Source organism: Alteromonas sp. CI.11.F.A3 (genome assembly GCF_032925565.1).
Taxonomy (GTDB): Bacteria; Pseudomonadota; Gammaproteobacteria; order Enterobacterales; family Alteromonadaceae; genus Alteromonas.
On the sequence record NZ_CP136708.1, the window covers coordinates 2,823,829 to 2,939,171 of the forward strand.

92 protein-coding genes and 4 tRNA genes (2 of these 96 only partly in view) are annotated in these 115,343 nt (G+C 43.9%); 38 read left to right on the top strand and 58 right to left on the bottom strand.

Annotated features, from left to right (window positions below):
- Together R1T43_RS12230 and R1T43_RS12235 are read left to right on the top strand one after the other, a co-directional pair.
- Window positions 1-321, top strand: partial view of a PhzF family phenazine biosynthesis protein gene (locus R1T43_RS12230; RefSeq protein ID WP_317349217.1) — the 3' end only. 540 nt of this gene lie to the left of the window's left edge; 321 of the gene's 861 nt are visible here — the last part of the coding sequence; the start codon falls outside the window, past its left edge; its stop codon occupies window positions 319-321.
- A gap of 73 nt (window positions 322-394) precedes the next feature.
- On the top strand, window positions 395-1,006 hold the full coding sequence (locus R1T43_RS12235) for a DUF998 domain-containing protein (RefSeq protein ID WP_211070743.1): 612 nt from the start codon (window positions 395-397) through the stop codon (window positions 1,004-1,006).
- A 491-nt stretch (window positions 1,007-1,497) separates the two neighbouring features.
- Here R1T43_RS12235 and R1T43_RS12240 read toward each other — a convergent pair whose 3' ends face one another.
- The 4 genes from R1T43_RS12240 to R1T43_RS12255 form a co-directional block, all read right to left on the bottom strand.
- Window positions 1,498-3,813 (bottom strand): polysaccharide lyase 6 family protein, encoded by a 2,316-nt coding sequence (locus R1T43_RS12240; RefSeq protein ID WP_317349220.1) that lies wholly within the window; start codon window positions 3,811-3,813, stop codon window positions 1,498-1,500.
- Between the two features lie 162 nt (window positions 3,814-3,975).
- Complete coding sequence (locus R1T43_RS12245; protein ID WP_317349222.1) at window positions 3,976-4,470, bottom strand: gluconokinase; 495 nt, start codon at window positions 4,468-4,470, stop codon at window positions 3,976-3,978.
- Window positions 4,471-4,482: 12 nt separating this feature from the next.
- Window positions 4,483-5,727: an Nramp family divalent metal transporter gene (locus R1T43_RS12250; protein WP_317349225.1), complete on the bottom strand. Its 1,245-nt coding sequence runs from the start codon at window positions 5,725-5,727 to the stop codon at window positions 4,483-4,485.
- 157 nt (window positions 5,728-5,884) lie between these two features.
- On the bottom strand, window positions 5,885-6,652 hold the full coding sequence (locus R1T43_RS12255) for an SDR family NAD(P)-dependent oxidoreductase (protein WP_317349227.1): 768 nt from the start codon (window positions 6,650-6,652) through the stop codon (window positions 5,885-5,887).
- Between the two features lie 774 nt (window positions 6,653-7,426).
- Here R1T43_RS12255 and R1T43_RS12260 point away from each other — a divergent pair.
- The 7 genes from R1T43_RS12260 to R1T43_RS12290 all read left to right on the top strand — a co-directional run bounded on the left by R1T43_RS12260 (window position 7,427) and on the right by R1T43_RS12290 (window position 17,310).
- Window positions 7,427-10,354 (top strand): TonB-dependent receptor, encoded by a 2,928-nt coding sequence (locus tag R1T43_RS12260; RefSeq protein WP_317349229.1) that lies wholly within the window; start codon window positions 7,427-7,429, stop codon window positions 10,352-10,354.
- Between the two features lie 380 nt (window positions 10,355-10,734).
- Window positions 10,735-11,778: a polysaccharide lyase family 7 protein gene (locus tag R1T43_RS12265; protein ID WP_410549018.1), complete on the top strand. Its 1,044-nt coding sequence runs from the start codon at window positions 10,735-10,737 to the stop codon at window positions 11,776-11,778.
- A 57-nt stretch (window positions 11,779-11,835) separates the two neighbouring features.
- Window positions 11,836-12,855 (top strand): LacI family DNA-binding transcriptional regulator, encoded by a 1,020-nt coding sequence (locus R1T43_RS12270; RefSeq protein WP_317349235.1) that lies wholly within the window; start codon window positions 11,836-11,838, stop codon window positions 12,853-12,855.
- A gap of 150 nt (window positions 12,856-13,005) precedes the next feature.
- Window positions 13,006-13,938, top strand: a complete 933-nt coding sequence (locus tag R1T43_RS12275) for an AEC family transporter (protein ID WP_317349238.1) — start codon at window positions 13,006-13,008, stop codon at window positions 13,936-13,938.
- Window positions 13,939-14,088: 150 nt separating this feature from the next.
- Window positions 14,089-14,304: a tellurium resistance protein TerC gene (locus tag R1T43_RS12280; RefSeq protein ID WP_057792334.1), complete on the top strand. Its 216-nt coding sequence runs from the start codon at window positions 14,089-14,091 to the stop codon at window positions 14,302-14,304.
- 241 nt (window positions 14,305-14,545) lie between these two features.
- Window positions 14,546-15,058 carry a (2Fe-2S)-binding protein gene (locus R1T43_RS12285; RefSeq protein ID WP_317349241.1) on the top strand — a complete coding sequence of 171 codons (513 nt, stop codon included), beginning with the start codon at window positions 14,546-14,548 and terminating at the stop codon, window positions 15,056-15,058.
- Window positions 15,055-17,310, top strand: coding sequence for a xanthine dehydrogenase family protein molybdopterin-binding subunit (locus tag R1T43_RS12290; RefSeq protein ID WP_317349244.1), 2,256 nt, complete (start codon window positions 15,055-15,057; stop codon window positions 17,308-17,310). Before R1T43_RS12285 ends, R1T43_RS12290 begins: the two co-directional genes overlap by 4 nt.
- A gap of 254 nt (window positions 17,311-17,564) precedes the next feature.
- Here the strand turns inward: R1T43_RS12290 and ppsA are convergent, their stop codons facing one another.
- Complete coding sequence (ppsA, locus tag R1T43_RS12295; protein WP_317349246.1) at window positions 17,565-19,937, bottom strand: phosphoenolpyruvate synthase; 2,373 nt, start codon at window positions 19,935-19,937, stop codon at window positions 17,565-17,567.
- 271 nt (window positions 19,938-20,208) lie between these two features.
- On the opposite strand from ppsA, the gene R1T43_RS12300 reads away from it, so the two are divergent.
- Window positions 20,209-21,021, top strand: coding sequence for a pyruvate, water dikinase regulatory protein (locus R1T43_RS12300; RefSeq protein WP_063458448.1), 813 nt, complete (start codon window positions 20,209-20,211; stop codon window positions 21,019-21,021).
- Window positions 21,022-21,184: 163 nt separating this feature from the next.
- Here R1T43_RS12300 and R1T43_RS12305 read toward each other — a convergent pair whose 3' ends face one another.
- The 10 genes from R1T43_RS12305 to R1T43_RS12345 all read right to left on the bottom strand — a co-directional run bounded on the left by R1T43_RS12305 (window position 21,185) and on the right by R1T43_RS12345 (window position 27,685).
- Entirely contained in the window at window positions 21,185-22,216 is a 1,032-nt protein-coding gene (locus tag R1T43_RS12305) for a DUF2157 domain-containing protein (protein WP_317349252.1), read from the bottom strand.
- Between the two features lie 21 nt (window positions 22,217-22,237).
- Window positions 22,238-23,074 (bottom strand): rhombotarget lipoprotein, encoded by an 837-nt coding sequence (gene rhlP / locus R1T43_RS12310; protein ID WP_317349255.1) that lies wholly within the window; start codon window positions 23,072-23,074, stop codon window positions 22,238-22,240.
- Window positions 23,075-23,259: 185 nt separating this feature from the next.
- Complete coding sequence (locus R1T43_RS12315) at window positions 23,260-23,646, bottom strand: tautomerase family protein (RefSeq protein ID WP_317349257.1); 387 nt, start codon at window positions 23,644-23,646, stop codon at window positions 23,260-23,262.
- Between the two features lie 42 nt (window positions 23,647-23,688).
- Window positions 23,689-24,909 carry an alpha/beta hydrolase-fold protein gene (locus tag R1T43_RS12320; RefSeq protein WP_317349259.1) on the bottom strand — a complete coding sequence of 407 codons (1,221 nt, stop codon included), beginning with the start codon at window positions 24,907-24,909 and terminating at the stop codon, window positions 23,689-23,691.
- A gap of 85 nt (window positions 24,910-24,994) precedes the next feature.
- Complete coding sequence (locus R1T43_RS12325) at window positions 24,995-25,372, bottom strand: DUF1294 domain-containing protein (protein ID WP_211070735.1); 378 nt, start codon at window positions 25,370-25,372, stop codon at window positions 24,995-24,997.
- Window positions 25,363-25,821 carry an isoprenylcysteine carboxylmethyltransferase family protein gene (locus R1T43_RS12330; protein WP_317349263.1) on the bottom strand — a complete coding sequence of 153 codons (459 nt, stop codon included), beginning with the start codon at window positions 25,819-25,821 and terminating at the stop codon, window positions 25,363-25,365. The genes R1T43_RS12325 and R1T43_RS12330 overlap by 10 nt, the downstream gene beginning before the upstream one ends.
- A gap of 90 nt (window positions 25,822-25,911) precedes the next feature.
- Window positions 25,912-26,421 carry an RDD family protein gene (locus tag R1T43_RS12335; protein ID WP_317349265.1) on the bottom strand — a complete coding sequence of 170 codons (510 nt, stop codon included), beginning with the start codon at window positions 26,419-26,421 and terminating at the stop codon, window positions 25,912-25,914.
- Window positions 26,422-26,435: 14 nt separating this feature from the next.
- The gene (locus R1T43_RS12340; RefSeq protein ID WP_317355807.1) at window positions 26,436-26,945 is read right to left on the bottom strand and encodes a M23 family metallopeptidase; all 510 of its coding nucleotides are present in this window, start codon (window positions 26,943-26,945) and stop codon (window positions 26,436-26,438) included.
- Between the two features lie 117 nt (window positions 26,946-27,062).
- On the bottom strand, window positions 27,063-27,245 hold the full coding sequence (locus R1T43_RS20080; RefSeq protein WP_410548972.1) for an SEC-C metal-binding domain-containing protein: 183 nt from the start codon (window positions 27,243-27,245) through the stop codon (window positions 27,063-27,065).
- A gap of 110 nt (window positions 27,246-27,355) precedes the next feature.
- Window positions 27,356-27,685, bottom strand: a complete 330-nt coding sequence (locus tag R1T43_RS12345) for a hypothetical protein (RefSeq protein WP_317349267.1) — start codon at window positions 27,683-27,685, stop codon at window positions 27,356-27,358.
- A gap of 307 nt (window positions 27,686-27,992) precedes the next feature.
- On the opposite strand from R1T43_RS12345, the gene R1T43_RS12350 reads away from it, so the two are divergent.
- The 3 genes from R1T43_RS12350 to R1T43_RS12360 all read left to right on the top strand — a co-directional run bounded on the left by R1T43_RS12350 (window position 27,993) and on the right by R1T43_RS12360 (window position 33,761).
- Window positions 27,993-29,816 carry a M2 family metallopeptidase gene (locus R1T43_RS12350; RefSeq protein WP_317349269.1) on the top strand — a complete coding sequence of 608 codons (1,824 nt, stop codon included), beginning with the start codon at window positions 27,993-27,995 and terminating at the stop codon, window positions 29,814-29,816.
- Between the two features lie 162 nt (window positions 29,817-29,978).
- Window positions 29,979-32,942 (top strand): diguanylate cyclase, encoded by a 2,964-nt coding sequence (locus R1T43_RS12355; protein ID WP_317349272.1) that lies wholly within the window; start codon window positions 29,979-29,981, stop codon window positions 32,940-32,942.
- 183 nt (window positions 32,943-33,125) lie between these two features.
- On the top strand, window positions 33,126-33,761 hold the full coding sequence (locus R1T43_RS12360) for an SDR family oxidoreductase (RefSeq protein ID WP_057792361.1): 636 nt from the start codon (window positions 33,126-33,128) through the stop codon (window positions 33,759-33,761).
- Between the two features lie 183 nt (window positions 33,762-33,944).
- Here R1T43_RS12360 and R1T43_RS12365 read toward each other — a convergent pair whose 3' ends face one another.
- The 14 genes from R1T43_RS12365 to yceD all read right to left on the bottom strand — a co-directional run bounded on the left by R1T43_RS12365 (window position 33,945) and on the right by yceD (window position 45,190).
- On the bottom strand, window positions 33,945-34,502 hold the full coding sequence (locus R1T43_RS12365) for a pyridoxamine 5'-phosphate oxidase family protein (RefSeq protein WP_211070728.1): 558 nt from the start codon (window positions 34,500-34,502) through the stop codon (window positions 33,945-33,947).
- A gap of 19 nt (window positions 34,503-34,521) precedes the next feature.
- The gene (locus R1T43_RS12370) at window positions 34,522-35,301 is read right to left on the bottom strand and encodes a TatD family hydrolase (protein ID WP_211070727.1); all 780 of its coding nucleotides are present in this window, start codon (window positions 35,299-35,301) and stop codon (window positions 34,522-34,524) included.
- Between the two features lie 44 nt (window positions 35,302-35,345).
- The gene (locus R1T43_RS12375; RefSeq protein ID WP_317349279.1) at window positions 35,346-36,242 is read right to left on the bottom strand and encodes a DNA polymerase III subunit delta'; all 897 of its coding nucleotides are present in this window, start codon (window positions 36,240-36,242) and stop codon (window positions 35,346-35,348) included.
- The gene (tmk, locus tag R1T43_RS12380; protein ID WP_317349281.1) at window positions 36,242-36,859 is read right to left on the bottom strand and encodes a dTMP kinase; all 618 of its coding nucleotides are present in this window, start codon (window positions 36,857-36,859) and stop codon (window positions 36,242-36,244) included. The genes R1T43_RS12375 and tmk overlap by 1 nt, the downstream gene beginning before the upstream one ends.
- A gap of 21 nt (window positions 36,860-36,880) precedes the next feature.
- A complete protein-coding gene (gene mltG, locus R1T43_RS12385) occupies window positions 36,881-37,924 on the bottom strand; it encodes an endolytic transglycosylase MltG (protein ID WP_317349283.1) in 1,044 nt (347 codons plus the stop codon).
- The gene (gene pabC, locus R1T43_RS12390; protein ID WP_317349285.1) at window positions 37,908-38,843 is read right to left on the bottom strand and encodes an aminodeoxychorismate lyase; all 936 of its coding nucleotides are present in this window, start codon (window positions 38,841-38,843) and stop codon (window positions 37,908-37,910) included. Before pabC ends, mltG begins: the two co-directional genes overlap by 17 nt.
- Window positions 38,844-38,962: 119 nt before the next feature.
- The gene (gene fabF, locus R1T43_RS12395) at window positions 38,963-40,201 is read right to left on the bottom strand and encodes a beta-ketoacyl-ACP synthase II (protein WP_057792376.1); all 1,239 of its coding nucleotides are present in this window, start codon (window positions 40,199-40,201) and stop codon (window positions 38,963-38,965) included.
- Between the two features lie 86 nt (window positions 40,202-40,287).
- Complete coding sequence (gene acpP / locus R1T43_RS12400; RefSeq protein ID WP_013784457.1) at window positions 40,288-40,527, bottom strand: acyl carrier protein; 240 nt, start codon at window positions 40,525-40,527, stop codon at window positions 40,288-40,290.
- Window positions 40,528-40,726: 199 nt separating this feature from the next.
- On the bottom strand, window positions 40,727-41,467 hold the full coding sequence (gene fabG / locus R1T43_RS12405; RefSeq protein ID WP_317349291.1) for a 3-oxoacyl-ACP reductase FabG: 741 nt from the start codon (window positions 41,465-41,467) through the stop codon (window positions 40,727-40,729).
- Window positions 41,468-41,476: 9 nt separating this feature from the next.
- The gene (fabD, locus tag R1T43_RS12410) at window positions 41,477-42,406 is read right to left on the bottom strand and encodes an ACP S-malonyltransferase (protein WP_317349293.1); all 930 of its coding nucleotides are present in this window, start codon (window positions 42,404-42,406) and stop codon (window positions 41,477-41,479) included.
- A 73-nt stretch (window positions 42,407-42,479) separates the two neighbouring features.
- Entirely contained in the window at window positions 42,480-43,445 is a 966-nt protein-coding gene (locus R1T43_RS12415) for a beta-ketoacyl-ACP synthase III (protein WP_057792381.1), read from the bottom strand.
- Window positions 43,442-44,467, bottom strand: coding sequence for a phosphate acyltransferase PlsX (gene plsX / locus R1T43_RS12420; RefSeq protein WP_057792382.1), 1,026 nt, complete (start codon window positions 44,465-44,467; stop codon window positions 43,442-43,444). Before plsX ends, R1T43_RS12415 begins: the two co-directional genes overlap by 4 nt.
- Window positions 44,468-44,482: 15 nt before the next feature.
- Window positions 44,483-44,653 carry a 50S ribosomal protein L32 gene (gene rpmF / locus R1T43_RS12425; RefSeq protein ID WP_013784462.1) on the bottom strand — a complete coding sequence of 57 codons (171 nt, stop codon included), beginning with the start codon at window positions 44,651-44,653 and terminating at the stop codon, window positions 44,483-44,485.
- A 3-nt stretch (window positions 44,654-44,656) separates the two neighbouring features.
- Window positions 44,657-45,190: a 23S rRNA accumulation protein YceD gene (yceD, locus tag R1T43_RS12430; RefSeq protein ID WP_057792384.1), complete on the bottom strand. Its 534-nt coding sequence runs from the start codon at window positions 45,188-45,190 to the stop codon at window positions 44,657-44,659.
- A gap of 326 nt (window positions 45,191-45,516) precedes the next feature.
- Here yceD and R1T43_RS12435 point away from each other — a divergent pair, with 326 nt between their 5' ends.
- Window positions 45,517-46,164 (top strand): Maf family protein, encoded by a 648-nt coding sequence (locus R1T43_RS12435; RefSeq protein WP_317349297.1) that lies wholly within the window; start codon window positions 45,517-45,519, stop codon window positions 46,162-46,164.
- 34 nt (window positions 46,165-46,198) lie between these two features.
- On the opposite strand, the gene R1T43_RS12440 is transcribed toward R1T43_RS12435, so the two are convergent.
- Both R1T43_RS12440 and rluC read right to left on the bottom strand, forming a co-directional pair.
- Entirely contained in the window at window positions 46,199-46,846 is a 648-nt protein-coding gene (locus R1T43_RS12440; protein WP_211070719.1) for an HAD-IA family hydrolase, read from the bottom strand.
- Between the two features lie 83 nt (window positions 46,847-46,929).
- The gene (gene rluC, locus R1T43_RS12445; protein WP_317349301.1) at window positions 46,930-47,874 is read right to left on the bottom strand and encodes a 23S rRNA pseudouridine(955/2504/2580) synthase RluC; all 945 of its coding nucleotides are present in this window, start codon (window positions 47,872-47,874) and stop codon (window positions 46,930-46,932) included.
- A 703-nt stretch (window positions 47,875-48,577) separates the two neighbouring features.
- On the opposite strand from rluC, the gene rne reads away from it, so the two are divergent.
- Both rne and R1T43_RS12455 read left to right on the top strand, forming a co-directional pair.
- On the top strand, window positions 48,578-51,877 hold the full coding sequence (rne, locus tag R1T43_RS12450) for a ribonuclease E (RefSeq protein WP_317349303.1): 3,300 nt from the start codon (window positions 48,578-48,580) through the stop codon (window positions 51,875-51,877).
- Between the two features lie 149 nt (window positions 51,878-52,026).
- Entirely contained in the window at window positions 52,027-53,025 is a 999-nt protein-coding gene (locus R1T43_RS12455) for an oxidoreductase family protein (RefSeq protein WP_317349305.1), read from the top strand.
- Here the strand turns inward: R1T43_RS12455 and R1T43_RS12460 are convergent.
- Window positions 53,022-53,600: a TetR/AcrR family transcriptional regulator gene (locus R1T43_RS12460; RefSeq protein ID WP_317349307.1), complete on the bottom strand. Its 579-nt coding sequence runs from the start codon at window positions 53,598-53,600 to the stop codon at window positions 53,022-53,024. The genes R1T43_RS12455 and R1T43_RS12460 overlap by 4 nt on opposite strands.
- Before the next feature lie 226 nt (window positions 53,601-53,826).
- Here R1T43_RS12460 and R1T43_RS12465 point away from each other — a divergent pair, with 226 nt between their 5' ends.
- On the top strand, window positions 53,827-54,597 hold the full coding sequence (locus R1T43_RS12465) for a haloacid dehalogenase type II (RefSeq protein WP_410548973.1): 771 nt from the start codon (window positions 53,827-53,829) through the stop codon (window positions 54,595-54,597).
- 75 nt (window positions 54,598-54,672) lie between these two features.
- On the opposite strand, the gene R1T43_RS12470 is transcribed toward R1T43_RS12465, so the two are convergent.
- Window positions 54,673-55,131 carry a GNAT family N-acetyltransferase gene (locus R1T43_RS12470; protein ID WP_211070714.1) on the bottom strand — a complete coding sequence of 153 codons (459 nt, stop codon included), beginning with the start codon at window positions 55,129-55,131 and terminating at the stop codon, window positions 54,673-54,675.
- Between the two features lie 165 nt (window positions 55,132-55,296).
- Here R1T43_RS12470 and R1T43_RS12475 point away from each other — a divergent pair, with 165 nt between their 5' ends.
- Window positions 55,297-55,518, top strand: coding sequence for a hypothetical protein (locus R1T43_RS12475; protein ID WP_317349311.1), 222 nt, complete (start codon window positions 55,297-55,299; stop codon window positions 55,516-55,518).
- 33 nt (window positions 55,519-55,551) lie between these two features.
- On the opposite strand, the gene R1T43_RS12480 is transcribed toward R1T43_RS12475, so the two are convergent.
- The gene (locus R1T43_RS12480) at window positions 55,552-56,454 is read right to left on the bottom strand and encodes a LysR family transcriptional regulator (RefSeq protein WP_317349313.1); all 903 of its coding nucleotides are present in this window, start codon (window positions 56,452-56,454) and stop codon (window positions 55,552-55,554) included.
- Between the two features lie 153 nt (window positions 56,455-56,607).
- Here R1T43_RS12480 and R1T43_RS12485 point away from each other — a divergent pair, with 153 nt between their 5' ends.
- From R1T43_RS12485 to add, 5 genes are all read left to right on the top strand, one after another.
- The gene (locus R1T43_RS12485; RefSeq protein WP_317349316.1) at window positions 56,608-57,069 is read left to right on the top strand and encodes a nuclear transport factor 2 family protein; all 462 of its coding nucleotides are present in this window, start codon (window positions 56,608-56,610) and stop codon (window positions 57,067-57,069) included.
- A gap of 11 nt (window positions 57,070-57,080) precedes the next feature.
- Window positions 57,081-57,800: a glutathione S-transferase gene (locus R1T43_RS12490; protein WP_317349319.1), complete on the top strand. Its 720-nt coding sequence runs from the start codon at window positions 57,081-57,083 to the stop codon at window positions 57,798-57,800.
- Window positions 57,801-57,808: 8 nt separating this feature from the next.
- A complete protein-coding gene (locus R1T43_RS12495) occupies window positions 57,809-58,816 on the top strand; it encodes a pyridoxamine 5'-phosphate oxidase family protein (RefSeq protein WP_317349322.1) in 1,008 nt (335 codons plus the stop codon).
- Window positions 58,817-58,958: 142 nt separating this feature from the next.
- Window positions 58,959-61,046 (top strand): hypothetical protein, encoded by a 2,088-nt coding sequence (locus R1T43_RS12500; RefSeq protein ID WP_317349325.1) that lies wholly within the window; start codon window positions 58,959-58,961, stop codon window positions 61,044-61,046.
- Between the two features lie 401 nt (window positions 61,047-61,447).
- The gene (add, locus tag R1T43_RS12505; protein ID WP_317349329.1) at window positions 61,448-62,455 is read left to right on the top strand and encodes an adenosine deaminase; all 1,008 of its coding nucleotides are present in this window, start codon (window positions 61,448-61,450) and stop codon (window positions 62,453-62,455) included.
- Window positions 62,456-62,533: 78 nt separating this feature from the next.
- Here add and R1T43_RS12510 read toward each other — a convergent pair whose 3' ends face one another.
- Window positions 62,534-63,652, bottom strand: a complete 1,119-nt coding sequence (locus tag R1T43_RS12510; protein ID WP_317349333.1) for an MFS transporter — start codon at window positions 63,650-63,652, stop codon at window positions 62,534-62,536.
- 127 nt (window positions 63,653-63,779) lie between these two features.
- Here R1T43_RS12510 and R1T43_RS12515 point away from each other — a divergent pair, with 127 nt between their 5' ends.
- On the top strand, window positions 63,780-64,667 hold the full coding sequence (locus R1T43_RS12515) for a LysR family transcriptional regulator (protein ID WP_317349335.1): 888 nt from the start codon (window positions 63,780-63,782) through the stop codon (window positions 64,665-64,667).
- Window positions 64,668-64,860: 193 nt separating this feature from the next.
- Here R1T43_RS12515 and R1T43_RS12520 read toward each other — a convergent pair whose 3' ends face one another.
- A complete protein-coding gene (locus R1T43_RS12520; protein WP_211070706.1) occupies window positions 64,861-65,412 on the bottom strand; it encodes a DUF2058 domain-containing protein in 552 nt (183 codons plus the stop codon).
- A 28-nt stretch (window positions 65,413-65,440) separates the two neighbouring features.
- The gene (topA, locus tag R1T43_RS12525; protein WP_317349338.1) at window positions 65,441-68,107 is read right to left on the bottom strand and encodes a type I DNA topoisomerase; all 2,667 of its coding nucleotides are present in this window, start codon (window positions 68,105-68,107) and stop codon (window positions 65,441-65,443) included.
- A 398-nt stretch (window positions 68,108-68,505) separates the two neighbouring features.
- On the opposite strand from topA, the gene astB reads away from it, so the two are divergent.
- A complete protein-coding gene (gene astB / locus R1T43_RS12530; protein WP_317349339.1) occupies window positions 68,506-69,846 on the top strand; it encodes an N-succinylarginine dihydrolase in 1,341 nt (446 codons plus the stop codon).
- 45 nt (window positions 69,847-69,891) lie between these two features.
- Here the strand turns inward: astB and R1T43_RS12535 are convergent, their stop codons facing one another.
- Window positions 69,892-72,099, bottom strand: a complete 2,208-nt coding sequence (locus tag R1T43_RS12535) for an Ig-like domain-containing protein (RefSeq protein ID WP_317349341.1) — start codon at window positions 72,097-72,099, stop codon at window positions 69,892-69,894.
- 108 nt (window positions 72,100-72,207) lie between these two features.
- On the opposite strand from R1T43_RS12535, the gene R1T43_RS12540 reads away from it, so the two are divergent.
- Complete coding sequence (locus R1T43_RS12540; RefSeq protein WP_317349343.1) at window positions 72,208-73,554, top strand: dicarboxylate/amino acid:cation symporter; 1,347 nt, start codon at window positions 72,208-72,210, stop codon at window positions 73,552-73,554.
- 176 nt (window positions 73,555-73,730) lie between these two features.
- Here R1T43_RS12540 and R1T43_RS12545 read toward each other — a convergent pair whose 3' ends face one another.
- From R1T43_RS12545 to dnaQ, 9 genes are all read right to left on the bottom strand, one after another.
- On the bottom strand, window positions 73,731-74,957 hold the full coding sequence (locus R1T43_RS12545; RefSeq protein WP_317349344.1) for a lipoprotein-releasing ABC transporter permease subunit: 1,227 nt from the start codon (window positions 74,955-74,957) through the stop codon (window positions 73,731-73,733).
- Window positions 74,957-75,652, bottom strand: coding sequence for a lipoprotein-releasing ABC transporter ATP-binding protein LolD (gene lolD, locus R1T43_RS12550; protein WP_211070700.1), 696 nt, complete (start codon window positions 75,650-75,652; stop codon window positions 74,957-74,959). Before lolD ends, R1T43_RS12545 begins: the two co-directional genes overlap by 1 nt.
- A 65-nt stretch (window positions 75,653-75,717) precedes the next feature.
- Window positions 75,718-77,280, bottom strand: a complete 1,563-nt coding sequence (locus R1T43_RS12555) for an EAL domain-containing protein (protein ID WP_317349348.1) — start codon at window positions 77,278-77,280, stop codon at window positions 75,718-75,720.
- Window positions 77,281-77,803: 523 nt separating this feature from the next.
- A tRNA-Asp gene (locus R1T43_RS12560) sits at window positions 77,804-77,880 on the bottom strand.
- A gap of 31 nt (window positions 77,881-77,911) precedes the next feature.
- Window positions 77,912-77,988: transfer RNA gene (locus R1T43_RS12565), tRNA-Asp, on the bottom strand.
- A 33-nt stretch (window positions 77,989-78,021) separates the two neighbouring features.
- Window positions 78,022-78,098 (bottom strand) — tRNA-Asp (locus R1T43_RS12570).
- A gap of 27 nt (window positions 78,099-78,125) precedes the next feature.
- Window positions 78,126-78,202: transfer RNA gene (locus tag R1T43_RS12575), tRNA-Asp, on the bottom strand.
- Window positions 78,203-78,523: 321 nt separating this feature from the next.
- Window positions 78,524-80,014: a TIGR03503 family protein gene (locus tag R1T43_RS12580; RefSeq protein WP_317355810.1), complete on the bottom strand. Its 1,491-nt coding sequence runs from the start codon at window positions 80,012-80,014 to the stop codon at window positions 78,524-78,526.
- Window positions 80,015-80,118: 104 nt separating this feature from the next.
- A complete protein-coding gene (dnaQ, locus tag R1T43_RS12585; protein WP_317349349.1) occupies window positions 80,119-80,841 on the bottom strand; it encodes a DNA polymerase III subunit epsilon in 723 nt (240 codons plus the stop codon).
- Between the two features lie 103 nt (window positions 80,842-80,944).
- On the opposite strand from dnaQ, the gene rnhA reads away from it, so the two are divergent.
- Window positions 80,945-81,412, top strand: coding sequence for a ribonuclease HI (gene rnhA, locus R1T43_RS12590; protein ID WP_303460207.1), 468 nt, complete (start codon window positions 80,945-80,947; stop codon window positions 81,410-81,412).
- Window positions 81,413-81,537: 125 nt separating this feature from the next.
- Here the strand turns inward: rnhA and R1T43_RS12595 are convergent, their stop codons facing one another.
- Window positions 81,538-82,515: an NAD(P)H-quinone oxidoreductase gene (locus tag R1T43_RS12595; protein WP_317349351.1), complete on the bottom strand. Its 978-nt coding sequence runs from the start codon at window positions 82,513-82,515 to the stop codon at window positions 81,538-81,540.
- Window positions 82,516-83,043: 528 nt separating this feature from the next.
- Here R1T43_RS12595 and R1T43_RS12600 point away from each other — a divergent pair.
- A complete protein-coding gene (locus R1T43_RS12600) occupies window positions 83,044-84,237 on the top strand; it encodes a class I SAM-dependent rRNA methyltransferase (RefSeq protein WP_211070694.1) in 1,194 nt (397 codons plus the stop codon).
- A 206-nt stretch (window positions 84,238-84,443) separates the two neighbouring features.
- On the opposite strand, the gene R1T43_RS12605 is transcribed toward R1T43_RS12600, so the two are convergent.
- The 6 genes from R1T43_RS12605 to R1T43_RS12630 form a co-directional block, all read right to left on the bottom strand.
- Complete coding sequence (locus tag R1T43_RS12605; RefSeq protein WP_317349353.1) at window positions 84,444-84,698, bottom strand: DUF2061 domain-containing protein; 255 nt, start codon at window positions 84,696-84,698, stop codon at window positions 84,444-84,446.
- A 442-nt stretch (window positions 84,699-85,140) separates the two neighbouring features.
- Window positions 85,141-85,443: a PilZ domain-containing protein gene (locus R1T43_RS12610; RefSeq protein WP_057792437.1), complete on the bottom strand. Its 303-nt coding sequence runs from the start codon at window positions 85,441-85,443 to the stop codon at window positions 85,141-85,143.
- Between the two features lie 158 nt (window positions 85,444-85,601).
- Complete coding sequence (gene hrpA / locus R1T43_RS12615; RefSeq protein ID WP_317349359.1) at window positions 85,602-89,630, bottom strand: ATP-dependent RNA helicase HrpA; 4,029 nt, start codon at window positions 89,628-89,630, stop codon at window positions 85,602-85,604.
- A 377-nt stretch (window positions 89,631-90,007) separates the two neighbouring features.
- Window positions 90,008-91,321: a Na+/H+ antiporter NhaC family protein gene (locus R1T43_RS12620; protein WP_317355812.1), complete on the bottom strand. Its 1,314-nt coding sequence runs from the start codon at window positions 91,319-91,321 to the stop codon at window positions 90,008-90,010.
- A gap of 231 nt (window positions 91,322-91,552) precedes the next feature.
- A complete protein-coding gene (locus tag R1T43_RS12625; RefSeq protein ID WP_317349361.1) occupies window positions 91,553-92,659 on the bottom strand; it encodes a helix-turn-helix domain-containing protein in 1,107 nt (368 codons plus the stop codon).
- Entirely contained in the window at window positions 92,659-93,654 is a 996-nt protein-coding gene (locus R1T43_RS12630; protein WP_317349363.1) for a GGDEF domain-containing protein, read from the bottom strand. Before R1T43_RS12630 ends, R1T43_RS12625 begins: the two co-directional genes overlap by 1 nt.
- 403 nt (window positions 93,655-94,057) lie before the next feature.
- Between R1T43_RS12630 and R1T43_RS12635 the strand changes: the two genes are divergently transcribed.
- From R1T43_RS12635 to R1T43_RS12645, 3 genes are all read left to right on the top strand, one after another.
- Entirely contained in the window at window positions 94,058-96,763 is a 2,706-nt protein-coding gene (locus tag R1T43_RS12635; protein ID WP_317349366.1) for a TonB-dependent receptor, read from the top strand.
- Between the two features lie 117 nt (window positions 96,764-96,880).
- A complete protein-coding gene (locus tag R1T43_RS12640; protein WP_317349368.1) occupies window positions 96,881-97,099 on the top strand; it encodes a hypothetical protein in 219 nt (72 codons plus the stop codon).
- Window positions 97,092-99,551 carry a phytase gene (locus R1T43_RS12645; RefSeq protein WP_317349371.1) on the top strand — a complete coding sequence of 820 codons (2,460 nt, stop codon included), beginning with the start codon at window positions 97,092-97,094 and terminating at the stop codon, window positions 99,549-99,551. Before R1T43_RS12640 ends, R1T43_RS12645 begins: the two co-directional genes overlap by 8 nt.
- 107 nt (window positions 99,552-99,658) lie before the next feature.
- Here R1T43_RS12645 and R1T43_RS12650 read toward each other — a convergent pair whose 3' ends face one another.
- Window positions 99,659-100,078: a CBS domain-containing protein gene (locus R1T43_RS12650; protein WP_159530916.1), complete on the bottom strand. Its 420-nt coding sequence runs from the start codon at window positions 100,076-100,078 to the stop codon at window positions 99,659-99,661.
- Between the two features lie 252 nt (window positions 100,079-100,330).
- Window positions 100,331-103,960 carry an ATP-binding protein gene (locus R1T43_RS12655; protein WP_317349379.1) on the bottom strand — a complete coding sequence of 1,210 codons (3,630 nt, stop codon included), beginning with the start codon at window positions 103,958-103,960 and terminating at the stop codon, window positions 100,331-100,333.
- 165 nt (window positions 103,961-104,125) lie between these two features.
- On the opposite strand from R1T43_RS12655, the gene sbcB reads away from it, so the two are divergent.
- Window positions 104,126-105,559: an exodeoxyribonuclease I gene (gene sbcB / locus R1T43_RS12660; protein ID WP_317349382.1), complete on the top strand. Its 1,434-nt coding sequence runs from the start codon at window positions 104,126-104,128 to the stop codon at window positions 105,557-105,559.
- A 148-nt stretch (window positions 105,560-105,707) separates the two neighbouring features.
- Window positions 105,708-107,363, top strand: coding sequence for a FapA family protein (locus tag R1T43_RS12665; RefSeq protein WP_211070685.1), 1,656 nt, complete (start codon window positions 105,708-105,710; stop codon window positions 107,361-107,363).
- A gap of 113 nt (window positions 107,364-107,476) precedes the next feature.
- Here R1T43_RS12665 and R1T43_RS12670 read toward each other — a convergent pair whose 3' ends face one another.
- Entirely contained in the window at window positions 107,477-108,937 is a 1,461-nt protein-coding gene (locus tag R1T43_RS12670; protein WP_317349385.1) for a diguanylate cyclase, read from the bottom strand.
- Between the two features lie 330 nt (window positions 108,938-109,267).
- Complete coding sequence (locus R1T43_RS12675; RefSeq protein WP_317349388.1) at window positions 109,268-110,443, bottom strand: thiolase family protein; 1,176 nt, start codon at window positions 110,441-110,443, stop codon at window positions 109,268-109,270.
- 267 nt (window positions 110,444-110,710) lie between these two features.
- On the opposite strand from R1T43_RS12675, the gene R1T43_RS12680 reads away from it, so the two are divergent.
- The 5 genes from R1T43_RS12680 to R1T43_RS12700 all read left to right on the top strand — a co-directional run.
- Window positions 110,711-111,118: a MerR family transcriptional regulator gene (locus R1T43_RS12680; protein WP_211070682.1), complete on the top strand. Its 408-nt coding sequence runs from the start codon at window positions 110,711-110,713 to the stop codon at window positions 111,116-111,118.
- Window positions 111,115-112,284, top strand: a complete 1,170-nt coding sequence (locus tag R1T43_RS12685) for an isovaleryl-CoA dehydrogenase (RefSeq protein WP_211070681.1) — start codon at window positions 111,115-111,117, stop codon at window positions 112,282-112,284. The genes R1T43_RS12680 and R1T43_RS12685 overlap by 4 nt, the downstream gene beginning before the upstream one ends.
- Before the next feature lie 75 nt (window positions 112,285-112,359).
- Window positions 112,360-113,967 carry a carboxyl transferase domain-containing protein gene (locus tag R1T43_RS12690; RefSeq protein ID WP_317349393.1) on the top strand — a complete coding sequence of 536 codons (1,608 nt, stop codon included), beginning with the start codon at window positions 112,360-112,362 and terminating at the stop codon, window positions 113,965-113,967.
- A 16-nt stretch (window positions 113,968-113,983) separates the two neighbouring features.
- A complete protein-coding gene (locus R1T43_RS12695; protein ID WP_317349395.1) occupies window positions 113,984-114,778 on the top strand; it encodes an enoyl-CoA hydratase/isomerase family protein in 795 nt (264 codons plus the stop codon).
- On the top strand, window positions 114,775-115,343 hold the beginning of the coding sequence (locus R1T43_RS12700; RefSeq protein ID WP_317349399.1) for an acetyl/propionyl/methylcrotonyl-CoA carboxylase subunit alpha. 1,537 nt of this gene lie beyond the right edge of the window; only the first 569 of its 2,106 coding nucleotides appear in the window; the start codon lies at window positions 114,775-114,777; the stop codon falls past the right edge of the window. Before R1T43_RS12695 ends, R1T43_RS12700 begins: the two co-directional genes overlap by 4 nt.

A 115,343-nucleotide genomic window follows, 5' to 3' on the forward strand; every position in this document is an offset into this window, starting at 1 on the left:
CAATACGATTTGATAGGTTTTTATGTGTTTTCAAGAGAAACCGAAGTTGACGGACGTCACGCTGGCGCTAGAATGTTTGCACCACGCTATGGGATAGACGAAGAATCTGCAACCGGCATGGCTGCTGGTCCATTAGCTTGCTATCTACATGACCGCCAAGGACTCGAAGATACGACGTTACAGATTGAGCAAGGCCATTTAATGAACCCACCTTCGCCCAGCGTAATAAATGTTAATTTACAGTTGGTTAATGGTAGCATCAGTCGTTTAATGGCTGGTGGCGTTGGCCGCTCCATTCGACAGGTTGAAATAGAAATTTAGTAGCAGAGCAATGTTTGTGCATATTGGTGTATAACCCTCATTGCTTTTAACGAGTTTCAAGGAAGAAAAAAGCATGTTTGATTTATTGTCATATACAGGAATAATCGCTTCAATATGGATTGTAGTGGGTATTTACATTGCGTCGTTATATTACCCAAACTACAGTCACACTAGGCAATTTTGTAGCGAACTTGGCGCCTTTGGTAGCCCAACACAAAGGCTATCACCCGCTATCAACAATTACCCATTAGGGCTTTTATTTGTTCTATTTGGTTACTATCTAATAGCAGCTAATTCTTCGAATCTTCTTTCCACAAGTCTCAATACCACAATTATAGGCATAATGGTTATTGTTCATGGTGTGTGTACGTGGGTATGTGGCTTTTTCCCAATGGATGCAGATCCTTACACCCCCACTCCAACAGCAAGTTGCAAAATTCATACGTGGTCAGGGTTAATTATGCTCATTTCGTTTATTGTCGCGCCTGCCATTGTGATGCTTTCCAGCGTCTACCCAATAGCACTGCGCTTATTTTCGTTTAACTGCATTCTTGGCTGTTTCTTTTATTCTTATAAATTATCAGGTGCACTAAAAGCTAAAACGCATCCTGGGCTATATCAGCGTTTAAGTTATGGCTTTCAAATACTTTGGCTATTTGTTTATTCGCTCTACTTAATAGGGTAAAAACTAGCATCTAGCCGATAATCTTCAGAAAAATATCGAGAAGACATTATGCTGGCGTCACGCTAACCAATACTTAAACCGTTAGCTCTCATTACTCGTCAGCGCTTTTTCTTTCAACGTGTCATCCATAAGATTTTTAGCGGCTATACAGCTCGCTAACGTGCTTATGACGAACGTCATCTCTCTTGCATTCTCTATTCCAGCAACTAGGTACCAAACACAAAACATGATGGCACTTAAAACAAAGTGTGTTACAACAAACTTTAAATATAGCTTTTTCATAGAGTTATCAATCAAGGGCTAAGGACTTGGGGATTAGTGAGTTAGCGTCAAAATCATTTTAAGCGATAGAATTTACTTTTTGTACTGAACTGAGTATCGGTTTTAATGCACGAAACCAAATTTTTTGCATAAAAAACTCGGCACTTAATGCCGAGTTCATGTTATTTACGTAAACGTTTATTCAACGTTTTACACCACGACAAACGCTTTTAGTACGTCACGTTTTTCACTTCAAAACTATTGTTGTTTGATTGTATCTTAGGCGTATTGTTCATAGTGACATTTTCAATCAAAGTAATAGGCTCGCCATTGGTTAAATAAAGCGACATAGGGGCGCTATCAACCCACTTTGAATCGCTAACATGTAGGTTCTGTACACCATGAAAATACATCGAAGCGCCCGTTCTATGGGTAGAACCTTTACCTACATTGTGTAGTGTATTGTCAGTTATAATAACGGCTGGGCCGAAGGTACTTTCATCAAATCCGCCACGGTAAATGGTTACTACTTCTTCTTTAATGTCTTTAAACGTATTACCCGATAGGGTTAAGTTTTCTACACTGTAAACCCCTAAGTCGTCCGTTTCTTTATTTAGCGACAGCACTGCGCCCGTGATGTTTTCCATGTGGGAATTCTTAATATCGATGTAGTCGGCAAAAGTACCAGGGTGCGCTTTAAAGAAGTAGAAGTAGCCGTTAATGTCTAAATCGGTCACTTTCACGTTTTCGACCGACAACGCATAGTTAATATTCATAGAAGAACGGCTGGTTCTAATAATGCTATTGCCTTTGTAATCTGGTGAAGCGGCGCCATCAAACCATAAGTTTTCAACTTCAAGCGCGCCGCCGTTTTCGATTACTATAAAGCTTGGTTTTTCAGAACGAATAACGGGCTTATCGCCCTGCTCGGCCATAATAGTCACAGGGTGATTAACCATCGCAAAACGTGTTAGCAGATAGTCGCCACCATTTTCAAGCACTAGAATATCGCCAGGCTTACTTGCAGCAAGGGCGGTAGACAAAGTATCCATACCCGGTTTAACCTCAATTTTACTGCCGCTTTTAAAGGGTACTTGGCTTTCGTTTTTAGCATAAAAACGAGCACCGGTATCTTCCTTAGTAACAGGCAGTTTTACTTCGCCAAAATTGATGTCGTCTAGCAATGTTTTTTCAGGCACCCATAAGCCATTACTGTTTTTGCTTACCTTGTAAGGCACTTCTTCAAACCCTGAAGAAAGTGAGTTACTGGCATCTTCATTTAACACATTGCCTTTAAAAGTAATGCCAGAAACATCACTGAATACGGTAATAGGATTAAGGTTTTGCTTACCCAATATAATGTTGTTTTGCATTTCCGTGGTGGTAGGCGGTGCTGAGCGCTCTTCATCTGCGCCTGCGCCAAGCTGAATATAATCACTATCAATAACCACGTTATTGTTCATTGCAGATTCAATAACTGGGTCGTAGCGGTTTGGCGGTGAATTCGGTACGCCATTCATGATCACTAGCGCACCACGAAAACGACGCCCTGTTAAGCCATACATGTAGTTATTACTCACCGTTTGGTGTTCGTTAATGATGCGTATACCACCAGTATTCGGCTTTCTATTACCTAAAAAGTAGTTATTTTCTACCGTCGTGTAATGCCCATGGCGCATAGTCAGGGTACCTTGGGCTTCAAAAAATACGTTTCCTTTAAAGGTATTACCGCTCGACTTATTCGAAATAATTTCGTGCTCGCCGTTGGTTCTATCAAAGTAGTTATACTGCACTAGCGTGTTAGCGTACTCTCTTGAAAAGTGGCTAGTACCAATGCGCAGGGTCTCACCGCCATTGGCACCAAGTACTTGTCGTGGGCCAAAGTAATTGTATTCAATAGTATGGTAATTTTTGCGACTGCCTTCAGAGTTCATACGTACCGCGACGGTAACGCCTCGGTTACGTTTGTTGATAAAAGAGTTGTGATCGATACGATTATGTTTGCCATATATGGCTAACCATAAATCAGAGAGTTGGCGCTCTGGGTGACTGAAGTTGTCAATTACCACGTTCGTTAATCGTGAATAGCTTGCCAATTCATCAGGGGAAGTACGAAAGGCAATTACCTCGCCCGTAGGTGTATGGCCATCAGTAAACACTAGCCCTTCTATTACGAGGTATTCACCTGAAACACTTAAGTTCGACAGGCCAGTTATTTTTACCTCTCCGGGGTTTTGGGCTTTTAGCGTAATAGGTTTATCTTCAGTGCCCTTCCCCTTTAATACCAGCTCTACATCATGCCAATCACCATTGGCCATCACTATGGTGTCGCCCGCTTCAGCGCTGGCTACAGCATTATTGAATTCGCTAATACTTTTAACCATTTGTGCTGATGCAATAGAATGAACGCAGAACAAAGCGACCAAGCTAAACAGCTTTGCAAGGTTACTTTTACGTGCGAATTGCTGCGCTGTTTTAAGTACTATTTTAGGTGCTATTTTCTGCATTTGTAAGGCACCAACCTGTAATGCTAATACGCCTTTCATAATGAAACTCCATCTTGACGGCGCACCATTTACTGCGCCATTAAATTTGTATGCTTTTTAGATATGCTGTTTGCTAAGCTCTTTATTACTGCACTTCAGTTTTGAATCTAATAACGCACTTCTGTTGCAAGGCAATAACCTTCATGCGGTAGCGTGCTAACCTTATAGTGACGCACTATGAACATAGGCCGTAGCGTCTTTAATAATGTCGACCAAAGTTGCTGACACATCTACCTTCAGGCCGTAATTGGGCATCTCAAAGGTTTGCAATTGATTTTCTAGCAGACTGCCGTCGAAAAAGTGATTCTCCCGTGCAGAAAGTCTAGCGCTTAATAACGCGTAACTGCCTGTAAGCACCACCCATGCAATAGGAAGTGTGTCATTCGCGCTTAATACCTTTCGGTAGCTTTCTTTTAGTGCTGAACACGCTAGCACAACCCCTTTTTGTTGTTCGTAGCGAGCAAGTTCCCCAGCTAAGGTTTGTAACCACGGCCATCTATCATCATCGGTTAAGGGGATCCCGCTTTGCATTTTTGCTTTATTAACTTCAGGGTGAAAATCGTCTGCATCAATAAACGGTAAGCTTAGTTGCTTACCTAATGCCTGCCCTACGGTCGACTTTCCGGTACCCGATACACCCGCCACTACAATAATCATTGGCACTACCCTTTAAAGTTGTTCAACAATGGCAATTACACCATTGGCAGAAATAACAATGGCAAACAGCAGTGCTAGCCCTAACATTATGTTTAGGAATATGCCTGGCGCATGTTCTTTCATAAGCTCTCGTTTGTTTATTACCACTAGAATGCCGATGATGACTAAGGGCAACACGAACACGTTAAACACTTGAGAAAGAATTTGCCCTTTAATAGGGTTGAACCCAAATACTGGAATGATCAGCGCCACTAAACAGGCTATACCGGTAATGGTTTTAAATTGAGTAGATTTGGTATCTAGCTTTCCTGAGCGGTAGTCGGCGATTAATAAGGGCGCAATAAGCAAACAAGGAAATACGGATGATAACCCTGCCGCCAATGTGCCAAAGAAGAATACTGTTAGCGCCGTTTTACCTGCAATAGGTTCAAGGGCGTTCACCATGTCGAGTACATGGGTAATTTTCTTACCTTCATGGAACAACGCGCCGTGCGCAACGGCCATTACCGATGCACTAATCACAAACACTAAAAAGGCAGCCACAAAAGCATCTTTCTTCTGCTGTTTTTGGTTTTCCATACCCCACCCTTTACCCTGAATAAACAGTGGGCGAGATAAAAATGTAGCGGCAGCCATAGTCGTACCCACAAAGGCAGCCACCATCATTTTCCCACCTTCTACATCAGGTATTGAAGGAACAAAACCGGCTGCCACTTCTGCTGGCATGGGATGTACCACCAATAGCGAAAACACAAAGGAAATACCCATGCAGGATACAAACATGACCAGAATTTTTTCAAACAACGAGTACTTACCAATCAGCATAATGGCGTACATAATACTGATGACACTTACTGCTATGGCTAACACCAACTCGTATTTGTAAGCGTTAAGAGATGGGGAATACAACGCCAGCATTTCAAAAATTATGTTCGATGAAATGCCGAGAATACCCATTAATGAGTTCCACTGGCCAAAGGTCACGCCCGCAATAATAAGTATGGCGATAGGACGCCCAAATTTAAGATGCTTTTTAAAACTATAGAGTGCAGTTTCACCGGTAACAATGGCGTAATTACCAAATGCATAGATAAGTGCCCCTGAAAACAGGCAACTTAGAAACAACACCCATAGCAAAGACATGCCATAGGTACTGCCCGCTACTATCATAGACGTAACGCTACCTGTACCTATGGTGTAGCCTATTGCAAAGAAGGCTGGCCCGAAGGCCATTATTTTTTTTATTATCGACGACATCTCGTTACCTCTGTCATTCTGGCAATGTTAGTTTTAGCAAACCTAGGGTTTTGGCTTGTGCAAAAAGGCCTAATTGTACGTAACCTTTACAGCCGCATTTTTAAGGCTAGTGTTTAGCCTTGCCTATGCCTGTTTTTATACATGAGCCTTCTGATCCCTAGGCCATGTAAACGCCGCCGTTAATATCTAACGTCGCACCCGTGATAAACCCGTTATATTCAGAGGCAAAGAAGGCTACCGCTCGGGCCACATCCATTGGGTTGCCTGCTCGTTTTAATGGTATTTCACTAATGGTTTTATTCGCCGATTCATCGGTGGTGTGGGTAGCATGAAAACGTGTGCCTAAGATCAAACCCGGCGTTACCGTGTTAACGCGAATACCGTCGCCAGCCAATTCAGCGGCTAGTGAACGGCTGAAAGTAAGCACCGCACCTTTCGATGTGGAATAGGCTAATGAGCCACCGTGCCCGCCTTTTCGACCTGCAAGTGAAGACAGATTCACAATAGATGCACCTTCTTCAGCGTGTTTTAACATGGGTAAGAGTGCACGGGTAACCATCATCATAGAGGTCACATTAACCGCCATCACTTGTTCCCAAAAGTCATTTTTAATATCGCTTAAGGTGTGTCGCTCAACCAAGTCGCCGGTATTGTTTACCAATATATCAAGCGTAGACGTTAGATTAGCCACTTCGTTAGCGAAGGCATTAACCGTGTCTTCATTGGTCAAGTCAGCTTGAAGCGGAATGATCTCCCCAACACCAGACTCAAGCACTTCTTGTTGAAGTTCTTCAACTGCGTGCTTCGAGCTATAGTAATGCACAAAAACGGTCGCACCTTGTGCCGCAAGTTCAGAAGAAATAGCGCCGCCAATACCACTGGCACCACCGGTTACCAATACTCGCTTTCCAGTTAACGTATTCACACCAAAACCCTCTATATAATTGAAAATCAGTTAACAAATTCACAGATAACGTTTTGTGCATTTTCGCTAAGGCAATGATGTCGTAAGTCGAAAACCAGCAATAATTTCTGCGAAGTATGTTTTACACCCCGTTAAGTTCGTTATTTATAAAACCAAACAAAACCGGTTTAGTTTTGCCAACAAGCTAACATAGAAGTGAGTGATGTCAACGCAAAAATATTAATAAAATATACAATTTACATTCATTAAATTAACAAACCGAACATCTGGAACTTAACTAATAACTATAAATTTCAGCACCTTATTTATCATTAAGTTTTACCCAAGTGCTAAATGTAAAAATTTCGATTGTTATTTTGCTGCACGTTCCACCTTCCTCCTTCCACCTAACACCCTCGCCCCCATAGCACCGCTTTTTTCGAGTCTCTACAATCTACTTTGTGATAAACGATAGCGATTTACCTTAAAACTCGCTCAAACCCTTAATTTAAAGAGAGTGGAAGAGTCTACTCTTCGGCTCCAGTGAATAAATTTAATACTTTTGGATAATTTTTTGTTGACGAAAAGCGATGTAAATGTAACCTTATTGTTAATATTCCGGTTGCAGGCGTTCTCTTTTAAATAAAAAACTAAACCGGTTTAGTGCTATAGGAAAAAGCAAGTAGAGCGAATAAACATTGCCTGATTAATAAGACAAGCCGTCACTTCACAAGAGAATTTAATAATAATTTATGTTTGTGAGGTACTTAGCTGAACAGCTTTTGGAGAAGCAAAATGAACAACAAATTATCAAAACTTACGGTTGCCATTTTATCCGCCACCACAGTAGGTTTTTCTTTGCCAAGTTTTGCGCAAGAAGAACAGGACACACAAACACCCGATTCATTAGAAGTCATTGAAGTTCGCGGTATTGCTAGCAGTATTGCGGAGTCGGCGCGTTTAAAACGTTACGATTCTCGTATTGTGGATGCCATAGTGGCAGAAGATATTGGTAAGCTGCCCGACAACAACATTGCTGAAGCGCTGCAACGTATTACGGGGGTGTCTATTAGTCGTGACTTTGGTGTGGGTGAATCAGTGACTATTCGCGGTATTTCTCAAAACCGTGTTGAATTAAATGGTCGTTCTACGTCAGGCAGTGGCCGTGGTGGTATTAGTCTAGATGACTTCCCTTCTAGCTTTCTAAAAACCGTTGAAGTGGTTAAATCCCCTACCCCTGAAATGATTGAAGGCGCACTTGGCGGTACTATCAATATGACAACCGTGCGCCCATTAGAACTTGAAGAGCCTTTGGTCGCCATTACACTAGATGGTGAATATGCTGATAAAGCAGAAAACTGGGCCCCTATGTTTACCGGCGCCGCTGGCAGAAACTGGGACTTGGGCGACGCTGGAACCTTCGGGGCTTCTGTGGTGATGTCTTATCAAGATCGCACCTTAAGACGTGATGAATTTTTTAATTTAGTGACTCCAACAGAACTCGATTTAGATGGCGATGGTAACAGCGATTCTGCCAACACGCCTAGCGGCAACTACCTTGTACGTAGCCAAAATACCGTAGAGCAAAAAACTGAGCAGCGTGAACGTACCGCTTACGGTTTGTCACTTCAGTGGGCACCTAAAGATACTGACGCCTTCATTTACCTAGATGTAAATGCCACCGATCTTGACGGCGGACAAGAAGCTTACTCGGTATTAAATGACAGCAAAGACTATTCTGACTTGGTGTTAGATGATGCCTACGATGACGCACAAGGCCAACTGCAAAGCTTTGGCTCGGGCAGCGCGTTTGTACAACCTAAAACATGGGCCGACTTTACCACCAACGACTCTATCTCGAATGCATTGGGTGGCGAGTGGTTTATTACTGACAAACTGAAAATTTCAGGCGAAGTCGCTTATACCAAATCTGAAAGCCTTCGCACCAATTCTGAGTTTAACTTACGCCCTATTTCGCGTTCACAGTATGAAGAAGACGGTACCATTACCGAAAACTTATTCACCATTACCATGACCCAAGATGGTGACCAAGTACCTGGCATTGCCTTTTCGGATGAAGACGCATTATTAGACCCAAGCAATTTGGCTATCCGCCAATTTACCCACCAGCGTTATTATGAGGAAAACGAAGAAACTGCTATTCGTTTTGACGTGGAATACATCGAGCCTTTTTCAGGCTTAGACTTCCTTACCAAAATTAAGGCAGGTATTCGCACTACTGACAGAGACTATGAGCTAGACCGTTACGACTTACGCAATAATGGTAGTGAGCTTAAAAACTTACAAACCAGTGTGTCTTACGATGGCGTTGTCAGACCAACTTGGGCAGATGAATTTGACGCTGCATTCGGCGGGTTTAAAGAAATTAACCACAGTAACACCTTCGACCAATCAGGTATTTCGGGTAATAACGCCCTAACCCACTACTATGTTTATGATGGTGCTGAGCTTGCTTACAATATTAATAGTACTTACGACCGCGTGAAACAAATGCTGGACGGCAGTAGCCATGAACTAACGGGCTCGCTTGACGACAATATGGTGCGTAATACAGGCTCATATGCGCAAATAAGCGAAGAAACCCAAGCGTTATATACTCAGTTTCATTTAGATTTCGGCGACCTTACCGCTGTGGTAGGTGCTCGCTATGTTCAAACCGATTTAACATCGAATACGTTTGATCAAACCGGGAGCTACGATTACTCAGACTTTCTTCCAAGTATAAACGCCACCTACTCTTTAACCGACGATACCATTTTACGTTTTGCTGCCGCGAAAGTAATGCGTCGCCCTGAGTTTGGTGAGCTTAGCCCTGCGATTAGTGTCGATAATTCACTCGTTACCGGTACCCAAGGTTCATATCAACTAGACCCATACCGTATTACCCAATACGACTTGTCTGCTGAGCATTACTTTGGTGAAGGAGGTATGGTCTCTGCCGCTATTTTTTATAAAGATGTAGAGTCATTTACGGTAGCTAGTAGCTCTTGTATGGCTGATAGCAACACGGTAACAGGCCAAAACGTAACCGAGTACGTGAACGTGTGTTTGCTTGATACCGCTGGGGTAAGCCAAGCTGATGTGAACTACGTCAGTGGAGATCAAGACCTTGCGTATGTTGAAGCGCAACGCGACGCTGGCTTAACGGGTATTGTGATCGATACGGACGTTAACGGCGGCAGTGGCGAAGTAGCAGGTATTGAACTTGCCTACCAACAACAGTTTAGTTTCTTGCCAGGTATGTGGTCTGGGCTTGGTATTAGCACTAACTACACGTATGCAGACAGTGAACAGCCTGATGGTAACCCATTGTTGGACATTTCAAACCATACCTTTAATGGTCAGGTTTACTGGGAAAATGCCGGTTTTCAAGTACGTCTTGCCTACAACTGGCGCGATAAGTACTTAGACACGCAAGATGAAAAGCGTGTACGCCCTGTTGGTGCACTCGCAACAGGTGTGTATAACCGCACCAATCCTGAAGAAGCTTTCTTTGACCCTACATTAGGTAACAACTATCGTGACGCACGGGGCCAGTTCGACTTTTCAGCCAGCTACGATGTTAACGAGCATATAACGGTTGTGGCTAACGCGGTTAACTTAACCGGTGAGCCGATTGTGCAAGTGACCGAACTAGACAGCATTTGGCAGTACAGTGAATCGGATAGACGCTTTACCGTAGGCGTAAGAGCGCGCTGGTAGGATTATAAAGTAGCCTACTTGCTAGGCTACTTTAATAAAGCGGTTCGTCTAAGCCTGTTTGCCTAAGCTTATACGACTAGGCCTATTTAACGAGCCCTATGTGAGTAACGCTATACGAATAAAGCTAGCCGACTCAATTGCAATAACCTACTTTCGCCGCAGTGCATGCTGCGGCACATTTTTTCATTATTCATTACTTTTTTCTTTTGACGATGCCCGTTAGGAGCGCATTCATGACAGACGCTAAACCTCTTTATTTGGCCGGCTTAGCCGTGCTTTCTTTAATTGCTGGGTGTAATGATACTCAAAGCGATAAGCAGAACGAAACACAAAACAATAAGCAAACATCATCAACCAGCAAAGCAGCAACAAACGCTAATATGGAGACAACGAACACCAGCTCCAATGCAGCCGAAAAGACAAAGCTAGCAACCAAAGCCCCTGGAGACGTATTCGATCTTTCTCCTTGGAACATTCTCTTACCGTTAGATAGAGACGGTGATGGCAAGGCAGACAGAATTGAAAATAAAGACTTACCGCGTTTCCACGTGGATGAATTCTTTTACTTAGACGACAATAACAACATGGTATTTGCCGCGGCTAATAAAGCATTTACCTCTCCCACGTCTACCAATACCCGCAGCGAACTTCGCCAAGTGTACGCCGATGAAAACGGCAATGTCCCCCGTCTAGACAGCCCCGCAAATTACTTTGCATTGGCATCTAATCCTGATGCAGAGAAATTCGCAGCTATTGGCGCTAGAATGGAAGCCACCCTCAAAGTGGACCACGTTTCTACCAATGCTAAATATCATGACAAGCCACCCGCCTATTCTGTTGTAGTAGGCCAGATTCATGCAGGTAAGTTAGACGAACTTCGTAACAATGAATCGGGTTTTGGCTGGGGGAACGAGCCACTTAAAATTTATTATAAAAAGTATCCCAATCACGATACTGGCACTGTGTTTTGGAACTACGAACTGAATTTGCCAGAAGATAATCCTAAACGTACCGACATTGCATATCCTGTGTGGGGCGATGGTTGGCACGACAGTAGCGACCCGGGTGACATGGGTATCGCCCTTGGTGAGTCTTTCAGTTATGAGATTAATGTTTACGGCGATACAATGTACTTAACCTTTAGTGCAGATAATCACCCAACGGTTAGACATCAGATTAATTTAGCCAATAATGTTGATGCCAATGGATTTATAGATGACTATGATGACCCTGTGGCTTACAAGAACGACTGGCTGTTTTTTAAAGCTGGCGCATATAACCAGTGCAGTACGAAGGATGCCCCCACATTTCGCTACCCTGCTTGCCCAGGAACTGGCGATTGGGAAGTCGATAAAAAAGCTGGTAACTACACCCGTGTGTCCTTCTCTCATTTGCAGGTAGGCGATGCTATTGAAGTGAAATAGCTACCGAGGATTTGGCGATTCAAATACTCCATTAACGCCTTTAGTAAGAGAATAATAATGAATAAAAGTAAAGTTAGACTGATTGATGTGGCTGAAAAAGCTGGCGTATCTAAAAGTACCGCGTCGCAATTTTTGAACGGCCGCTTTGATTTTATGTCGTTCGACACCCGTTTACGGTTACAAAAAGCGGTCGAGGAACTAAATTACGTTCCTAATAATATTGCTCGTAGCCTAAAAACCAATAAGACCAAAACCCTTGGTGTTATCGTGAGAGACATTGCTAGCTATTACACTAGCCAAACGATACGCGGTATGGACGATTACTGTAAAAGTCATGGCTACGACTTGTTCATTTATAATTCGGACTTTGAACCCAAAACTGAAAAAAACGCGCTGACTACGCTGTGTCAGTTAAACGTAGACGGCGCCATCATTGCCTCTTGCGGTAATAACGCAAAGCTAATAGAAGACATTTCAAACAACACCATGCCAGTGGTGCAATTTCAGTTAGAACATGACGATTGTGACACGGGCATTGTGGTCGCTGATTACAAACGTGCCTCTTTTGATGCCACTGAATACCTTATCAACTTAGGCCACAAACATATCTGTTTTGTAACCCAGAAATTCGAATCGGTTAAGTCTCGCCAAGAGAAGTATCAGGGGTTTGTAGATGCACATACAAAACATAATATTCCCGTTGATGAAGCCCTGACAATTCATTGGAGTCGGCAAGAAGGTTTGCATCGCTCTCCTGTTGAGATGCTAAAGTCAGACAATCCACCCACTGCTTTTTTCACTCAGCAAATTGCGATAACCATTGATGTATTAAAAGAGTTAGAAGCCGCAAGTATTCCTATTCCCCAAGATGTGTCTTTACTGGGGTTTGAGGAAATACCCATGGCGGAGTTTTTTAAGGTGCCCATTACCGTTATTAAACAGCAACCTTATGAGCTAGGCGGCGAAGCCGCGCGCATGTTAATGAATAAAATTAATAACCCAAAATCGGTGAACACCCGCATGCTGGTGCCCTGCTCTTTGGTGGAGCGTTCATCTTGCGCTGCACCCAAAGCTTAGGCCTTTAAATCTCTCATTTTGAACATGGCGGCTTAGCCCATCACACTGAAAATAGTGAAATTTTATTTTCACGTTGCCGCCGCAATCTCGATTAAGTTTGATACAGTATTGCTCATCTACTGAATTTAGTGCATTTATCGATTAACTCCCATGCTTTCATTTATCACCAGTACCCTAGTGCCTGTTTTAATCCTACTTTTAATGGGCTGGGTGTTCTTTCGCATCCGCTGGTTAAATGAAGCCTTTATCGAATCGGGTTCAAAGTTAGTATTCAACGTTGCCCTACCCGCACTCCTGTTTCTATCTATTAGCCAGTCAGACTTTTCAAACGCAGCTAACTTAACCCTTATCACTATTGGGATAAGTGGCTCGGTACTAATGTGCGCGGTATTAATGCTATTAGTGCATTTCACGGTGAACCCTCAAAATGCTCGCGGTGTAGTAGTGCAAGGTGGCTTTAGAGCCAATATGGGGATTATTGGCTTGGCGTATTGCGCAAATACTTACGGGCAAGAAGGCTTAGCGGCGGCATCGGTTTATATGGGCTGTATTACTATTTTGTACAATGTTATGTCGGTGTTTGTACTTAACTTCTATCAGGTCGGTTTTACGGCGCCTATGAACCAAATTAAAGGCATTGCACGCAACCCCCTTATTATTTCGATTGTGGCAGCATTACCATTTTCTTATTTTCAATGGTCGTTACCCGAGGTGGCATTAAGAACTGGCGAATACTTTGCCCAGCTTACCCTGCCCTTGGCACTTATTTGTACCGGCGCGTCGCTGCAGTTTCGTTCTTTTTCTAGCGACTGGTATAACATTGCGTTAGCCACAATAAGTAAATGTATTGTCTACCCCGCCTTACTGGTGGGTATGGCGTGTTTAGCAGGCTTTAGAGGCATGGAGCTAGGCATAGTGTTATTACTGTCTATTGCCCCGACAGCCGCAGCCAGTTACGTAATGGTAAGAAACTTAGGTGGCGATCATCGCTTGGCGGCCAGTATCATTGCCTTAAGCACGTTGGTATCGCTTCCTATTACTGCCATTGGTTTCGGCGGCTTGGCCATGCTGGGACTTGTTTAAGAGTGATAAGTACTAAGTAGCGGCGCTAGGCAACCCTTTGCTCATACGAATTTAATCGCGTTATACACTTGTTTACACTTTTCTGGTTGGCAATGTTTAAGATTTGAACCACAATGCAGGTAGTTGTTTCAATTAGCTGGAAAAGTAATCGTGAAAATTGTTCGATTAACCCTTGGTGGCATTCTTTTTATCGGCGGCATTATTTTAACCCTATTACCAGGCTCAATTCTTTTGGTAATAGGTGGTTTGGTATTATTAAGCTACGATTGGCCTCGTGCTCGTGGATGGCTCAAAATAAGTCAAAACATGATGACCTCAAGCGCGAGAAGAATAGACCGCGTATTATTAATGCGTAAATTTCGCTAAGCGTTACTGCGTAATTTGCGCTATTCCCCCCTGTCATCGCACATCGTAAACCATTAATCTGAAGTTTCAGTATAACCTTCACAGTCATGTTATTTTTATACGCTAAACTCGTTACGAGTATAGAATTCAACGACACGATTAATAACACCTTATAAAAATCAAAAAAACTTTCATTTATTCAAACAGGCAACGTGAGGTATTCGACTGACCATCGAACACTTACGACAATGGAGACAAGACCATGATTACGTTTACCGTTAACGGTGAAACACGTGAATTTGCGGGCGATCCTACCACTCCCGTACTTTGGTACTTACGTGACGAATTACATCTAACTGGCCCTAAATTTGGCTGCGGCATGGCACAATGTGGCGCTTGCACAGTACATATTAACGGCGTAGCACAGCGCTCTTGCGTATTGCCTGTTTCTGCCGTTTCAGGCAGTAAAATAACCACCATTGAGGGTTTGAGCAAAGACGGTGAACATCCTGTTCAACAAGCATGGGTTGAACATAAGGTTCCTCAATGTGGATACTGTCAGTGCGGCCAAATGATGCAAGCCGCCAGCTTATTAGCAAGCAACCCTACCCCAAGCGATGAAGAAATTGTGCAAGGTATGTCAGGCAATATCTGCCGTTGTGGTACTTACCCCCGTATTCACAAAGCCATAAAGTCAGCAGCAAAAACCATGGCTGGCGTGGAATATTATGTGCCTGATACCCTTGCCTCTGAGACAACGGGAGAAGAAGCATGAGCAAGTATTTTGACTTAACTCGTCGCAGCTTTTTAAAGTCATCGGCTACCGCGGGCGCCCTTGTTTTAGGCACATACTTTATGGGTGCGGCACCTCGCGCTATGGCTGGTGTGTTAGCTAAACCGTCGGAGTCAGCCAAAATGGCTAACTTATTTGTGTCACTTCGACCCGATGGCATTGTTGAAATTACGTGTCACCGCTCTGAAATGGGCCAACAAATTCGTACCGCATTGGCGCAAATTGTGGCTGATGAGATGGAAGCCTCATGGGATAAAGTGGTAGTTATCCAAGGTAAAGGCGATCCGAAATACGGCGATCAAAATACCGATGGTTCGCGCAGTATTCGTTACAACATGCAGCGTCTTCGTGAAATGGGCGCCAGTGTTCGCCACCTTATGCAGCAAGCTGCTGCAACCCGTTGGGATGTACCTTTCGATTCTTGTTCAGCAGTACAGCATGTGGTTACCCATACCTCGGGAAAAACCCTTACCTATGCTGAACTGGTAGACGATGCATTAAAAATTACTCCGCCAGAACTCGATCGCATTACCCTAAAAGAACGAAGCGAGTGGCGTTACATTAATACCGCCATGGCGCACATCGATTTAAAAGACATTGTTACCGGCAAAGCGACCTTTGCTGCTGATGTACTTGAGCCTAAAGCATTAATTGCCGTGGTAGTTCGCCCACCTGTTGTTGGCGGAAAAGTAAAAAGCTTCGATGCAAAAGCAGTTAAAGCCATTGATGGCGTGGTAGATGTTGTGGAAATTCCTGCGGCGAAAGGCGCACCACAGTTTCAACCTAAAGGCGGTATTGCCATTATTGCCAACAATACTTGGGCTGCCATTAAAGGCCGCCGCGCCCTTACCGTAAGCTGGGATGATGGTAAAAACGGTGATTATAACTCTGAAGCCTTTAAAGCAAGCTTGCTAGAGACAGTCTCGAAACCACAAAAGTCGGTACGCGCGAAAGGTGATGCAGCCAAAGTGCTCGCTAATGCGAGCGACAAACTGGTTGCCGATTATTATGTACCACATTTAGCACAAGCCCCAATGGAGCCACCCTGCGCCACGGCAATGTATTATAAAGACCGTGTTGATGTATGGGCTGCTACGCAGAACCCACAGGCCGATATGGAAACTGTGGGTGCCATGATTGGCATGCCAAAAGAGAAAATTAACGTTCATGTCACCATGTTAGGTGGTGGTTTTGGTCGTAAATCGAAACCCGACTTTTCTGCTGAAGCGGCCTACCTTTCAATGAAGACTGGCAAGCCTATTCGCGTGCAATGGACACGTGAAGACGACATTCAGCATGGTTTCTACCATGCTGTATCAGCCCAGCACATTGAAGCCTCTTTAGATGAAGACGGCGGTATTGATGCTTACTTGCACCGTACGGCGTTTTCACCTATTGCGTCTACCTTCCAACAAGACGCTACTGCGCCATTTAGCTTCGAGCTTCGTTTAGGCTTTACTGATAATCCTATCAATACCCCTAATATGAAACTTGAAAGTGGTGAAGCGCCTGCAAAAGCGCGTATAGGCTGGATGCGTTCGGTGTCTAATATTTTCCACGCATTTGCTATTCAGTCTTTCATTGCTGAAGCAGCGCACAAAGCCGGGCGCGATCAAAAAGACTACCTGCTTGAAACTATTGGCCCGGATCGCATTGTTGATGTTACTGAGCAAAATGCAGAGTACGACAACTACGGCGCCGATAAAGACGCTTACCCGCTCGATATTGGTCGCCTACGTAAGGCAATTGAGAAAGTGGCTGACATGAGTGGCTGGGGCCGGGAATTACCAAAAGGTAGAGGCCTTGGTATTGCAGCGCACAGAAGCTTCTTAACCTATGTAGCTACTGTGGTTGAAGTAGAAGTGTCTGATGCAGGCGACCTTAAGATTATCAAATCGTGGGCCAGCATTGATGCAGGTACTGTGGTAAATACCGACACGGTGAAAAACCAGGTACAAGGTGGTTCTATCTTCGGTATTACTGCCGCCATTAGTGACGGTATCACCTTTGATAAAGGCCGTGCTCAGCAAAGTAACTTCCATGACTACCGCGTGCCGCGTATGAGTGATGCGCCGATTGAAATCGACGTTGAGATTATCCCAAGCGATGCACCACCAGCGGGTGTGGGTGAGCCAGCAACGCCGGTTTATGCGCCTGCCTTGTGTAACGCCATTTTTGCTGCTTGCGGTAAGCGCATTAGACAATTACCTATTGGTAATCAGTTAAAAGCCTAAAACGTGCTTAGGCTGACCCAAGGTTAATAGTTGGGTACAGGCGCGATAAAGCACAAAAAAGACGCACTAAAAAAGCCCCTTAGATTGAAAAATCTAAGGGGCTTTTTAATGTTTAGGCTTTAATAAATAGCGTTTTAACTGGGTTAGCTTTTTAGGCAATTCATGCGGTATGCATGAACTGCCTGAAAACTATTTTAGCGCCGCTAGTAACCCTCTTTAGTTACCTTCTTGAGCAAAAAATTGCGTCAAACAGATTAGCCGTGCTTTTCAGCAAGGTACAACCAGGTTTCAACTACTGTATCTGGGTTAAGCGATACTGAATCGATACCTTCTTCTACCAACCAAGCTGCAAAGTCTTCGTGATCTGATGGGCCTTGACCACAAATACCGACGTATTTGCCACGTTTCTTCGCCGCTTGAATAGCCATTGATAGCAAGGCTTTCACTGCGGGGTCTCGTTCGTCAAACAAGTGAGCAATAACGCCACTGTCACGGTCTAACCCAAGGGTTAACTGAGTTAAATCGTTTGAACCAATCGAGAAGCCATCGAAAATATCTAAGAACTGGTCAGCTAGTAAGGCATTTGAAGGTAATTCACACATCATGATAACGCGCAAACCGTCTTCGCCTTTCTTAAGCCCCTGCTCTTCTAATAGCTCGATAACCTTGCGGCCTTCTTCAAGGGTACGTACGAAGGGGATCATGATCTCAACATTAGTTAAGCCCATGTTTTTTCGCACCCGTTTGATTGCTTCGCACTCTAGCGCGAAACAGTCGCGGAAATCTTCCGAGATATAACGGCTCGCACCACGGAAACCAAGCATTGGGTTTTCTTCATCTGGCTCGTACTGGTAGCCGCCAACTAAGTTGTAGTATTCGTTAGACTTAAAGTCAGACATACGAACAATCACTTTTTCAGGCGAGAACGCAGCACCGATGGTAGAAATACCTTCAACCAATTTTTCAATATAGAACTCGGTAGGCGACTCGTAACCAGCCATCATGTCGCCAATTTCTTCTTTAAGCTCAGCAGGCTGGCTGTCGAAGTTAAGTAGCGCTTTAGGATGTACACCAATCATACGGTTAATAATGAACTCTAAACGCGCAAGACCAACACCTGCGTTAGGCAAACGCGCAAAGTCAAATGCACGGTCTGGGTTACCCACGTTCATCATCACTTTTAATGGTAAATCAGGCATAGAGTCGATACGCGACGTAACAACGTCAAACTCTAGTTCTGCACCGTAGATGTAACCTGTATCACCTTCCGCACATGACACGGTAATTTTATCGCCGTTCTCGATGCTGTCAGTGGCGTTTCCGCACCCTACTACCGCTGGGATACCTAACTCACGAGCAATAATGGCTGCGTGACATGTACGGCCGCCTCGGTTAGTAACAATGGCAGACGCCTTTTTCATGATAGGTTCCCAATCTGGGTCTGTCATGTCAGTCACTAGCACATCACCGGCTTGAATCTTGTCCATTTCTTCAATAGAGCCAAGTACTTTCGCTACGCCTGCACCAATTTTGTGACCAATGGCGCGGCCTTCACATACGATATTGCTTTGGCCTTTAAGTTGGAAACGCTCAATGCTTTGTGAATCTTCACGGCTTCGAACCGTTTCAGGGCGAGCTTGAACAATATAAAGCTTGCCGTCTACACCATCTTTCGCCCATTCGATATCCATAGGACGATCGTAGTGCTTTTCAATAATTTGCGCTTGCTTCGCCAGCTCCATTACTTCTTCGTCGTTCAACGAGAAGGCTTTGCTTTCGGTGCTGTCAATATCAACGATAGACACTTGTTTGCCGTGTGCTTCATCGTCAGAGTAAATCATTTTAACTAGCTTGCTGCCTAGGTTACGGCGAACAATGGCTGGAAGCCCTTTATCAAGAGTTGGTTTGTGTACGTAAAATTCATCTGGGTTTACCGCACCCTGTACGACCATTTCACCTAAGCCGTATGAACTGGTAATGAATACCACGTCTTCAAAGCCCGACTCAGTGTCGATAGTGAACATAACGCCCGACGAAGAAATATCACTTCGTACCATGCGTTGGATACCCGCAGACAATGCTACGCCTTTATGGTCATAGCCTTGGTGTACACGATAAGAAATAGCACGGTCGTTAAATAGCGAGGCGAATACGTGTTTGATGGCAACTAATACAGACTCGTAACCTTTCACGTTTAGGAAAGTTTCTTGCTGACCGGCAAACGAAGCATCTGGCATGTCTTCTGCGGTAGCTGATGAACGAACCGCAAATGATGCTTCATCACCTGCATCACCCTGCAATTTCACAAACGCTTCTTTAATTGCTTCTTCTAGTTCAGGTTGAAACGGCGTGTCGATGATCCATTGACGAATATCTTTGCCCGCTTCGTTAAGCGCACTAATATCTTCAACATCAAGTGTATCTAGTACGTTATGAATTTTTGCTTCTAGACCACTTTGTTCTAGAAATTCATTAAAAGCCTCTGCAGTTGTGGCGAAACCTCCCGGTACTTGTACACCGGCGTTAGCTAGGTTAGAAATCATCTCGCCTAAAGATGCATTTTTGCCGCCAACGCGACCTACATCATGCATGCCCAGTTCTTGATACCAAAGTACGAATTCTTTCACTGCCGAAGCCTCCAGCTTATTTTTGAGTAGGGTATAAGCAATGGCGGGCCACATGCCCAACATTGGTAAAATACGTGTCGACTGCGTATATCCAAACGCGCTTAATGCTTATTAATATTAACGAGTACCAAGTAAAGCAGGCTTGCGTTACATCAAGTCATCATTAATAACCATATAGCTTTTCGACGAAATCATCTTAGAATGGGGGAAATCGGAAAGTAAACTCTTTATTACTTTTGTAATAAAATTACGACAATGTTAAGGATTTGTTGTGCGCACAGCTTTTTATATTTCAGATGGTACCGCCATTACCGCAGAGGTGTTTGGCCACGCCCTGCTGTCTTTGTTCCCTGTTGAATTCAATCACAATACCATTCCTTTTGTTGAAACTGAGGAAGAAGCCAATAAGGTTTTAGATAAAATATCTGAAAGTTTTCAAGACACAGGAGAAAGGCCGCTCGTTTTTTATACAATTGTGAATGTAGATGTTCGCAAGATAATTTCAAAATCGGTCGGTATTAACTACAATTTCCTCGATCAATTCGTCGCTCCTCTTGAAAAAGTGCTTGGCGTGCCCTCAAAACCAGAAAAACATCGTACTCACAGCATTCATGAAACCACGTACGATATTCGTATTGAAGCGGTTAACTATGCCTTAGCCAACGATGACGGTTCTAACCTGAAAGATTACGACGAGGCCGACATTATTTTGGTGGGCGTATCGCGCTCGGGTAAAACCCCCACCAGCTTATACTTAGCCCTTCAGTTTGGTATTAAAGCGGCAAACTACCCGTTTACCGAGGATGACATGGGCGACATGCTTAAATTGCCCACGGCCCTTCGCCGTTACAAAGACAAACTTTTTGGCTTAACGATTCAGCCAGAACGACTACATCAAATCCGTTCTGAACGAAAAGCGAATAGCCGCTACGCGTCGTTACAACAGTGCAGAATGGAATTACGAGAAGTAGAGAACTTGTATCGAAAGGAAAAAATTCCGTTTTTAAACAGCACCAAATATTCCATTGAAGAGATCTCTGCGAAAATCTTAGCTGAGACAGGGTTAAAACGTAGAAAGTATTAAGGTAGAAAGCACTAAGCTAGCACCTTACTTCACTTCCCTACCCAGCTTATTGATGCCAGCCTGCTATGAGGCTGGCCCAGTAACTGGGTAAATGCTGGCTGAATAAAACAACGCTATGCGTTGGCGGGCAGTTTTTCCAGCTTTGTTATTTGTGATTCATTCATTATAAATGCTTCGAGGCCAACAAGCCCTGCAATGGTTTGGGCAGAAGTTTTCGCGCTTTTGCCGTAATAACGGCTTCATTCTTTTGCCATTGCACACCAAGGTAAATAACGAACAGCCCCAATAACGACAACACAATAGGAAACAGCCAGCTCTCTTTGAATACGTTGAAGGCTAAGTAGCCGACATATCCGGAGCAACCTAAAGCGCCAAACACCACAAATACACGGCGCACTATCAGCACACCAATAAATATCATTATTAAATTAATGAGAAAGTAGAAAAACTTGTCGAGTTCATTGTCAGAACTCTGCAGAGACAGACCGCCCCAAAAGGATATAACGCCAAAAAGGTAAATCCAAAAGGAATAATCCGCTTTATTGGTAGCGCGAATATCTACCCAGAATGCCAGCCCTACCATCAATAGCCCAGTGTACATGGACACTAGCTTTCTTAGCTCCCAACTATAGTCACCACCAGACAACATAACCGAGACATCCATGGTTAAATACCAAAGCGTAACGGCAACTGGCATAACTAAAAATGGATATTTATATTTCCAAGCCATCACTACGCCCATCGCTAATGTACCAAGCTCCATATACAGCCAATGCCATTCTATGTACCTATAGTACTCCTGATAGGTGCTATCATCGGGCCACACTCCTAAAGCTTTTTGTAATCCGTAAATGGCCAAAGGCGTTAGGGCAACCACAAAGGCTGCGCACAAACCTGCTGGTATGAATAACGCTTTAGTGGAAAAAACGTGGGTTAACTTAAGACCAATAGCCGCATACAGCAGGCAGATAAAAACGATACCAATACCACCAAATGACTCCCAACCTAAGTTCATAAACAGTGACATTGCACCAATGGCAATTAAGCCACCTAGGTAATACAACACGTGGGTGAAATCGAACTTCACCGTGGTATTAGTTTGCTGGTTTAAAAACGCAATCAATTGTTCAGACTGCTCAGATGAAAGAATATTGGCGCTTACTGCGTCTTTAAGGTTTTGCTTGGTGACGTTCAATCTGCACTCCTTGGCATCGATTTACCGCACCGTCATTTTTCTAAATAACACAACGCCTAGTAAAATTAAGCAATAAAAGTTGAGTGAGCCACCGCTGTAGCCTTCTCTATGTTCTACTTTCGCAATCTTTTCTTCTTTTACTCTGGTTTTAAATCGTGCCAGTTCGGCATCTAGGTTGGTAGACATATCATCAACCGCAATACCAAAACCTTCTAATGATTTTTCGGCCAGCGTATCGTCAATACCTACCGCGGTGGTGCGTTTCTCAAGTTTGCTTACACCAGGCGCTCTGAAAAGCATCTTTTTACTTTTAATATCGAAAACTGCAATATCCACAAAGGTCTGCACCGTATTTTCGTTACCAGGAATTACGTACATACCTACGATGGTCCAATACAGTAATGCCGCGTTATTTTCGAGTGACTGAGTTACTTGGTCGTAAGACACTAACGCCATTACATCAACGTCATATAAACGCCCTACTTGTTCCAACGTAGCAAACCCTTCTCCGCCGCTTAAATATTCACTAGGAATAATTTCAATGCGATCGATATATTCGTATTGAAGAAAAGACTGCTTCACGTTTTCAAGAAGCTCCACTTGGTCTTTCCCATGTAGTCCATCTCGTTGCCAATTACTTGAAGGGACAAATGCAAGCCCAACCTTTACCGGTAATTGTAAGGTGGGAATTTCAGGCTGGTGCTTAACACGGCTTTCTTCATCAGGGTAAAGAAAATCCATCAAACTACTAGATTGAGCTTGTTTACCTGTATTGTTACTGACTATTGCGCTGCATGCGGTAAGTAACATTGCCCCAAACATGGCCCCTAACATTGTTATTAATATTTTTGTTTTCATCGACAACCCTTTATGCACTACTCACACCACGTTATAAGCTAATCGCCGCCTATCGTGTACTTCATCAACATTCGTGCTTCAAATTACCCAGTATTTCAATTAAATACAATACGGACGCGAACTCACCTAGTGTAGATGTAGTTGTGATCTCAGTTGTAGGTATAAATGTGTGTGATAGCCCAACCTTACACATCAACGTTATATTTTAAATCTGACGCCTCATCACCCGTTATGCCACGAAAACCCCATTGGTACTTTTCTTGTTCTTTAATGGTTATTTCAATATCGATAGGGTTAATACCTAAAGCAAATTCCATTTCTTTGAAAAGCGCTTTAATCAGTGCTTTTTGGGTTTCAGGTTTGCGACCCTTCATCATGTTAATTTCGATAACGGTATAGCAATCTGTTCTTCCGCCAGGGTAGAAAAAGTCTTCTTTGGCTAGGGGGATAAAACGGTGGGCCCGTTTGTCCTCTGGCATGCCCAAAACAGATTGCATACAACGGTGGATTGCATCTGATAACGGCCTTTTTATTGGGTTTAAGTGCTTATCAATCCCATAAATAACTATCACAACTATATCCTTTATAAATTCTTTTCTAGAAAGAAAAAAATGCTAAAGATTCTTCTCCTGAATCTTGTTGAGTAAGTTTGCATGGCGGGTTTTATAAGCGCCGTTTTCTACATTTTCAACCACACTTTTCTGTATAGCGAGCGCTCTCATGTCTAGCGCTTGTTGTAAATCACCACTCGCTTCAAACCCATCCGCCAAGCTGTCGTAGGCATCAGCTTTGTAGGGGTAACTGTCGACATTACTTTGAAATATTGCGATAGCTGTTGAATAGTCTTTTTCAGATAATGCTTTGTATCCCACGCTGTTAATGGCGCGATAGCTGGGCTTAATGTCAGCCCCATACATTTCAGACTGTAATTTATAAAACTGCTTTATGGCAGGTATCCCGCCGCTTAAGACTTCACTTGATGGTTGCAACGATTTGTACAGATTCTGATAAGCCAACGAATGCCCAGCAAGAGCGGTGGTATTGTGGCCTTCTGAGGTATCTAAATCTGTGTTGTAACTAAACCCTTTTCGCTTATGTGTGTTTAGCAATTCGTTGTAGCGCTGGTAAGACGTTAGCATGTGTCCGCTTTCGCTGCCCATATTGATATACAAGTAGTTGTTCAATTCAGATGTATCTGAAAAGAAGGTTTCGGCGTCGTCAAAGATAACCTGTTCTTGCCACCATAAACTTGGGCTAAAGGCAAAGTGAGCTTGGAATAAATGGGGTCTAGACTGCAAGGCATACACCGACAATAACCCACCTAAAGAATGCCCTGAAATTATTTTGAAGTTGTTGGCGCGATATTTTTCATTGATGTAGGGCACAAGCTCTTTCTCAATAAAATCAAGGAAGTTATCGGCTCCCCCTGATTTTCCCCACTCGTTGTAGTTCTCATCATATGTCGGAGTGAAGTCTCTTGAGCGATGGGTATTCGCAATAGCGACAACAATCATTTCTTGCGCCATATTAGATTGGTTAAGCAAATCTAGGGTGCCTACCGCATGACCAAAATTTCTCTGACCATCAAGTAAATAGAGCACTGGATAATGTAATTGTGATTTTAATTGCTCACGCTGTGTTGATAGCGGTTTACTTGTTGAATGACTATGTGAGAGATAATAACTGTTGGGTAGATGTATGAACAATTCACGTTCTTCATCGAGTATTTCAGAATGAATATTTAAGTGCGTAGCTTCTCCCCGCACTTTTGAATACGAGTAAGAAGGAACCAAAATAAGTAAAAAGGCAGCTATCGTAATGGCATGTTTTAACACCGTATAATCCTTTATTTTTTAGTTTTAGTCCATGATTTACTTTTAATCTTACCCGTTCAATGCCAACAAGAAAAGAACGTATAAATTAAGCAAAAATACCATTCATTAAGTGCTTACCTTGTTCGCTAAAAAGCCAAATAAACGCCGTTAAATTTACGGCCACTGTAGCCCAATAGGTTCGCTTAAATGAAACTTTCGCCGACTTATGCCTTAACTTTCTTTGCGCATAATAAGCGCCAGGCCAGCCTCCTAGCAGACTCAAAACGTGAAGGCGAATTTCTGGTATACGCCATTTACCTTTGCGTGCAGCCGATTTATCAAAAGCGTACATAGCAAAAGTAGTAACGCTGGTAGCGAAATAAAGGTATGCCACCTCTATTGGCAACAAATCCAGAAGCGTTACTGCTATTAACGTGGTACAGAATGTAAGCGTAATAAATACGCCGAATTTGCTTACAGCCATCTGCGAACCGTTTTCATATATTCGGTATAGCTGGCGCCGAACTTATCGGTTAGAAATGTCTCTTCAGGTATTATCTGGTACTTATTCATGTACCACACAAATAGCACAATGAAGAGAATATTAAGCGGGTTGGATGTGTAAAGCCCAATGCCAACCAAACACAGAAGCATGCCTACATACATAGGGTTTCTGCTGTACTGATACACACCTGAAGTCACCAAACTAACAACACGTTCAGTTTTGATAGGATGTACCGAGGTTTTATGTTTTTTGAAAGAAGCGACGCCCAGTAAAGCGAACCCTACACCCAGCAATACACATAGTGTTAGCGATTGTATCTTGAAGGGGTGATAAACACTCAAGAAACTTGCAACCTTGGTTGTCACCCACATTAAAATTACCGCTATTAAAAAGACAACAACTGGCGGGATTTTTTGCTCAAGCTTCATCGAACTTCCTTGTGGCTAATACGTAATTTAAAAGCAGCCGTTCAAGTATAAAAGCTATACCCAACACCTCGCTCGCACAAATATCCATCGTTACTTTTTGTCAAAGCGTACCGGCTCAACACCTTTATTTTTAGGTCGAATAACAACCGTGCTAGCCATTTTGTCATGCCATCCTTGTTTTTTGGTATCCCATAAAACCCATAAAAAGCCTAAGCCTAGGGGTAAAATAGAAACGTAATACCCTATATAGCGTATTATAGACTGGCGTATCGTGGGCGCACTTCCCGTTTTAGCATCAACGACCTTTGCTTTAAGCACCATTTTGCCTGGGGTGGCCGATTTATATACCCAGAATAATATTGTGGCGATTAACGGTAGAACATAACTAATTAAGACATCAAATATACCTACAACAGTGTTTTCAGCGGTCCAATATCCCTTGCCATAAATTAGATGCAGTAGTGGAAAGGTTACCGCTAATAAAAGTAATGTATCAATAATTGATGCGCCAAATCTAATCCCAAAACCTGCATACACATGATCTTCTTCGTATTCTGTTTTATATTCAGCGCCAGTATCTGAGAGGCCCGTACTACTCATTTATATCTCCATTTTCAATCAGCTGCGCTTAGGTACAATATTGGATCTAAATAATGCGCTTTCTTGCTCCCTTGGGTCGACTCGTCGGCAAGCCAAAAATGGGGAAACAGCGCAACAATACTGTAGTGAAGATGGGGCGCTTTTCCTTGAGCATTGCCTGTTGAAACTACTGTACCAATTTTTGAACCACTAAAAAGCAGTGTAATGCCATCAACATCTATTGAATCAAGATGCGCATAATAATGCAGCCGCCACTTAGGCCCTAAGGCAAGTACTATGTTGCCGCCTTTAGGCTTTTGACCTTGATAGATAATAAGTTGATGTGTGGTTGCCAGCACCGAGGTGCCTTTCTGAGCAAAGATATCGATACCTTTATGGACCCCCGAACTGCCCCAAGGTTCATACCAAAAGGTGTCTTTGTTCCAATCAGTGGAACTGGCGTTGTCTACGGGAATAATTCGCGGCTCTGGTATAACAAAGCCAAGTAGTATCACTACGCATAGCCCCAACAAAATCCATCTCATCATAAAGCCTTATGAACCCAGTAGTTATAGAATGTTGTGACGCGTTGAGGCTATACTCGAAGTTTCATTTATTCATAGTCACATACTTGGCACTATTAACAATTAAAAAACGGCGAGTTAGTTTTTACCGCAGCACTTCTTAAATTTAACTTTACTACCGCAGTGACAAGGATCGTTACGGCCAATCTTTGGTGCTGAACGAGTAATAGGGCTTTTTGGCGGGCAACAGCTTGTGTTAGTACAACCCGTGCTAGATTCTTCAGAGGTACTAGCGCCATGCTTATTTGTATTGACAGTCATCACTACTCTAATTTTTAATATTGGAAAACACAGATTTTATCAAACTTGCGAAAAATATTCATGCAGACATAAACCAGTACAGCCCTGAAATGCTCGACCCACTTTTGTCATTAAAGATTGTTACTCACTGCCGTGTATGAGAATACTAGCTTGCAATTAATATGCTTTAGCATCTTGTTGACCGACGAGGGAACATCAACGATGTTGGTGTCTTTACTGCTAAGCATCGATAAAAAAATATCGCAGTTGGAAAGTGCAATCTGTTGGCGTTCGAAGAAAATCATCAATGGGTCAAAGATATCCTCGGTAAGTGGAATTGTTCCCACATAGCAATTTTTGTCTTCAACATAACGAGCAGATGAATTCGCCACTTCTCGTTCTAACGTGTGGGCTTGCAATTTGTTGAGCGATAGAAACCTAAAGCTAACCTCTACATTCATTTAAATTCCTGAAATTACCGTTGGCTTATAACATATAGTCAACTGACAGCGACGTTTGGCCTACTAAGGTGGAAAAACAAAGGTTACCTTCTGCCCTCTTAAATTAAAACAAAATTTCACACGGTGAATACGGCTTATCAGTCACTGTCTAGCATTAGTTGTAACAGGCTAAGCCTTTACACTCGCTAAATGGAAACATCGCTTTTTGTTGCAAATTTGTTTTACAAAGCGTGCTAGTCACTCCAAAATATGAACCTAATACGTGTACTTCCCAATACATAAAAACAACAACGACAAGAGCAAACTTATGTTTTCTACCAAACGCACCATTGTCGCAGCATTCGTTAGCATTACGCTGATAGGCTGCGGTGAAGCTACCACTAAGACTGAAACGATGCCTGCGGCACCGACCGCTAAAGAAGCGCAAGAATTCCTTATCAATGCGCAAAACGATATTAGTAAAATGCAAGTTCCAGCCGCTCATGCCGAGTGGAGTTATGCTACTAACATCAATTTTGATACCGCCGCAGTAAGTGCCTATTTCAATGAAGTACTGTCCACCAAAGTCGCGGTGTTAGCCAAAGAAGCGGCTAAATTTAACGATGTTGAAGTTGATGAGGATACCCGTCGTCAACTTAACCTGCTTAAAAACGGGCTGACCATGCCACCTCCGTCAGATCCGGCTAAAGCAGAACAACTTGCTAAAATTGGCTCTGAGCTAAGTGCAATGTATGGTTCCGGCCAGTACTGCATGGAAGATGGCACCTGTAAAAGCCTGGTAGAGATGAGCAGTGAAATGGCGACTATTCGCGATGCCGACACCTTACTAGAGTACTGGAAAGGCTGGCGAGAAGTGTCTGTGCCTATGAAGCCGCTGTATGAACAACAGGTAAATTTGGCTAACGAAGGCGCTGCTGAATTAGGCTTTCAAAATGTGAGCGAACTATGGCGCGGTAAATACGATATGCCAGCCGACGACTTCCCGAAAGAACTTGATAGGTTGTGGGGACAAGTTGCGCCTTTCTACGAATCGCTACACTGCCACGTTCGTGCTAAGTTAGGTGAGCATTATGGTGAAGAATTGGTTCCTCAAGACCAACCAATTCCAGCGCACTTGTTAGGCAATATGTGGGCGCAAACCTGGGGCAATGTTTACGATATCGTGAAGCCTGAACAAGAAATGTCAGTACCCGATGTTACTTCATCGCTCGTGGCTCAAGACTATGATGAAATAAAAATGGTGAAACAGGCTGAATCTTTCTTTTCTTCATTGGGCTTTGCGCCGCTGCCTGATACGTTTTGGGAACGTTCTATGTTCCAAAAACCTGAAGGCCGAGATGCGCAGTGTCACGCTTCAGCATGGGACTTAGACGACAAAGACGATTTACGTATAAAGATGTGTATTCAAAAAACGGGAGAAGAGTTTAACGTTATTCACCATGAACTGGGTCACAACTATTACCAACGTGCTTATAAAGACCAGCCTTTACTGTATCGCGGTTCAGCTAACGATGGCTTCCATGAAGCGATTGGCGACACCATTGCTCTTTCTATCACCCCTAAGTACCTTAAAGAAATTGGTTTGATTGACGAAATTCCAGATGCATCTAACGACATAGGCATGCTGATGCAGGTGGCACTAGATAAAATTGCCTTTATTCCATTTGGTTTGATGGTCGATCAATGGCGCTGGAAAGTGATGGCAGGTGAAGTATCACCTGACCAATACAATACACTTTGGTGGGAATTAAGAGAAAAATACCAAGGCGTAAAAGCACCGGTAGACAGACCTGCTGATGCATTCGACCCAGGCGCTAAATATCATGTTCCGGCTAACGTGCCCTACACTCGCTATTTCTTAGCGCATATTTTGCAATTCCAGTTCCATAAAGCCTTGTGTGACATTGCAGGTGACGAAGGCCCACTTAACCGCTGCTCTATTTATAACAGTGAAGAAGCAGGTACCGCGCTAAACGCCATGCTTGAAATGGGCGTAAGTGAACCTTGGCAAAATGCGTTAGAAACCCTTACTGGCTCACCTGAAATGGATGCAAGTACCATTGCTGACTACTTTGCACCGTTAAAAACGTGGTTAGATGAGCAAAATGCGACGCGTCAGTGTGGATGGTAATTTTTAAGCCAACTAAATGATTTAATAGTAGAACCTCGTTAATCGGGGTTCTTTTTTATCTGCATTAATCGTTGGCGCCTACAAAATTAATACTTATGTCCCATTTTTACTAGGCTAACCCTAGTATATCGTAGCGCTTGATCCCAATTCCCGAGCGTATTTATGACTTCTGTAGTGGTAAGATTTCTGGTTACCGCCACTATACTATTACCTATTGTTTTTTCTTTAGCGGCCACATCTCGTGCTGCTGACTTCCCCCTGCCTGTATTTAAAAGTTTTTCTATCGAAGAAGGCTTATCGCAAGTATCAGTTTTAGACATTGCAGAAGATAAAAACGGTTATATTTGGCTGGCAACGCAAGCGGGGATCGACCGGTTTGATGGAAACGAATTTAAGCACTTCGGTAAGTGGCAAGAGGTTGAGTCTGATGGGCTCTACACAGTAACGACTTTTCAAATTGAGTCTTCACTAGACAAAGAGTACTTATGGATTGGCACCATTGCTGGGGTTAGTAGATTTCATATCGAAACGGCAACCTTTGAACACTTTCCCATTTCTGTTTCTAGTCATATAAAAGCAGGCTTAATCAAACGCATAAAAATTGATAAGAGTGGTAACGTTTGGGTGATCAGTGGTCGCGCGCTTTATCGCTTTTCAACGTTACTGAACAAATTGGTTCAAGTTGCTGTTTTAGATAACGTGACCAGTACACTCACCGACATTGTTATTGATGGAAATAGTCACGTTTGGCTTAGCTCAACCTCGGGGTTATACAAGCTTAATTCCGCTTTCAATACCTTAGAACTTCAGCAACTGGCGGGTACAAACTTAACCTTGATGGCACTAGCTGCCGACGAAAGTTTGTGGATTGGCACTGGCTCTGATGGCCTGTGCCGTTACCCCTTGTTTGCTAGCAACGATTTTTCCGTGTCCACTTGCTTTGATGAAAGTAACGGCCTTTCATCTAATGATGTGTTAAGCGTGTTGTTTCAGCGCAACGACAATATTTGGATTGCCACCAGCGGCGGAGTAAACATTATTCGTGCTAAGGAAACATCAGAGATTGTGTCGTTATCAGTTGCTCAATCGAAACTCGCAAATAATTACATTACATCACTGTATCAAACAGAAGCTGGCGCCATTGTGGCGGGGTCGCGTGATAATGGGTTTTCTATTCACAACCCTGTACTGTCCAACTTTTCAACCAGCGCTGCTATTGGTAACAATATTTCTGGTATTGCTACCCATTCCGATAACGCCTTATGGCTTGCTACAGAACAGAACCTTTGGCATTACAATTATCAATCTGGCAAGGTTAGCGGCCCCTATACCTCGATGATTGAGTCTGAAGGTAAGTTATCTTCAAACAAGCTTTTAACGGTACATTACGAGAAGCAGTCAGACTCAGTTTGGCTATCTACTCGCGCGGGGCTAGCCAAATTAAATACTGCCAGTGAACAACTCGATTTGGTGGCATTGAAGGGCAAGGCTGGTTATACCCTCAACGTGGATGCCGATGGTGATGTTTGGTACGGCGGCTACAGCGATGGTGTTTTTGTGTATCGCCCTTCCGAAAACCGAGTTATTCGCCAATGGCCAATCTCACTTACCACTCGTATTGTGTTTGAAGATAACGAGAGTGCATGGCTGGCCAGCATATCGGGCCTGTATTTTGCCAACAAATTTACGGGTGAAATACGCAATGTAGGTGAAAATAACGCTAATTTCCCTAAAGACGCAGTAGTAACTTGGGTTTCTCGGTCTATACGTGGCGGCTATTGGATTGGCACCCAGGCAAACGGTATCTATTTTATGGCGGTTGAGGATAACGAGATTTTCTCCGTGTCATTTACCCAGATAGAAGCAGACAGTTACTTAAGTAACATCTCGATTGGCGCTATCATTGAAGATCAAGAAAACGAGCTATGGATATCCACAACGGTAGGCATCGCTCATATCGATTCTACCCTGTCATCCGTTTCATATTTTGGGGCACAAAATGGTGTTAGTGAAGCGGGCTACTACATAGGCGCCGCCGTGAAAACCGCTGGCGACACTATATTTATGGGTAGCCCACAGGGTCTCACTCGCTTCAAGCCCACTGATATTAAACAACAACCTTGGTCGCCTAAAGTTAATATATCGCATATTGAAATTATTAATGAGCACAGCAGTGGGTCAGAAAACCTCTATCCGAATACCAATATTGAAGAATTGGTACTTAGTTCAAACAATGTTTCTTTTTCTGTAGAATTTGCGGCGCTCGATTTTACCCGTGCTAACGAAGTAAGTTATGCCTACTTATTATCTGGGTTTGATAATAAGTGGCGCTTTACGGATCATCGCCGCCGCGCGGTTACCTATACCAATTTAGCCCCTGGGAATTACACACTCACTATTCGAGCGATGAACAAAGAAAAAGTGTGGAGTCCAAATGAAGCTGCGCTCCAAATCAGTATTGTTCCCCCATGGTGGGATAAACCTGTATGGCGAAGTGCCATTTTTGTATCCGCTTTTCTGCTATTAACGCTACTTGTGTGGTGGCGTATTCAAACCCTTAAAAACCGTTCGGTTGCGCTAGCAAAAATGGTGGAAGAAAAAACTAAAGATCTTGAAGACGTGGTAGAAAAATTAACGCAGTTATCAAGTCAAGACTCGTTAACCGGTTTGAAAAATAGGCGCTATTTTACCAGCCGAGCTCACGAGGCTTGGGACAGTTACGAGCGTTACGCACAAGCCTTTTCATTACTTATTGTTGATATTGATTGGTTTAAACGAATTAACGACACCTACGGTCATCATGTTGGCGACCTTATATTAGTAAAAATAGCTGAACTGCTACGTACGAACTTGAGAAATTCTGACGTTATTTGTCGTTGGGGTGGCGAAGAGTTTCTGATCCTACTGCCCGAGCTTAACGTGCATGAATGCTATTGGGTAGGTGAAAAATTGAGAAAAGCTGTTGAGAAAACGTCATTTCACTGCGAAGGCCATGATGTACATGTAACTATTACCGCAGGAATTGCAGATATTCGTGAAAGCGATAGCGTAGAGCAATGCATACACGCTGCTGATAAAAAACTTTACAAAGGTAAAGCTGAGGGGCGTAACGCTGTTGTAAAATAACGTGATATTAATTTACTGGTTTAGCCCCTATTTTCACTCGTTTTGTTAACCACTTCGCTGCCTAGTTCTTCAATTTACGCCCTTACGCTGACCAGCGCAGCATGATGAAACTCATCGTACAGTGTGATCGAAATTCCCTCCCACGCTTATGAATAACCATATTCAATCATGGAGGTAACATTTATGGCTAAGGTTCTTGTCATTGGCGCATCAGGCCAAATTGGTAAACAGGCTACTGGAAAATTACTTGAAGCAGGTCACCACGTGGTGGCTCCTGTTCGAAGCCCTGAAAAGCTAGACGACTTTGAAAACGACAATCTAGTAGTGAAAGAGCAAGATCTTGAGAAAGACTTCTCTGAGCATTTCGAAGGTGCAGATTGCGTTGTATTCGTTGCGGGCAGCGGCGGTAATTCGGGCGACGATAAAACGCTTCTTATCGACCTATGGGCTGCGCGAAACGCGGCAAACTATGCCAAGGCAGCTAACACCCCTAAATTTGTGATGGTAAGTTCAATAGGTGCTGGCGATCCAGACGCAGTAAGCTCTAGCATTAAGCCTTATTTAGTTGCTAAGCACATGGCTGACGAGCATTTAATGAATAGCGGCGTGCCTTATATTATTTTACGTCCAGGCACATTGTTAAACGAGCCAGGTACGCATTTGGTGTCTACTGATATGCCAGACAACCAAGACGATGCTGTTATTCCTAGAGAAGATGTGGCTACGGCTATTGTGGAGGCAGTTAATCGCAGCGACACAAGTAATGTGACGACTTATCTGTTTAAAGGCGACACGCCAATCTCGAAAATCTTCGAGTAAGTAAATATAAGTAAGCTACCATTAGCTAACTTAAAATAAAAAACGCCAGCAATTTTGCTGGCGTTTTTTTATTATTTTGATTTAATTCTGTTTGTTCAATGTGCTGCTTAAGCGCTCTGTGCGCTGCTTAAGCTCAATACGTGGCTAAGCTCAGTGCGCTGCGCTAGCTTTCAATGTACTGCGTTAGGGGACAATTGACTGGCTAATCCAGTTACCCATTTCGTCACGACGATGTAACTCGCGATACTGAGGATTGCCACGCAAATTCAAATAGTCCACATTGAAAATATCTAACAAAATTACGCAAAAATGTTCAGGGGCCACAGAATAGTCGCCTGCAATCTGAAGCGGTAAACCATTGTTTCGTGGTGTGCCTGGCTCGCCCCATAGAAACTGCTTCTTACCCGCATCAGACAATTTTGCCCAATGCGCCTCTACTAGCGCCCTATCTTCGTTTTCGGTCACAATAGTCGCATTTACACTGAATCGATACTGCTCACGAGTTTTCGAAAAATACCAACAGCCTTGCGCTTTCGCTTGCTGCGACAATTGGTTGTATTTTTCGGTACGGGTATCAGAAATAACAATTAATTTGTTGTCGTCACTTAAGCCTCGGTACACCACGGTTCTGCAGTATGGCACACCGTCTTTGTCTGCGGTTGCCAACTGAAAATAACGGCTCTCAGGCATGCTTCTGCTAGCGTGTAAGCTTTTTGTTAACCCTGTACGCCACTGCGGCATTTTTAAACTCTCCGGTCGCTTAAGCGGCTTTACGTTGGGCAAGTGAAAACAAAGTGTAGAAATTTTCAGTAGTAATACGTGCTAATTCTTTCACCGATATACCTTTTAATTCGGCAATAAATTCGGCGACTTCTACCACATAGCCAGGCTGATTTTGTTTACCTCTGTGAGGGACTGGGGCTAGCCAAGGCGAATCGGTTTCAATGAGTAGGCGCTCGAGGGGAACCGCTTTTACAACATCTTGTAATTCACTGGCAGATTTAAACGTGACGATGCCAGAAATAGAGATGTAGAAATCCATTTCAATTGCGGCCTGCGCCATTTCAAGGGATTCGGTAAAGCAATGCAGCACGCCTTTTGTATGGCTAGCTTTATGCTCGCGCAGCAAATTAATGGTGTCGTCGCGGGCATCACGAGTGTGAATGATAAGCGGCTTTTTCGTTTCGTTAGCGACTTTAATATGATCAACAAACGACGTTAGCTGAACCTCTTTGCTTTCAGGGCTATAAAAATAGTCTAAGCCTGTTTCACCAATCGCTACTACCGCATCGTCTTGCGCTTTTTCAAGTAACTCATGGTAAGTACATGCATCTTCTTGGTGAAGAGGGTGTACGCCACAAGAGACAGAGACATCAGCAAAGTCTTTTACCGTTTCTAACATGCTGTCGTAATCGGTCACCGATACGCACACACATAAAAAGTGCTCTACACCGCGAGTGCGCGCAAAGTTAAGAGTTTCTGCCAATTCTTCTGGCGATTGCTTTAATCTGTCTAAATGACAATGTGAATCTACGAACAAAATATACCTATCTTTTTTTACGGCTAACCCACTAACAACGTGGCCTAGCGCTGAAATTGTTTTAAAATACTGACCAACACCATGGATTTATTCACCCCTGGGTGCTGTAAGGTTTTAACTGCCTCTACGCAAGCCCTATAACGCGCGTAATCTTGCGCTTGTTGGCGTTCCACATATGATTTATGGGCCATATGTTGGCACCACGTTGCTACCTGAACAGCATCACTTTGCCATTTATTAGCAAGAGCTAAAAGCTGCTGACTTCCTGAACTAGCAAGTAATGCGCCTATACCGTCAGTGAAAGTACGATAATTAAAATCGCTTTCGCTATTAAGTGCAGCTTCTAAACGAAGTGGCGCGTAACCATAGGCTTCTAATAACGCTTCACTGGCATCTTGTACGCCTTGTTGCTGTAAATAGGCCAAACTACTTTGCACGTCAGGCAAACCCAGCGAATGTTTTTCACATCGGCTCAAAATGGTAGGCATTATTCTGTTAAGACTGTCAGTGATTAGCAGCAGGTATGTATTATTGGTGGGCTCTTCTAAAGTTTTCAAGAGTGCATTAGCCGCGGCCTCTGTCATGCTATCGGCCACAGGGATCACCAGCACCTTATTGCCCCCCATTTGCGCCGTACCACTTAACTTGGCAATACCTTCTCGAATTTTATCCACGCCCAACTGCTTTTCGCTTTCTAGTACGTAAAAATCGGGGTGATTACCAGCAAGGCGCAAATGACAGCTTTGGCATGCATTACATGCACCTTGCGGGGTTGGTTGTTTACACAAGAGGGTATCCGACAGCCCTGCCACCAGCTTCGCTTTACCAATACCTTTAGCGCCAATGAATAACAGCGCATGATGCAGCTTGTTATTAAAATAGCGTACAAGCAATTCGTTATAGGTATCAGTGAACCAAGGTAGCATTTGCCCAGATTGCATTAAGAAAGATACTCCTGCACGGCTGTAATCACGTCTTCATGCACATCTTCCATAGCTTGCATGGCATTAATCACTACAATACTGTCATCCTGTGCAGCTAGGCTTAAGTACCGTTCACGGGTACGCTCAAAAAAAGCCAAGCCTGCTTGTTCAATACGATCAAGCTCTCCCCTGCCCCTAGCGCGTGCTAAGCCGATGGCTGGCTCAACATCTAGGTACAAGGTTAAATTAGGTTTAAAACCGTTAAGCGCTATCTTGCTAATGGCACTCATGGTATCAGCACTCACGCCACGACCACCGCCTTGATAGGCTTGTGAAGATAAATCATGCCGGTCACCGACGACCCACTGCCCTGCATTTAACGCAGGAAGTATACGATTAGTTAATAGCTGTACCCGCGCCGCATACATCAACAATAATTCTGTTTCTTCGGCTACGGTTTCGTCCCAGTCGTGTTTAACGCACTCGCGAATAGCCTCAGCCATAGGCGTACCGCCTGGCTCGCGTGTTTGCTCAACCGCAATACCTGCATCTTGCAATTGCTTTACTATAAGCCCAATCACTGAACTTTTTCCGGCCCCTTCAAGGCCCTCTACTACAATAAACTTTCCGTTCATAATTATTCGTTGTTGGACTTTTTATTTTCGGTTTAACTGATATTTTCGCACAGCCGCATTATGGGCTGCCAGCGAAGATGAAAATTCGTGGCTACCATCACCTCTAGCAACAAAATACAAAGCATCGGTTTCCATCGGGTTTAATGCGGCCCAAATGGCTTCTTTACCGGCCATCGCGATAGGCGTGGGCGGCAAACCTTTAATAGTATACGTGTTGTAAGGTGTGGGCGTACGAAGGTGCTTACGGGTAATATTACCATCATACGTATCACCAATGCCGTAAATTACGGTGGGATCCGTTTGTAAACGCATATTCTTACGTAGCCGGTTCACAAAGACGCCCGCAATTTTAGTTCGCTCTGCGCTCACCGCGGTTTCTTTTTCAATAATACTTGCCAATATTAGGGCGTCGTACGGTGAGTTCAATGGCAAATCTGCTTGCCGTTGCTGCCATTGGGTTTCAACATAATCTAACATAGCCTTGTGGGCACGTTTTAAAATGCTACTGGCCGCAGTATTAGCGGTAAAAAAATACGTGTCGGCTAAAAATAAACCTTCAGCGCTGCTAGCGTCATTCAGCCATGGTATTGGGGCTGCTTTATTCTCGCTTGACGTACTTGTGGTTTTAATCGTCTCTTCAACCTGAGCTAGCGATACATCATTAATAAGCTCAGTTTGCGCGTTTAGCGTAACCAACCACTCTTTTAGGGTAAGCCCTTCTACCAAACTCACGGCAAAATAATGCTCTTCGCCACGGCTTAGTGTGGCAAACACTTCGCGCAATGATTGCCCTGGTGTTAAACGGTATGTACCCGATTTCACATGGGTATTGGCAGCAAAGAATTTAAGCCAAAGCTTGGTGGCTAATTCAGGGCTATCGATTAAATCCCGCGCCCGAAGCTCCCTTACCACTTTATATCCGCTACTGCCCTTTTCTACCGTATAAAGCTGGGGTTGAGAAATCGACAAGGGCGATGAAGCTTGCCCATTTACATATAAAACGCCAAAGGTAATTGCACCCAATACAAGCGCCAGCATTATCCCAATGCTAATAACTATTCGCATGATCTTCCTGAATTTTATCTAATACTAACCTAGCTAGGATCTTTGCCCCTTCATGAGACGCATTAAATACTAACTCATCGCCAGTTTTTCCTTCGTTTAGCACAACGTTATTAACGGGCATTACGCCCATTAAGGCATTGGTGATCACTAGTGCCTTGGCATTGGCTACATCAGCCAGTGTGTACTCGCCTTCATTAACGACTAAAGCGTTGCTACTTATGTCGCTGTCTTTTGACGAGCTTGGTTTTAACACACTTAATAAACACTGGCGCACAACACCATTTACACCGCAATTATTTACCTTAGGCGTGTGCCATCCGCTGTCAGTTTGAAAAAATACGTTTCCAGCACTGGCCTCAATAAGGTGCCCTTGCGTGTCGAACACTAAAGCATCATCGGCATTGGCCGCAATAACTTCACGCTTAACCAATACCTGCTCTAACCGGTTCATATGCTTAATGCCGCCTAAAAGTGGTTGGATAGCGAGTGGTGTTTTCGCGCATATTACCGATAACCCGGTTGTTTGCAATTCAGCATAATGCGTAGGGTAAGTATGACTAGAAAATCGAACGATGGCAGGCGCTTGGGCATCTCGTGCGTAACCTCGACCGCCCTCTCCTGAAGATACATGGATCTTCATTACCTTTTTAATGCTGGGATGTTCAAGTGATGCAGTAAGTGTATTGATATACTCATCAATAGCCTGTTTTAGTGCAGTCATGTCGAGGGAAATGGCCAATGCTTTGGCATCATGATTGAGCCTAGCAAGATGAAAAGACAGTAGCTCTGCTTTTCCATGACTAACGCACATGGTAGTAAAAACGCCATCACCATAGTTCAGTGCCCTGTCGTTTAAGGCAATTGCATCGGAGGATGAAGGGGTTGACGATGTGGTGTCGGTGTTTGCGACTATTTTCACAACTAGCTCTAATAATTAACGTCTGCCGTGCAGTATACCAAGTTGTTGTGCGCAAACAAGAAAGGCAGCTTGCGCTGCCTTTAATCAATAACTAAGGGTGTCCAAACGATTGCTTGGGCTTAAATTCGTTTGAAAATAAGCGAACCGTTAGTACCACCAAAGCCAAATGAATTACACAGCGCATAGTCTGAAGTAAACATTTTTGCTTTATTTGCCACGAAGTCTAAATCGCATCCTTCACTTGGCTCATCCAAATTAATGGTTGGCGGTGCCATTTTGTCACGTAGTGCCAATATGGTGAAAATAGCTTCTACAGAGCCCGCTGCACCAAGTAAATGACCTGTCATCGACTTAGTAGAGCTTACAAGCATGTTGTGCGCATGTTCGTTGAACACGCGTTTAACCGCTGCCACTTCTGCAATATCACCCGCTGGCGTTGATGTCCCGTGAGCGTTAACGTAACCAATTTCACTGCTTTCAATTTTTGCATCGCGAATAGCGTTACTCATTGAAGCCGCCGCACCTTCACCGTCAGCAGGTGGTGATGTCATATGATAAGCATCGCCACTCATACCAAAACCAACAAGTTCAGCGTAAATGGTTGCACCACGAGCCTTTGCCGCTTCGTATTCTTCTAGCATCACTACACCAGCGCCTTCGCCCATGACGAAACCGTCACGATCTTTATCCCAAGGGCGACTAGCCCCTTGAGGATCGTCGTTTCGTGCAGACAATGCACGTGCCGCAGCAAAGCCAGCAATACCTAATGGCGTAATAGACGCCTCTGAACCGCCTGCTAGCATGGCATCTGCATCGTCATACGCGATAGTACGCGCAGCAATACCAATGTTATGCACACCAGTGGTACACGCCGTCACTACGTTTAGATTCGGCCCTTTAAGACCTTCCATGATAGACAAAAAGCCAGAAATCATGTTGGTGATAGTGGAAGGCACAAAAAATGGAGAAACGCGCTTAGGACCGCTATTCATTAATTTGGTGTGGTTTTGTTCAATTTGCTCTAGCCCACCGATACCTGAACCAATAGCCACACCTACTCGGTGTGCATTCTCTTCAGTTATCGTTAAGCCCGAATCAGCCATGGCCTGTTTACCCGCTGCAATACCCAGCTGAATAAACCTGTCCATTTTCTTCGTTTCTTTTTTTTCTATATATTCCTGCGGGTCGAAGTTATCAACTTGACCAGCGAAACGGGTGGAATAGTCACTGCAATCAAAATGGGTGATTTCACCAATACCGCTTTCGCCTGCTAACAGACGACGCCAAGTCTCATCTACAGAAAGACCCAAAGGTGAAAGCATGCCAAGACCAGTAACCACTACGCGACGTTTTGTCACAAAAAGCCCTCGCATTGGAACCAATAAGGTGGGAATACAAAAACGGCTCTAAAGAGAGCCGTTTTTTAATTTACTATAACGAAGACTTAAGCGTCTTTGTTAGCATTGATGTAATCAATCGCTGACTGAACAGTAGTAATTTTTTCTGCTTCTTCGTCAGGAATTTCAGTATCAAATTCTTCTTCTAACGCCATTACTAGCTCAACAGTGTCAAGTGAGTCTGCGCCCAAATCATCAACGAATGAAGCTTCAGCTTTTACTTCTTCTTCTTTTACGCCAAGTTGTTCAATGATAATTTTCTTAACGCGTTCTTCAATGTTACTCATAATTCTAGGTTTCCCTTAAACGTCACTAGATAGTCAAAGTGCCGCTAGTTTATTTTGCAAGGTACAAGCTTGCAAGCACCAGTTTAAACAATTTTTCTGGTCAAACCAGCGACATCCCAAATTCTTAATGTTCTATTTTTACATCCAAGTTCGGGGAAAATCCACCCCAAACACAGTTAAATTCACAATTTTCGTGAATTTAACCCATATACATACCACCGTTTACATGGATAGTTTCGCCTGTAATATAGGCTGCACCGTTGCTCACTAAAAAGGCAACAGTGGCTGCTATTTCATCAGGTTCACCTAAACGGTTAGCAGGAATATCTTTAAAAATTGCGCTTTTTTGATCGTCCGTCAATGATTTTGTCATGTCAGTATCGATAAAACCAGGCGCAACAACGTTAATAGTTATACCACGAGAAGCCACTTCACGTGCCATAGATTTCGAAAAACCAATAACACCTGCTTTCGCTGCTGCGTAGTTTGCTTGCCCAGCATTACCCGAACTACCTACCACAGAACCGATATTTACGATACGGCCAAAGCGTTTCTTCATCATACCGCGAAGTACCGCTTTTGATAGCGTAAAAATGGCTGTAAGGTTGGTATTAATGATGTCTTGCCATTCGTCATCTTTCATACGCATTAACAAGTTATCACGGGTAATACCTGCATTATTAACCAAAATATCAATGCCACCGAAGGTGTCATTAATTTCCTTGATTATAGCATCTATACTGTCTTTATCGGTAACATTTAGTGCAATACCTTTGCCACCAAACTCAGATAAATATTCAGTAATTGCACTTGCACCACTGTCGCTTGTAGCAGTACCCACAACCGTAGCACCTTGCGCTGCAAGCTGACTAGCAATGGCTTTACCAATGCCTCGGCTTGCGCCTGTTACCAGTGCTATTTTGCCTTCTAACTGACTCATAGCGTTTCCTTATTGTTTTAATGCTTCCACACTTTCTGGGGTGTTTACAGCAATGGATTCTAAACTTTTATTAATGCGTTTATTTAATCCTGTAAGTACCTTACCTGGGCCTACTTCAATGATGCGTTCAACACCTGCGGCAGCCAAGTACTCAACGGTACGCGTCCACTGCACGGGGCAATATAATTGGCGTACCAACGCACTTTTTATTGATGCACCGTCAGTTTCAATGGTCACATCAACATTATTAATGATATTAATTGCAGGGGTATGAACGTTTAATGTCGCCAGCGCGTCTTCTAATTTGTCAGCAGCAGGGCGCATAAGTTCGCAATGCGAAGGCACACTTACCGCTAGTGGAAGCGCTCGCTTAGCACCCGCTTCTTTACATGCAGCAGCAGCTTGCTCAGCGGCCACTTTTTCACCCGCAATAACCACTTGGCCTGGCGAGTTAAAATTAACCGGAGACACTACATCACCTGTGGCAATAGCCGTTTGGTGGCACACATTAGCAATGGTGTTGTCATCTAGACCAATAATGGCATACATAGCACCGGCACCCGCTGGCACCGCCTCTTGCATATATTGTCCACGAGCTTCAACCAGCTTTATCGCATCGGCGAATGACATGGCACCGCCACACACTAACGCAGAATACTCACCTAAACTGTGACCCGCTAAGTAACTCACTTCAATGCCTTGAGCTTCTAGTACGCGCCAAGTGGCAACACTGGCTGCAAGCAAAGCGGGCTGAGTGATATGGGTTTCGTTCAATTTCCCATCGGCGTCGTTTTGTACCAGATCCCAAAGATCGTAACCTAATACGTCTGAAGCTTCTTTGAAGGTATCTAAAACCGAAGGATGGCTGTCGGCCAACTCTTTAAGCATGCCCACAGATTGTGAGCCCTGCCCTGGAAAGACGCAGGCTGTTTTTGTCATTGTTGTTCCTTATTATTTTTTGTATACAACGAATTTTTGAATACAACGAATTCAATAAGACTAATAGAAGAAACTAGTATCGTACCAGCGCAGATGCCCACGCAAAACCGCCGCCGAATGCTTCTAGTAATAAATGTTGCCCACGCTGAATGCGACCATCGCGAATAGCGGTGTCTAGTGCTGTGGGTACTGTGGCAGCCGAAGTATTACCGTATTTCTCTAACGTCACTACCACTTGTTCTAACGACATATCTAGTTTTTTTGCTGTCGCTTTAATAATTCTGAAATTCGCTTGATGAGGCACTAGCCAATCCAGATCAGATTTTTGCATATTGTTTGCCGCAAGGGTTTGCTCAACCACTTCAGACAATTTGTTCACGGCAACTTTGAAAACTTCGTTTCCGCGCATCACGCCCCAGTTTTCGTGAACCGATGCTTCATCGCCACGGGTTGGGTTACCAACGTAAAGTAAATCGCCGTAAGAACCATCAGCGTTGATGTGAGTTGATAAAATACCCGGCTCATCGCTGGCTTCTATAATAGTGGCACCGGCAGCATCGCCAAATAAAATGACCATAGTGCGGTCTTCAGGCGCTATCAGGCGACTAAGACAATCTGTACCAATAACTAAGATACGCTTAGCCATGCCAGATTTGATGTATTGGTCGGCCACACTTAATGCATAGCAATAACCTGCACAAGCAGCTGCCACATCAAATGCAGGAATACCGTTAATACCTAAAATGCGCTGAATTTCACAGGCAGTGCTAGGAAGTGCATAGCGTCCGCTAGTAGTAGCACACACTATCATGTCAATTGATTGAGGGTCGATGCCTGCCATCTCTATGGCTTTTTTACTTGCCTCTGCACCCATGGTCGCAGCGGTTTCTTCAGCACCTATAATTCGGCGTTCTTTAATACCGGTTCTATCAGTGATCCATTCATCACTGGTATCAACCATAACTTCCAAATCGGCATTGGTTCGTATATCACTAGGGTAATAACTTCCGGTACCGATAAATCGAGAATATTTGCTCAAAGCTGCTCCAATAAAACCGTTTCTATCTTCGTTTTTATCTTGTCTGGAACTCGCATCTTTGCTTCTTTCATTGCTTGCACAATGGCGTAATAAAAGGCGTCTTTAGATGCATTTCCATGACTCTTGATAACAATGCCGCGCAATCCTATCAGACTCGCACCATTATACTGGTCGGGGTTCACGCTGTTATAGATAGATTTGAGCAATGGAAAAGCAATTTTGGCCATTAGCCGCGTATAAAAGTTCTTTTGTGACTGGCGCTTCACTTCGTTGATAACTAACTTGGCCAGTCCTTCACTAGATTTAAGCGCAACATTGCCGGTAAAACCGTCAGTAACCACCACATCGGCTTTATCGGTAAAGATGTCATCACCTTCTACATAGCCAATATAATTAATACCTGGTGCATCTTTAAATAATTGATCGGCTAACTTTACGTACGCATTTCCTTTTATATCTTCTTCGCCCACGTTAAGTAACGCAACACGAGGAGAAGGAATGCCTGCTGCTTCTTGCGCTAACACCGACCCCATCACACCATACTGAAATAGAATTTCAGGCGTGCAATTAACATTCGCGCCTAAATCGAGCAAGAAAACATTATGATGACTCGCGGTGGGCATCATGCTGATAAGCGCTGGCCTATCAATACCCGATAAGGTTTTTAATAGATAAAACGATAAGGTTAATAGCGCACCGGTATTACCTGCACTAACGCACGCATCGGCTTCATTGCTTTGAACATATTCAATCACACGACGCATTGAAGAGCGTTTTTTATTTCGTAACGCAGAGGTAGGCGCCTCACCCATTTCAACCACTTGGTCGCAATGAGATACCGTTACCCGACTTCGTTGAGAAGCAGTGAGATTTTGAATTGCTGGGGAAATAACGGCTTGGTCGCCGCATAGCAAAAAATGAACGTCAGAATGAAGTTCAATGGCTTTTACAGCCGCAGAGAGGATAACAGGGGGACCATGATCGCCCCCCATGATATCTAACGCGATGGTTAGCTTAGACAAAATGTAGACGCCGTATTACGCGCCGACTACTTTATTGCCTTTATAGTAACCGTCAGCTGTCACGTGGTGACGACGGTGTGTTTCACCCGACGTTGGGTCGACAGACAAAGTCGACGCAGTCAATGCATCGTGTGAACGACGCATACCACGCTTAGAGCGCGTTTTACGATTTTTTTGTACAGCCATAACTTACTCCTGGTCTCGCTTAAGTTCTTTCAAAACCGCGAAAGGGTTTTCTCGCTCTTGTTCCGGTTCAATCTTTCCAAATGACATATCATCTTTTTTCACTGAGCACTCCTCCTCTGCATGAAGGGGTACGATGGGCAAAGATAAAAGTAACTCGTCTTCAAATATCTGAAGCAGATTAACTTCTCCGTGGTCGTTGACCTCTACCGGTTCGTAAGCCTCGGGTATTGGATCTTCTTCATTTCGTTCTTCTCCCTGCACTGGAGTAAAACAAAAATCCACATCAAGTGTGGTATCAAATTCACCATTACACCGCTGGCAGAGAAGTGTTACCTGAGTGCCTAAATGACCGTGAAATACAGTAAGACCCTGCTCGTCTTTTTTGAACTGCACATCGACGTCCACATATTCACTACATCGGACAACAGCCCCACTTAATCGTTCCATATCTTCAGACACAAGAACACCCCGATAATCGGAACGTTTCATAGCGCTGCTGGTCGGTTCGACCGTATGAGGGAGTTTCACTTTCTGCATAGGGCGCGCATTCTATAGATTCCATATCCCACTGTCAAAGATTTAATGGGCATTTTTGTATAATAATTTAGCGATTTTGTACTTCTTTTCATAAACCGAATTTTAAGGGAATAACCCCAAATAACAAGTAAAAAGAACATGATGTGTCTAAAACATGGGGTGGTTGGTAAAATAGCGTATTGTTGAAAATGCCCAAGTTGGCAAACGGGATTACGCTCCTTTATTAAAACACGCTATATTTAGAGTAAGTTGTGATTACTCTCTAGAGGATACGCAACGCGTAATTCGGTTAATTAACACTTAATGTAAGATTGAGGTTTTGTCGTATGACCACACTCGTTCTAGCTTCATCATCGAAGTACCGCCAGCAATTATTGTCGAATATTGGTATTCAAGTTGAAATATGCAAACCAGATATAGATGAGACTCCCCTACCTGATGAGACCCCCCTTGCGTTGTGTAAACGTTTAGCGTTCGAAAAAGCAAAAAAAATTGCTCAACAACAGCCAGGGAGAATTGTCATTGGAAGTGATCAAGTTGCTTCTGTAGAAGGTCCAGACGGCAAGATTATATTTGGCAAACCCGGCACAGTTGAAAATGCTGTAGCGCAATTAAAAATGTGCCAGGGAAAATCGGTGTATTTCTACACTGCGATAAGTTTGTGTAAAGCTGAAGACGACGATGACCTACCCGATATTCTTACTAGTAATTTAGATACCATTACTCGAGCTGAAGAAACCTGTGTGTATTTTCGTAGCCATAAAGAAGCGCAGCTACGTGCTTATGTTGAAGCCGAAATGCCACTTGATTGCGCGGGGAGTTTCAAATGTGAAGGAATGGGGGCCTTATTGTTCGAACGCATTACCAGCCGCGACCCTAATACTTTAATAGGGCTTCCCGTTATGCTGCTGCATAATATGTTAGACAAACATTTTGATATCGATTTGCTAGACCTAGCGACTGCCAAGGCCTAGCTGTTGAAGATTTGCTTTGCTATTGAACGCCAAACTAGCGAAGCAAAAATTGCTGAAGTTCACCAATGGAGTGCACAATGGTTTCGGGCGCCAATGCTTCAAGGTGTACTTGTGCGTGCACTCCGTAAGAAACCCCTATTCTGCGCATACCAATAGATTTCGCCATTTGCATATCGTAGGTGGTGTCGCCAATCATAACCGCATCGTGAGCACTGATTTTTAGCTCGTCTAAAATTTGCAGTAGCATGTCAGGTGACGGTTTCGACTGGGCATCGTCAGCACATCGTGATGCACTGAAAAAGTGGCCAGTCTCGGTTTGCAACCATGCTCTATCAAGACCTCTACGCGCTTTCCCTGTTGCTACAGCAAGGGTGGCACCCTCTGCTTTTAGTGCTAACAACAATTCTTGCACATCATTAAATAACGGGCACGGCGTAGCATCATGGCTTACGAAGGCTTCTTTATAAGCCAGCACTAAACGCTCAGCTAGGGCGTCATCATCAATGCCAAATAACTGCTTAATAGCAGGTTTTAAGCTAATACCAATAATGTGACTCACCGCATCAGCACTAGGAACAGGCATTTCACAGAGTTTTGCTGCTATCTGCATACAGTTGATAATTTTATCGGCAGAATCCATTAAGGTGCCGTCCCAATCAAAAATAACCAACTTATAGCGCATAGTTACCGCGTTCCTTCTGTATAAAAGAATTCAAATAAATAGGACTTAATTAATAAGTAAATTTACCGAATACCCTAAAAGCGTTATGACAACGCTTTTAAGGTATTGGTTAATGTGGCATCTAACGGAGCGGTAAATTTAACCCGCTCTTCTGTGCCAGGGTGAATTAGCGAAATGCTATGTGCGTGCAAAAATAAGCGGTTTAACCCTTTTTGACGCATAGACTCATCAAACCCGCCATCACCGTATTTAGGGTCGCAAGCAATAGGATGTTCGGCGTGTAAACAGTGAACTCGGATTTGGTGAGTTCTACCTGTTATAGGTGAAGCTTCTACCAAAGTGGCGGTGTCGAATTTTTGCAATATGCGGTAACGGGTTTCGGATGGCTTGCCATCTTCACTCACACTCACCATGCGTTCACCAGACTGCAACACATTTTTTCGAAGTGGTGCTTTTACTTTAAAACGGTTGTCAGGCCATTGCCCTGCCACTAAGGCTTGGTAGCGCTTATCCATTTTACCGGTACGCAACTGCTCATGCATATGACGAAGCGCCGAGCGTTTCTTAGCAATAAGAATGCAGCCAGAGGTGTCTCTGTCTAAACGGTGCACCAATTCCATAAAATTGGCATCGGGGCGCAGTGCGCGTAAACCCTCAATAAGACCAAAGCTCAAACCACTGCCACCGTGAACAGCAATGCCTGAAGGTTTATTGATCACAATAATGCGCTCGTCTTCAAATAATATTTGAGATTCTAGCGCTGCAATTTTATCGAGTTTTGGCGATGGCCCAGGCGTTCCTTCTGATACACGTACAGGCGGAATACGCACTACATCATCGGCAACGAGTTTATATTCGGGTTTTACTCTACCCTTATTTACGCGCACTTCACCTTTACGCAAAATGCGATAAATCATACTTTTGGGCACGCCTTTTAATTGGGTGCGCAAAAAATTGTCTACACGTTGCCCTGCTAAATCGGGTTCAACGGTAACGAAACGGACTGATTGTTGGGTTTGTTCTTTCATAGACTCCATTATAACGCAATGCAAAAGCAGACCGATACAGAAACTTTAATGTGCCTTAAAAATAAAACCCTTTGACTACTTTTGATACTAAACGAGCATTTAGCACAGAAAAACCGCATTATCTGGGCTTATTTACCCCTCACACCTTGCTTAAATTGAACCTTTGATGCCATAATAAAAACTGTATTTTACGCGGCCAAATCATGCCGGTGAAACACAACATTTAACATAGTGAGCATTTAGAGCTGGTTAATTCGTTACCCGCTTATTTCGCCACTTTTGTTATCCATAAGAACAGCGTCACGTTCCAATTGCATTATTCAATGAACACGCAATTTTATATCTGGAACGAGAATTATAGAGGCAACGACTACACTGCCGTTAGATAATTCAGATGCTGTTTGCGAACATAAAATAAGTTCGCCGTTTAGCTAACAGAATTGAATTGACAAACAAGCGCCAGCCTAAGAGCGGTGTTTGTTAAAAAGATAGATAGAGATAAGGGTATGTCGCTCCCGACATCCTTAAGAACAATATAAAACGCGGAACGAGTAACGAAAAACGTTACATGCCACGTAAGTTCAAGGATAATGCGGCGTTACAACAAGGTCCCCGTCCAATCGTGAGATTGCGCGGTGAGGGTTTGTACATGTCACTTTAATTTTGTATCTGGACGGCTGTATTAAAAACAGAGTTAGATACAATGAAAAGAATGTTAATTAATGCAACTCAATTAGAAGAGTTGCGTGTTGCCCTTGTTGATGGGCAGCGGTTATACGATTTGGACATCGAAAGTCCTGGGCACGAACAGAAAAAAGCAAACATTTACAAAGGTAAAATAACCCGCGTTGAGCCAAGCCTCGAAGCGGCATTCGTAGACTACGGCGCAGATCGCCACGGTTTCCTACCTCTTAAAGAAATCGCTCGCACCTACTTCCCTAAAGGCTACCGTTTCGAAGGCCGCCCAAACATCAAAGATGTTATTAAGGAAGGCCAAGAAGTTATCATTCAGATTGATAAAGAAGAACGTGGTCAAAAAGGCGCAGCGCTTACTACTTTCTTATCACTGGCAGGTAGCTACTTAGTATTAATGCCAAACAACCCTCGTGCCGGCGGTATTTCTCGTCGTATCGAAGGTGATGAGCGTACAGAACTTAAAGAATCTTTGAACAAACTAGACCTGCCTGATGGCATGGGCTTAATTGTTCGTACCGCTGGCGTAGGGAAATCTTACGAAGAGTTAGAGTGGGACTTAAAAGTACTGCTTACCCATTGGGAAGCAATTTCTAAAGTGGCTGAAGAGCGCGAAGCGCCCTTCTTAATTCACCAAGAAAGTAACGTAATTGTACGTGCAATTCGTGACTATCTACGTCGCGATATTGGCGAAATCTTAATTGATAAAACCAGTATTTACGAACAAGCATTGCAGCACATCCAACTTGTGCGCCCTGACTTTGCCAACCGCGTTAAGCTTTATCGTGGCGAAGTACCTTTGTTCAGTCATTATCAAATTGAAAGCCAAATTGAGTCGGCCTTCCAACGTGAAGTTCGCTTACCTTCTGGTGGTTCAATTGTTATCGACCCTACTGAAGCGCTTACCTCTATTGATATCAACTCTGCCCGCGCAACCAAAGGCGGTGATATTGAAGAAACAGCACTAAATACGAACCTTGAAGCAGCTGACGAAATTGCTCGTCAACTTCGTTTACGCGACTTAGGTGGCTTGGTTGTTATCGACTTTATCGATATGACTCCAGTACGTCACCAACGTGAAGTTGAAAACCGCATGAAAGACGCGGTTCGCAGCGATCGTGCTCGCGTTCAGCTAGGCCGCATTTCTCGCTTTGGCTTGCTTGAAATGTCACGTCAGCGTTTACGCCCATCATTGGGTGATTCAGCGCACCATGTGTGCCCTCGCTGTTCAGGCCACGGCACCATTCGTGGTACCGAGTCATTAGCACTGTCTATCTTGCGTATTCTTGAAGAAGAAAGCATTAAAGAAAACACAGGCCAAATTGAAGCTCAGCTTCCTGTATCAGTAGCAACTTATTTGCTTAACGAAAAGCGTAAAGCGATTCAAAGCTTAGAAAAGCGTCATGGCGTTAACTTATTGCTTATCCCTAACGCCAACCTCGAAACGCCTCACTACCAAGTAACTCGCCGCCGTCCAGATGATATTCTAGATGATGCAAGCTACGAAGTAGAGTTGATGCCAACGGTTGAAACGGAAACTGAAACCACAACTTCAGCGCCGGTTAAACGTGAAGAGCCAGCATTAAAAGGGTTAGTTGCGCCTACCGCTGCGCCAGTGGTTGCACCTAAGGCAGAAGCGCCTGAAGCTAAAGCTGAAAGCTCACCCTCACTCTTTGCCCGTATTGGTAAATGGTTAGGTGATGTACTTGGCGGTGAAGACGAAAAAGCGAAAGCAGAAGCTGAAGCGAAAGAGAAAGAAAAGCAGAAGCAATCTGAAGGTCGCAACAACCGTGGCGGCAATCAGTCTCGCAACCGCAATGGCGATGATCGTCGTCGCAAACCAAGAAAAAATACTCGTCGTAACCAGCCTCAAAACAAAGATGGCGAACAAGAACAGCGTACGCCGCGTTCTGAGCAAGACGACAAGCCACGCGCGAGTAACAACAAAGGCCGTAAGCCTCGTAAACCTCGTGACGAGACTCAAAAGCCTAAGCAAGAACAAAGCAGAGATAACACCCAAGACGAAGCGCCTAAGACTCAAGATAATAAGTCTCAAGATGCTAAGCCTCAGGAAGCACAGAAGAAACAAGAAGTGGCTGAGCGCCGCAAACGCAGAGATACTCGTCGCAGCGTACGTGTGAAAAAAGATGACAATACACAGTCAAATGAAGCACCGGCTAGCAAACCAGTTAAATCTCTTGCCGTTGATAAGCCTAAACCTGCTAAAGCAGCGCCTGCTGAAACTGAAGAAGTTAATACTGCGCCAGTTCAATCAACTGATGCACCAGCAGCTTCTGAATCAGCAGCGCCAGTAGCGCAAGCCTCTCAACCAACTGATGTTAAGTCGACCACTGAACAAGATACTCAATCTTCTTCAGAGCAAGCGAACAACGACACTGATGAAAATGGTCAAAAACGCGAAAGCCGTGGCCGTTCACGTCGCTCTCCTCGTCATGTTCGTGCTGCTGGTCAGCGCCGCAAGAAGGAAGCGCAGCAGTCTAATGATGACAACAGCGCCCCGGTAGGTGAACAGTCAACTGCAAACCTTGACACTACGCCATCACAAGAAGTGCCTGCTGCCAACGTGAGTGAATCAGCACCTCGTGCAGAAGATACACAAGCGGCTATGCCAGGTAAACTTGAAGCAGATACTGCGCACACTCAAAACGAGAATGCCCAGCCAGCTACTGTTGATACCGCTGCCGAAAACGCTGAAGCGCCTTCTGTTGCTAAAACAGAAGACACTCAAGCCACTAAGCCTGGTGTATTAGCCCCATCGGAAGAGAAGGCTGCGCCTGCTACAACAGAAACTGCAACAGCTAAGCCAGAAGCGCCAGCAGCTGAGTCAGCACCTGAAGTCGTTCAAGACGAAATGCAGTTCGAGCTGGCTTCGCCAAAAAGTGAAGCGGATGCACCTAAGCCAGCTAAAACTGAAGTTACCCCTGCTCCTGCCGCCGAAGCTGCACCTAAACAGGTTGAAATAAACCTAGGTGAAGACTCTGCTAAAGCAGTAAGTGAAACGGCGGCTAAACCTGCGCCGAAAGCCAAGCCTAAGAAGGCGAAAGCAGTGGTAACTAAGCCTATTACTACAGGTGCGCCTGCTAGCAGCCGTGGCCGCATTAATGCATCTGCGCCAATGGCAGCACCTGCATCGGTTGATGACACTTTCAATGACGTAGCGCTTACCGCTAAGTCTGATGATAGCCGCCCAGCCATTGTAGTATCGGGTAGAAGCGCAGCTATTGCTAAAGCAAGTGCCGCTGCATCAGCACCAACAACACTGCCAACCAGTGTTGATGAAAACGCCTAAGCGTGACTAGCAGCCCTAGTTGCTGATAACGATAGTCACTGTGGCTATCACCATGACTAGGAACTAAGGTTGCTAACACACGATAAAAAGCCGCTTAATTGCGGCTTTTTTATTGGTTAATTATATTGTTGTACTGTGGGAGTAAGGCAATGGATAAAGTTAAACCCAGCTTGATTGATTGGCTAGCAAGAACAACCAATAAAGAAGTACGCTCCCCAACGCTTATTCAGTCACTCTGGAGTGGTTATGGCGCATGCTTTCGTGCCACCTTGTTTGATAACGCTGAAAACGCCTTAACCCCTGTGGTGGCGAAGTGCGTTCAACCTTCTTTAGAAATCAGCCACCCTAAAGGATGGCAAAGCAATACCAGTCATCTTAGAAAATGCCGTTCATTTGAGGTAGAGCACTACTTTTACACCTACTTGCAATCTAGCACTAACACTGACTGCCTAACCCCTGCTTGCCTAGCAGCAGCGAGCGGTGAAAACAATAGCAGTGCACATATCTTAGTGATGGACGATTTAGATCACGCGGGATACACCCAACGTGCAACCTCGCTAAGTGTAAAACAAGCGCAGACGGTATTGCGTTGGCTGGCAGCATTTCATGCCCGCTTTATGGGCATTGTTGATTCCAATGTTTGGCCAGAAGGCACTTATTGGCATTTGAGTACGAGGCAAGATGAATGGCAAGCTATGGAAGATGGCCCTTTAAAAAAGGAAGCCGGCAGATTGTCGACCCAGCTTTCATCGGCACGGTTTCAAACCTTATTGCACGGTGATGCCAAGGTTGCGAACTTTTGCTTTACCCCTGACTTTAGCCAATGCGGTGGCGTGGATTTTCAATACACGGGGTTAGGAGTAGGAATGAAAGACGTGGCTTATTTTATTGGCAGCGCATTAAGTGAAAGCGATCAACGAGCCCATACCACTAGCAGCTTAGATTATTATTTCGATTGCCTTCGTAGCCAGCTAATAGGCACCCAGTACGAATCTCAATATCTTGAAATAGAACAGGAATGGCGAGCGCTATACCCCACTGCTTGCGCTGATTTCAATCGGTTCTTAGCGGGTTGGAGCCCAGACCACTGGAAGATAAACGGTGAATTGACGAGGCAAACCAATATCGCCTTGGCAACATTAAATTAGTGTTTTTTCCAAGGCAACCAGGGTAAAGACAGCCTCAGGCTTTCAAGTACATCAGCCTCCTTCGGCTGCTGATAGCCGTAAATCCGAATACCAAAAATAGCCATCATGACTGATGTGGCATACACCTCACTCAGCGCTTCACCATATTCGCTAGCAATCGCTAGTTTGTATTGGGCTTTAGTACGGCTTAAGTAGCTAGCAGCGAGCTCTGCCAGTTTAGGTTCGGTACTGGTAAGTTCCAATTGGGTTTTAATAATAAAGCAGCTTGCATATTCTTTTTGGGTATAATCTTTCTGCCCTCTTGCGGCCACCATGTCGGTCAGCAGCATAATAATGCCCTCGCCAGCTCCATGCGCCATTGCTCGTTTCATTTTGTCAGCACTACGTTGTGCGTAACGGTCTAGGCTTGCAATAAACAACTGCTCTTTGTTACCAAAGCTATTATATAAACTACCAGGCTTTAATCCTGTGGTGCAGGTGACGTCTTGCATAGACGTGCCATGGTAGCCTTGTTGCCAAAACAGCATAATGGTTTTATCCAATATGCTGTCTTTATCGAATTGTGCTTTAGCCATCACGAGAGCCTTTCTTTCGTTTATTCTCTACTTATCTGTTTACATCATAGCAATTTTGAACAAACACTCAAAAAGTTATTGAACCCCATTGCAAAGTCCTTTATCGTTTTGAGCAATCATTCAAAATGTAAGCGTCTATTTTTAAGTCTCTATTTTTAGATCACTCGTAAAACTCACGCTTATTAGTCATTCGCTTACTTAGCTTACTCATCAAAGAGGCCCCCTTATGAAACGATTTATTACTGCGGCACTACTCATATTGCCGTTATTTTCAAGCTATGCTCAACAGCCTACTGACACCACAATGGAAAAGGCTAAGCCTGTACCTCCTAAAGTTATATTCTTCGATGTGAATGAAACCCTGCTCGACCTAACGGCAATGCGAAGTTCAGTGGGAGAAGCATTGGGGGGACGCAATGAGTTACTACCTTTGTGGTTTTCAACTATGCTTCATCACTCACTAGTAGACTCTACCACCCAGCGTTTTCACACTTTCGGTGAAATTGGTGTGGCGTCGTTATTGATGGTGGCTGAAATAGAAGGTATTCCGCTTACCCAAGAACAAGCGAAAACCGCTATTGTTACCCCACTTCGTAGCTTACCGCCTCATGCAGATGTACGTAGTGGCTTACAAGCGTTGAAAGATAAAGGTTATACACTGGTAAGCTTGACCAACTCTTCTAACCAAGGTGTGTATACCCAATTCAAAAATGCTGACTTGCTTGAATTTTTTGAACATCGCTTAAGTGTTGAAGATATCAATCTATACAAACCTGATCTTCGCACATATGCATGGGCTGCTGAAAAAATGGGAGTTAAACCTGAAGATGCCATGTTGGTTGCAGCACACGGTTGGGATATCGCTGGCGCTAAACAAGCCGGTTGGCAAGCTGCCTTTATTGCACGCCCAGGAAAGGTATTGTATCCATTGGCGATTGCGCCAGATTACAACGTGAATGATTTAAACGAATTGGTTGAAATGCTTCCCAACCAATAACGGTTACCGCTATTTTAAAGGGCTGGTATTAACCAGCCCTTATTCCTTCAGCAGTACGTGGATCAAGCTCTTGAATCAAGCTACAGCTTTACGCTTCATATCTACGTGGGGTATATCATCTTCTAAATACATTTGAGAGGTTTGCACAAAACCAAATTTACGATAAAAGGCTAACAAGTATTCTTGTGCACCAATTTCAATATCTTCTTTCGGCCACAAGTTTTCACACTGCTTGATAGCCTCAGCTAACAAATTTTTCCCTGCACCATTGCCTCTGAAATCTGCATGGGTAGCCACTCTGCCAATACTGACGCCAGGATAGCTCACACCCGCAGGTATCAAACGGGCATAAGCGACTAACATGTCACCGTTAAAGCCTAATAAATGTCGCGTATCGCTATGCCTGTCTTTTTCATCAAGTTCAGGGTATGGGCATGTTTGCTCTACCACAAACACATCTACTCGAAGTTTCATAAGCTCGAATAACTGATGGGTATTGAGCTGGCTAAATGTTAGTACTTTCCAAGAAATCATAAGGCTGGTTATTTACTCTTTATTAATGGGGCTAGTTTTATCAAACCTGCATAAAGATAGCATTAAAAAATGGACGGATAAATCAATGAACCAAATGGGATTTGTACCGTCATAACCATTATCTATAAGCCATGAGAATGGCACTTCTCTTCGCAAAGGTAATTTATGTTTAGTAGCAAACTCGCGTCCTTCGCTTTAGTGGTAACTGCATCCCCGTTATTATTCGCCTGCACATCGCAAGACTTATATGAGGCCACTCAAGAGAACCGTCTTCAAGAATGCCGTAAACTCTATGGCGCACAACGAGAAGAGTGCGAAGCTCAATATCAAAAGAGCTATGACACCTACGAGCGAGAGAGAAACGAGGTCATTAATGAAGGCAAGTAACAAATGGGGATCACAAAAAGAAATAACGTGAAATTATGGATTCAGGTACATGTCCTTTGCTAAAGCATTTTTGACGTATTCCACGAATTTTTTCACTTTTTCTAAGTTATGACGGCCTTCAAGACTGACGACTTGTATGGGCAACTTAGCGTCATTAAACGCATCTAACACACTGACTAATTCGCCCTTCTTTATCGCATCTGCAACCTGATACGACATAAGGCGAGTTATACCTAGTCCAGATTTTGCGGCGCTAATTGTTGAACGATTTTGGTTACACTCAAATCTTGGCTGCAACCGAATTGCTACCGTTTTGCCATTGCGCTTGAAATTCCATACCGGCGGTTCAGTAAAGTCACTTGGGTACAGCAAGGTATGATGTTTTAAATCTTCTGGCGTGCTTAACGCTGGGGCATTAGCTAGATATTCTGCAGAAGCCACGGTTACCTTTCTTACATACCCCACCGTAGTGGCATATAACCCAGAGTCTTTAGGCTTACTAATTCTTATTGCCACATCAATTTTTGTATCGAGTAAATCAACGATGTTGTCGTACATATAGGCATGCACATTCACTTCAGGAAAATCTCGTAAAAACTGAGCAATAATTGGCGTGATGTAAAGCTCACCGAATAAAACCGGTGCCGTCACACTCAGCGTGCCCTTGGGCAATAGTTGAACCCCCGCAATAGCGGCCTCGCTTTGCGCAATATCTGCCAGGATTCTTTGTACGTCATTAAGATATTGTATGCCCGCTTCGGTTAAACGAATACGACGTGTAGTACGATGAAATAATCGTGTGTTCAACTGGGCTTCTAGGGTAGCGACAGCCCGCGTTACCGCCGGAGGTGACATCGACAATTGCTCGGCAGCGTTCACAAAACTTCCAAGCTTGGCGACTTCAGCAAATACTGACATAGCTTGTATTCTATCCATAACGGGCTATTTGCTCTCTGCTAACGGGTTTAGCTAACTAGTCTACACACTTTATTATTTCAAAAAGTGAAATTATAAATTTCAAAATTGAGTAATTATTTATTTTTATCAAGCAATCATACTTACTGCAACTTAAATCACCAGGATGAGCTTGTGAGACCTCCAATTCCCCCTTTTACAAGAGACACCGCTATTGAAAAAATTCGTATGGCAGAAGATGCCTGGAATAGTCGTTCGCCTAAGCGAGTTGCAGCAGCATATACACCAGATTGTCAGTGGCGAAACCGTGCTGAGTTTATTACCGGAACAGCACAAATTGAGGCCTTTTTAACACGAAAATGGGCGCGAGAAATTAACTATAAGTTGGTTAAAGAACTGTGGGCACACGCTGAAAACCGTATCGCAGTGCGCTTTGCTTATGAGTATCAAGATGCCTCAGGTCAATGGTTTCGTGCCTATGGTAACGAAAATTGGGAGTTCAACCCAGAAGGGTTAATGCAGCGCCGCATTGCCAGTATTAACGACCACCCTATCAATGACATCGAACGTAAGCTGACGTGGGAGGACGATAGCCGCCCACTTAATTTCCCAAGTCTTACCGCACTTGGTTTATAAGGCGAATATCAATGACTTCATTATCTATAAATGCGCTTAATAACACACTAAAAAATAACCCGATTATTCATTATAGAAACCCGAAATCTGGCCACTGTCACAAGGTAGAGTTGTTTATGTCTCTGCTTGGTATTAGTTACCAGAATCACAATCTTGATATGGTAAACGGTGCGCATAAGTCTGCCGACTTTATTACCAAGAACCCTTTCGGACAGGTGCCGGTGATTGTTGATGGTGAACACACCGTTTCAGACTCCAATGCCATTATTGTTTATTTAGCCGATACTTACGGCAGTGACTATCCTTGGATGGGTACGACAGCAATTGAAAAAGCCAATGTTCAACGCTGGCTTTCGGTAGCTGCCGGTGAGCTCGCCAAAGGCCCTGCGGCGCTTCGTCTTGAATATGTTTTTGGTGCCAATATCGACGTCCCCACCGCACTAGCAACCACTAAAACCTTACTACCAGTGATGGAAGATACCTTATTAGGTCCCAAATTAAATATAGAATCAGGCCCCAAATCACGTATCGAATCGAGCACTAAAGCATACTTGGCTACTAATAGGCTGACTCTCGCTGATATTGCCATGTACAGCTACATCGCCCACGCGCCTGAAGGTGGGGTTTCGTTGCAACCTTACCCCGCCATTCAAGCTTGGATTAACCGTATTGAATCGCTGGATAATTTTATCCCTATGGCAAATTCCGCGACAGCGGATTACAGACTTTAAGGTTCGTTATGAACAGTATCAATACAAGTGCCTTTCACTCTGAGGAGTATCGCATTCAGCAACGTTTAGGCGTTGCTGAGCGTATCGGTGAGCAGACGAAAGGCTTTATTCGCCCCTTTATGCCAGAACAGCACCGTGCGTTCTTTTGCAGTAGCCCCTTTATGGTGGCTGGTGTAGTAGATAGTCATGGTCATCCTTGGGCGATACCACTTTGGGGCGAACATACTAATGTAGACGATCATCACTACATTGAGTCGCCATCGCCTACTCAGCTTTCTTTGGCCTTAAGCGACAATGTAGATTGGTTAATCAATGATACCGCACAGTTAGATGTGAATACTGGCAGTAAAATTGCGCTACTTGGGTTACAGCTGAGTACCCGCCGCCGTAACAGGCTTAACGGACTAATACTTCACAATCGGGGCGGTATTATACGAGTTCAAGTAGAACAAAGTTATGGAAACTGTCCTCAGTATATACATCCCCGAGATACCTTGCTCCGTGATGTTGCGCCCGCACTGGCTGCCAGCTCAAGCACGAATTCAAACGTTAAGGCTCAGCATGCGCAATCTAACGAGTTAACGAAGAACGATGCTTTGCTAGTAGCTCAGGCTGATACATTTTACATCGCTTCACGGCATAGCCAATTTACCGTTGATCCCCGTCACGGATTAGATGTCTCTCATCGCGGTGGAAAACCAGGGTTTGTAAAAGTAGAAAGTAATACACTTTTGTTTCCTGACTTTAGCGGGAATAAATTTTTTAATACCTTAGGGAATATCGAATCTGATGGACGTGTTGGCTTATGCTTTATTGACGAAAGCAACGGCGACATCCTTTTCATTAGTGGTGAAGCCACCATTTTATGGGATCACCCTAAATTGATGGATTTTGCTGGCGCGGAACGATTTGTTCAGATAAACGTTCACAAGATCACCCGTGCATTAGCGACTTACCCTTTTGAACACCCTATTATTGAGCATTCGATCCATACTGAAAACACTGGAGAATGGTGAAAAGCTAATAACTAGGTTAATAAGTAAGTTAAATATAAAAGGTGGTATATAGCAGACTAATGATGCGCGATTTGAGGAAGGAAGGTATTTTTCTATTTTGTTTTAATAGGCGGATAACTATAACTTAATCAAGAACACCTTTATGAAAGACAGCTGTATTTTTCGCAAAGCCACATTAATCGCCCTAACCATTTTTATTGCCTCTTGTTCATCGAACAATGCATCACAAATGAAAAACCTTTCATCATTAGGCTCAAATACTCAATTCAAATATGCTAATGAAAAGCTTCCACATAAAGAGTTGCAAGTTATCTTTCAGCTCACCAAAGATAACATCGACGTCGTCGATATTTCCGCGAAAAAAATAAGCCGGCTAGCACTGATAAAGCTGTTAAAGCAAAACGAAGGGAAAGAAATAGCTAACGGCGATACATTTATTGATTGTTTAGTATTAACAGATACTAACCGTTCAAAACCTTGCTTCAGCGATGCCAATAAAAACATACCTGAAAACTCAGTGTTTCACGACTCAGAAGTTTCTGGCGGCATGGTACTGATGACAGTGCTTGTTCCCTATATTGTGGTAGGCGCGGCCTCTGACGGCGACTTTTATGTAAACAATAAAATTGATAATGAATTATTAAATCGGGTTGGCGCAACAATAAAAAGTGACATATTCACCACAAAAAAAGAAATCCATGATGCGTTAACTAATAACGCTGTCACCACTTTTACTAAAAACGTTAAGCCATACATGAGTTTGATTAACCATGACGTATTGATACAAGCAATTAATAACGCGCAAAGTATGGACAAGCTTGAAAGCATAAAGCGAGTGTTAAGCGAAGATAATTATTATGGGTTTGTAGTTAAATCACCTATCGTCAACCAACGAAATCGGCCTTCTACTCGCGGAAAAATAATCAATAAGCACAAGAAAGGTACGCTTATCATATCCGAAAAAATAGAAGATGGCTGGGTTTATAACGGCGAAGGTTGGATTTATAAAAAGATTTTGTTATCACGGCTTGCTGACGCACAAAAAGCGATTTCGTATCGAGAAAATAACTTAAGATTAAATCAGCGCTACGCTGGCCTAGTTTCTGGTTCGTCGGTGAAATCGATTAATAAAGTTTTGAATGATAAACAACACCTTGCAGGTATTCCTCAAGACAAAATAAACAAGCTTAAGGCCAAACGCTACGCACTACTTGATGAAGCTGACTTCAAAACGGCTAAACAGAAAAATACCGTAGCAGGATTCGATCGCTATCTCGCACAACATAAAAATGGGGTGTACCGAAACGAGGCTGTACTTGCTAAAAAAGCAATTTTTGTCAGCCAAGCGTCATTTGATGGATACATGAATGCATTTGCACTTACTAAAAAACGCAGCTTTCTAGCGTTAGCGAAAAAGGTAATTATGAACTCTAATGAAAGCGTGAATGTAAATCGACGACTTTTAGATACGTACTTCGAAGCGCAAATCAAACATAAAAATTCTATACCTCCGTTTGCTAGCCTACTTGCTAAAATAAACGATGTAAGCATAAGTGACTACTCAGAAAAACTGCTGAAATTATCGGGAATTAGCAATAGTTACAGAACCGATAACTATTTAGAATCAATAGAATATCAATATATTTTACGATACTTCACTCCCCAATTAAACGTTAGCTACCATCACAAGTACGTCTACATGGAGTTAACTTATCCTGATATTAATATTACGATAAAAGAAGATGCGAATTGCGATTTTAAAGAAACCAAAAATGGAGTAAGAAGCAGAGGTTTCCTGGAATCGTTAGTGACCCTAAATGGTGACGATAAAGTGTCTTACACCTATGACGTTTTTGACTGCAAACTTGGTCGAAATGAACTCGCATCGGTCAATGGACTATTACATGACCTCCCTTACTATGCTGATTTTAGCGCTTCAACATTATCAAAAACCTGGGAAGCCACTGAAACAACAAGCAGTTATACTTACTCAACCGCAACCAAAACCACGTCATTTTCATCACAATTAGCTAATTGGAAATATACGGTGAAATGTTCTGGTACAACTTTCTCAGGCACACCCCCACGCACCTATTCCGGCATCATTGTAAATAGCACCCATTCTGATGCCTACCTTGCAGCTCAAAAAGAGCAATCGGACATGGATTGCAGCGACCGCTTCGGCAATAGGTATGTCGGCGAAGGCTATCTCGACATGGAAATACAATAGCGAATTTCACAAGAGAAGGTCTGCTTTGTCGCAGACCTTCCCACATAAGTACAAATGAAAACCTTGCACTAACTCGATGCATCTGCCACTTATTGTTGCGTAATGCCATTAACGCGAAAACACCTCCATGCTATTTAAATCACCTTATTTACTAAATATTTGCCATTAAACACTTGCACATAAAGGCAAACTGGAATCATTATTTATCTATCATAATTAATCACTTAAGCTATTTTGTAAATTACTATGCGTTTGAACTAAGGCGTATTTATTGCATTAGAAACCAGAGCTTTAGATCTAGCGTTACTCATAAGGCTGTACTACACAGCGTTTTGCGCCAGCTGTATTGAACACTGAGCACGTTTTACGTCTGATATCCAATAAAAACAACTCGAGGCCATATGCAAGAATTTATACAAAAGATGCCAAAAGCCGAACTACATGTTCATATTGAAGGCACGTTAGAACCAGAGCTGAGCTTTGCACTAGCTCAGAAAAATGGCATAAGTCTTAATGCTGAAACCCCAGAGCAAATGATTGCCGCTTACCACTTTCACGACCTGCCTTCTTTTTTAGATATCTATTACGCAGGTATGAGTGTACTAATTGAAGAGGAAGATTTTTACGCACTTACCATGGCTTATTTTGAAAAAGCCGCGGCGCAGCAGATTGTGTATGTTGAACTCTTTTTCGACCCCCAAGCACATACATCTCGTGGTGTAGATTTCGATACTGTGATTAACGGTATCTATCAAGCGCAACTAGATGCAAGTGCCAAGCTTGGTGTACAAAGTAATCTTATATTGTGTTTTCTACGTGACATGTCGGCCGAGTCGGCTATGAAACACTTACTCATGGCTGAACCTCATTTGAGTAAACTTATAGGTGTGGGATTAGATTCAGATGAACACAATAACCCACCATCTAAATTTGCAGAGGTGTTTGCTAAAGCCCGTGAGTGGGGATTAAAACTCACTATGCATTGCGATGTGAACCAACACAATACCCTAGAGCACATTCGCCAAGTATTAGAAGATATCGATGTAGACAGAATAGATCACGGCGTAAATATTTTAGCCTCAGACGCATTATGCGACTTAGTGAAACAAAAAAATATTGGGTTAACCATTTGCCCAGTGTCGAATCAATTCGTAGTGCAATCACTAACCTCAACCGAAATAAAAACCATGCTTGAACGTGGATTAATGCCAACGATTAATTCAGACGATCCTTCCTATTTTCGTGCTTATTTAAATGAAAACCTTATTGCGCTGCAGCAAGAGGGTGGATTCAGTCAAGAGGAACTTAGTACGTTAGTGGCAAACAGCTTTAAAGCAAGCTGGCTAACATCTACGGAAAAAGAGCAATATTTAGCTGGGCTTAATGATTATTTAGCTAAGTGCGCTTAATTCATCATACTTATGTCGCTATGTAGCTTTTTGAGTAAGTAAACAGTGCTAACACTGTTTACTTACTCTATAAGTTACTCAATTACTCTTTTTTTTCAACACGTAAACTGAGCAAAGAATTCCAATTGCCCCACAAACAGTGAATACACCACTGTCAGTCACAGGTAAAAACTCAAGTGCCGAGGTTAAAAACTGTCCCGAAAATACCGCCATGGCAAACCACGCTAAGTTCCTGCCCATATTCGTATCAGAGCTACGCTCAACGGTGGCATGATTAAGTAGTGGTATAGAAAACCCGAATCCCGTACCTGCAAATAGCGATGGCACAACAAGTAAACTCGTGGTTTCAGCAATAGCGAAGATTGCATGGGCTGCGGCAAAGCTTAAAAAAGCCAAAAATAACGTTACTTTCTCAGATTTAGCATTAACCACATGTGGCATAACTAGTGCAGATAAAACCGCCATTAATGATATAAAAGACAGTAAATAGCCCGTTTCGGCTTCGCTGTAACCTAAATCGCCAAGATGACTGGGCAGCGTTATAAAAATACTAAAAAACAGTGACATGGCTAATACGGCATTGAGTAAGACAGACCGTAAGTTTTCATTAATCTGGCCACTTTCGATAATAGTAACACCCTGAGTTTCAGGCTCTTTACGAGGAATGCTAATCGCAGTTAGCACCAAACAAACCAATGCCAGCCCGTAGAGCAAGAACGGCGCTCTCCAATCAATTTCACTTAACAAGCCACCTAAAAACAGGATTATTACGCCGCCTAGTTCAATGGCCATGCCTTGTTTAGCAATGACAGAAAGCCTAGATTTGCCGTGGTACCACTGTGAAATAATCGCGGTGCCTGATGCCATTACTCCTGCAGCAAAACCACCTAATAAAATTCGATCGATACTTACCCATAACGGGCCGTATACCCAAATACCACCAATACCTAATAGTAAGTATCCCCACAAGGCTATGACTAGGGTTTTGCGAGCCCCAACACTATCAATGATTTTTCCAAAAAATGATGCAAATAAAATAGCGCCTAATGCCGGCAAGGTGATGAGCAAGGGTGCAAATTCACTTACACCTAGGGCAGGTGCAATAGAGTTTAATCCAGGCGCTAATACCGCCCCAACCATGATGGTTAACATTGAAATCACTAATAAAGTGATTTCTCCAAAACGTGATAACTGCATAAAACCCCATTGAAACTAAATTAACTCGGCTTGTATTTTACGCATTGGCAATCTATCCGTTAAATGATAATTTTACACACCTTTAATGCATATTCAGCATTAATCTAACGGTACGAGTCTAGCTTTCATGAACCTAAAGCACATGTACACCTTTGTTGAAGTAGCTCAATGCAAAAGCTTTTCATTAGCTGCTACGCGTTTACATACTGTTCAAAGCGCGGTTAGCCGCCATATTAATGCACTAGAGTCATCCCTAAACGTTAAGCTTTTTGAGCGTACTACGCGTTATGTGGAGTTAACTGCACCTGGAAAAGTATTTCTTCGCCATGTTGAAGATATCTTAGCCCATTACCAACAAGCTCAATATGAAACCCAGCGCGTTGCGAACGGTAAACAGGGGTTGCTGCGTATTGGTTACTTAAGTTCCGCCTGCGCGCATTTTATGCCCGAATTATTAAAACGCTTCTCGCTAAGTGAGCCACTCATTGATGTACAAATATTTGAAATGACTGCCGCACAGCAACTAGAAGCTTTTAGTGAAGGCAGAATAGATATAGGCTTTTCACGACCTATCGATGGCGGCTATAGTGGTTTAATCAATCAGCAACATTTAACCGATGATCCTATTGTTCTTGTGGTGTCTGAAGCGCACCCATTGTCGAAAAATAGCAGCGTGAATATGGCTGACTTAGCACCTTACCCACTCACTCTTTTTGCCCGTGAACAAGCATCCAGCTTATTTGATGCCATTATCAGTGCATTCCACCGCGTGAAAGTACAACCTAAAGTAAGTAATGAGCCCAGTAGTATGCAAGCGCTACTAACCCACATAGCCAGTACACAACATGTTGCGTTAGTGCCTAGCTGCATTAAGAATTTACAAACACAAGGTTGTGAGTTTATATCGCTTACTATGCCGCTGTCCGTGCCTTTAGAAATGCACTGGCAAGCTAACGGCGTACCGGTGACTGAAACATGGATAAGTTGGTGTGCTAGTCAAACACTGGCATTTTAGAGACGGTGATAGACCATGAAAGTTGGTTAGCGAGAACAGTCGAATGAAAATCAAAGAGGGACAGGAAAAAGGAAAAAGGAAAAAGATACCAGAAAGAAAAATGGCGTGAAAAAGATTTTCACGCCACTTTATTTCTATACAAGGTCTGGATTTCTATACAAGGTCAGAGTTTCGTGACCAAGACCGAATTTCGTTACCAAGTTAGATCATCTGGAATGTCGTAGTCGGCATACCAATCATCTTGCGCTTCTTCTTTACCATCGCTGTCGCTGGTGTCTAAGTCGGCACGGTAGATAATAAAGCTATCGTCACGCTGCGCAATTTTATCCGCTACAGGTGTAGGCACAAGTTCATAAGCATCACCTAAAATCACCACGGTTAAGCGGCCTTTAGTCACTTGCTTGTGCATTTCAGCGCTTACATACATTCGCTTCACAACATTATCGTGAGTAAAATTCAGTACGGTATCGCCTTTTCGCGGCTGTTTATTCACATCAATGAGTTGACGCACTTGCGCTGCAATAGAGCGCTTTTCACGCTCTTGTTGTTGCAACTGGTTCAGCTCACGTGAACGGGCTTTCTTTTCTTCAGCGGCTTTCTGAGCAGCGATAGTCGCTTCGTCCACCACACCTTGGTTGTTCTTTGTCTTTTGCTTATTCTTTTTGCGCTTTTCAGCACGAGCCTGCTTAGCAGAACCTTTGTCTGCTATGCCGGCTTTTAATAATTGATCCTGTAACGAGGCCATATACTAAATCTCTTTGTTACTTTTCTCTTTATTTCTTTTTGGCTTTCGCTTTGGTTTTAGCTGCAGGTTTACTGGCGGCTTGTGTTTCCCACTTACCGTCGTTATACCATGCCGACCAACCTGTGGCTTTACCCGCTTCATTTTCCGACATCACGTATTGCTGCTTCGTCTTACGACTATAGCGAACAATGGCAAGGTTACCTTCCGGATCCTTTTGCGGTGCATCGGCTAGGTAATAGAATTTTTCAGATATTCTATCTCTAAAGCGCGCCAGCTCTTCCACTTTCGGTGCACGTGTTTCCCGAGATTTAGGGAAATTATGCGCCGCCATGAAAATACCTGAAGCGCCATCGCGTAGTACAAAGTGCGCATCCGACTTTTCACATGGAAGTTCAGGTAAATCTACCGGATCTTCTTTAGGTGGTGCAGCTTCACCGTTACGTAATAACTTACGCGTGTTTTTACATTCTTCGTTAGTACAGCCGAAGTATTTACCAAAGCGACCGTTTTTCAACTCCATGTCACTGCCACACTTATCACATTCGATAATAGGGCCGTCGTAACCTTTTATCTTGAACGTACCGGTTTCAACTAAGGTACCTTCACAGGTCGGTGTATTACCACACACATGCAGCTTACGGGTTTCGTCCACCAAGTAGCTATCCATCGCAGTACTGCATATTGGACAACGCTTCTTAGCGCGTAACGCTTCGGTTTCTAATTCTTCTTCGTCATCAACTTTCACCACTTCATCACCTGGTGTTAGGTTCATGGTGTTAGTGCAACGTTCTTTTGGCGGTAAGTTGTAACCCGAGCAGCCCAAGAAAACGCCGGTAGACGCGGTACGCACGTTCATTTCACGCCCGCACTTGTCACACGTAATACCCGACGGAATAGCTTGATTAAGGCGCATTCCGCCTTCTTCAGGGGCTTTCTCGGCATTCAGTAACTTGCCGTAAAAATCGCTGTAGAACAGATTGAGTACGTCTTTCCAATCTTTATTACCTTCCGCTATATCATCAAGCTGTTGCTCCATGTTGGCGGTAAAGTCGAAACTCATTAGGTCATCAAAGTTTTCCATCAAACGGTCGTTAACAATTTCACCCATTTTTTCAGCATAAAAACGCTTATTTTCAAGGCGAACATAACCACGATCTTGAATGGTAGAAATGATACTTGCGTAAGTAGAAGGTCGGCCAATGCCTCGTTTTTCTAACTCTTTTACCAAAGACGCTTCGTTAAAACGCGCCACGGGTTTGGTGAAGTGCTGCTTAGGATCAAGCGCATCTAAGTTTAATACATCGCCTTTTTGAACATCAGGCAGCATCAACTCTTCTTCACCTTTTTTGCGAAGCTGCGGTTGAACACGTGTCCAGCCATCAAACTTCAACACACGGCCTTTCGCCGTTAATTCGTAATTGTTTGCACCTACTCTAATAGTGGTAGCATCATATTTAGCCGGCGTCATTTGACACGCAACGAACTGGCGCCAAATAAGCTCGTATAAACGCTGAGCATCCCGTTCCATATCACCTAAATGGGCAGCATTTACCTTAACACTTGAAGGACGAATGGCTTCGTGCGCCTCTTGCGCGCCTTCTTTACTGCCATAGCGATTCGGTGATTCTGGTAGGTATTTGCTCCCAAAATTGTCTTCGATATACGCGCGGCAATTATCAAGCGCTTCTTGGCTCAAGTTCGTTGAGTCAGTACGCATATAAGTGATGTAACCCGCTTCATACAAGCGCTGCGCCATCATCATGGTTTTCTTAACACCAAAACCTAAACGCGTACTCGCAGCTTGCTGTAGCGTTGAAGTAATAAACGGCGCTGAAGGTCGGCTAGACGTAGGCTTAGATTCACGGCTTTCAACTAAGTACTTAGCGCCGTTCAAATCTTCTAATGCTTTGTCTGCTTGCGCTTTATTGACCGGTTTAAACGCTTTGCCTTCATGTTTGGCCACCAACATACGCAGCGCCGCTTTTTGCTCGCTGGTTAAGTCGGCGTGAATATCCCAAAACTCTTCTGGAACAAACGCTTTAATTTCGCGCTCACGATCTACCACTAGGCGAACAGCAACCGATTGAACACGGCCCGCAGATAAGCCACGTGCTATCTTTTTCCATAGCAATGGCGACACCATAAAGCCAACAACGCGGTCGAGGAAACGTCTAGCTTGCTGTGCATTTACACGAGCAACATTAACTTCGCCGGGGTCTGAGAAGGCTTCTTGAATAGCGTTTTTGGTAATTTCGTTAAACACCACCCGCTGATAGGTTTTGCCTTTACTACCCAGCAATTCTTGTAAATGCCACGCAATAGCTTCCCCTTCTCTATCCAAATCCGTTGCGAGATAGATAGTGTCAGCGTCTTTGGCCAAGCGTTTAAGCTCGTTAACCACTTTTTCTTTACCCTGCAAAACCTGATAGTGGGCTTTCCAGTTTTGTTCTGGGTCTACACCCATGCGGTCAACAAGTTTTAAATATTCATGTCTGCGAAGATATTCTTGTTTGTCTTCTTCGCTATAAGTTTTGAGTTCTTTCGCTGGCTTTTTGGGCTCAACTTTACCCAATGCCTTCGTAGGCAGATCGCGAACATGGCCGACAGAACTTTTTACGATAAAATCTTTACCAAGATATTTATTTATCGTTTTCGCTTTGGCTGGCGACTCGACTATGACTAGAGATTTTGCCATATAATTGAATTAAACCTATTGATTCTAAAGGACTATTTTAGTCATTCTCAAAGATAAAGGGCCCGTAGACTGTGCTATTAGGCTGCCCGTGCTTTTTTAACATATATCGACAAAGTGAATGGAAAACAAGATCTTCTTAATAGTTATTCTTGCGATTGCTTCAATCCCGCCCAATTCCTGTTCACTTTTCAACCACCTCGATTGGCAAGGCGTATAAAAACCGTATAATGCCAGCCATTATGCCTTTGCGCCTAGTAATTAACAGGCATTTATTATGCTTATTAATTCGCGGCTAACAAAAAATGAGACGTTTGCTTCACTATAAATACGCCCAAAATCATGGGTTGTGCATTTATAGGGTAGCGGTCAAACGCTCAAACACCAAATAGAGGGAAAGTATGAAGCAATTTGAAGTTAACTTTGATGGGCTTGTCGGCCCAACCCACAACTACGCCGGACTCTCGTTTGGTAATGTTGCTTCTCTGAACAATGCCAATGCAGTTAGTAGCCCTAAGCAAGCAGCTAAACAAGGTTTACTTAAAATGAAAGCCTTGTCTGACATGGGCATGATGCAAGGTGTACTTGCCCCTCAAGAACGCCCAGACATAGCTGCATTACGTCGACTCGGCTTTTCTGGTTCAGATGCTAGAGTGCTAGAAAGCGCTGCAAAGCAATCTAGAGAGATTTTTCTAGCATGTTGCTCTGCATCAAGCATGTGGACAGCAAACGCCGCTACAGTCTCTCCAAGCGCTGATACAGCTGATGGCCGCGTGCATTTTACACCTGCAAACCTAACAAACAAGTTTCATCGTTCGTTAGAGCCGCAAGTGACAGGCAATATTTTAAAAGCGACCTTCGCAAATGAAAAACACTTTGCTCATCACCTCCACTTGCCAGATAACGAACATTTTGGTGACGAAGGTGCGGCAAACCACACTCGCTTGTGTTCGAATTATAGTCATGCGGGTGTAGAGCTTTTTGTCTATGGCCGTCACGCTTTCGACCCAAGCAAACCAGCGCCCACTAAATTCCCTGCCCGCCAAACATTAGAAGCATGCCAAGCTGTTGCTCGCTTACATGGGTTAAGCGAAGAAGGCGTGGTGTACATGCAGCAAAACCCTGATGTTATCGACCAAGGGGTTTTCCATAACGATGTAATCGCTGTGGGCAACCAGAACGTGTTGTTCTACCATGACCAAGCTTTTTATAAAAAAGAGGTCGGGCTAAAAGAATTACAAACTAAGTTTGGTGATTCACCACTTCATCTTATTGAAGTACCTACTGACGAAGTATCAGTTCAAGATGCCATTAAAACTTATCTTTTCAATACTCAAATCATCACCTTACCTAATGGTGATATGACGATTATTGCACCTACAGACTGTGAAGAAAACGAAGCGGTTAAGCGTTATTTAGACAAGCTAGTTACCTTGGGCACGCCAATAAAATCGGTAAACTATTTTGATGTTAAGCAAAGTATGCGTAATGGTGGCGGCCCTGCCTGCTTACGTTTACGTGTAGCCATGAATGACCAAGAGCTCGATGCGGTAAATCCATCAACCTTAATTAACGACCTTCAGTTTGCACGTCTTAACAAATGGGTAGATAAACATTACCGTGATGTACTCGCTGAAGACGATTTACGTGACCCTCAATTGCTTATTGAATCGCGTACAGCGCTAGATGAACTTACCCAGTTATTAAAGTTGGGTTCTGTATATCCATTCCAACAAGATTAGTTATTGTTTTAACAATAAAAAAGCCGGCTTACGCCGGCTTTTTTGTTAGTTGAATGTAGTACAGTCCGCTAAAGAACCGAAGGGGTTAGCGGGTAATCCTGCCCCCTCATTGGTCAAGTCTTCAGAAGAAACGCCTAATCGATAATAGTGATCTTGGCTAGCCTCACTCCCTGTCGATTGACCGAAAATCGTAATAACCATGTCGTACCAATAACCGTAATTTGCCGGATAACGATACTCAAGCTCAGCTTGGCCGTTTTCATCCGTTATATTTGTTTCAGCAAATGACAACGTGCCAACTATACCTGGGGTTAAGAATTCATCACCATTTGTATCTTCTCCCACGTCAAGAATACCGTTGCCATTGATGTCTTCATTATCACACTCGGCGGTTACATTAGGCTTGTAAATAGACTCGTCTTCATCCCAATACCAGTTCCCTTTTAAATATGTCCCTTCTAAAACACGCTTTACTGGTGTAGCAGATGCGGTTAACTCAACGCCACTAACAGGCTGCCCTGCTGAATCAGAAACAAACACAGCAAAGCGTTTAAGGTAGGTGGTTGAGTCAGGCTCTTCGATTTCATTGCCCGTGCCAATGGAGATATCAAACGCTCTATCACCAACAGTCATGAACACTTCATCAGCAATAGATTCATCACTCGCAACAGAAGCACGAATAATAACTGCATCTTCACTTGAGGGCGCGCCAGAGGTGAATACTGTTGACGCAATACCGCTGCTGTCGGTGGTCGATTGAGAAGGTGAAATAGAACCTGTAGAGACGTCATCAACGTTAAAGTTAACCACGGTATTTTTAACTAGGTTACCTGAAGGGTCTCTAACAACTGCAGTAATGGTACTTGTTTGTCCATCAGGGCCAATAAGATCAGGCGTAGCATCTGCTATTAAGGTGAATGGTTCAACTGCGATAAATTCTACTTGCGCAACCGCGTTAACCGTAGCGTCATTGTCAGGTTCAGTACCTGTGGCGGTAATAGAAGCAAAACCGGCATTGTCAGACTCTATTGAGATAGAGGCCATACCATCAGCATCGGTTGTTACAAGCGATGTTCCACTTATTTCTCCACGAGAAGTACTAAATGTCACATTATTACCCGCAGCCGGAATACCATCTTGTAACCATTGAACACTAATAGTAGCCGCTTCATTTAACGATATTTCTTCATCTGGTACTACTACAAAGCTAAATTCATCTTGTTGAACGTCTAAATCAAACTCTACCGCGGCATTAAGCGATGAAGCTGTAATGGTATCTTCGCCAGACGTAGTTGCTGTGTAGGTGATCGTAGCTTGTCCATCAGCACCGGTATTCACCGACGTTTCACTTAGTGAACCATTGGTTGCTTCTAGCAGAATCGTTTGATTCACAATGGCTACGCCATCAGAATCTTGTACACGCAATGTATAATCAGCGGTGTCATTTAAGATGACTGAGCTTGCGCCATTAATTGTCACTTCCGTGCCGGTAATCACAATATCAACCGTTTCAACTAAAGCGCCAGCTTGTGCTGTTAACGTTACCGTTCGGTTTGACGCGTTATTCTGAGTAGACACTAATGCTCTGGCTGTACCATCAGCGGTAGTGGTAGATTGGGTCAACTGTAATTCAACACCCGCGTTATTGCTGGCTGAAAAATTAACGTCAATCCCTTCCATTAAAACACTTTGTTCATTTTTAATTAAAGCGATTAGCTCAATATCATCAGAACCACTTGAGGCTAATTGAACTGCGCTGGCGTATAATTGCAACGACGCAGGCTCTTCACTTACCGTCACGTTGCCCACTGCCGAAAAAGTAGTAGAGCCGCTTTCACCACTGCTCAAGCTACCTGTGATTTCACCATCACCTGAGGCAGTACTAGCATTAATAGTTATTCTTGCGACTCCGCTGTCATCGGTTCGCGCTGTACCGGTATCGTTCCCGAACACGGCTAGGTCGCTATTACTTACTGCAAACGTGACAAGTTGGTCGGCTTGGGCTACACCGTCGGTGTCGGTAACAGTGGCAATAACGGTAAGAGAATTGTCGGAGGTTAGGTTGCGGTCAGTTTCACCGCTGGCGTTTTGAACGGTTAATACGACATTAACAGTAGCGGAGGAACCACTGCCATCATCTGATCCATCGCTATCATCTCTAGAGACTGAATCGCCTCCCCCGCACGCTGTTAGTATAAATATTGCACTAAATAGCCAGAGTGTCTTAGACAAGACTCGCGTAATTTGTCGCATAATTCGTTCCTGAACCTCTATAAATGACAATTGGGTCGTTTTTTATGTTTTAAAATCAATAGAATCTGTCACACTAAATAAAAATATAAAAATGTACAGGGAATTTTAATGTCTCAATCTGCACATAAATTTAGTTTAACCACCAGAATCTTTATCGGCATGATTGCCGGTATCGTGATTGGTGTGCTCCTTCAACTATTATTCGATGATAGCGGAGATTTCACTTTTTCGGTATTTGGTTTCCAGTTCTCTGCGTATAGCATTTTTGTAGATGGTATATTTTCTACCCTTGGGCAGATTTTTATCGCTAGTTTAAAGATGTTGGTGGTGCCATTAGTATTTGTTTCGCTTATTTGCGGTACCAGTACACTTTCCGACCCAAATAAATTAGGTCGTTTAGGCGCTAAATCTGTTGGGCTTTATGTTGTCACGACTGCAATAGCAATCACACTGGCAATGAGTATGGCTTTACTTATTTCTCCAGGAGAAGGGTTAAACCTAACCACTGAAACGTCTTTTGAAGCGAAGACTGCACCCAGTCTTGGTGACGTAATCGTTAATATGTTTCCTAGTAACCCTATTAATTCGATGGCGCAAGGCAACATGCTTCAAATCATCGTGTTTGCTGTGTTATTCGGTATTTCAATGGCAATGACTGGCGAAGCCGGCAAGCGAGTCAGTGCGTTTTTTGAAGATATCAACACGGTTATCATGCGCCTGGTAACCATCATCATGAACCTAGCGCCTTACGGTGTGTTTGTGTTGATGGCTAAACTATTCTCTACCATTGGTGGCGACACCATCTTTAGCTTGGCAAAATACTTTTTCTTAGTATTTGGTGTGCTTATCATTCATGGATTAGTGACCTACTCAATATTGCTCAAACTATTGAGCGGCTTGAGCCCAGTTGTGCTGCTGAAAAAAATGCGCGATGCAGCCTTGTTTGCGTTTAGTACCTCAAGCAGTAGCGCTACGTTGCCAGTGACCATGGAAACGGCGCGAAACAAACTGGGTATTAACAATTCAGTCGCGTCTTTCACCCTTCCGTTGGGCGCTACCATAAATATGGATGGCACCGCGATTATGCAGGGCGTGGCTACCGTATTTATTGCACAAGTTTATGGCGTGGATTTGAGTCTAGGCGATTACATGATGGTGGTATTAACCGCTACCCTAGCCTCTATTGGTACGGCTGGTGTGCCAGGAGTAGGCTTAATCATGCTTGCCATGGTATTGCAGCAAGTTAACCTACCTGTTGAAGGTATAGCACTGATTATTGGTGTCGACCGCTTACTTGATATGACCCGTACTGCGGTAAATATCACGGGTGACTGTATGGTGTCATGCGTAGTCGCGAAAAGCGAAGGTGGGCTTGATGAAGATGTTTATTACAACGAACATGCCGGTGAAAAAGAAGAAGACGTGAATTTCAACGAGTTTGATAAGAACGCCTAATCCCCTCTTCCCGTTCGAATATGACAAAAGGGTTAGCACTTCAATTTGCTAACCCTTTTTTGTTGCCTATTCCATTGTATTGCCCAGTAGGCATGCACTTGTCAATTGTGATGTACTGATTGTTTTAAATACATTGCTAAGCACATCGGCGCTGTAGCACGTTTGATCAAACACTTTTAATGAAGGGATTGAGAGGGAGACACTTTCGTCGCTTTATGGGCTGGGTACCAAGTTGCTAATACGGACATGATGATGGCGACCACACAGGTGACTACCACGTCTTGCCATATAAGTGCAGAAGGTAAGAAATTGATAAAATAGATATCGCCTGATAACACTTCTACCCCAAAAACACCCTCTAAGAACTTCACAATACGTGAAAGATTAGGGGCAATAATAACAGCAAGGGTTACCCCTACTACTATACCAATGAGCCCATTCAGCACACCTTGGAACATAAACGTGCGCCGAATTAGTGTGTCGGTCGCGCCCATGGTTTTTAAGATAGCGATGGCAGGTTGTTTTTCTCGTACTGCCATCACTAATGACGACACAATGTTAAAACACGCCACGGCAATCACCAGCACCAATGCAATATACACAACGGTGCGAACGAGCTGAATGTCGTTGTACAAATGGCCTTGGGTACGGGTCCAATCTGACATATAGACCGCTTGAGGGTAGCTATAACCTATATCTCGCATGGTGATATAGGCCGAAAATGGATCGTGTAATGTGAAGCGCATACCCAATGCTTGGCCATCTATGCCAGCGGCCGCGGAAGCTTTCGCAAGGTGCATTAACCCCAGTTGATTATCTAGCTCGCCGCCAACATGCATGAAGCCTGCAACTGTTAACGTTATTGATGTAGGTGCGCTAAAGCGTAAATCTTTCGTGGTGACGGGAATAAGCGCCTGTACGGTATCACCCACCACGATATTAAGCTTGTTGGCAATTCCCTTACCTATCAGCACACTGTCGCTGTTTAGCGCGAAGTTTTGCCAATGCTCGTTCGTTACTTGCCGGCTGAAAGTGTTTTGCGCATCTGCTGCAATGCCCGTCAATGAAATCGCCTTTAACTCACCTTTGAATTGCAACATGCCGGTAAGCTCGGTGTAAGGCTCAACCTTAGCAATTCTAGGGTCTTGATTAAGTCGATACAGCTGCGCATCTAAGTTCTCAATACCCGTCTTGTCGGTGCTATATATCTCGCCATGAGGAATAACGGTTAAAATACGTTGCGTTAGCTCTTTCTCAAAACCGTTCATGACACTTAGCAAGATAATTAACACGAAACAGCCGAGGCCTATGCCTACGGTTGAAGACATAGAAATGAATGAGATGAAACGATTTTGGACTTTGGCTCGACGAAATCGTTTAGCAAGTTGCCATGCCAGCGCCACTAGGGTTGTTCCTCTGTTGCGGCGTTTAGTAATTCACCATCTTTAATGCGAAGTACTCTGTCCATACGATTAGCAAGCGTAATGTCGTGTGTTACCACAACAAAAGCCGTTTGTTTTTGCTCACTTAAGCGTTTCAACAACTGATAAATCTGTTCACCTGTGGTGGCATCTAAATTACCGGTTGGCTCATCAGCAAGAACAACTGAAGGAGATGTGACCAATGCCCGTGCAATGGCAACCCTTTGACGTTCGCCACCTGAGAGCGCGCTAGGTAAATGATCAGCACGGTGAGAAAGCCCTACATCGTTAAGTAAGGCGTTTGCTTTTGCATTAGCGGCAGTAGCACTCTCGCCGCCAATTCGAAGGGGCATGGCAACATTTTCAAGCGCAGTGAATTCACCTAGCAAGTGATGGAATTGATAAATAAACCCCATTTCCTTGTTTCGCAAGGCTGCTAGCTGTTTCGCATTTAAATGGGTTAGTGACTCACCTTTAAACCACACTTCACCGCTTGTGGGCGTGTCTAAACCGCCAAGCAAATGCAGCAAGGTACTTTTTCCTGAACCAGAGCTACCTAAAATGGCTACATGCTCACTCGCATTGATAGAAAGTGAAATGTTATTAAGGACAGGCGTACTATTCTCGCCTTCTTGATAAATTTTACAGATTTTGCGGCAATGTAATACGTCCTGCATGCAGCCGTTCTTCGTCTTTTAACAATAACTGCATGGTATCGCGGAACGACTGGCACGCCAACCGATTAATGGGTTTGGGACGACAGCGCAATGGTATTTGCTAAATTCTCAACCGATTGCGGTTTACCAAATAACCACCCTTGCCCATACTCAACATTCATGTTCACCAGTTCCTGACACTGCTCAGTGTTTTCAACACCTTCGGCAATCAATGTCACTCTCAATTCGTCGGCAATACTGACAATATGGGGGATTAAAGAGGAGCGAATACTGTGATCTTCCATGTCCATCACAAAACTTCGATCGATTTTTAAAAACTCACATTTTAGAGATTTAAGTTGGCTAAGGTTCGAATACCCTACGCCAAAATCGTCGATGGCCATCCAAAAACCTCTGCTTTTGAGGGCTTTTATATGCTTAACCGCACTGCCTGTGGCAAGTTGCTCATCTTCGGTTATCTCAAGAACCAATTTAAAATTCTTGTCATTCATAGTGAGCACCCAGTCTAAGTCGAGCAACTCATCTTTCATAAAGTCTGAAGGAAACAGGTTAAATGACACTTTAAAGCCTTCTGGAATATCCTTGTTCTCATTGAGGGCCATCATTGCCGATTCAATCATGACCGTAGTGAACTCCCATGTTTTACCTAACTCTTTGACTTGAGGTATAAATTCGTCAGGGTAAATTGGGCCAAATTCATCTTCGAATCGGCTCAATACTTCACAGCCGACTACTTCGCCAGACTTTAATATTACGAATGGCTGGTACAAACAATAAAACTTACCCGATTTAAGCCCACGGCTAATACGCGATTCTAATGAACGTCTGCGTCTCAAGTAATTAAACGTAAGCATATGAGATAATGCCGCCGTCATTAACATGACACAAACGAACAACACTAATTTGCCTTTATGAATATTAAAAATTCGGCCCTGGTCGGGTACCACGCTCAAACAAGTGGCAGAATAATATTTATCACACTTTATCAAACTTAGAGAGAAGTAACTGGTATCAAGTTTTGCGACACCTGGGCCCATGCTCTGTGGCATTAAAGAGGCGTTCCCTGCCATATGGAATAGCTTATCCGCTTTGTAAAAGAGCGCCCAATCGTGACTAAAGTTTAGACCAATGACCCCATCCATATCTAATACAGCATTGTATCTTCCACGCTTTGCAATAGTGCCTTTAGACTGGTTGTCAAATAGCTCTAACGGCGTATTAATCCAAAATGCATCCCCCAAAGCAGTGACAAAATCTGGGATTGCTTCGTCTATAGGCTGCTTTAAAACCCCTAGGTAAGTACTGCACAATAACTTTCCATCGCCAAAGAAACCAATTTCTTTCACGAAACGAGAGCGAAACAAAGTGCGTCGCATTTCGTTTAAATTTTCTTCACTGCAGGAGTAATAGGAATGGGCGTTCAAATAATCTAATGCGGCCTCAGCATCTTTAAATACCATGTTCACGTTTGACAATATATCTTCGGCACGGGCTTTTTCGTGTTCCTTTATAACTGAGAACATTAATAGGCCAAGCGCTGCGCTAACAAGAACAACAGACAAAAACGATACGGCGATGGCTTTAAGGTTGTCAGCTAGTAGAAATTTTTTATGCTCATTATTGCTCATTCGTACCACATAAAATTAAGACGTATTATTGTGCGTATACACATCAAAATAGTCGAAAAATTGATTATTAATAATAATACTTTAGATGAATTTAAGCATTGCAGAAGATTAAGTTAAGTCAATGAAGTGAACAGAATAAAATTATCTAGCGTTCAAATGATACGCTGCCACAATATTACCTAAAACCAGCTGTGCTGCGGTGGCTAATTATTCAGCTGGCTAAGTATTCGGTTGGCTAACAATCATGTGCAATCAGTGAAGATTCATAGCCGATATGGGAAAAGGCTATTATGTGGAGAACCACAAACTAAAGGTAATAATACCGCAAGATAAAAAAGGAGAAGCTAGGTAGTGAAAAATTAGGTAGAGAGAAACTAGATAGCGATAAACTAGGTAGAAAAAAGATGGAGCAATAGCGGATAATACGCAAAAGATAGTGTTCTAAAAAGATATATCGTTGATAAAGAGGATTTATCAATGCGCAGTTGAACCTGCAAGGTAGTAGTCATTACTTTCCCGAAAATGGCGGAGCGGACGGGACTCGAACCCGCGACCCCCGGCGTGACAGGCCGGTATTCTAACCAACTGAACTACCGCTCCGCATAATGGGAAAGTGTGCTATTTCGACAAGTGGCGGAGCGGACGGGACTCGAACCCGCGACCCCCGGCGTGACAGGCCGGTATTCTAACCAACTGAACTACCGCTCCACATCATCGAAGAGACACTTTGTTATAACTAAATGGCGGAGCGGACGGGACTCGAACCCGCGACCCCCGGCGTGACAGGCCGGTATTCTAACCAACTGAACTACCGCTCCGTGGCCTTTTAGTTATATCATTGAAAGTGGCGGAGCGGACGGGACTCGAACCCGCGACCCCCGGCGTGACAGGCCGGTATTCTAACCAACTGAACTACCGCTCCACAATTTCAATGTTATCAGTGAGTTAGTTGGATTGTTAAAACCCCTTGCCCTCACTGCGGCGCAGATAATACGGTTTAGACCTTACAGAGTCAATGCTTTTTATTAATAAAATTGTCATCTGGGCACTGTTTGCACGATAAATAAACACAATGTTGAAATATAATTCAATCAGGCGGGAATTCGTACACCTAAAACTAGCATGCTATTCCCACAGGCCACGCTCACCTTAGGATAGCTAATTTACACTTTGGTATTAATAACAAGAAAAAGTACTCCCGATAGGGCGATATAGCGCTAAGTATATGCCCAACTTATTGCCCCTACTCTGCCGGTTTCGATTTCTTAAACTTTGCTAGCAACTTTTTAAAGCCCTTGGGTTCATTATCAATAGATAAGTCAGATTCAGACACCACTTTCTTTTTGGCTTTCTTATTTTCATTTTTTGTGGCTGCTTTTGCAGATGCAGGACCACTGGCCTTTCTTCTTTTTAAGATAATAATAACGGCAGCAATAACACCTATTAAAATAATCGTGCCATTAACCGCGACGATAATCAGGGTTAGCGTGCCTGAATCCATTCCATCATCTTCACTTTGTGATTGTGAAGGGTTTTGTGCGTTTCCTTGATTAGGTGACGTTGAACCTTCTCCCATGGCAAGCATGTCTTCACTGCCATCAACAATAGGATCTTCGCCGTCAATGAGCGGGTCTATCACTTCTGGTTCAGGTGCTTCAGCCAAAAAGGTATATTCAGGCACATCCAGAATAAAGTCTCGGCCTTCCGATGTTGTGCCATAGGCGGTTAGTTTAACGCGATAAACTCCTTCTTCGTACGCCACAATAAGATGTTCTCGCACGCCATCACCGCCCTCGGTTAACGAGAAGTTTTGAATATCTGCGTTTGGAAATCTAATTTTACCGTCTATGAGAAGTGACTCTATATTGACTAATTCGCGGTTCACATCAATGAGCAGCGTGTGATAACCATCTCCCGTGCCATCCGTAGCATCTAGTTCAACATCTACATAAACAGGGTTGTTGTGCAGAATAATAGGTGCACCAATTTGTTCTCGCGTGAACATTGGCGTTTCTACCCGATACACAGGCTGCCATTTACCCGCTGCCACTTTTAAATTGAATTGGCCAGTGAACACTCCATCCATAGGACGCTCATCCATGCCCCGTCCGTTATCTTCAAACTTTGCAATTTCTGCATCGTTAGCCCCGAAGTTGTCGTAATTGGGGTCATTGGCACTTTCAAACTCAATAGATAACTCCACGACATCACGAAACTGTTTGTTATCTATTTTTTCACCACCGTTGGTTAGGTAAGCCGTAGATTTCAATATTTCGCCTGAAAAGAGAATGCTGGGAAGCGGTGTGGCGTGAAGCTTAATATCAGAAATGACCATAACCCGACTGGCAGGGTTAACCTGACCTACCGCCTGCCAAGGGCCAGGCATAGGATTTTCAATAGTGATCATATCGAAGGTGTCAGCATCGAACCACTTAACGAAGGCCTCGTCCACCCTGCCTTGAAATAGCTTTGAACCATCGGGGCGAACTAACACTACGGGGGCTGAGCCGTATTCGCGAAAGAAAATCATAGAGACCTCTTTCACGTTGTAGTCAATACGAAAACGATTTTGTAGTAATTTAATCGAGTTCTCGTATTCATCCCCCAAGTCAGTGATAGGAGAAGGCGCAGCGTCGGCTTGTGTATCCGATGTCGACGAAGCAGGCAGCGAAGTATCTTGTGAAAATACCGTTGAAGTACATCCCAATAGGCACAACGCCAACATTACTTTCATCACGCCTACTCTCACTGTTGACCGCTCCTTTGGAAATTTATTTTAAATATAATTAGGTATGGCTAGCAGCTAAAGCTATAGACCATAACTTGCACCCGGCTCAGTTACGCATCGGTTTGCTCTTGCTCTGGGCGCCACAAACATTTCCCCCCTGCTTTTTCTACGATATCCAAACGGGATTCATGCTGTGCTAATTCATCGGCGCTAGCCTTGATAACCTTTAATTTATTTCCATTTCGGTTCAAACGACGAAAGGCATCTGATTGGGTTTCGCCGCTGCCTTTCGAGGCTAAGTTAAGTTTAGTCTGCCCACCTGTCATTAGCAGGTAAACGTCAGCCAAAATCTCAGCATCGAGTAATGCGCCGTGAAGCTCACGGTGGCTATTGTCTATGCCGTAGCGCTTACATAACGCATCTAGGTTGTTTTTTTGCCCTGGGTGCATTTTGCGTGCAACCGCCAAGGTATCAAGAACACTACAGATATCCTTAGTGATAACGCCACGGGTTTTCGGTTCCATTCCAAATTCGTGATCCATAAAGCCCACATCGAAGGGCGCATTGTGGATAACAAGCTGAGCGCCGCGTATGAAATTCACGAAATCTTCGGCCACATCTCTGAATGTAGGTTTGTCGGTTAAGAACTCATTGGTAATACCGTGAACATCAATGGCCTCTTGTTCTATTTGGCGCCCAGGATTAATGTAAACATGAAAGTGATTGCCAGTAAGTTTACGGTTAACCAGCTCAACACACCCAATTTCAATCACTCGGTGACCTTCTTTAGGGTCGATACCTGTAGTTTCTGTATCTAGTACAATCTGACGCATGATTCCTCTAATCTTACCTTTTGTTTTTTGATAGTATATCAACCCCTTCGCCACAGGCTAAGGGAAAAGCGAAATATGAAAGTAAATAATTTAAGGACACCCAGTGGCTCAAAAAACCATTCACATTTTTACTGATGGCTCATGCCTTGGAAACCCGGGCCCTGGCGGCTACGGCGCTGTACTCGTTTATAACAGCCACCGCAAAGAGCTTAGCGGCGGGTTTGCCCATACTACCAATAATCGTATGGAATTAATGGCGCCTATTGAAGCATTAAACAGCTTAACTGAGCCCTGCAATGTGGAATTGACGACAGATAGCCAGTATGTGAAAAACGGTATCAATCAATGGATCCACAACTGGCGTAAGAACGGCTGGCGTACTTCAGACAAAAAAGCGGTGAAAAATGCCGACCTTTGGAAACGTCTTGATGAAGCGGTTAGCAAGCATAAAATTAATTGGCATTGGGTGAAGGGCCACTCTGGCCACCCTGAAAATGAACGCTGCGATGATTTAGCCCGCGGCGCGGCAGAAGCCAAGCCAACAACGCCAGACAGTGGCTTTATAAGCTAATGGCTTTGCGCTCAATAGCTTTAAAAAGTTAATGGCTTTGTGCTTTAAGAGAAAAGGCGATACCGCCTTTTCTCTTATAACGTCAAATTCTGTCTATTCTTTCGCTTCTATTTACCACTCAGCAATTACCACTCTACAACTATTTTGCCCTGCGTGTCGTTACCCTCTAAACGCGCGTGAGATTTCGCGACATCATCAATGGCGTATACCGTATCAATGTTTACACTAAGCTCGCCTGAGGTAAACGCAGGTAAACAGGTTGTCGAAAAGTCACTAACAAGCGTGCTTTTGTACTCATCAGTTCTGTTGCGCAGCGTAGTACCTTGAATTCTGGCTCGTTTGCCCAACATTAATGCCATATCGAGGTTGTCGGCATATCGACCCGCTAACATGGCAAGGTAAACCACAATACCGTCGCGCTTTATTATTTGAAGGTTCCGATTTAAATAATCGCCACCTACCATATCAAGCACCATGTTAACGCCTTGTGGCCAACTCGCTTTTATCTCTTCAGCAAAGTTTTTATCTTTATAGTTTATCAGTAGGTTAGCGCCGTTTTGTTTGCACTGAGCTAACTTTTCTTTGGAAGACGCGGTAACTGCACTTTCTACTCCCCAATAATGACAAAGCTGGGTGGCGGCTAGCCCCACACCACTGGCACCACCGTGAATGAGTACCCGCTCTGCTGGTTTAACATTGGAGATTAAGCGCAAGCATTGAAATGCAGTAAGAAACACCTCGGCAAGTCCGGCCGCCGTGCTATACGCCATATTCTCTGGAACCCGCATTAAATGATGCGGATTAACAGCAACTTGTTGTGCATAGCCGCCTCCAGCAACCAACCCAAAGACTTTGTCACCCACTTTCCATTCACTGACGGCAGCGCCTACCTCTATAACTTGCCCGGCGACTTCCAGCCCCAGAATCTCACTTTCACCAGGTGGTGGTGGATAGTGCCCTTGTCGTTGTAGTGTATCGGCTCGATTCACACCAAAGGCGTATACTTGCACTAGCACTTTATCGTCGGTAAGTACGGGGGCATCAACCTCTGCGATTGTGAGGCCTTCTGGTGCACAGCCTTTTTCGAAGTTTACAAATTGCATTAGTATCCTCTTTTATTAAACTTTCACAGCAGGTGCAGTGTGTTTGTGCACGTTAGTGATAGCATTCAACACGTTAACCTATGATTACGTGGCCGATACGTTTTAGTGCATAAATGCGTTGGCATTTTTAGCATCGTAAACCTAGCACACCGCTTATTACGCAAAATTGGTTTAACCCAATGTAACCTAAGGTTTATGAAACAAAACTCAAGATTACCAATAGATAGCTATAACGCTGCGTTTAATCTAACAGCTGCGCTTGCCCAACAAACTTACTTTCATAACTTGTAAAATACTTACCTTCAACGCGGTAAACTTGCTAATCATTCGCATAGCCACCGCTTTATCGCTATACTTCGCCCCGCCGCTTACGTGTGGTTGCAAGGGCAGTTTATTTGGCTAAAGGCTCTTATTTGGCTAAAGGCTTTATTTGGCTAAAGGCTTTATTTGGCTAAAGGCTTTATTTGGCTAAAGGCTTCCCTATGCAATACCCACTTCCTAGCTAATTCAAGAAATAGAGTACGTTTCATGTCATCACAAGTTATATTGCATCCTAATAGAGATAAATCCCTTCGTCGTCGCCACCCTTGGGTGTTTGAAAGCGCCGTGGCAGAGCTAAAAGGTAGAGGGCGCAGTGGTGACACCGTTGATGTATTCGATTCAGAAGGTGACTGGTTAGGTCGTGGAGCCTATTCTCCCACTTCGCAAATTCGAGTGCGCATGTGGACCTTTAGCAAAGAAGAAAGTATTGATAACGCCTTCTTTTTACGCCGCATGGAAATAGCGCTCAAATTACGCACCCGTTTATTTGACCCAGAAGTTACCAATGCTTTTCGTTGGATAGCGTCCGAAAGTGATGGCCTTCCTGGCGTTACCATAGATTTGTATGACAACGTAGCCGTGCTGCAATTGCTAAGCGCTGGCGCTGAAAAACACCGTGATAAAATTGTGTGGGCAATAAACAAGTTGAAGCCCGGCACTCATGTTTATGAGCGAAGCGACGTTGATGTGCGCAAAAAAGAAGGCTTGGAGCCAGTGACCGGCGTGGTGAGCGGCGAGCCGCCCATGCAAGTTACAGTAAAAGAAAATGGGCTTTCTATTGTTGTTGATATTGAGAACGGCCACAAAACGGGCTTTTATCTTGATCAACGAGATAGCCGTGCTGCCGCTGCACATTATGCCAAAGACGCTGACGTGCTTAATTGCTTCAGCTATACCGGTACCTTTTCTTGTTATGCATTACAAGGTGGTGCTAAATCGGTTACTAATGTGGATGTGTCTCAGCCAGCCCTTGACCTTGCTAAGCAGCATGTGGCGTTAAATGGTTTAGATGAAAGCAAAAGTCATTACGTTAAAAAAGATGTATTCAAGCAGTTGCGTGAATACCACGAACGTGGCGACCAGTTTGATATGGTTATCCTCGATCCACCCAAGTTCATCGATAACAAAGCATCACTTACTCGTGCCGCACGAGGTTATAAAGATATTAACCTGTACGGTATTCATGCGGTGAGAAATGGTGGATTACTGCTTACTTTTAGCTGCTCTGGCCTAATGCCAGCCGACCTTTTCCAAAAAATAGTGGCTGATGCCGCATTGGATGCAGGAAGAACCATTAAGATTATTGCTCGACTGAATCAAGCCACCGATCACCCGGTGATTGGCAGTTACCCTGAAGGGTATTATTTAAAGGGTTTAGTTTGCGAAGTGACTGACCTGTAATATCAGGCCTAGTTTTACAATTAATTTAGTAACAGTAACAAATAAAGAAACAGGTAAACAAACAAGCAAATTAATACAGGCTTTTTGTTTAATTCATTTTGCATAAAAAACGCGGCGATAAGGTTTTATTAAGTGTAATTAAACTTAACTCACCGTTAGCGCCACGTTTTTCAAAAATTCAAATAAGAGGCAAACTTAGCAAACGCTTATGATGCCAATGTCATCCCATTTGAAGCAAAAGTCTGCTCAGAACGTCTACTTAATTGCTGCTCGCTAGCTTGGTCTTTAGACTGGCTCTCAAATTTCTTCCAGACTCGCTCGTGGAAATAAAAAACTACAGTGTTCACCGCTGGCTCGACTAAGGCTACTGCCCCACCCACTACTGCACTACCGGTTAATAAGTATGCCACTGTAAAAGCGACGGTGAAGTGCATACACGCAAAAGTGATGGTCTTTTTCATAATGATTTACCTAATAAGTTTGTCTCGATTCGTTAATGAGAATTATTATCGATTAGAAACATTAAAGACAATTGATTTTTACGAAGGATGCCATCTACTTATTCGATTTCCCTATTATGAAAGAGTTAATATGGAAAAGTAGATTTAAAAAAATTGCTCTGTAGGTTTTTAAAAATAGTGGCACATGTCGCTGCTGATATTTTAGTGATAGACGTAAGCGAGAAACGTCAATGAGAGAAGTCAACGAGTGAAGTCACTGAGATATTGAAGCGCATGAAGCATATTGCAGAAGGAGTCGGCAAAATAGTGGCTAAAAGTCTATCTATGATTGGCTGTAATTAGTTAGAAGTAGTAGCGTGAAGCAAAGCTAGCCTGACTCACGAGAGAGTTCGTGAGTCACAAATAATAAATAAGCTTAGGCTTGCGAAAGCCCTTATGCCGCTTATTTCATTTCTGAGATTTCAACCCCAATCAAACAGCTAGATTCTGTGTCTGGCTCACAGCGAACCACAGTAGCAATAGCTGCTAATGAAGGCACTTGAGAGCTTGGGGAATCTATGGCAACGCTAACTTGCGTACCAATTTCTAATGAGGGTTCATCAACTTCTAAAGACATGCCCGTTGCGCTGATGTCTTTACACATCGCTTGCATAGTGCGGCTCGATTCATCATCAGTAACCTGTAACTGACAAGGCGAATTAACCATCATCCTGAAAAAGTTTCGCTTATCGTCGTATCCCAACATTTCTACATCTCCGCTACGTATTCAAACCACATGTTGCTCTACCTGTTATAGGGCGAGGTAGGCCGCTTGTCAATCAGACTGACCAAGAATTGTCCGATTATATTTAGAAAATTATTTCCTGTTGTTTGGGAAAATAACCAAGGTGCTTAGTTTTCCACTTAGAAATCAGCTAAAAACAGTGAGATACGCTTAGCTGATATGGGGTAAGCCGTCCCTAATGCTTGCGCAAATAAAGACACCCTTAATTCTTCAATCATCCAACGTGTATCCAATAACGCTTGTGGTACTTTGCCTTTCGGGTATTTACCACAGGCTTTTTCCCACTCACTTAATGCTTTTTCTACCGTGAGTTGATGCATTCTGTCTTTGTTCGGATCAATTGGTAGTTTCTCTAAACGACGAGATAAGCCTTTAATATACCGGTTCCAATCGTTAAGACGTGCTTCACCAATATCAGATACAAACCCCGGGAACACTAAGCTTGAAAGATGTCCTTTGCAATCGCCCAATGCGTTTATCATGTTAAGGGGCACATTACCTTTCATTTGTTTTTGGCATTGATGAGCAAGGGTTAAGCCCTGCTCTACCTGCTTAGCTATTTCTAGTACTTTGTCGTTAATTTCTGCGCGCACTATATCTACGCAGGCATCAAAATCAGCTTTGCTACGAATATCGGTATTATGCTTTTCACAGTATTCCCCCACCAGCGCGTCTATACCGGCAAAAATACAATCATCAATAAGCGCTTTAATTTGCCCAAATGGATTGAAGTAAAGTCCTAACTTCGCTTTATTGGGCAGCTTACTTTGCAAGTAATTAAGTGGCGACGGCATGGCGTTTTTAATCAACACGTTCACGCCTTTTCGGTGCATAGATTGCGCTTTTTCAGGCTCGTCGATAAGGGCAATATCTACCTTGTCGCCCTTCTCTACCAATGCAGGGAAAGCTTGCACTTCAAAGCCTCCCATCTTTTGGGCAAAAGTGGTTGGTAAGGTGTCGAAGTCCCAGCTTTCGATACCACTTCGCTCAAGTTCCGGCGTGGCCGCTTTTTCAAAAGTTTCCTTCACTTGCCCAGCACATTGCTGTTTTAGGGCGTGTAAATCGTCAGAACGGGCGATGGTATCGCCTTTATCGTTCACTACCGTAAAGTGCATGATTAGGTGCCTATCAAGCTGCGACAAGTTCCACTCGTCTTCCTCTACGGTAATACCTGTCATTTTACGAAGCTTGGCGGTAACGGCCTCTACCAGGCTTATTGGACGGCCGTTTTTATCCGTTTCGCTGATATCGGCAATACAGGCATCAGCAAAGTTAGGCGCAGGTACAAAGTTGCGGCGCAAACGCTTTGGCAAGGTTCTGATCATCGATACTATGCGCTCATGCCTTAGCCCTGCCACTTGCCAATCAAAGCCAATGTTTTCTACTTGGTTAAGTACCGGCAAAGGAATAATAACGCTAACCCCATCGTCATCCGCATTCGGCTCGAAATGATAACGAAGTCCCATGGTGATATTGCCTTGTCGCCACGCATCAGGAAACGCGTTCTCTATGGCTTGGCCAGGCTGTTGGCGATACACGTCATCTTCGGTAAAAGTAAGTATGTCGCTTATCTTGTTAACACCCGACTTTTTGGCACCCGCCTTTTCGCCGCCAGTTTGCTTAGCTAACGCTTCTTGATTTTTGTACCACTTCTTAAACGCCGCTTCGTTGTTGGCTTCTACCGGAATGCGCGAGGCATAAAAACGTACCAGTTCGTCATCATCAACCAAGAGATCTCGGCGTCGAGTCTTTTGTTCAAACTCATCGGCTTGTTCAAGCAAGGCTTGGTTTTCTTTTAAGAAACCAAAGTTAAGCCGCGTGTTACCTTCAACTAAGCCTTCGCGAATAAAGAGTTCGTGGCATACCGGTGGGTCAATTAAGCTATACACTTTGGCTCGTTTCATCACTATGGGTAAGCCAAACAAGGTCACTTTTTCAAACGCGATAACGGCGCCGCGTTTTTTCGACCAGTGAGGCTCTGAATAACTGTGCTGACTAACATGTCCAGCTAACGACTCTATCCAAGCGGGGTCAATTTTCGCTACCATGCGAGCGAATAGCTTAGAGGTTTCCACTAATTCAGCCCCCATTACCCATTTAGGCTGAGACTTAGAAAGCCCAGAGCCTGGGAAGATCATAAAGCGGGTATTACGCGAGCCTAAGTATTCTCTGTCTTTATCTTTAAAACCAATATGCGATAGCAATCCACTGGCAATGGCTTCGTGGATTGCTTGATAATCTGGCTCGTTTTTCACAATACCAAAGCCCAATTCGGCCACCGACTTTTTAAGTTGGCTAACAATGTCTTGCCATTCGCGCATACGCAGGTAGTTGATAAATTGGCTCTTACACCATTTACGAAGATGATTTTGGCTTAATTCATTTTGCTGCGCTTTAAAGGCGTCCCACAGATTATACAAACTAATAAAATCTGAATCTTTATCGGTATATTCGCTGTGCTTTTCATCCGCCTGTTGGCGTTTATCTTGTGGCCGCTCGCGAGGGTCTTGAATAGATAACCCTGCAGCAATAACCATGACTTCCATCAACGCGTTGGTGCGCTGTGCTTCCACCACCATGCGGGCGTAACGAGGATCGATAGGTAAACGAGCAATCTGTCTGCCCATTTTAGTAAGCTGCATACGGCCTTTTTGTTTCACGATGGCCTGAATTTCTTCTAGCAACCTAAACCCGTCATTGATATTGCGGTTATCTGGCGGCTGAACAAAAGGAAAATCGGCTATATCCCCTAACCCCAACGCAAGCATTTGCAAAATAACCGAGGCCAAATTAGTACGCAGTATTTCTGGGTCGGTAAATTCTGGGCGGCCAAGGTAATCATCTTCACTGTACAAACGAATACAGATACCGTCTGACACACGGCCGCATCGCCCAGCTCGCTGATTTGCAGAGGCTTGCGATATAGCCTCTATCGGCAACCGCTGTACTTTACTACGGGCGCTATAGCGAGAAATACGGGCCACACCAGGGTCGATAACATACTTAATGCCCGGCACAGTTAACGAAGTTTCTGCCACGTTGGTAGACAGCACAATGCGCCTACCGGTGTGAGACTGGAAAATACGATTTTGTTCAGCGGCGGAAAGCCTTGCATACAAAGGCACAATTTCCGTGTTTCGGTATTGCCTGCGCATTAAGGCATCTTGGGTGTCGCGAATTTCCCGCTCACCACTTAAGAACACTAAAATATCGCCCGGTTTCTCGGTTAATAGCTCATCAACCGCACCTACAATAGCATCGGTTTGGTCGGTATCATTCTCATTGTCTTCAGGGCTATGGTAGCGAATTTCTACCGGATACGTACGTCCACTCACTTCAATAATAGGCGCGTTATTAAAGTGCTTCGAGAAACGTTCAGGGTCGATAGTGGCCGAGGTGATAATCAGTTTAAGTTCAGGGCGCTTGTCTAATAGCTGCCTTAAATAACCCAGTAAGAAGTCGATGTTTAAGCTGCGTTCGTGGGCTTCATCAATAATAATGGTGTCGTATTGATTTAAAAACCGGTCGTTTTGCATTTCTGCCAGCAACATACCGTCTGTCATTAGTTTTACGTAGCTTCGCTCGCTAACCTGATCACTAAAACGAATTTTAAAACCAACCTTTTCACCTAAGGGGGTATTGAGCTCTTCAGCAATACGGGTAGCCACACTGCGTGCAGCCAATCGGCGTGGCTGAGTATGGGCAATCATGCCGCTGACTCCACGGCCAAGCTCTAAGCATATTTTCGGTAACTGGGTAGTCTTACCCGAGCCAGTCTCACCCGCTATAATCACCACCTGATTTGCGGCAATAGCAGCTTTTATGTCGTCTTTTTTATCGCTCACCGGCAGCGGCGGATAGGTAACTTCTGGTAAATTCTTCAGCCTAAACGCACGCTTATCTTTTGATGCTTGAATATCGTTAGCAAGTTTCTCGTATCGAGTGACTAATTTGCTTTGCGGGCTATCGCCAGAAGCATCGCTGTGGTTAGTATTCTTTACTTTTTCACCGCTATTAAGCTGCTTCGCGAACTGCTGAATACGCCGTTTTAAAGGGAATTTATCCGCCGACAGACAATCATCGAGTTGTGTATAAAGCGGTTTAATCTGAAAAGCGACAGGCGACGAAGGCGCGTTAGGTGAAGACAATTTACCATCCTACATTTTGATACGATCTGTACTATCTGTACTTACGGTGCTTAATAGCGAAACGAACTGTTGGCCATTGCTGTTAAAACAGCCTGCGTTTTTATATACGGCTAAACAGCGGAGGTCGATCCTAGAAGAAGTTACGTTAAATTTCCACCGCTAATCACCGTAGCATATAGCATAGTGATACGAACTGGATATTTACTCTATTAAAATAACAACGAAGCGATGTTTACTTGCGTTAATTACCGATGTAACCATCGCTATTGCTGCAGGTATTAACAAGTGGTTTGAGTTACCAATCGTTAATACCCCTAGGCAAATACAGGTGATATGCATACTTAGTTTGTGCTGAACACAACAACGCTGAATAAGCGCTATTTCACGGCGGCCGATGCGCCTGTTAATTCATCGTCATTTTTCTGTTCAAACGTAGGGAAGTTAAACCATATTGCCAGTAAGCCAAAAACGAATATAAGCATGGGATACCAGCAATAAGGTGTAATGGCTAGTGGCGAAATACCTACTACGGCAGCAGCGCTTAGTAACTGCGCACCATAAGGCACTAGCCCTTGAAAGCTACAAGAAAAAATATCGAGTAGTGATGCAGTACGACGAGGATCTACCCCGTACTTTTCATTTAAATCGCTCGCAATGGGCCCTGCGGTAACGATGGCAATAGTGTTGTTGGCGGTAGTAATATCTAAAAAGCTGACCAAGCCAGCAATACTAAACTCTGCGCCTTTTTTGCTGGTAACACGTTTGGTTAAACGGTTAATCAGCCAAGTAATTCCGCCGTTCGCGTGCATCAAGGCCACAATACCGCCAATGGTAATAGCAATCATGGCTAAGTCTTGCATCCATCCCATGCCTTTTTGAATGCTATGCATCATGGTAAGCACAGTGAAACTACCTTGAAGCAATCCAACCACACAGGCACTGGCAATACCCACTGCCAACACAGTAATAACGTTAAAACCGGTTAACGCAAAGCCAATAATGAATAAGTACGGCAATATGCGCCATACATCGTAATCTTTGGTTTCGATAAGCTCAGAGGTATCTACATCGACAAAGACTAACAGCAGTACCAAGGTGGCTAGGCAAGCTGGTAACGCTACCATCAAGTTTGCACGAAATTTATCTTTAAGCTGTACACCTTGGGTTCGGGTGGCCGCAATTGTGGTGTCTGAAACAAACGACAAGTTATCACCAAACATAGCGCCGCCAACTACTACGCCAAGGGCTAGCTCAACCGGTAAGCCTAAGCTATTTGCCAGCCCTGCCCCTATGGGTGAAAGCGCGGTAATGGTTCCCATTGAAGTCCCCATAGCAAACGAGATAAAGCAGCAAATCAAAAATAGTCCGGGCAATATCATGGCCGTGGGAACAAATTGTAGTGCCATATTTACCGTCGCATCCCGTGCACCAATATCGATAGTGACCGCGTAAAAAGCGCCAGCAAGGAGGAATATCAGTACCAGTAGAATGATATTTTTATCGCCGCCGCCTTTGCAAAACGTTTGTACTTTTTCTGAGAAGCTTACCTTTTCGCCTTTAGGGTTTAGGCATAGGCCGTAACCAGCACTAATAAAGAACGCCACCAATATAGGCATAGCGGTAATATCGTTAGTAATAAGGCCTGTAGCTACCACCAGAACAACAAATAATAAGATGGGAGTTAGACCCATTGGGTTTGGCTTAGGTTGGCTACTTGAATTTAATTGCTGCACAGAAAACTCGACTTCTTTAATCTGAATGGGCACGGCGAATAGCCGACGATTATTGTATCTATAAGGCGTTTTACGTATGACTGACTATAAATGAACGAGTCTACACTAGCGCTTACATTTATAGGTAATTAGACAAATACGCAAAAACGAATGAAAGGATAAAAGGTTTTGCACCCAATGCAAAGTAAATTAACGGGCACGCAGCTCACTTGGGGTTAAGCCGGTTAACCGTTTTATTGCACGGCGAAAGTTAGGCAGGTCGGAAAATGCCATTTGAGAGGCGCTTTGTTCGTTGTTTAGTTTTTTAAGCGCCAGTAATACGATGGCTTGTTGCCGCCGGGCTTCTTCGCTTAACCCTCGGTATGTGTAATTGTGATCGCTCAGCTTTCGTTTTAGCGTTGCGGTACTGCACCCTAAGCTTTCCGCTAAATCTGCCAACCCTTTTTGCGGCTCACGCAAGGTCTGACTTCTTACATAGTCGAGCAAACTCAAGTTTGATATTACTTGGGATTGCTGATAGTCCATACCTCTCTCTGTCTCGCCTAGCGCTTCGCCAAAAGCATCGCCTGTTTTATCATCGGCAAAAGGGAAAGGAATAGTCATACAAGATTTGAGTAGGGTTATAGACATCAGCGGCGCATTGAAAGTAACCCGAAGCCCTAGGTAAGTTTCGAAATCTTGAACATTGCGTGGTCTATCAGAATCTATTGTAAAGCTTAAAGGTAAACGGGTGCCTGTCCACTGCTTCAGTAGGGCTACCAGCATGGACAAATACAACTGGGCAATAAACGGCCAAAGCTTGTGGCTACCCTTTTTTTCGCACCCCATGGCGTCTTGTAACACCCATATGTACTTATCTTGTAGAGTGAAGCGCTTGAACGACACCAGAGGAATACTGCTCCAACGCATTGCCGTAAGTGCTTCAATCGCCTGCTCAAGGTTTTGGCTACTTTTAATATTGGCTATGTCTTTACGTAGCCATACCCCACCTAAACTTTTACCTATCAAAAAGCTAACATCGTTACCTTGGCATTGACTTCTTACGTTAGAAAATAAGGCAATACATTGCTTGGCGCTAATGCAGGTATTCATCGTGAGGCTATCCTCAAAAATGCCCGTGCCACGAAGTATTTTGTCTTTGCTTGCTCCACGGGGAATGGCCACGTCGAGCACCGCATGGACAAGGTGATACGCGGGTATTACCTTGTCCAACTTAGTCACTGGTGCAGGGGAAAGGACTTGCCCTTGTGTTAGCCCTTGCGTTAACCCTTGTGTCGCCATTGAGCAAGCTATCACTATGCTGCGTTCCTGCTACCAGGTTTAGTTCCGGGCTTAGTTCCGGGCTTAGTACCGAGAACACTGCCCTTGTTGCTCCCGTCATCGCCTTCGCCCCTATCAACATCTTCAAGCTGAAGTAGCAAATTCTGCAATGTAGCGGTGAGCGAATATTCCTGACTAAGCGGCGCAACCACTGCTCGCGCGCTGGTATAAATAGCGGCCGTATCTTCCTTATAGCGAAATGCCACATGGCCAATACTTGCTCTAACTTCCTTTACAATGTCTTGTGCTTCGACTTCATTCACATTGGGCAGTAACAACGCGAATCTATCGCCGGCATATCGACAAGCTAAATCTTGTTGTCTTAGGTTCATTACCACCAGCTGCGCAACTTCGTGCAAGTAGCGGTCGCCTTCGGCCTGCCCATAGCGGTGATTAAAATAAGAAAATTCATTAATGTCGATGATGGCCACATAACCGTTATGTCCAGACGCTTGCAAGGCGGTAACCCGTGATTGCCAGTAATCGCCTCGATACAACTGAGTGATAGGATCGATTTCTTGGTGGTCTCGGTAGTCCCACTCTCGGCGGCGAAGCTGCAAGTTGATTGCACGCTGCTCTAAATGCCATAGATAAAGCGCCGCTGTCATAATGATCATGCCAATAGCGGCGGGGATCGACTCAATCATGCTAAGCCACGCGGCAGAGTCGGGGTAACGCAAAAACTCATCAAGTAAGTCGAGTGTCATTGAAAATAAGAAAAACACTAAGCCCATAATTAACAAGCTGGTGACCTTACCCGGCGGCCGACTGGCCAACACCGCAACAATCCACCCTAGGGTCAGCAGCACTACACTACCCTCACCCACAATATCTAGCCCAGATATAATGGCGAGCGGCTTGGGGTTGCCAAAGCTCAGGCTCAATGAGCTTGCCAATGCACAAGTAGCAAAAGTAAAGAAAAGCCAGCCTTTGTGGTGACTAAACTGCGTGGCATTTCGTAACGTAAACATGATGTAGCACTCTTATAGGTAGCAAACTGTGCTTTTCCTGCAATTACGAATAAAAGTAATTAGGGGCAAGCAGTAGAACAAGACTCAGGAAATATCCCATTTTTAACCTGATTGTCGAGGGTCAGTTTGGCTCACCAATGTGACAAATTGGTGGCAGTGCAGCTTTGAATTTAAAAATAACAATAAAATAATTAAACTTATTAGTAAGTTACTAGCGGGTCAATTTAGCTCACCTTTCTTTTAATCTGTTCATATTCGCCCTTTCTGCCGGCGTTGATAGTCTTCTCGTCATGTAACTGTCATATCCAATTTTTACCTTACGTTCTTGCCGTACGTTTTGCCGTATTTTTTACCATTTTTGGGCATCACAAATTATTCACTGCACACTACTTATGGATTAAGAATGAAAATTAAAACCCGTTATTCTGCGTTACGCATTGCCTGTATTGCTGCGCTTGGCCTTTCACTGTCTCATCAAGCCTTAGCCGCCAATGGCGCCATTACGGGTACACTCAACGACGCCGCTGAAGCGCGCGTATACGTAGGCGCTAAAGTTCAACTGGTAGAGCTGAACCTAATCACTGAATCTCGTCGCGACGGTAGCTTTCGCTTCTCGGGTGTACCAGCGGGTACTTATACCTTAGAGGTTTCTTATTTAGGTGAAGAAACGGTAACGCAGAAAGTTACAGTAAAGGATGATGCAACTGTACGCCCTGCTATTGAGGTGGGTGAAGGTGACGAACTTGAAGAATTATTAGTACTAGGTCAACGCAGTAGCCAAGCCAGTGCCATAAACCAACAGCGAGTATCTAATCGCATATCTAATGTGGTCTCTGCCGATGCCATAGGTCAATTTCCCGATCAAAACGCCGCTGAGTCATTGCAACGTTTACCTGGCTTGTCGATAGAGCGCGACCAAGGTGAAGGCCGATTTGTGGGTATTCGCGGTATCGATCCAAATTTAAATAACGTAACCATTAATGGCCTTAACATTCCTTCGCCTGAATCTGGCGTACGCTCGGTGGCATTAGATGTTATTCCTTCCGAACTCATTCAAACCCTTGAAGTGTCGAAGTCGGTCACCCCTGATATGGATGGAGATGCCATAGGTGGCTCTGTTGAAGTAACCAGTGTTAGCGCCTTCGACAAACAACAAGACACTGCGAGTATTACCGTACAAGGCAGCCAAAACGATTTGCGTGATGAAGTTAGCCCCAAAATTTCAGGTACTATTACGCAAAAACTATCGCCAGATTGGGGCGTAGCAGCAGCCTTGTCTTACTTTGACCGAGACTTTGGCTCTGACAACGTAGAAAGCAACGGCGATGATGAAGTAGAACAACGCCAATACACCATTACCCGAGAGCGTTTAGGGGCAGCGGTTAACCTTGATTACCGCCCAGATTTTAATAACCAGTATTACCTTCGCACGCTTTACAGTGAATTTTCAGACGAAGAATACCGGTTAAGCAACACCTTCACGCTAGACGGTGAAGACTCAGAAATTGAGCGTGGCAGTAAAGACAGAAAAGAAACCCAGAGTATCTTTACGGTAGCCCTTGGCGGTGAACATCAATTACAAACCTGGAAAGCCGACTGGCAATTAGGCTATGCCAAATCTGATGAAGATGAGCCAGACGCGCTCTACTATAACTTTGTGACAGAAAACGACAGTATTGATGCCAACTTAAACACTATTCGCCCTGCCATAACACACGATGCTGATGCAGTAGATTTATCAACCTATGAGCTTGATGAAATTGCATTTGAAGACAACTACACCAAAGACACTGAAACCAGTTTTAAACTTGATTTGGCTCGCCCCGTCAACGTTGGCAGCTATATAGGTGAGTTAAAATTAGGAACTAAGTACCGTAGCCGTGAAAAAGACAGAGACAGCAGTATCTTCATTTACGATGGTGACTTCGACAATATAGACCCGTCGGACTTTGGTGATAGCTCACCAGACTATTCATTGGGTGATTTTGGCCCCGGGTTGTCTCGTTCAGCTATGCGTGATTATTTTACCGCCAACCGCACTGCACTAGAATTGGCTGAACTTGATTCAGAAATTGAATCTAACGGTGCCACCTACGTTAACGAAGAAGACATCTTTGCCGCTTATATTATGGGTAGTGTTGATATTGATAAGCTTCATATTGTGGCTGGTGTACGCTACGAGCGCACTGATTTCAGTACCTCTGGTATGCGTGTTGAGCTTATTGAAAATGAAGAAACCGATGTGGAAGATGTGGTAAACACGGTTTGGGAAGCTGAGCGTGATTACGATCATTGGTTACCTAGCATCAATGCGCGCTACGCTTTTTCAGATAAGCTTCAACTTCGCGCCGCTTATACCCAAACTATTTCACGGCCTAAATTTGAAGATGTCGCTGCGTTCCAAATTATCGAAAGCAAAACCGAAGAAGATGACGGCGTATTTGTTACCGAGCGTGAAGCAGAAGTGGGCAACCCAGAGCTTCAACCTTACGAAGCACAAAACCTTGATGTGTCTTTAGAGTATTACCCTGGGGATATTGGCGTACTGTCAGCCGGTTATTTCTACAAAGATATTGATAACTTTGTAGTGTATGCCGATGTAGCAGGCACTGAAGGTTGGGAAGACTACGATGAAGCTATTCAAGCAATTAACGGTGAGAGCGCCAGCTTACACGGGCTAGAATTGTCGTGGGTCAAAGCATTCAATAACGGCTTTTTAGTGGCAGCAAACGCAACCTTCACAGATTCAGACGCTACCACCATTTTAGATGGTGAAAAGTTTGAAACCCAATTACCAAATCAGTCTGACACCATTGGAAATCTTACCTTTGGCTACGAAGCCAATGACTTTAGCCTGCGCTTAGCCATGACGTACAAAAGTGAAAACTTTGAAGAGATTGACGGTGACATGCTGCGCTTTGAAGATGAACATGCCCAGTTAGACTTTACTGCTAAGTATTTCATTAACGATGATATGCAGGTGTATTTCAACGCTATCAATATTAATAACGAGCCATTTTATAATTACTTCGACTCGCGCACTAACAACGCCCAATTTGAAGAATATGGCCGCACTTTTGAACTAGGTTTTACATGGCAAATGCGCTAATTAGCGCATTGTTTAATCCGTATTGTAAAACTGTATTCACGTTAAACCCTAAGACGTCATACACCAGCGTTTAAAAAATGGGCGCGCTATAAGCGCGCCCTTATTAGAGATAAGTTCATGCGCGTACTATTGCTTCTTTTTGCCTTTTTGTCACTTACATGCCAAGGGCAAACCACATCACACGATTACTACCAACAACACCACATTAATAATCTTGAAGTTCAAGATAATGCTTCTAACTTTTTAGTGGTAGGTGACTGGGGCCGCAACGGCCATTTTTATCAACATAATGTACAAAAGCCTAACGCTGTAACAAAAGGAACTGGCAATGAATAAAGTGAATAACAAACTTATAAAATTTGCCATAAAAACAAGTCAATTAGGCTTTTGCTTGGCGGTTATGGCAAGCGCTAATGCATTTGCATCAAGCTCAACCGACCTTATGCTAACAGAAACAGGTGCTGGTGTTGCTGCTGAATCAGAAACAACGTACGAATTAAACGGCCGGACGATAAGCGTAACAATTAGTGAAACTAATGGCTTAACCGTTGCTGATAGCAAGAATATACTTGCGTCGCAAAAAGGCCACTTTGTTGCAGCCGGAAATTACCTAATTCCTAACGAATCAGTTGGTGAATCAAGTGCCGAGGCAGAAAGTACCAATGGTCCCTTTATCCAAACCTTAGTGTTTGATATTAATAGCCAACAAATACGTAGCTACACAATAGGCACTCAAAATACGTCAAACCACGCCATTAGCATTACCCAAACATCAGCGACTGACGTGAAAGACTCCGAAGCCTTATGTAGCGCCAAGATAGACGACAAGCTACAGTTCATCAATATAGATGCGTTGGGTATGCTCACCCAATATTTGGCTATACCGGCTAAAAGCGGTAGCGCGCTCACGGTTCATCCGCTACGAACACTGGCGATTGGCCCAGGTATAAAAAGCTGTGCGCTTGGGGTGAGCGACCACACACCTAATTTCACCGTTTCTGACGCCAAAGTTTCTGATGCCGAAACTTCTCACGCAAGAACAAAACATATTGAGCAAACTATTTATTTGGCTGACGAATACGCCGGTGTTTGGGCCATGCCTGCAGATGAAGAAGCTGAGGTCGAGCGCACGCTCATTTTCAATCAGCCTGACACGCCGGTAGAGGGTGTCGCCACCCTTAATGGGGTTGAGGCACACAAGACGGTTCTCGCTAGCCTGATTACAAATAGCCCAGATACAAATAGATCGGCTGCAAATAGCTCACGTACAAAAAGCCCTGCTACAACAATTCTAGGTATACAAGAGACGGTTACTGCTTGGGTAAGCCCGGAACACAGTGGACTTTGGCTACACAACACGTGCGCCACAAACTTCTTTGGCTTTGATAAAGAGATAGCGCCAGAAGATATCGTGCTGTGGGTAAAAGGCGATACGGTTCACGCCAACATCTACGATGATAACTCTGGTGGCACGCTTACCACCAACATCACCCAGGCCATTGCAACGCTAAACAGCTGCCACACAAACCAAGCATCTCTTATCAAGACACCCACCTCTTTTAACGAGACGTCTTTTAACGAGACACCCATGTTAAAAGACACAAATCTCACTACAGAGACACCCACCCAAAACGGTGATGTATCCACTAACATCACTAACGAGACACCCATGCTTTCTGCTATAGAACTGAAGCCCATTTATGAAACCGATGTGGTGGAGAATTATGGCGATGCAGCAGATGATCCTGCTATTTGGGTAAACAAAAACAACCCGTCTAAAAGCGTGGTGATTGGCACTAACAAAAAAGGCAGCTTAAATGCCTATAACTTACAAGGTGAGTTGGTTGCATCCCACAAGGTAGGGCGAGTAAATAACGTGGGCGTGGCATATGATTGGGCGCCGCAACACGATATCGCGGTGGCCAGTAATCGAAGCAGCAATAGCATGTCGGTCTTTTTTATCGATAAGCAAACGGGCGAGCTAACCTTTAACACCAACATCCCTACCCCGCTAAACGATATATATGGGCTGTGCGTGTTTTCGATAAATAATCACACCCAAGTATTAGTGAATAGCACAGATGGCCGGTACTTACGCTATTTGTTGAACGCGCCAACTGATGTAAATAGTAACGCCATCGCGAAAACTAACACAAACACCTATACCAACAATGCGAGCATGACTGAAAAGGCAGATCATTCTCAGGTTTCTGCCACCTTAATTCACGACTTTACATTACCGTCTCAACCTGAAGGATGCGTTGTGGACAGTGATGCACAAATTGCCTACTTGGGAGAAGAAGGTGCTGGCATTTGGGCGTTAGATGTTTCTGAAATAAAAACAATGCCTTCATCAACGCGCGCTAAAGCCGCAAACAAGAATGCTTCAAACAAGCTAATTAACAAGACACCCATGTTTATTATTCCGATTGAATCACCGGTTACCGCAGATGTTGAAGGTTTATCGTTATTTGATGTAGACGGTGTGCGCTATTTAATTGCTTCTAGCCAAGGCAATAATCAATACGCTGTGTATGAGAGCGAGGCTCCTTATAACTTGGTGGGTATGATAAGCATTGGTGCAAATTATGATAAAGGCATTGATGGCGTGTCGGAAACCGATGGGCTTGAAACCACAAACGCCAATCTGGGCGGGCCATTTAAAAATGGGCTATTGGTGGTGCAAGATGGAAGAAATGTAATGCCTAGCCAAAGGCAGAACTTTAAGTTAGTAACAGGTGATGACTTAGCTGATGCAATTCGCTCTCATGTGAGCAATCGTAATTAGTAGATGCCTGTTCTCAAACATTAAGAAGGACTTGAGTTGTAAAGCAAAAGGGTAAGCGGATTGGCTTACCCTTTTTACTTTTAAAATACTTAAAAACACTTCAAACGCTAGCTAGCGCGCTGATAGCCGGATCGAAGTTGTACGTCTATTGCTCGAAGCACTGCCGTTCGGTTAATACTTCCAACCAATACCCCATCGTCGTCAACCACAGGGTAAACGCGAGGTTTATCTTTAATCAGTAATTGTGCCAGTTCTATTACCGACAGATACGGTTTAATAACCACAACCGGTGCTTTCATTATTTCAGCCACTCGGCAAATCTGCTCTCGGTAGTAACTTGACGCTATCATTTGAGCAATGCAATCTTGCTCAGACAAAAAACCAATCACTTTACCTTTAATATCAATTACTGGGCCTCCACTTTGCCCGCAAGCCAACAAAGCCTCAACGGCTTCGGCCACTGTCATATCCCCATTTAGTTTCACGGGGTGAGTATTCATATAATCACTGACTAGCAACGATTCCATATTTCTCTCCCTGCCGCGGCGTCTTTTATAGTTTTATACAGCGTGAAGACGAAACGGCACTGCTTGTTATAGTAATGATGTAACGCAATGTTATTTTTTTGTAATCAAATTATTTTTGTTACGCTTTAAGCCTAGTAGACGATGGCTATGACAGCTACTTTTTCTATTCGATTTTACTCACTAAAAACAGATTTTAAGCAACTGTTTAAACCAAATTGCGCACTTACCACAAATGTCACATAGCATACTGACTTAGGCTGCCTTTAACTCATTCAAAAATACGGCTATCTCGTTAATCGCATCTGGCAATACACTGTCTATTTCTAGCAACTTTTCATCCTTGGCGAGTCGCTCAATATCACTAAAACGACGCTGCACGATCACAGCGCCAATATCACCTGCCATTCCTTTAATGGTATGAGACACCAGTTTAATTTTAGAGACATCTTTGTCGTTTACAGCAGCTTTAATTTCGTCACATTTTCTAGGCACACTTTCAATAAACATTTCACATATTTTATCGAATAAAACCTGGTTATTCGCCAACCGTGACAAGGCGCGTGACTTTTCCCAAACGAGTGTATCGCTTCCTTCTGACGATGATGAAGATACTGAGGAGGGCGAGGATTGCGAGGAAGATGAGGAAGATAAAGAAGATGGAGAAACTGGAAAAGACTCTGTAAAGCCCGATAACGCTGCCAAAGCGGGACGATCACTTGCAGATTCGCCATGCCTTACTTGAGTTTCGCCCAGTACTGATTTACCTAAAAATTGCGGGCTGTAGGCAGACTGGATCCAATTGATAATTTTAGGCTCTACCATGCTGGCCACTATAGGTTTAGTGACGTAGTCGCTCATGCCTGCTGCAATGCACTTTTCTTTTTCCCCTAACATCGCATTGGCTGTCATAGCAATGATGGGAATCTGTTGATGCACTTGCCCTGCGCGGCCATCTCGAATAGCGCTAGTACTCGCATACCCATCCATTATGGGCATTTGGCAGTCCATCAAAATACAGTGAAGGTAGTGCCCTTCTTTTTCGCATTCCCTAACAATATCTAACGCCTGTTCACCGTTGCTAGCAATTTTCACCGAAACGGGCAAATTATCAAGTACCCCTTTCGCCACTTCTATATTAATAGCGTTGTCATCTACTATCAGCACATGAGCCCCAGCAATACTCTCTTTTTCTATATCCGTCGCATTCGATTCTACTTGCTGTGTAGCTTGATTTTCTATTAACTCCGGAGAAGCGCTATCAACTACTTTTAAAAATTCAGATTTCAATAAGGGTTTTGTTAAAATAGCCGGGGTAAAGTTAGCGTAATACGTGGTTTGCTTTCCAATACTTTGCAACATACAGATGCGAGGAATGGATATTTGCTTCGCCAAGTTTTCCCAATTTTCGTCTACTACCGACAAAATGGGGTTGTTGTAATCGGTGACGATGACATCAATAGTTTCCCAAGAAACCTCTTCGAAAGACACGATGTCGGTATAGGTTTCTACACTGCTGCCACCTTCGCTAGTGATTAAGGTATTAATGTTTTGTGCAAGCGGTGGATACTGAGCAAACACAGCTAAACGCAAACCGTCCATTTTATTAGATAACGCCAAGTTTTGCTGACTATCAGCGGAAGTCGCATCCTCTACCGCAACCCAAAATGAAAAGACACTTCCTTGGCCTTGCGTGGAAGAAAAGTCGATATCTCCGCCCAACAATACACTAAGTTGCTTGCAGATAGATAAACCCAGCCCCGTGCCGCCAAATCGTGTAGCAACAGAAGCATCTGCTTGGGTAAACGCGGTAAAAAGCTTTGACTGGTGCTCTTTGGCGATACCGATACCTGTGTCGGTTATCGACACATGAAGCTGGGCTTTGTCCTCGTCACTGCCTCTAAGTGATGCAGTAAGCGCCACATGCCCCCGTTCGGTAAATTTGATGGCATTATTCACCAAGTTGCTAATAATCTGAGAAACACGATGTGGATCTGACACCAAGGTTTCAGCTTTTAACCCCGTGGTATCGACAAGGAATTCTAAGCCTTTGTTATGGGCTCTTACTGCCAGTGAAGAAGATAAGGTTTCTATTAAGTTGACTGGATTAAACGCTTGCACGTTTAAATCTAATTTCCCCGCTTCAATTTTTGACATATCTAGTATGTCATTAATTAACACACTTAAATTGTTACAACTCACATCCATCATAGCTGCAAGTTGTTCAGCCTTAGAAGACAGAGGCTGGCGCTTTAACAAATTGAGCGACCCGACTATACCGTTTAATGGGGTTCGCATTTCATGGCTGATACTGGAGATAAACGCACTTTTCACCTGACTTGCCTGCTGCGCTTCATCACGTGCTTCGGCCAGTTCCTTAGTGCGACTCTGTACCTTTTCTTCAAGCGCTAAGTTGTTTTTCTCAATAGCCCGTTGGGTGTTACGTTGCTCGGTAATATCGCGTAAAACCACTGCCACACCAGAGTATTGACTTTGTTCGCCCCAGATAGGAGACACAGTAACCGCTAAACAATTTTCAATACCTGAGGTTTGTTTATACAAAATTTCATCCTGAAAATAGCCGGTTTGCGTAATTTCAGCATTAAGATATTTGTCCCACGATATTGGACGTATCGACTCAAATGAACTGTAGTGATGCCCTAAAATAGTTGAACTTGGTAGCCTAAATAACCGCTCTGCGGCCATATTCCAACTTTTCACTATGCCTGTATTATCCATACTGACTATGGCGTCACTAGACCCGGCCACAATAGCGGCAGATTCTCCTCGCGCTTCTGCCAGCTCATAACTTTTAGCGGCATTTCTATGAAAAAACAGCAGTACCGCAGCAAACAAAAGAGACATTGCCAAAAGAAAGCCATAAACCGCCAATCGTCTTTCATTCATTAAATTGGTAATCGTTTTTGCCGGTATAGCAAGATGCACGTAAATAAATTTTTGGCTCGGTGAGCTACTTACAATGACTCTTCGACTTGCTACGTATATCTCACTTTTCTTCCCATCTATGCGATTTATTAACGGGCGAACCCCTTCAGATAAAGGGGATGAAAATTCAGTATGCCACGTTACTTCAGGCGACAAGTCTTTGCTAAAACTAAAGTTTTTTTCTGGGTGATAAATGAAATAGCCTTCATCATCAGTAAGGTAAAGTTGTTGAGGAAAAGATACAAACTGCTTCATACCAACTAACGCTACGGCCGTATTGACGTTCATAATTATAAAACCGAATCTATCACCATTACCTCTAAAAATAGGTAAAGAAAGACGGATTACAGGCTTATAAGGAAACTCGACTTTGCCGTATTCTCTATTTAGACTGATGCCTGACATGTACAGTTCGTTTCGAGATAACTTTGCACTTTCTTTGTAATAATCTCTTGTGCCCTTTTTTTGCAGATCTACGCTATCTATCGCCGCTATTTTTAAACCGTCTCTTTCAACCCGTACCAGCTCTTTTCCATCATCTTCGACACTGATAATTCGAAGTTGGTCAACTTCTTCATTATTTTCCAAAAAGGCAATAAAAATGGTTTCTATACGCCTTTTCCACACCGAAATGGAGGTATTTTCTAGTGGATCTAGGCCATCATTTTCAATCGCTCGGGGGATACCTGATATGGGAGGCGTGGCGTGCAAAAACTTTAAATTATCGGCATATTGTGCAGCTTGACGATGGGTATAACCTTCTATCTCAAATGTGCGTTGATTAAGCTCGGATGACACTTCATCTAAAACGCTCTGCGAAAGGTTGCTTTCGAATAAAAGAGCAACAATCATAGTGACAAGAGCGGCCACAACAACAACGAAACCAAGCACCTTTTGGGAGTACTTTACTCCCAATTTATGTTTTATAACCGCTGCCAAGGTAAATACATTCCAATTATCTGATATACATTAAAAACTAGTTTTAGATTTACAGATTGGCAAGTAATAGATTAAATTCGTTTTGAATAGCTAGGTTTGGTATTCAAACCCACGCAGTGTACACTGCCAGCATGATGACACTTATTCAAAAATGTAACCTAGAACATGCACGAACCTAGCTTTCTTTGGTACGATTTCGAAACATTCGGTACCAGTGGTCAAAAAGATTTACCTTGTCAGTTCGCCGCTATTAGAACCGATTTGGATTTTAATATTATTGGTAAGCCCATTAATATTATGAGCGCCATTGCTAACGATTACTTGCCCCACCCTGAAGCCTGTTTGGTTACCGGTATTACGCCTCAACAAACCTTACGTGACGGCTCGAACGAAGCTGATTTTGCCAAACGTATTTATGAAGAAATGTCGACCCCCAACACCTGTAGTTTGGGGTTTAATAGCATACGCTTCGATGATGAAGTCGCTCGTTTCTTGTTTTACCGAAACTTCTATGACCCTTATTCCAGAGAATGGCGAAATGGAAACAGCCGATGGGATATTATAGATTTAGCGCGAGCATGCTATGCACTTCGCCCTGATGGCATAAACTGGCCAACTCGTGACGATGGTACGCCTAGCTTCAAGCTAGAACACTTAACCAAAGAAAACGGCATAAGTCATGAGAACGCTCACGATGCATTAAGTGACGTTCATGCCACTATTGCACTAGCAAAGCTGATTAAAGAAAAGCAGCCTAGATTATTCGAATACGCTTATTCGCTTCGTAGTAAGCATAATGTGGCTAACCAATTTGATTTAACCAAGCCTTCCGTACTGTTGCATATTTCTGCTAAGTTGCCTGCTAGCCAAGGGTGTTGTACGTGGATAATGCCTGTTGCTAAGCACCCTACCAACAGTAACACGATTATTGCCGTAGACTTATCAAAGCCTATCGATAGCTTGCTTAACGATTCTCCTGAAGAGATAAAAACCAAACTTTACGCCCGCTACGAGCCTGGCAATGATGCCAATAGTCTGCGCCCTGGGTTAAAGCTCATTCATATTAATCGCTCTCCTTTTGTGACTACTGCAAAAGCAATGACTGAAGATAACGCGCATAGATTAGGGTTAGACAGAGATGCTTGTCTTGAAAATTACCGTATTTTGGCGCAAAAGCGTGACTTGGGCATGAAGTTGTCAAAAGTATATGAAAGCGACGCAGACGATAAAGAGCAAGATATCGATCATGCGCTTTATAGCGGTGGCTTTTTAAGCACCGAAGATCGTCATTGGTGCGACAAAGTGCTGGAATCAAGCCCAGAACAATTAGGCGCCTTCGCTGAAGACACTCAGCATGTAGGCCTTAGGGCTTTATTGTTTAGATATAGAGCGCGTAACTACCCGTCTACGCTTACCTATGATGAAACTTTGAAGTGGCAACGACACCGCCAAGAGCGTTTAACCGACTCCACTTCGCCAGCATCAATTACGCTTGAGCATTATATGAGCACGTTAGAGCGCCTTGCTCATGAGCATGTTGATAACCCCGAAAAACAAGCGATATTAAGAGCATTATTTCAATATGCCGAAAACCTTTGACGGGACGCAACGAATCGCATTACATTAAACTTATGTCTAATGCATTACTGTAATCACAATAATGCATAAACACGCTTAAGTCTGCAGCGTTAAGGTCGATATTGACTATAGAAAAGTAAGCAAGACTGCTCAAAGGATGAATGTAGTAATGAACGGCGTAACCATAAGCTTTGATAAAACAAGAACCCATATTAACCTGACGCTGAACCCTTCAGAGTTTTCTAAAGAAATAGATATACGCCAAGTGAAAACGGAGTTAGCAACCGGTGAAACTAAACGTTTATATGTTTCAGATGCGGCTTTAAAATCGGCTTGCGATACTGCTAATCATTACTTCAAAACCGGTGATAATACCCTGGTCCAAGAGCGAGTTGGTGAGAGAAGGAACGCTGAAATAGAGTTTCGTATTCCTGAAGACGCAATGACAGCCAATCTTGTGATCACGTCGCCCTACGGTGGTAAATCGCCCACGTTAAATACCATTAAGTCTTTAGCCTTAAAAAACAATATTCATCGAGGTCTTGGCACTCGAGTTATCGAAGCCATGTTGATGGAAGCACGAAAATCACCTCCTGGCACCATTATTGAGCGGACAGTAGCAAAAGGCCTACCTGCTAGGAATGGACGTTCATCGCGATTTATTCCTCTAGTGCCTAATGCACTTGAACGTATATTGAAACCGCAAACCAACGAAGGTGAGCGGGTTGATATGCGAAACCTAGGTGAGGTTATCTGCGTTAAAGTAGACACCCCTGTACTTCGCAGAACTGAGCCTACCCTTGGCAGAAGTGGCTTCGATGTGCGCGGTAGCAAGCTACCTCCTGTTCCTGGTGAATGGGTAGAGTTTCGCAAAGGCACTGGCACCGTTCAAGCCGATGACGATCAAAATTTACTGATGTCAGCCATTGCAGGTATGCCTAAATACCAAGACCAAACCATGAATATCGACGATACCTATATTTGTAACGGGGTTAATGTGGGTACTGGTCACGTAAATTATGAAGGCGCAGTGCTGGTTAATGGCGACGTGACGGAAAAAATGCAAATAAAAGCAGAAGGCGACGTTACCATAAACGGTTTTGTAGAGTCTGCTCACATTGAGTCTGGTGGCGATATAATTATCACCGAAGGCGCTATGGGGAAAGTGAATGACAGTGCGGGTGAATTCAACTGCCACCTTATAGCGAAAGGCAGTATTCACGTTCAGCATGGTCAAGGGATCGAAATTCAATGTTCGGGCAATATTACCGTTGGCCGTCAACTAGCTTACAGTAAGCTCCATTGTGGTGGCGCCGTTATTGTGGGTCAAATAGATAAGCCTATGGGTAACTTGTTTGCTTGCGATATTGTAAGCCAAGATAGAATAGAGGCTGGCACCCTTGGTGCGGTATCTGGCAGCATGCTTAAGGTTGATTTTAGCCCAGGCTTTGCACAACTACTTGAACGCAAAGATGCGTTAGACGAACTTGTTCGCCAACTTCGCGAAAACAACAGCAAGCACAAAGAAAAAATTGATATTTTGAAAAGTAAAAAAGTGCCTAAAGAACTTAAAACAAAAGTGACTGAGGCCCTTGAAATGTTCAATAACGAGAATGCATTGCTTGATTGGATTGAAATGAAAGTGCTGGAAATTAACGATGCGAAAGTTCAGTACCAACAAGATATTAAGCTTATTGCCAATAAGAAGCTCTACCCTGGTGTAACAGCGAAATTGAACAATCGTAATTGGCGCTCAGAGCGTGAGTATGAAAGAGCCCACATTCATTATGATTCTCATCAATGGCATTACGAACCTATCATCTAAAGCGCTAATATTTAATTCGCTCACGCCTAAGACGCTAATACTTACGACATAAGGCAAGATGTAAAGAGTATTAGCGTTTACTGCAGCAGGCTAGACGGCGCTTTCGTTGCTCGTTAGTCTGCTACTGATACCTTTGCGATCCCTAACCTTTTTGAGTGATACAACGCTTTCGTTGTGCGCTCAAACCAATCGGTGAAGTTTTCACTTTCTTTTAGTTCGGCCAAGCCCGCACTGACTTGCATTTTTGAATTGTTGGTAAGCACGTCTTGGTCGATACATTCTACTAATCGGTCAGCGAGAACACGCCCTGCATCTAAGGCAGTTTGTGGACATAAAATGATGAACTGCTCACCGGTGAAGCGTGACACAATGTCTACTTCTCTTACGGTCGCAAGACATTGAGACGCCACCTGCTTTAAAATATTTTCTCTATCGAACTCGCTTAACTCACCCCGACAATCGCGCTTAACCTCAATCTCCACAACAATTAACGATGCGGTTGTATGAAAACGGTGGAAGCGAGAAATTTCTTCTTCTGCTTTTTGAATCATGTGATTACGGTTGTAAAGCCCCGTCAGCGTATCATGGGCTGACAAAAATTCTAGGGTACGATTTCTGTCTAGCAACGTCGTTTGCAACGATTCTATTTCATCATTCTTCTGCTTCGTTAAACGTTTAAATTGTGAAACGGTTCTATTGCGCCATACTAAGCAAACAATGGCCAGCAATACGAAACACGTAGTTACCACGAGTTTGAAGTAATCCCGCTCATAACGGACCTGAACGTTATTCCACTGCTTATAAATATCAACCTTTCGGTTCTCTGGAATGGTTGCAATGGCCGTGTTTAAAATAGGGATAATATCGCGAGAAGATTTGTTAACGCCAAACGCAAGTGAGTCGAACGGTTCGGCATAACCCACAATGCTGACATTATCTACCTTTTGGTTATTAATAAGCGTATTGACACTTAATAATGATCCCACCATAACGTCGATGTCTCCCCTTGCCAATTCAGCAAGCCCTTCACTTTCCGTTTGTACAAGCTTGAGTCTTAACTCTGGATAATGCCTAGATATGTATTCTACTTGCCTGTAACCCTTCACTACCCCAACGGTTCTATGGCCAATGCCTGCGTAACCTTGCAAAATAGGCGTGCCTGAACGGGCAACTAAAATATTTGGTGCTTCAAAGTATGGCGTGGAGAAATCGAGAAACTGTTTTCTAAAGTCAGAAACATTCAGCATAGAGATGACTTGGCAGGTACCTTGCTGTACGTACGCCAAACTTTGTTCCCATGACTGAGTTGGCACAAGCTTGAAGGTTAAGCCAGAGAGCTCAGCAATAGTGTGAATGTAGTCGGCAGAAATACCAACATGGTTATTATTTCGTATAGCTTCGTAAGGTGCCCAGTCGGGATCGACACAATACGTCACCTCACGAGGAGCCGTGTTATTCATCGATTGCGGTTGAGAAACATTCTGTTGAAGCGCTTGTGCTGCTATTTCCACTGAGTAAGGAAGCGTAAGCAAAATTGCAAAGAAGACAAGGCGTAAACACCTGAAAGAAATCAAAAAGACCACCTAAATACAAATACGTAAAATGCGAAAAATCGCAAACAAGAGTATCTAACTTAGCGCCTGCAAATGCAACATCGGTCTAAACTAAAAAATCACGATACCAGCACATTCAGCCAAAATTTGGGCAATGTAGCGGCCATTTCGCTTCATAGTTACTAAATGCCGATATAACAGTTTAAAAGTTCGACATTTTTAAATAATAAAACGAACCTATGCAGCGACACAGAATGAACGCTCTATAGCAATAATTAAAACACAAACGGCACCGGTTTGCGGTGCCATTTACTAATAAGTCATGCTTTTTTTGACATCAATCAAGCTTGCTTATAGCATTTCAACGGCAAGCGCTACACCTTCCCCACCACCAATACATAAAGAGGCGATGCCTTTTTTCGCTTTCTTTTGGTTAAGCGCATGCAGCAAGGTAACTAGAATTCTCGCACCCGACGCACCAATGGGGTGGCCAAGCGCACATGCGCCGCCTTTTACATTCACTTTTCGCTCGTCTAATCCCAGTTTTTTCACAGCCAACATGGTTACCATGGCAAAAGCTTCATTAATTTCGAACAGGTCGACTTCATCTTTAGACCAACCTGCTTTTGAGAGCACATTTTCCATCGCGCCAACCGGTGCTACCGTGAAATTTTCTGGTTCTATAGAATGCGTGGCATGGGCCACCACTTTAGCTAGCGGCGTCAATCCCAACGCTTGCGCTTTAGATTCGCTCATCACTAATAAAGCCGCTGCACCATCTGATATAGAGCTAGAGTTTGCTGCGGTTACTGTGCCATCCTTTTTGAACGCAGGGCGAAGTGATGGAATTTTTTCAGGGCGAGCTGAACCTGGACCTTCATCAGTATCAACGACTACATCGCCTTTACGTCCAGAAATAGTCACGTTTACTATTTCGTCTTTGAAACTGCCGCTGTTAATCGCTTCATTAGCTTTTGAAAGCGAGCTTAGTGCAAATTCATCCATTTGAGTGCGCGTAATATTTTCAGCATCGGCAGTATCTTGAGCAAAACACCCCATTGCTTTTCCGTCATAAGCATTTTCAAGGCCATCCAACATCATATGGTCGAGTACCTGTCCGTGCCCCATACGATAGCCTGTTCGTGCTTTTGGCAACATATAAGGCGCATTGCTCATACTTTCAAACCCACCCGCTACAACGACTTCAGCACTACCTGCTTTAATTAAATCGTGCGCCAGCATGACCGCTTTTAAACCCGAGCCACACACCTTGTTAATGGTGGTTACGCCAGCACTAAGAGGAAGACCAGCACCTAATGAGGCCTGACGAGCTGGTGCCTGACCTAAGCCCGCAGGCAATACACACCCCATTATTACTTCGTCTATTTGGCTTACATCCAATGTGTCGCACACCGACTTAATGGCAGTGGAACCTAGTTCGGTGGCGGCTACTCCAGATAGACTGCCATTGAAGCCCCCCATTGGTGTGCGCTTTGCTGCTACGATCACTACTGTTTCATTACTCATCACTCGAACTCCTAACCACTTGTAATTTTTGGAATAATATTCAACTAACTTTACTTTCGTATAAAAATGTAGACACCCATGTTTAGATAAGCGAACTATCTCACATATGAAAAATTGACGTTAGCAAAATGTTACTTTACCTTAACGTAAAAGGTAATTAACGTTAACGTAAACCTCAATATATTTAGTGTCAAGAATCCCCTTCTATTAAGGGAACGTCTTTTGTAAACGGCATAAGACAACGACATAAGGCCAAAGGTACGTGTTATGAATAACAACGAGAAAGAGTCGGTATTCGCTATAGGTGAACTGGCAAAAGAGTTCGATATAACTCACCGATCCATTCGCTTTTATGAAGAGCAAGGGCTGCTTAGCCCCAAGCGTACCGGGCAGAACCGTGTGTATGACAACAAAGATAGAGTGAGACTAATGCTCATTCTTAGAGGGAAACGATTGGGGTTTTCCTTAGCTGAAGTTAAAACCTTATTCGAAATGTACGACACCAACGCCAATTCCGCCGTTCAACTAGGCACTATGTTGGAAATGACCGCACAAAAACGCGCTGTACTTCATCAGCAGCTTGAAGATATTCAAAGCTTGATGCAAGAACTCGATGAAGTAGAAGCACGATGCCGTGAAGAGCTAGCGGAATTAGAACAAGGAAAAATTGCATGAATACCTCTTACCCTACACTGAACTTTGATCTTGGCGAAGATATTGATTTATTGCGCGATCAAGTCTTTCAATTTGCACAAAATGAAATTGCGCCCTTAGCGGAAGAAGCAGACGCTAATAATCAATTCCCCAATGCATTATGGCCCAAGTTAGGTGAAATGGGATTGTTGGGTGTTACCGTATCAGAGCAATATGGTGGTGCCGATATGGGTTATTTAGCCCATACCATAGCAATGGAAGAAGTGAGCCGAGCATCTGCGGGGATTGGCCTGAGCTATGGTGCTCATTCTAATTTGTGCGTAAACCAAATTTTTAGAAACGGAAACGACGAACAGAGAGAGAAATATCTACCCAAATTAGTGTCGGGTGAACACATTGGTGCGTTAGCCATGAGTGAGCCTAATGCGGGTTCAGATGTAGTGAGCATGAAATTACGTGCTGAAAAACGCGGTGATAAATATATCTTAAACGGCAACAAAATGTGGATCACCAATGGTCCAGATGCCCATACCTTTGTCATTTACGCTAAAACAGACCCACAAGCCGGCCCCAAAGGGATCACCGCATTTATTGTGGAACATGATTTCCCTGGCTTTACCCGTGCACAAAAGCTCGACAAATTAGGCATGCGTTCTTCAAACACCTGTGAACTTGTGTTTCAAGACTGTGAAGTACCTGCAGCAAATATTCTAGGTAAAGAAGGCGAAGGCGTACGGGTATTAATGAGCGGGCTAGATTACGAGCGCTTAGTATTGTCAGGAGGTCCGTTAGGCATTATGCAAGCCTGCATGGACGTGGTTGTCCCCTATATTCATGACAGAGAGCAATTTGGACAATCTATTGGTCAATTTCAACTTGTTCAGGGCAAAGTTGCCGATATGTATACCCAAATGAACGCCGCCAGAGCGTATGTGTATACCGTTGCAAAATCTTGCGACCGCGGTGATACCACCCGAAAAGACGCCGCGGGTGCCATTTTATATTCTGCAGAATTAGCCACCAAGATGGCCTTAGATGCCATTCAGCTTTTAGGCGGTAATGGCTACATTAACGAATACTCCACTGGCAGATTATTAAGAGATGCCAAGTTATATGAAATTGGGGCGGGTACTTCAGAAATTCGCCGAATGCTTATTGGTCGCGAACTGTTCAACGAATCAAAATAAAAACGCGCTCACATTTAACGACAGACTGCGCAGTCTTAGTCATTTCTAAGCTGCGCTGAACAATCAGGAGGGGGTATGCCCGTTCTACGTTCAAAGATAAATACAAAATCAGACACCTTTGTTGCCAACGCGCAGCATATGCAAGCACAAGTAAACGACTTGGTTGCAAAGATAGAACAAGTTTCAATGGGTGGCGGTGCACAAGCTGCCCAGCGCCATCAATCTCGTGGAAAATTACTTCCCCGAGACAGAATTAACGCCTTAATTGACGACAACACACCCTTTTTGGAAATAGGTCAATTGGCGGCGTGGGAAGTGTACGACGATTATGTACCTTGCGCGGGTGTAGTTGCCGGTATTGGCTGTGTGTCGGGTGTAGAGTGCATGATAGTTGCTAACGATGCCACGGTAAAAGGCGGCAGTTACTATCCGCTTACCGTGAAAAAACACTTACGCGCACAAACTATTGCAGAAGAAAACAACCTTCCGTGTATTTACTTGGTAGATTCAGGTGGTGCTAACCTACCCTATCAAGATGAAGTGTTTCCTGACAAAGAACACTTTGGCCGCATTTTCTTTAACCAAGCCAATATGTCGGCAAAGAATATTCCGCAAATTGCGGTGGTGATGGGTTCATGCACCGCTGGCGGCGCTTATGTACCCGCCATGGCGGACGAAAGCATCATTGTAAAAGAACAAGCCACCATCTTTTTGGGTGGACCACCTCTGGTGAAAGCCGCGACAGGTGAAGTAGTAAGCGCCGAAGAGCTTGGAGGTGGTGATGTGCATACCCGTATTTCAGGGGTGGCAGACCAATTAGCGAATAACGATCATCACGCGCTATCCCTTGCTAGAAATGCGGTTTCTAGGCTTAACCGTACCAAAAATGTCGCGTTAGATGTGGCAAAGCCAAAGCCACCTCGTTTCGATGCCAAAGAAATTTACGGCATTGTGCCTGCCGATTCGAAGCAGACTTACGATGTAAGAGAAATCATCGCTCGAGTAGTCGATGATTCAGATTTTGATGAATTCAAACCTTTATATGGCACTACGTTAGTCTGCGGTTTTGCGCGCATCTTCGGCTATCCTGTGGGCATTATCGGCAATAATGGCATATTGTTCGGCGAAAGTGCGCTTAAAGGCGCACATTTCGTTGAATTGTGCGCAATGCGTAAAATACCCCTCGTATTTTTACAAAACATCACCGGTTTTATGGTGGGAAAACAGTACGAACATGGCGGGATAGCTAAACACGGTGCCAAAATGGTGACCGCCGTTGCATGTGCCCAAGTACCAAAAATCACCATTCTAATTGGCGGGAGTTTTGGTGCAGGAAACTACGGAATGTGTGGCCGTGGGTACGACCCAAGATTCTTATTCATGTGGCCTAATGCCCGCATATCGGTAATGGGCGGCGAACAAGCCGCTGGCGTATTGGCCCAAGTGAAGCGAGATCAAAAAGAACGTGCAGGTGAAACTTGGACCGACGAGCAAGAACACGCCATCAAACAACCGGTCATCGACACCTACGAAAAACAAGGACACCCATATTATGCCTCGGCCAGGTTATGGGACGATGGCGTCATCGACCCTGCTGACACCCGCACGGTGTTAGGTCTTTCGTTATCTGCGGCATTAAATCAACCTATACCCGACACCCGCTTCGGTGTCTTTCGTATGTAGTTTGAGGGGAATTATTATGGAACAAGCTGTTACTTATCACGTAGACGAAAGAAATGTTGCCCTTATTACGCTTAACCGCGCAGACAAACACAATGCATTTAACGATGACATGATTGCCACCTTAACCCAGCTATTTACGCGGGCCGGCAACGACAGCAGCATTCGTGCAGTAGTGCTGCAAGGTGAAGGGAAAAGTTTTAGCGCGGGTGCAGACCTTGAGTGGATGAAGCGCATGGCAGGTTTTGATGAAGCAAAAAATCACGCCGATGCGATGACGCTAGCTACCATGCTGCACACCTTATACACCTTGCCCAAGCCTACTATTGCGCGAGTGCAAGGAGCAGCGTTTGGCGGCGCGGTAGGGCTTATCGCCTGCTGTGACATTGCCATTGGTAGCAAATTAAGTAAGTTCTGTTTAAGCGAAGTAAAAATAGGCCTTATTCCCGCCACTATTAGCCCTTACGTGATAGAAGCTATGGGCGCACGGGTTTGCAGACGTTACTTTCAAACAGCAGAAGTCTTTTCTGCCCGCCGAGCAAGACGTTTAGGTTTACTTAGCGAAGCCGTGACCGAAGATGAACTGGATAGCACGATAGACGATATTATTCGCCAAATTTTAAAGAATGGGCCTGTGGCAGTATCGCACGCTAAAGCCTTAGTGCAGCAAGTTGCCAATGCGCCTGTTAATGCTGAATTGCTTGATGATACAAGTAAGCAAATTGCCAAAATAAGAACCTCGAAAGAAGGTCAGGAAGGTTTGGGGGCTTTCATCGAAAAACGTACCCCAGCGTGGCAGGAGAAACTAGCATGATTAAAAAGTTACTGATTGCCAATCGCGGCGAAATTGCATGCCGCGTGATGCGCACAGCGAAAGCCATGGGTATACAAACGGTGGCGGTTTATTCAGACGCCGACGTAAAAGCCTTGCATGTTTTACAGGCGGATGAAGCGGTTTATTTAGGCCCTGCTCCCTCTAAAGATAGCTATTTGCGCGGCACTGCAATTATTGAATATGCCAAGAAACTTGGTGTAGATGCCATTCATCCGGGCTATGGTTTTTTATCTGAAAATGCCGAATTTGCTAAAGCATGTGCCGCGCATAACATTATATTTGTGGGCCCTCCTGCATCGGCCATAGAAGCCATGGGGTCTAAATCTGCAGCTAAGAAAATTATGGAAGCCGCTGGCGTACCTTTAGTACCTGGCTATCATGGTGATGACCAAGACGAAGCTACCTTGAAGCAAGCCAGCGATGCCATGGGCTATCCTGTATTACTTAAAGCTGCTGCCGGCGGTGGTGGTAAAGGCATGCGCCAAGTGTGGAAAGAAAGTGAGTTTTCGGCCGCGCTAAGTGCAGCTAAAAGAGAGTCTATGGC

Excerpts from the sequence above, each read along its gene's own strand:
- R1T43_RS12235 (WP_211070743.1), top strand. The coding sequence starts at position 395 with ATGTTTGATTTATTGTCATATACAGGAATAATCGCTTCAATATGGATT.
- R1T43_RS12240 (WP_317349220.1), bottom strand. The coding sequence starts at position 3,813 with ATGAAAGGCGTATTAGCATTACAGGTTGGTGCCTTACAAATGCAGAAA.
- R1T43_RS12245 (WP_317349222.1), bottom strand. The coding sequence starts at position 4,470 with ATGATTATTGTAGTGGCGGGTGTATCGGGTACCGGAAAGTCGACCGTA.
- R1T43_RS12250 (WP_317349225.1), bottom strand. The coding sequence starts at position 5,727 with ATGTCGTCGATAATAAAAAAAATAATGGCCTTCGGGCCAGCCTTCTTT.
- R1T43_RS12260 (WP_317349229.1), top strand. The coding sequence starts at position 7,427 with ATGAACAACAAATTATCAAAACTTACGGTTGCCATTTTATCCGCCACC.
- R1T43_RS12265 (WP_410549018.1), top strand. The coding sequence starts at position 10,735 with ATGGAGACAACGAACACCAGCTCCAATGCAGCCGAAAAGACAAAGCTA.
- R1T43_RS12270 (WP_317349235.1), top strand. The coding sequence starts at position 11,836 with ATGAATAAAAGTAAAGTTAGACTGATTGATGTGGCTGAAAAAGCTGGC.
- R1T43_RS12275 (WP_317349238.1), top strand. The coding sequence starts at position 13,006 with ATGCTTTCATTTATCACCAGTACCCTAGTGCCTGTTTTAATCCTACTT.
- R1T43_RS12285 (WP_317349241.1), top strand. The coding sequence starts at position 14,546 with ATGATTACGTTTACCGTTAACGGTGAAACACGTGAATTTGCGGGCGAT.
- R1T43_RS12290 (WP_317349244.1), top strand. The coding sequence starts at position 15,055 with ATGAGCAAGTATTTTGACTTAACTCGTCGCAGCTTTTTAAAGTCATCG.
- rhlP (WP_317349255.1), bottom strand. The coding sequence starts at position 23,074 with ATGAAAACAAAAATATTAATAACAATGTTAGGGGCCATGTTTGGGGCA.
- R1T43_RS12325 (WP_211070735.1), bottom strand. The coding sequence starts at position 25,372 with ATGGCTGTAAGCAAATTCGGCGTATTTATTACGCTTACATTCTGTACC.
- R1T43_RS12330 (WP_317349263.1), bottom strand. The coding sequence starts at position 25,821 with ATGAAGCTTGAGCAAAAAATCCCGCCAGTTGTTGTCTTTTTAATAGCG.
- R1T43_RS12335 (WP_317349265.1), bottom strand. The coding sequence starts at position 26,421 with ATGAGTAGTACGGGCCTCTCAGATACTGGCGCTGAATATAAAACAGAA.
- R1T43_RS12340 (WP_317355807.1), bottom strand. The coding sequence starts at position 26,945 with ATGAGATGGATTTTGTTGGGGCTATGCGTAGTGATACTACTTGGCTTT.
- R1T43_RS20080 (WP_410548972.1), bottom strand. The coding sequence starts at position 27,245 with ATGACTGTCAATACAAATAAGCATGGCGCTAGTACCTCTGAAGAATCT.
- R1T43_RS12345 (WP_317349267.1), bottom strand. The coding sequence starts at position 27,685 with ATGAATGTAGAGGTTAGCTTTAGGTTTCTATCGCTCAACAAATTGCAA.
- R1T43_RS12350 (WP_317349269.1), top strand. The coding sequence starts at position 27,993 with ATGTTTTCTACCAAACGCACCATTGTCGCAGCATTCGTTAGCATTACG.
- R1T43_RS12355 (WP_317349272.1), top strand. The coding sequence starts at position 29,979 with ATGACTTCTGTAGTGGTAAGATTTCTGGTTACCGCCACTATACTATTA.
- R1T43_RS12360 (WP_057792361.1), top strand. The coding sequence starts at position 33,126 with ATGGCTAAGGTTCTTGTCATTGGCGCATCAGGCCAAATTGGTAAACAG.
- R1T43_RS12365 (WP_211070728.1), bottom strand. The coding sequence starts at position 34,502 with ATGCCGCAGTGGCGTACAGGGTTAACAAAAAGCTTACACGCTAGCAGA.
- R1T43_RS12375 (WP_317349279.1), bottom strand. The coding sequence starts at position 36,242 with ATGCAATCTGGGCAAATGCTACCTTGGTTCACTGATACCTATAACGAA.
- tmk (WP_317349281.1), bottom strand. The coding sequence starts at position 36,859 with ATGAACGGAAAGTTTATTGTAGTAGAGGGCCTTGAAGGGGCCGGAAAA.
- mltG (WP_317349283.1), bottom strand. The coding sequence starts at position 37,924 with ATGCGAATAGTTATTAGCATTGGGATAATGCTGGCGCTTGTATTGGGT.
- acpP (WP_013784457.1), bottom strand. The coding sequence starts at position 40,527 with ATGAGTAACATTGAAGAACGCGTTAAGAAAATTATCATTGAACAACTT.
- fabG (WP_317349291.1), bottom strand. The coding sequence starts at position 41,467 with ATGAGTCAGTTAGAAGGCAAAATAGCACTGGTAACAGGCGCAAGCCGA.
- fabD (WP_317349293.1), bottom strand. The coding sequence starts at position 42,406 with ATGACAAAAACAGCCTGCGTCTTTCCAGGGCAGGGCTCACAATCTGTG.
- rpmF (WP_013784462.1), bottom strand. The coding sequence starts at position 44,653 with ATGGCTGTACAAAAAAATCGTAAAACGCGCTCTAAGCGTGGTATGCGT.
- yceD (WP_057792384.1), bottom strand. The coding sequence starts at position 45,190 with ATGCAGAAAGTGAAACTCCCTCATACGGTCGAACCGACCAGCAGCGCT.
- R1T43_RS12435 (WP_317349297.1), top strand. The coding sequence starts at position 45,517 with ATGACCACACTCGTTCTAGCTTCATCATCGAAGTACCGCCAGCAATTA.
- R1T43_RS12440 (WP_211070719.1), bottom strand. The coding sequence starts at position 46,846 with ATGCGCTATAAGTTGGTTATTTTTGATTGGGACGGCACCTTAATGGAT.
- rluC (WP_317349301.1), bottom strand. The coding sequence starts at position 47,874 with ATGAAAGAACAAACCCAACAATCAGTCCGTTTCGTTACCGTTGAACCC.
- rne (WP_317349303.1), top strand. The coding sequence starts at position 48,578 with ATGAAAAGAATGTTAATTAATGCAACTCAATTAGAAGAGTTGCGTGTT.
- R1T43_RS12455 (WP_317349305.1), top strand. The coding sequence starts at position 52,027 with ATGGATAAAGTTAAACCCAGCTTGATTGATTGGCTAGCAAGAACAACC.
- R1T43_RS12460 (WP_317349307.1), bottom strand. The coding sequence starts at position 53,600 with ATGGCTAAAGCACAATTCGATAAAGACAGCATATTGGATAAAACCATT.
- R1T43_RS12465 (WP_410548973.1), top strand. The coding sequence starts at position 53,827 with ATGAAACGATTTATTACTGCGGCACTACTCATATTGCCGTTATTTTCA.
- R1T43_RS12470 (WP_211070714.1), bottom strand. The coding sequence starts at position 55,131 with ATGATTTCTTGGAAAGTACTAACATTTAGCCAGCTCAATACCCATCAG.
- R1T43_RS12475 (WP_317349311.1), top strand. The coding sequence starts at position 55,297 with ATGTTTAGTAGCAAACTCGCGTCCTTCGCTTTAGTGGTAACTGCATCC.
- R1T43_RS12480 (WP_317349313.1), bottom strand. The coding sequence starts at position 56,454 with ATGGATAGAATACAAGCTATGTCAGTATTTGCTGAAGTCGCCAAGCTT.
- R1T43_RS12490 (WP_317349319.1), top strand. The coding sequence starts at position 57,081 with ATGACTTCATTATCTATAAATGCGCTTAATAACACACTAAAAAATAAC.
- R1T43_RS12495 (WP_317349322.1), top strand. The coding sequence starts at position 57,809 with ATGAACAGTATCAATACAAGTGCCTTTCACTCTGAGGAGTATCGCATT.
- R1T43_RS12500 (WP_317349325.1), top strand. The coding sequence starts at position 58,959 with ATGAAAGACAGCTGTATTTTTCGCAAAGCCACATTAATCGCCCTAACC.
- add (WP_317349329.1), top strand. The coding sequence starts at position 61,448 with ATGCAAGAATTTATACAAAAGATGCCAAAAGCCGAACTACATGTTCAT.
- R1T43_RS12510 (WP_317349333.1), bottom strand. The coding sequence starts at position 63,652 with ATGCAGTTATCACGTTTTGGAGAAATCACTTTATTAGTGATTTCAATG.
- R1T43_RS12515 (WP_317349335.1), top strand. The coding sequence starts at position 63,780 with ATGAACCTAAAGCACATGTACACCTTTGTTGAAGTAGCTCAATGCAAA.
- R1T43_RS12520 (WP_211070706.1), bottom strand. The coding sequence starts at position 65,412 with ATGGCCTCGTTACAGGATCAATTATTAAAAGCCGGCATAGCAGACAAA.
- topA (WP_317349338.1), bottom strand. The coding sequence starts at position 68,107 with ATGGCAAAATCTCTAGTCATAGTCGAGTCGCCAGCCAAAGCGAAAACG.
- astB (WP_317349339.1), top strand. The coding sequence starts at position 68,506 with ATGAAGCAATTTGAAGTTAACTTTGATGGGCTTGTCGGCCCAACCCAC.
- R1T43_RS12535 (WP_317349341.1), bottom strand. The coding sequence starts at position 72,099 with ATGCGACAAATTACGCGAGTCTTGTCTAAGACACTCTGGCTATTTAGT.
- R1T43_RS12540 (WP_317349343.1), top strand. The coding sequence starts at position 72,208 with ATGTCTCAATCTGCACATAAATTTAGTTTAACCACCAGAATCTTTATC.
- lolD (WP_211070700.1), bottom strand. The coding sequence starts at position 75,652 with ATGCAGGACGTATTACATTGCCGCAAAATCTGTAAAATTTATCAAGAA.
- R1T43_RS12555 (WP_317349348.1), bottom strand. The coding sequence starts at position 77,280 with ATGAGCAATAATGAGCATAAAAAATTTCTACTAGCTGACAACCTTAAA.
- R1T43_RS12580 (WP_317355810.1), bottom strand. The coding sequence starts at position 80,014 with ATGAAAGTAATGTTGGCGTTGTGCCTATTGGGATGTACTTCAACGGTA.
- dnaQ (WP_317349349.1), bottom strand. The coding sequence starts at position 80,841 with ATGCGTCAGATTGTACTAGATACAGAAACTACAGGTATCGACCCTAAA.
- R1T43_RS12595 (WP_317349351.1), bottom strand. The coding sequence starts at position 82,515 with ATGCAATTTGTAAACTTCGAAAAAGGCTGTGCACCAGAAGGCCTCACA.
- R1T43_RS12600 (WP_211070694.1), top strand. The coding sequence starts at position 83,044 with ATGTCATCACAAGTTATATTGCATCCTAATAGAGATAAATCCCTTCGT.
- R1T43_RS12605 (WP_317349353.1), bottom strand. The coding sequence starts at position 84,698 with ATGAAAAAGACCATCACTTTTGCGTGTATGCACTTCACCGTCGCTTTT.
- R1T43_RS12610 (WP_057792437.1), bottom strand. The coding sequence starts at position 85,443 with ATGTTGGGATACGACGATAAGCGAAACTTTTTCAGGATGATGGTTAAT.
- R1T43_RS12620 (WP_317355812.1), bottom strand. The coding sequence starts at position 91,321 with ATGGGTCTAACTCCCATCTTATTATTTGTTGTTCTGGTGGTAGCTACA.
- R1T43_RS12630 (WP_317349363.1), bottom strand. The coding sequence starts at position 93,654 with ATGTTTACGTTACGAAATGCCACGCAGTTTAGTCACCACAAAGGCTGG.
- R1T43_RS12635 (WP_317349366.1), top strand. The coding sequence starts at position 94,058 with ATGAAAATTAAAACCCGTTATTCTGCGTTACGCATTGCCTGTATTGCT.
- R1T43_RS12640 (WP_317349368.1), top strand. The coding sequence starts at position 96,881 with ATGCGCGTACTATTGCTTCTTTTTGCCTTTTTGTCACTTACATGCCAA.
- R1T43_RS12645 (WP_317349371.1), top strand. The coding sequence starts at position 97,092 with ATGAATAAAGTGAATAACAAACTTATAAAATTTGCCATAAAAACAAGT.
- R1T43_RS12650 (WP_159530916.1), bottom strand. The coding sequence starts at position 100,078 with ATGGAATCGTTGCTAGTCAGTGATTATATGAATACTCACCCCGTGAAA.
- sbcB (WP_317349382.1), top strand. The coding sequence starts at position 104,126 with ATGCACGAACCTAGCTTTCTTTGGTACGATTTCGAAACATTCGGTACC.
- R1T43_RS12665 (WP_211070685.1), top strand. The coding sequence starts at position 105,708 with ATGAACGGCGTAACCATAAGCTTTGATAAAACAAGAACCCATATTAAC.
- R1T43_RS12675 (WP_317349388.1), bottom strand. The coding sequence starts at position 110,443 with ATGAGTAATGAAACAGTAGTGATCGTAGCAGCAAAGCGCACACCAATG.
- R1T43_RS12680 (WP_211070682.1), top strand. The coding sequence starts at position 110,711 with ATGAATAACAACGAGAAAGAGTCGGTATTCGCTATAGGTGAACTGGCA.
- R1T43_RS12685 (WP_211070681.1), top strand. The coding sequence starts at position 111,115 with ATGAATACCTCTTACCCTACACTGAACTTTGATCTTGGCGAAGATATT.
- R1T43_RS12690 (WP_317349393.1), top strand. The coding sequence starts at position 112,360 with ATGCCCGTTCTACGTTCAAAGATAAATACAAAATCAGACACCTTTGTT.
- R1T43_RS12695 (WP_317349395.1), top strand. The coding sequence starts at position 113,984 with ATGGAACAAGCTGTTACTTATCACGTAGACGAAAGAAATGTTGCCCTT.